Here is a 115,343-nt window from a genome sequence, read left to right as displayed (position 1 = left end):
TTGCCGCGCTCGGCCAGGGTGCTCTCCAGCACCAGATCCTCGACGAAATGGGCGACGACGCCGTCCTTGCCCGGCGAGGTCACGATCACCAGCCGCTCGGCGCCGGAATCGGCGGCCTCGGCGGCGACGAGCTCGATGCCGGGGGTGTCGACCACCGGCAGCAATTCCTTGGGCACCGTCTTGGTGGCAGGCAGAAACCGCGTTCCGAGTCCGGCCGCGGGTACCACCGCAGTGCGGAAACCGGAAGTCTTGTCTGTCATGCGCATACCCTATCCATTCAGCGTGCCGTCCGATCGCCCGTCGCGACGATCCGGCGTCGGCAAGAGCTTAGGGTGGTCGCTGTGGAGATGCCCGGTGAGCGCACCAAATATGCGTGGCGCAGCCACATCCTCGCCGAACGTGCGCAGGTCGGGGCCGCCGAGCACGCGCGCGAGGCCGCGGCGCTCGCCGCCGCGATCGGCCCGCTGGCCGGGGCGGATGACGTCGTCTGCGCCTATGTCCCGATCCGCGGCGAGCCCGGCGATCTGCGCATGCTCGACGCGCTGCGTGTGCGCGACGCCACGGTGTTGCTGCCGGTGACCGGGGAGCCGGGGCCCCTGAGCTGGGCGCGCTACGAGGGCCCCGATTCGCTGCGCAAGGCCCGCTTCGGCCTGCTCGAACCGACCACGGCGACGCTGCCGCCGGACACCGTGGCTACCGCGGCGACGATCCTGGTGCCCGCGCTCGCGGTGGACCGCCGTGGCGTCCGGCTGGGGCGCGGGGCCGGGTACTACGACCGCACGCTGGGCGCCGCCGGGATCAGCACTCGCCTGATCGCCGTCGTCCGGGATAATGAACTCGTCGACCGGCTGCCGGAGGAACCGCACGACCGGCGAATGGGGTGGGCACTGACGCCCGGCGGTGGCCTGCGTGAACTCGGCGGTGACCGGCCCGTTCCGCCGGAATGAAACGGCGATTTCCGACGTTGGCAGTGTCGGCGGTAGAGTGCTAGATCGACGAGACTTGCGGAGGATCCTGTGCCAACTTATTCATACGCGTGCACCGAGTGTGACAACCGCTTCGACATCGTTCAGTCCTTCTCCGACGACACACTGACGGAGTGCCCGCAGTGTTCCGGGAAGCTGCGGAAGCTGTTCAACTCGGTGGGCATCGTGTTCAAGGGCAGCGGTTTCTACCGCACCGACAGCCGGGGCGGCGCGTCCACCGCGAGCGAGCCCGCGAAGTCCTCCTCCTCGGACAGCGGCAGCAACGGCAGCAGCTCCACCTCGACGTCGACCACGAGCTCGACGCCCGCCGCCGCGAGCTGATCTCCGCCGGTTTGTCCACAGCCCCCGAGTTGTCCACAACCAGGACTTTCACCGGCTGATCCCCGCTGCCACGCTCCTAGGCTTCGGGCATGACTCGCAGTCTTGCCGATCTGGGACGTGGCAGTTCCTGGCGCTTCGCCCTCGGTAACCGCCCGGCCTGGGCCGACGCGCTGCTCGCCCGCCGCATCGCGGCCGCCGTGCTCGCGCTGGTCGCGCTGGCGCTGTTCGTCCGCGGCGATCCCGGCACCACCCGCGACGACGTCGTCGTCGCCGCCCGCGAGCTGGCCCCCGGCAGACTGCTCACCGCCGACGACCTGCGCGTCGATCGGCACGAATCCCGTTCGCTGCCTTCGGGTTCCGTCACCGACCCCGCCGTTCTGCTCGGCGCGACGCTCACCGGCGCGATGCGCGCCGGGGAAACCTTCACCGATCTGCGCGTGGTCGGCCCCCGGCTGGCGGCGGCCGCCGCGGGCAGTCCCGAGGCCCGGATCGTGCCGATCCGGCTGGCCGATCCCGCGGTGGCCGAGGTGTTGCGCGCGGGTGACCGGGTCGATGTCGTCGGGGTCGAGGACGCGGGCGGCCCCGGCGCGAGCAAGCCGGCGCGCACCCTCGCCACCGACGCCGCCGTCGTTCTGGTCACCGCGACCGGTGAGCGTCGCTCCGGGGCGGAACGCGTGGTCCTGGTCGCGCTGGACGCCGAATACGCCACGGCCGTCGCGGGCGCCTCGTTGCGCACGGCGCTGACGGTGGTCTTCCATTGACGGCGGGACCGTGGCGCCGGACGCACCGGGAAGCAGTTCGCGAGAAATTTGCCGCAACTCTCGTTAGCATCACACAGGAACCAGCACGACCGTTCGCAGCATTCGACACGGAGCGCAGCGCCTGGGGCCGGCTCCTGCACGAAGGAGACATCGGCAATGCTCAAAGGTTTCAAGGATTTCCTGCTCCGCGGCAACGTAGTCGACCTGGCGGTCGCCGTCGTGATCGGCACGGCCTTCGTCGCGATCGTCACGGCGTTCACCAACGGAGTCATCAATCCCTTGCTGGCGGTCTTCGGCGGAAGCAACGAGCTGGGTCTCGGTTTCCAGCTCGTCGCCGGCAAACCGGCCACTTTCGTCGAAGTCGGACCGATCATCACGGCGGGCATCAACTTCCTGCTCATCGCGGCGATCCTGTACTTCGTCCTGGTACTTCCGTCCACTCTGGCCAAGAAGCGGATGGGCATCGAGGACGACCTCACCGACAACGAGGTGCTCGTCCAGATCCGCGACCTGCTCGCCGAGCAGGGCAACACCTCCAACGGCAAGCACGGCATCCTGCCGGAGCCGTCGCGGGGCAACGGCGACCACACCCGCTGAGTTCGGGCGAACCCGAAAATCGGGGCTGGTCCAGGGAACTCGCGTTCCGGGACCAGCCCCGATCTCTGCGTACCGAACCGTCAGCCGAGGCTGAAGGGCTGACCCCACAGCGTGACCCAGCTGATCACATTGTCGGTCTCCACCTCGACGCTCACGAACGAGCGCGCCTGGGCGTAGCCGCCGCAGCCGGACAGGCCGATGGTCTCGTCGGCCCAGGTCACCGAGCCACTGCCGTTCTTGAAGGCATTGCGGGTCTTGTGGGATTCCTCGCCGTAGTCGTCGGGCATCTCCAGGTCGAGGACGTAGAACGACTTGGACTGGCCGGGGCCGAGCGAGAGCGCTCCGCCGCCGAGGCCCACCGCGCCCTCGGAGTCGAACCCGCCTTCGGCCCGCGGGCCGCCGCCCTCGATATTGACCTGGCAGCCGACGGTGTAGCCGGGGAAGATCTTGCCGCCGCCACCGCCCGACACCGACACCTGCGCACTACCCGACACCCAGGCATTCCGGTGCGCCGGCGTCGATCCCATCGACGGATTGATGTTCGCGGACTCCCCGACCATGCTGATGTCGACGACGGTGCCGTCGGACAGGGTCTTGCTGATATGCCCGCCCGGCAGCGGAACGAAGGTGTCGGCGTGTGCCGCACCGGTGGAGAACAGGCCCAACGCCATGGTCGCCGCGGCGGTGAGACCGGCCGCGCGCGCCATGCTTCCGAGATTGATCATCACTGTTGACCCCTCGAGGGTGAATTCGTGTGAGCTAGCGAGAATTTCGTCGACTCGGCCGCGATCAGCCGATGCTGAACGGCATGCCGTACAGGGTGGTCTTCGAGTAGTGGTCGCCGATGATCTCGACCACCGTGTACGACCGGGCCTGGGCATAGCCCGCGCACCCTTGGATCTGGATCTCGGCGTCCTGGTACTCCACCGAGTAGACGCCCGGCTTCAGAATGTCCTTGGAACTGATCTGGGCGAAGCCCACCTCACCGGGACCGAGATCCAGACCGATGGAGGCCTCACCGATCGCGCCGTCGGTGTCCAGACCGACGCCGACCTGACCCCCGATCGCGTCGTCGCCGATGCTCACCTGGCAGCCGACGATGTAGCCCGTACTCAGTTGCGACGCACCGTGGGTCGACGAATTATTGGAGCCCGGACGGTTCGACGGGCCGTTCCACGGGCCCACCTCGCCCTCCGGGGTGACCTGAACGTCGGCGCGCGCGTTGCCCGAAACCCAGACGACGCGCCCCGCACCGTTGGCGGCCAGCGACGGCGAGACGATCGCGCTCTCGCCGGTGCGGCTGACGGTGACGCCGGGACCGTTCTTCTGGCCGTCCGGCAACGGAACGAAGGTATCCGCGTTGGCAGCACCGGCCGACAACAGGCCGATCGTCACGGCCACTGCGGCACCGGCGCCCCAGGCGCCGCGACGCACGCGGTTGGTGCGGTTCTCGCTCATACTTCCCCTCGAGGTGTACGCAAAATCGACCTCGACCGTCGAGGTCGATATCTGTGCTGCGCCCGGACCCAGCCCAGACGGGTCCGCGGACCGCGTCGCTGGCAACAGGGCAGACTCGCCCAGCCGGAAGGTGTATCGAGAAGCTGAAAAGCAAATTTCGCCACAAACATAATGAGGCAGCCCGGCAATGTCCAGCGCCACAAACATTGCAGAGACAACAAAACGGGCCGGTCGCAACTGCGACCGGCCCGTTGTGCGTTCGTGATCGAACAATCAGCCCAGGCTGAACGGCTGACCCCACAGGGTCACCCAGCTGATGACGTTGTCGGTTTCGACCTCGACGCTCACGAAGGCACGAGCCTGCGCGTAGCCGCCGCAGCCGGACAGACCGATGGTCGAATCCGACCAGGTCACCGAGCCGGCGCCGTTCTTGAACTTGTTCGACTTGCCGTGCGACTCCGAGCCGTAGTCGTCGGCCTTCTCGATGTCGAGAATGTAGAACGACTTCGACTGGCCGGGGCCGAGCGAGAGCTCGCCGCCGGTGCCGACGCCACCGGAAGCGTTGCCTTCCCAGTCGCTTTCGACCGTCGCGTCACCGGAGACACCGCCGCCGGCGATGTTGACCTGGCAACCCACGGTGTAACCCGGGAAGATCTTGCCGGAGCCGCCGTCGGAGACGGTGACCTGCGCGCTACCGGAGACCCACGCGTTGCGGTGCACCGGGGTGGAGCCCATCGACGGGCTGATGTTGGCCGACTCGCCCACCAGGCTGATCTCGACGACGGTGCCGTCGGACAGGGTCTTGGTGATGTGGCCGCCCGGCAGGGGAACGAAGGTGTCGGCGTTGGCCGCGCCCGTGGAGAACAGGCCGACGGCCACGGTGGCCGCGGCGCTGACGCCCGCCATCCGCGCCATGAACTTACGGTTGATCATAGGAATTGTCCCTCGAGATTGAGTTCGCCGCAGCGAGAAGAAGATTCGGGCCGGTTCGAAAGACGTCAGCCGATGCTGAACGGCATGCCGTACAGGGTGGTCTTCGAGTAGTTGTCACCGATGATCTCGACCACGGTGTACGCCCGGGCCTGCGCGTAGCCGGCGCAGCCCTGGATCTCGATCTCCGCGTCCTGGTAATCGATCGCGTAGGTGCCGGCCTTCTGGATGTCCTTCGAGCTGATCTGCACGAACTTGACCTCGCCCGGGCCCAGGTTGACGCCGATCGAGCCGCCGGCGCTCACGCCACCGGTGCTCAGGCCGCCGGAGACGCCGGCGCCGATCGCGTCGTCGGCGATGCTCACCTGGCAACCGACGATGTAGCCGGTGTTCAGCTGGGAGGTGCCGTGGGTGGAGGAGTTGTTGGAACCGGGGCGGCCGGACGGACCGTTCCAGGGGCCGACCTCGCCCTCGGGGGTGTCGGCGACCTCGGCCAGCGCGGTGCCGGAGACCCAGACGACGCGACCCGCGCCGTTGGCGGCCAGCGACGGCGAGATCAAAGCGTGCTCACCCGTGCGGGTGATGGTCACGCCGGCAGGGCTCACCTTCTGGCCGTCCGGCAACGGCACGAAGGTGTCGGCGTTGGCGGCACCGGTCGACAGCAGGCCGAAAGCCACGGCGGCCGCGGCAGCGCCGACGCCCGCGGCACGGGCGCCGCGGCGCACACCGGTGGTGCGGTTCTCGCTCATACTTCCCCTCATCAGTGTCTAACAGCCGGTCTCGACTTTCGAGACCGGACGGGTGGACCTCACAGGCCCAGCTCAGTGTGTCGCCCCTTTGTTGCCGTTACGTAACCAACTGTTATTTCGACGATACGGACGGGGCCGGTGTGGCGAACCCGAGCCAGGGTTCCACCGGGTGGTTCAACACACAGAAGTGGGGTACTGCGGGGGCCAATAGTTGATGGCTCGATGGCGAACATTAAACGCTGTGCAGCCGTTCCGGCAACGAAAGAGTTCGTAAATTTCAATGTGACCCCAAGCACAGGTGCGCACATCGCCACATGCTTTGACGTGCATAAATGCATCGGAGATCAGCGGCGTCAACGGGACTGAACCGGAAGTGGTTACTGGCGAGTTTCGAACACTTATACGACAAAGGACCACGCTTTCGCGTGGTCCCGAGGAATTGTCACCCGTTCGCAATCACACCCGAAACGGCATTTCGGTGCGTGCCTATTACGTAGCGGCTACGTAGATAACGGTAAGGTCACCCGTGGTGCGGTGGCACCTGCGAACGTAACCATTCGTCGTTATCCGAGCGCCCCCCGCGCTCGTCGCCGGTGGTTTCGGGCAGCACGTCGCCGAAAATACGGGCCAGGCGCGCGGCCTCGGCGGCCTTGCGCCGGACGGCCTCCTGGCCCCCCGGCGACGTGCTGTCCGACGACGTCATCGCCGTCACTCGTCCAATCCGGAGAGCTCATCGATCACCCGGCTCGCGAGCGGGCCCAGCGTGGCCATGCCGTCGCGGATGGCGGAGCGGGTGCCCGGCAGATTCACGACCAGGGTGCTGCCGGAGATGCCGGCGACGCCGCGCGACAGACCCGCGTCCAGCGAGCCGGCCACCCGGCCCGAGGCCCGCAGCGCCTCGGTGATGCCGGGCAGTTCCCGGTCGAGCACCTGCACGGTGGCCTCGGGGGTGATGTCGCGGGGCGACATACCGGTGCCGCCGACCGAGATCACCAGATCGACGCCGCCGATCACCGCGGTGTTGAGCGCGTTGCGGATCTCGACCTCCTCGGCCTGCACCGTCACCGAGGCGTCGACCAGGAAGCCCGCCTCGCTGAGCAGTTCGGTGACGAGCGGGCCGAACGAATCCACGCCGCCATGCGCCGTCCGATCGTCGACGACAACAACCAGTGCACGCCCTGCCACGGGAGCATCGATGTCCATGCTCATCACCGTAGCGCCTACACACGACAGCGCCGCGCTCGAACGCATCATCGGCCGCCCTCCGCCGCGGCGCCGGTGAGGGTGACCTCGACCGTCTTGGCATTGCCGCCCTGCTCGTCGGTGTAGGTGAGCTTCACCTTGTCGCCCGGCTGATGCGAGCGGACCGCCGCGATCAGCGCGTCGCCGGAGTCGATCGGCCGGTCGTCGAGCCGGGTGACGACCGCGCCTGCGGGCACGCCCGCCTTCGCCGCGGGCCCGTCCGGGGTGACCTCGAGTACCCGGGCCGCGGTGTCCTGCGGCCGCAGCTTGATGCCGACCTGGGCGTAGGTGGCGTGGCCGGTCTTGATCAGTTCGTCGGCGACCCGGCGGGCCTGATCCACCGGGATGGCGAAGCCGAGGCCGATCGATCCACTCTGCGCGCCGCCCGCGGCCTCGCCGCCGAGGCTGGCGATGGCGGTGTTGATGCCGATCAGCTTGCCCTGGCCGTCGACCAGCGCGCCGCCGGAGTTGCCCGGGTTGATCGCCGCGTCGGTCTGGATCGCGTCGATCACCGGGTTGACCTGGCTGGGGGTGCCCTCACCGCTGGTCGAGACCGGGCGGTTGAGCGCGGAGACGATGCCGGTGGTGACGGTGCCCGCCAGGCCGAGCGGCGAGCCGATCGCGATCACCGGCTGCCCCACCGCGAGCCCGTCGGAGGTGCCGAGTTCGATCGGGGTGAGCCCGCTCTTGCCGCTGACCTTGATGACGGCCAGGTCCGAGACCGGATCGGCGCCGATCATGGTGGCCGGCGCGGTGCTGCCGTCGCTGAACACCACTTCCATCTTCGCCGAGGCGCCCGCGCCCGCGGCGACGTGATTGTTGGTGAGGATCAAGCCGTCGGTGGACAGCACGACCCCGGAGCCCTCGCCGGAGGCGCGCGCACCGGCCACCTTGATCATCACGACGCTGGGCAGCACCCGCTGGGCAACCGCCTGGGTCGACCCGGCCGGGGCGTTGGCGACGTTGTTGACCGCGGGCTTGGGCGCGTCGAGCGCGTTGGTCACCGGGGCGGACTCGGAACCGGTCGCCAGCACGCCGACGACACCACCGATACCGCCACTGACCAGCGCCAGCGCCGTGGCTCCCGCCACCAGACCGAGCCGCAGCGGCTTCCGCGGCGGCGCGACGACACCACCGGGCTGTCCCCCGAAGGCGGGCGGAACCTGCTGACCGTGCGACACGCCGTAAGCGGACACGCCGGGCAGTGGCGCCGTGCCATAGGAATCCGCGGTGCCGTAGTGCTGCGGCGAGCCGTACGGCTGCTCGGCGCTGTGGGAGGACGCGGCGCCGTACGGCTGCTCAGGGGCGTGAGGTGGCACCGGGCCCGCGGGCTGGCCGCCCGGCTGTGCCCCGGGGAACGGGCCCGGCTGACCGGGGTGCGGCACCCCACCGAAGGGTTGGGCGGCACCGGCGGCGGGCAGCTGGCCCGAGGCCGGACCCGGACCGGGGAACGGCGCCCCGGCGGGATGATCCGCGCCGCCCGGTCCGGAGTCGGCGGGCTGGTCAGCAGGTCGCTGCTGGGGATCGTCGGTCATGGTGTCTGTCTCCTCACGCTTGCCTACCAGCTTCGTGACGGGTACTGAGAGGCGGCTGAGATCGTCCCGTCAGTTCGCCGAGACTCCGCGGATCACACCGAGCCGGGCTCGGCGTCGTCCGGAACCGCCGGTGCCTCACCGGGCAACACGATCCGGACCAGGGCGCCGCCGCGGTCGGAGGTGTCGATCGCGATCGTGCCACCGTGCTTGGTCACCACCTGCTTGACGATCGCGAGCCCGAGCCCGGAACCCGGCATCGACCGCGAGGCCGTGGTCCGGTAGAAGCGCTCGAACACCAGCTCCCGTTCGTCGCTGGGGATGCCGGGGCCGGCATCGGCGACCACCAGCTCGAGCAGGCCGGGCCCGGCCGGGCGCATGGTGATCCTGACCTCCGCGTCGCCGGGACTCCACTTGGCGGCGTTGTCGAGCACGTTGAGCACCGCGCGTTCCAGGCCCGCCTCGTGCCCGTAGACGAACCACGGGCGCAGTTCGGCGGTGAAGGTGATGCCGGTGCGCCTGCGCCGCGCACGCTCGAGCGCGCGCTCGGCCACCTCGCCGAGATCCACCCGCTCGTAGACGGTTTCGGGCGCGTCCTCGCGGGCCAGGTCGACGAGGTCGCCGACCAGCGTCGAGAGCTCCTCGATCTGGGCGACCACGTCCGCGCGCAGCTCCGCCATGTCCTCGTCGGGCAGCTGCGGCGCGCCCGGCCTGCCCGAGGCGATGAGCAGCTCCATATTGGTGCGCAGGGAGGTCAGCGGGGTGCGCAGTTCGTGGCCCGCGTCGGCGACGAGCCTGCGCTGGCGGTCGCGGGATTCGGCCAGCGCCCGCAGCATCGTGTTGAAACTCTCGGTGAGCCTGGCCAGTTCGTCGTCACCGGTGACCGGGATCGGGGTGAGGTCGTCGGTGCGGGCGACCCGCTCGGTCGCGGCGGTCAGCCGGGCGATCGGGCGCAGGCCGGTACGGCCCACCGCGGTGCCCGCCGCGGCCGCGAGCACGACGCCACAGGCGCCGACCACGAACAGCAGCCAGGCCAGCCGATCGAGCACCTCACGGGTGCGGTAGAGCTTCTGCGAGATGATCAGCGTCGCGCCGCTGTGCGTGCGCGCGGCGAGCACCCGCTGGTCACCGACGGTGCGCAGCGACGAGTTGATCTTGCCGTCGGCGACGGCGAGCTCCTGCGCGCCGACCGGCGGAATCGTCTGCTGCGGCGGCATGTACGGCTTGTGGTCGGCGTAGATCAGCGCGACGCCGACATCGTTGGAGAACAACCCGGCCAGCACGATCGACTGGAAGCCGAGCGTCTCGAAGTTGTTGTTGATCATCGTCGCCGCCCTGGCCTCGAGCTGGGCGTCGACGTCGGCGTAGAGCGCGCGGGCCACCATCGCGTAGGCCGCGATGGAGGTGACCGCGACGGCGATGAGCACCACCGACGCGGCCAGCAGGGTCACCCGCCAGCGCAGCGACACCGAGCGCGTCAGCGGCATCGGTGGGCGCATCTCCCCCGCGTCCGGCGGGCGCCGCAGCACGGCGACGGCGGGTTCCTTGGATGCCATCGCGGCCGCCTACGGAGGGGTCTCGCGCAGCACGTACCCGACGCCGCGCACCGTGTGGATCAAGCGTTCCTCGCCGTCGGCCTCGGTCTTGCGCCGCAAATAGCCGATGTAGACCTCCAGCGCATTTCCCGAGGTGGGAAAGTCGTAGCCCCAGACCTCTTCGAGGATGCGGCCGCGGGTGAGCACGCGACGCGGATTGGCCATCAACATCTCGAGCAACGAGAACTCGGTTCGGGTGAGGCTGATGGCGCGATCGCCGCGCGAGACCTCCCGGGTCACCGGATCCAGCGACAGATCAGCGAACACCATCGCTTCCGACGCCTCGCCCGGGTCGGGTGCGCGCCTGCGCAGCAACGCGCGCAAACGCGCCAGCAATTCCTCCAACGCGAAAGGCTTCGGCAAATAATCGTCGGCGCCCGCGTCGAGGCCGGCGACTCGTTCGGAGACCGAATCCCGGGCGGTCAATACCAGAATCGGCAGATCATCGCCGGTGCTGCGCAGGCGGCGGCACACTTCGAGGCCGTCCAGCCTGGGCATCATCACATCGAGAACCAGGGCATCGGGCCTGGCCGCGGTGACTTTCTCCAACGCGTCCATGCCATCCACCGCCAGGTCGACGGTGTAGCCGTTGAAGCTCAGCGACCGGCGCAGTGATTCCCGCACCGCGCGATCGTCGTCGACTACCAGAATGCGCATGTGCCCAGTTTGCCGTGAACGACTGAGAACGTACTGAGAGGGGCACGCTCCGCGTGGCGGTCGCGATGTGCCAGCGTATATTCGGCGAATTGCAGACCGTGTGGTCCGGATTGCCGATGCCCACCCATCCGGGTATCTTTCCTGCGGTAAAAGAAGACCTCCAGTTGGTTCTGCGCTCGCATCGCTCCGCGACCTCCCCGCGCGGGCCGGGGTCTCACGTGGAAGCAGAGGCAACGCACGCGGATGGAACCTGCATCGCGCTCCTGGCAATTCAGCCTGTCGAACTGGTCGGTTACGCGCAAGGTCGGTGTGGTGCTGGTGCTGCCGGTGATGCTGGCGACCACGTTCGCCGTGCTCCGGATCAACAACGAGCTGCAAATGATGACGCAGCTCAGCGCCGCCACCGAGCAAGCCACCGTCATCCGCCCCGTCGTCAAATTCGCCACCGCCACCGAGCAACTCGCGGTCGCGGCGACGGCCAACTGGGGCGCGATCGCCGACCCACAGACCGACGCGGCGCTCACCACCTACGACCAGGCGCTGGCCGAGGTACAGAGCGCCATGCGCTCGGCCCGGCTCTCGCCGACGATCCAGACCGAGCTCACCGCGGCCACCGCCACCGGCGCCACCCTGCGCAACACCGTGCGCGGCGGCTCCCCGGCGATGGTCGGTGAGCAGTCCGACGAGATCGCCGAGCGGATCGCGAACGCGCTCGCGCAGACGCCGAACGTCGAGGACTTCGTCGTCCAGCGCTACTTCTTGCAGCTGACCGCGCTGCATCAGGCGCGCCGGATCCTCACCCACCAGCGTCTGCTGGTCGTCTCCCCCGACGCGGGCCGCAGCCAGAGCGCGCGGGCGCGGATGCTGGTCGAGCTCGGTTCCGAGATGACCACGATCATGACCTACGCCATGATCATGCCGGAGAAGGCGGGCAGCCGGGCCGCGATGATGGACGCCGTCCAGACCAGGATGAGCGTGCTCAGCCAGAACGCGGGCGACCCGACCAGCAACGCCGCGGTGCTCAACACCCTCCAGGTCAGCGCCGACACCTACGCGTCGAGCCTGAACCAGCTGCTCGACAGCATCGACCACACTCTCGAGACCAACACCGCCAACGCGCAGACCGGCGCGCTGCGCGAGACCACCCTGGTGCTCGGCATGCTGCTGGCCGGTCTGGCGCTGGCCCTCGCGGTGGCCCGCACGCTGGTCGTCCCGGTGCGCAGGCTGCGGCGCGACGCGCTCGAGGTCGCGCACGTGAAGCTGCCCGACGAGCTCGCGGTCGTCCGCAGCGGCGGCGCGACCCCCGAGATCGCCCCGGTCGGCGTGCATTCCACCGACGAGATCGGCCAGCTGGCCCGCGCCGTCGACGAGATCCACGAGCAGGCCCTGAACCTGGCCGCCGACCAGGCCCGCCTGCGCCTGCAGATCGGCAACATGTTCGAGACGCTGTCGCGGCGCAGCCAGTCGCTGGTCGAGCAGCAGCTCGCGCTCATCGAGGAACTCGAGCACGACGAGGACAACCCCTCGCGCCTGCAGACGCTGTTCCGCCTCGACCACCTCGCCACCCGCATGCGCCGCAACGGCGACAACCTGCTGGTGCTCGCCGGTACCGTGCTGCGCCGCGGTCACCTGCCGCCGGTGCCGCTGTCGGACATGCTCTGGAGCGCGGTCTCGCAGGTGGAGGACTACCAGCGGGTCGAGATCGGCAACGTGCCCGACGGTGTCGTCGCCGGTGAGTCCGCGGTCGACATCGAGCACCTGCTCGCCGAGCTCATCGACAACGCCCTGCGCTACTCGCCGCCGAGCACCTCGGTGGCGGTCATCGTCGGCCGCGCGGTCGACGGCGGCTACCTGATCGAGATCACCGACCGCGGTCTCGGCATGTCCGCCGACGATCTGCAGACCACCAACGACCGGCTCGCCTCCGGTGGTGAGGTCACCATCGAGACCGCCCGCCGGATGGGTCTTTTCGTCGTCGGCAGGCTGGCCAAGCGGCACACCATCACCGTCAGCCTGCGGCGCACCTCCACCCAGGCGCCGCAGCCAGGCATCACCGCGAGCGTGCACCTGCCCAGCGCGCTCGTCTCGCCGCCGCCCACGGTGTCGGGTCCGCCGACCGGCCCCAACCCGATCGTGTCGACCGGCTCGCACGCGCTGGTGCCCTCGGCCATCGGCCCGCACGCCCTGACCCCCGCCGACATCACCGGGCCCAATCCGGTCATGTCGCCGACCGGCCCGAACCCGCTCGTTGTGCCGGTGCCCGCCGGCCCGAACCCACTGGTGCCGACGGGTCCGAATCCCCTCGTGCCGACCGGCCCGAATCCCCTCGTGCCGACCGGCTTCGGTCCCGCCGAGCACATCGAGCCGCCGAGTGCGCCGCTGACCGGAGCCGGCCTGCCGCAGCGGCGGCCCAACGGCCAGGAGCCGCCCGTACCCGTCGAGCCCGAGCCGGAGCCCGAGGAACCGACCGGGCTGTGGGCCGAGCACGAGCACGACACCGACGATCTGCCGGTCCCGGCGACCGCCCCGGCCGACGAGGCCCCGGCCAGGACGATCGGCCTGCCGCAACGCGTTCCCGCCTCCGCGCTCAGCGAGCTCACCGAGACACGGCAGGTGCCGCGCTTACCCGAGCCCGAACGGGCACCCGAGCCGACGCCTGCGCCGGTCGCCGCGGCGGATCCGATGCCGACCGCGAGCACCCGGCTGCAACCGGTGCCCGGCGAGGCCCCGACCCCCATCTATCAGCGGATGGTCTCGGAATGGCTCGTCGAACCAGCTTCCGCCACTGCCGAATCCGGCGGCAACGGCGCATCATGGAGTTCCCCCGGAGACGCGGGCTGGTCGGCAGCGGCCAGCGCGGGCAATCCACCGACATCGTCGCGCACCGTCGGTGGCCTACCGATCCGTAAACCGGGCGCCCAGCTGGTCCCCGGCGGTCTCACCCCGGCCGAGGAGGCGGGTGCTCGCGATCCCGAGGAGATCCGCAACAACTTGACCAGACATCTCAGCGGCGTCCGCAGTGGCCGTGCCGAGATCCAGTACAACGACGGAGGCCTCGAATGAGCAACGCGCACCCCACGGACGAGAATCTGAATTGGCTGGTCGCCCGCTTCACCCGGGACGTGCCCGGCGTCTCGCACGCGGTGCTGGTCTCGGCGGACGGTCTGCTGCAGGCGACCAGCCCGCACCTGCCCTCGGACCGGGCCGAGCAGCTGGCCGCGGTGACCGCGGGGCTGGCGAGTCTATCGATGGGCGCGGCGCATCTGTTCGACGGCGGCAAGGTCATGCAGTCGATCGTCGAGATGCAGCGGGGATACCTGCTGGTGATGAGCGTCGGAAACGGCTCGCACCTCGCGGTTCTGGCCAACAAGAGCCACGACATCGGCCGCATCGGCTACGAGATGGCGCTGCTCGTCGACCGAGTGGGCTCGGCGGTCACCGCCACCGCCCGCTCCGCCGGCTGAGGTGAGATGTCGAGTCCGTACGGATCAGAAAACCGGCCGACGACCAGGGTCAGGCCCTACGCTCTGACCTCGGGCCGGACCGAGCCCGCGATCTCGCTGCCCTTGGAGGCAGTGGTGGAGACGGTCTCCTACACCGCGCACATGGAATGGCCCGTAGGGGACTTGCGCACCGAAATCGTGCGACTGGGTACACATCGGCTCTCGGTCGCGGAAATAGCTGCATACCTCGGACGCCCACTGGGTATGGTCCGGGTGATGATCGGCGATCTCGTAGTCGGCGGGATTCTTCGAGTGCATTCGACGCTGACCGAGCAGGCGAGCTATGACGAACGCCGATCACTGATGGAGAGGACTTTGCGTGGACTCCGTGGCCTCTGAGGGCATGCGCCCCCCGAACCCCGATCAACGGGTCGCGTCGACCAAGATCGTCGTGGCAGGCGGATTCGGCGCAGGCAAGACGACTTTCGTCGGTGCGGTGTCGGAGATCGTTCCGCTGCGCACCGAGGCGATGGTCACCCATTTCTCCGACGGCATCGACGATCTCGCCGAGACGCCGGAGAAGGAGACGACCACCGTCGCCATGGACTTCGGCCGCATCGTGCTGCCGGGCAACCTGGTGCTGTACCTGTTCGGCACGCCCGGCCAGAAGCGGTTCTGGTTCATGTGGGACGACCTGATCCGCGGCGCCATCGGCGCGGTGGTGCTGATCGATACCCGCAGGCTGGAGGACAGCTTCGCCGCGGTCGACTTCTTCGAGGCGCGCGGCCTGCCGTTCCTGATCGCGGTGAACCGCTTCCCGAACGCGCCGCGCTTCCCGATCGCCGAACTGCGCGAGGCGCTCTCGGTGCGCGAGGGCATCCCGATCGTCGACATCGACGCGCGCAACGCGGTCGAGGTCAGGCAGGCGCTGGCGGCGGTCACCGAGTACGCCATCGCGCAGCTCGAGCCGCAGCAGTTCGAGGAGGCCGGCCGGCGTGGCTGACCTGCTCGCCGCGACCGGCGCCGAGACGTTCGGTCGCGGTACCGGCATCGCCTGGCTCGCGTTCGGCCTGTCGGTCCTCGGCGCGCTGGTGGCGTTCGCCTGCGTGCGGCACGCGAAGTACTCCCAGCGGTTCCGGCTGCTCTGGCTGACGATGGCGGCGGTCTCGCTCGGCGGGGTCGGCCTGTGGCTGGCGAATTCGGTGGCGCTGCTCGGCATCCGGGTGCAGGAGACCACGCTGCGGTACAACGCGGCGCTCGGCGCCGCGGCGGCCGCCACCGCGGTCGTCGGCGTGCTGGCCGGTCTGCTGATCGGCGGCCGGACCCCGCAGCTGCCGCGGCTGATCATCGGCGGGCTGACGATGGGTCTCAGCGTCGGCCTGTCGACCTACCTGACGCTGGACGCGCTGGCGGTGCAGGGCACCGTGGACGAGTCGCTCGGGCTGATCGGTGTCGCCGTGCTGGCGTCGATGGCGCTGTGCACCGCGACGCTGTGGGCGTTCCAGGTCGTGCGGGTGGTCCTCGTGCGGGTGGCGGCCTCGGCACTGTTCGCGGTCGGCGTCGCCGCCGTGTACTACACCGCGCTAGCCGCACTGGAGTTCACGATCGATCCGGGCAGCCGGACGCCGGGCGGGCTCACCCCGTTCGACCTGGTGTTCCCGATGTTCGTGCTCGGCGCTCTCGGCCTGACGGTGCCGATCACCGCGGTGCTGATCGCGCCGGACCGGCGGGACGCGGCCGAACGCCAGCGCGAGGCGCGCACCGTCGCCGCCCGGTGACCAGCTAACGTCCGGTTTGTCGGAAAATTTGTGAACGAGCGCCCCGCTCGTGGAATCCATCGCGACGGGCCGCATTCGGCCCGAAAACCGCCCCTGAAGTGGCGATGAGCGGGTTCTCCTTAACCGGAGAACCCGCCCTCCCGCACGAGAGTACATACCCGCCAAGGACTCCGCATCAGTCACTCGGGAATTTTCTTGTGCCACAAAACAAACCAAGAGTTGGTTATGCGCCTTCCAGCAATCGCCCGGCAAGCCGTCCGCCCTGCTCACGCCAAGTGGCATCTGTCACATCGGTAACCGGCCGATTGCCCGGCACCCACCGATCCGGCGCTGAGCAGGCACGACAACCGCACCGAAAGCCCCCTGGACAGCGTGCGCGGAAGAACCGGCCGCTGACGGCGCGTTCGGCCCCCACCAGGCCCGTCAGCGGGTTATCGTCGGCCGGGGCGCATTCGTCTCGCCCAGCACATCCAAGGTTCGTTCGAAGGAGTTCGCATGGCCGTCAACGTGGTGCTCGACAAAGTTCTCGACAAGGAATACGAGAACAAGACGCTGAAGGAAATCCTCGCCGCGCCGCCGTCGGCCCTGGCCGGCCTGACCGAGGCGCACGACAAGCAGCTGCTCGAGGCCCTGAAGATCAAGACCATCGCCGACCTCGGCAGCAACAAGTTCTTCCAGCTCGCCGCGGCCCTGGCCGAACTGGCCGAGCGCGAGGGCTGATCCCTCGTACCAGCGACGACAACGGCCTGCCGGACGTATCCGGCAGGCCGTTGCTGTTGTCCGATCCCCGATTCGGATTGTCCCCTCCGAACCAGCTCTCGAACTCCGCGTACGGGCGAACCTAGATCCGCGACGGGTCGATCAGACCCTTCCGCACCGCCCCAACGATACGACGCGGCACCTGGTATTCCACACCGGCGACGGTGACCGGAACCAGCTGCGGAACGGCGGCTTTCCACTGCGAACGCCTGCTGCGGGTGTTCGACCGCGACATCCTGCGCTTCGGCACTGCCATGACTCAGCCCTCCTTGCCTGCGCGCGAACGCTTTCCGTACTTGCGCTCGAACTTCTCCACCCGGCCCTGGGTGTCGAGATTGCGATGGGTGCCGGTCCAGAACGGATGCGAATCCGAGGTGACGTCGACGACCAGCAACGGATACGTCGCGCCGTCGGCCCATTCGACGGTGCGATCGCTGGTCGAGGTCGACCGGGTCAGGAACCGCTTGCCGGTGCTCGAATCCTCGAAGACCACCGGGTGGTAGTCGGGGTGGATGCCCGCTTTCATGACGTTTCTCCTCTCTCGGTGCGCTCGCCCGCCGTGGCCGCGGCCTCGGACGGATCGGCGCAGGGGTCTTCGTGCCAGTCGCCGAAGGGGTCGTCCCACAACGCGACTCGTTCCGGCGCCCGGTCGACGAGCAGCAGCTCGTCGTCTTCGACCAGCGCCCAGTGCAGCGCGTGCCGGATCTCGGCGGGATCGGCGTCGTGGGCCAGGATCACCAGCGACACATCGCGATCGCCGAACCGCTCGTCCCAGCGCAGCGCGGCCATCGCCCGGCGGTCCGGATCGGCCTCGGCCTGCTCCTCGGCGCTCATCGCGGCCAGCCAGCGACCGGCGCCGCCGACCCGCAGGCCACCGCCCGCCGATTCCAGCCACACCACCTGGTCGGGCTGGGTGGCCAGCCAGATCCGGCCGCGCGCGGTGACCACGCCGTCGAACAGCACGTCCAGCGCGTCGTGCAGCCGGCCGGGATGGAACGGCCTGCGCGCGGCGAATTCGATGAGCGAGACACCGCAGTCGGTGGTCAGCGGCGGCTGACCGCGCAGCAGCGGAGCGTGGGCGTCGAAGATCCGGCCGCGGCGCGCGTCGGCCGGGACGCGGGTCAGCAGCGCGCCGACCTCGACCGCGTCGAAGGCGGGCAGCTGGTCGAGCCAGGCGACCGGCGCGGTGGGCGTCATCCGGCCCAGGACGGCGCCGAGGCGTTCGCGGTCGAGCGCGTCGACCCCGGTGGCCAGCACCACCAGCGCGTCGGCGAACTCGACCTGGCCGACGGCCACCTGCGCGACCGTCCGCTCGTCGTCGGCCGCGGCGAGCCCGCGGTCGGCCAGCACCTCGTCGCCGGTGGCGTCGGCCAGCCACTGCTGCCCGTCCAGGCAGGTCAGCGTGGCCTCGATCCGCACGTTCCGGCTCGCGGGCCCGTCGACCCGGTCCGCCACTCCGGTCACCTCGACCGTGTCGATCGCGTGGCACAGCGCCTCGGCCTCGATGGCCGGGTCGAGCGCGAGCACGATGCGGCGCACGTGCTCGCGGGCGGCGAGCGTGCACAGCATCGGCAGCAGATCCGCGCGCAGCGTGCACGACACGCAGCCGTGCGCGAGCTCGAGCACGGTGGTCGTGACGGTGCCCGCGGTGCGCACCGTGCGCCGCACGACGCCTTCGCGCAGCTCGGCGAGGTCGTGGTGCACCACCACGGTGCCCGCGTCCGCACTCAGTGTCGCCGCGATGTGCTCGACGCCGGTCATGGCAGGTCCGGAGAAGCCGGCCAGCAGCACGACGGGCGTTCTCCGGTCGGACTGGTCCAGCACCCGAAACCCCTTTCGATAACGATTTTCATTTACGTTACCCCCACGGTACAGTGCGGAATAACTGTTGTCGAAAATGGTTGTCATCACCATGGAGGGAGGTCGCATGTCGGCCCACTGCCAGGTCACCGGTCGCAAGCCCGGCTTCGGAAAAGCCGTCTCGCACTCACACCGGCGCACCAACCGGCGCTGGAACCCCAACATCCAGCGCAAGACCTACTACCTGCCCAGCGAGGGCCGCCGCATCACGCTGACGGTCTCCGCCAAGGGCATCAAGACCATCGACCGGGACGGGATCGAGGCCGTGGTGGCCCGCATCCGCGCCCGCGGCGACAAGATCTAGGAGGAGCACACATGGCCTCGAAATCGACCGATATCCGGCCGATCGTCAAACTCAAGTCCACCGCGGGGACCGGCTACACCTACGTCACCCGCAAGAACCGCCGCAACGACCCCGACCGGCTGGTCCTGCGCAAATACGACCCCGTCGTGCGCAAGCACGTCGACTTCCGCGAGGAGCGCTGATGGCGAAGAAGTCCAAGATCGCCCGCAACGAGCAACGCCGCGCGATCGTGGCGCGCTACGCCGCCCGGCGCGCCGAGCTCAAGGAGCTCATCCGCAAGCCGTCCACCGGGGACGCCGAGCGGGCCGCCGCGCAGGCGGAACTGCGCAACCAGCCCCGCGACGCCAGTCCGGTACGATTGCGCAATCGGGATGCAGCCGATGGCCGGCCACGCGGCCATCTCCGGAAGTTCGGCCTCTCCCGTGTTCGTGTGCGCGAGATGGCCCACCGGGGCGAGCTCCCTGGGGTCCACAAATCGAGCTGGTAGACACCCACTGATCTCGTGAGAAGGAACATCGCATGGCAGTGAAGCGAGCACCGTCCAAGAAGGCACGCGCCGAGCAGGGCCGTAAGCCGAAGAAGAACCCGTTGATCGCCGCGGGCATCGAAGTCGTCGACTACAAAGACGTCAACCTGCTGCGCACCTTCATCTCCGATCGCGGCAAGATCCGCAGCCGCCGGGTGACCGGCCTGACCCCGCAGCAGCAGCGTCAGGTCGCCGTCGCGGTGAAGAACGCGCGCGAGATGGCGCTGCTGCCCTTCACCAGCCGGTAGGCACCGCAGAACCAAAAGTGGCCCCGAAGCTGTTGCCTCGGGGCCACTTTCGTTGTGCAGGCGATGAACGCTGCGGCTACGTCATCACGGGATGGTGAGGACCTGGCCCGCGTTGATCAGGTCCGGGTTGTCGATACCGCTGGCCGACGCGATCTCGTGGTAGCGATTGCCGTCGCCGTAGAAACGCTCGGAGATGGCCCACAGGGTGTCGCCCGGCTCGACCGTGTAGGTCTGCGCCGCGGGCGGCGGGGGGACCTCTTCGGCGATCGGGGCGGCGGCGACCGGCTCCGGCTCGGCAGCCGGGGCGGGCAGCGGGTTGTCGGTGTTGGTGGCGGTGGCCCACGCGACCGAGTCGTCGGTGCCGTAGAGCACGACGTTGCGGTCGGGCTGCACCACCAGGCGCTCGACGTTCTTGCCGCTGGTGTCGGTCGCCCAGACGCGCGAGCCGTCACCCTTGTAGATGACGAAGTCGCCATCGTGCTGCAGGGCCGCGCGCTGCACGTCCTGCCCATGAGTCTGTGCGGCCCACACGACGTTACCGTCGGGCTCGGTCAGCACAAGGTTGCCGTCCGGCTGCAGGGCCAGGGTGTACGCACCGCCGGTCAGGGACTGTCCCAGTCCCAGTTCTTCGCCTACGCGCAGCGTGTCGCCCACGTTTGTCCTTTCGAAGATCCAGTTGCAGAGCATCCAACATCAGTGATGCTCGCCGCTTGCCACGGCGTCGCATCGGAAGCGAATGTAGTCCCCACCGAGCCGAAACGGGTGAGTTACGCGCAGGGTTCGCGGAAAGTTCACTGTGGGGAGTATCGCGTTTAGAATGCCCCACTCGGCCGGGCGAGCGCGAACGCCACGCCGACTAGGCTCACGGTATGCGAACGACGTCGCGTTTCACCGCCGCCGCGGCCGCCCTGGCCGTGCTGCTGGGCCCGATCACCGCCTGCTCGAGCTCCGATGACGCTGCACCCCAATCGAATTCGACGACAACGAGCGCCCGGCCGGAAGACGGCAACGCGAGCCTCGGCCATCGATTCACGCCCGATCCCACCATCGTCAACCCCCATCCCCTGCCCTTCACCTCGTGGACCCGCCTGAGCGACAACACGATCGGCGTGAATTTCCAGACCGGCAACCCGGAGTGCTACGGCGTCGACGCCACCGTCACCGAGTCGGCCACCGCCGTCGCGGTCGCCCTGCGCGGGGGCACCCGCGCCGACGCGGTCGGCAAGATGTGCACCATGAACGCCGTCTTCGGCACCGTCGAGATCACCCTGAAGTCACCGCTGGGCAGCCGCCAGGTGGTCGACGCCGGATAACGAGAACGGGTGCCGCACCGAGGATTCGGTGCGGCACCCGTCCGGGTTCGCCGTGACTCAGTGCGCGAAGTGACGCGCTCCGGTCAGGTACAGCGTGACGCCGGCTTCCTTGCAGAGCTCGACGGTGTCCTTGTCGCGGATCGAGCCACCGGGGTGCACGATCGCGCGCACGCCCGCCGCCACCAGGATCTGCGGGCCGTCGGAGAACGGGAAGAACGCGTCGGACGCGGCGACCGAGCCCTTGGCCCGCTCACCGGCCCGCTCGACGGCCAGCTTGCAGGAGTCGACCCGGTTGACCTGACCCATGCCGACGCCGACGGCGGCACCGTCGTCGGCCAGCAGGATCGCGTTCGACTTCACGGCACGGCAAGCGCGCCAAGCGAATTCGAGGTCGGCCAGGGTGGTGGCGTCGGCCGGGTCGCCCGCGGCGAGGGTCCAGTTGGCCGGATCGTCGCCCGTGGCGTCGAGGACGTCGCGGTCCTGCAGCAGCGCGCCGCCGCTGATCGGGCGCAGCTCCACACCCTTGCGCTGCGGCGCCGCGGCCACCAGCACGCGCACGTTCTTCTTGCGCTGCAGCACCTCGACCGCGCCGGGCGCGTAGCCGGGGGCCACGATGACCTCGGTGAAGATCTCCGCGACCTGCTCGGCCATCTCCACGCTGACCTCGCGGTTGGCCGCGATCACGCCGCCGTAGGCGCTGACCGGGTCGGTGGCGTGGGCCTTGCGGTGCGCCTCGGCGATATCGGCGCCGACGGCGATGCCACACGGGTTGGCGTGCTTGATCACCGCGACGGCGGGCTCGTCGAAGTCGTAGGCGGCGCGCCAGGCGGCGTCACCGTCGGTGTAGTTGTTGTACGACATCTCCTTGCCGTGCAGCTGCTCCGCCTGCGCGATCCCGACCGTGCCGTCGTTGCTGGTGTACAGCGCGGCGGCCTGGTGCGGGTTCTCGCCGTAGCGCAGCACCGCGGCGCGCTCCCACGAACCGGCGACCCAGCCGGGGAACTGCTCGGTCTCGGGCTGCACGGCGGGCACGGCGACCGAGCCCATCCAGCTCGCGACGGCCACGTCGTAGCTCGCGGTGTGCTGGAAGGCCTTGGCGGCCAGGCCGGTCCGCTCGGCGAGGGTGAAGCCGCCGGACTTCACCGCGGCGAGCACGTCGTCGTAGTCGTTGACGTCGACGACCACACCGACCGAGGGGTGGTTCTTCGCGGCGGCGCGCACCATCGACGGACCGCCGATGTCGATCTGCTCGACGCACTCGTCGATGCTCGCGCCGCTGGCCACCGTCTGGGTGAACGGGTAGAGGTTCACCACCACCAGCTGGAAGGCCTCCACGCCCAGCTCGGCGAGCTGGTCGACGTGCTCCGCGCGGCGGGTGTCGGCCAGGATGCCCGCGTGCACCCGGGGGTGCAGGGTCTTGACCCGGCCGTCGAGGGTCTCCGGGAAACCGGTCAGGTCCTCGACCTTGGTGACCGGAATGCCCGCCTCGGCGATCTTGCCCGCGGTCGAACCGGTCGACACCAGCTCCACGCCGGCGGCGTGCAGTCCGGTGGCCAGCTCGATGAGCCCGGTCTTGTCGTAGACGCTCACCAGCGCCCTGCGGATCGCCTTACGTTCACTCACCGGCGTGCTCGCTCATCTGGAATTTCTGCCTTTCGTCCGTCGGAGACAATGCCTCGGGTGGCGACAGCGGCGATGACCTCCGCCAGCAACCGTCGCTCGACAACCTTGATGCGCTCGTGCAGGGCGGCCTCGTCGTCGCCGGGCAGCACGTCGACCGCCTCCTGCGCGAGGATCGGGCCGGTGTCGACGCCACCGTCGACCAGGTGCACGGTGCAGCCGGTGACCTTGGCGCCGTAGGCGAGCGCGTCCCGTACCCCGTGCGCGCCGGGGAACGAGGGCAGCAGCGCGGGATGGGTGTTGATGAACCGGCCGCCGAACCGCTCGAGGAACGCGGGACCGACGATCTTCATGAAGCCGGCGGAGACGACCAGGTCGGGCCGGAAGGCGTCGACGGCCTCGGTCAGCGCGCGATCCCAGGCGGCCCGATCGTCGAAGTCCCGCACCGCGACCCGGAAGTGCTCGATCCCGGCGGTCTCGGCGTGTTCGGTCGCCTGGCACACCCGGTCGACGCCGACCGCGACGATCTTCGCGGGATAGCCGGGCTCGCGCGCGGCGGCCAGCAGCGCGTTGAGCAGCGAGCCGGTGCCCGAGGCGAGGACGACGACGGTAGCCGGTGTCCCTGCGGGCTTCCACTGGGCAAACGAGGACGTCAGCGCTCTACTCCTGCGTGTGTCGGGTGGCGGCGATCGGCGATACCGCCGGGTCGAGCTTAACGACCGGTGCTCTTGTCACCTTCCGGCAGGTCCGACTCGACGACCTCCGCGTCGACGATGTCGTCGGTCGGCGGGGCCGTCGAGCCCGGTGCGGCGATACTCACCTCGACGTCGTCGTCGAAGTCGGTGACCAGTTCGGCGTCGACCTCGACGGCGGAATCGTCGTCGTCGTAGTCGGGTTCGTCCTCGTCGTCGTAGTAGTAGTCGTCTTCGTCGTCGTACTCGTCGTCGAAGTCGTCGTGGTCGGCGTAGGTGTCGTCGTACTCGTCGTAGTCGTCGGCCGGGGCGGCGGGGGCGAGGAAGCGCCGGGCGAAGAACATGCCGACGAATCCGCCGAAGCCGAACCAGGTGACCATCAGCACGACAAGCATCAGCAGGTCGACCCCGGCCCGGCCGACGGCGCCGAGCTGTCCGCCGCCGAGGATCGCGAGCACGAGGAAGATCAGGGTGGACAGCGCGGCGGAGGTGAGCGTCGCCCACGGCGCGCCCGGCCGGTCGTCGCTGGTGCGGCCCAGCTCGATACCGCCGAGTACCCCCACCGCGATCGGGATCAGCAGCAGCACCGGCCACCAGGCCGCCGACGGCCCCTCCGGCAGCGGGATCAGCGCGGGCAGCGCGGGCACCGGTCCGGCAGTGACCCCGAACAGCCCGACCGACCCCGCGCCGAACTGCACCGGCGCGCCGCACAGCATTCCGGCCGCGGCGATCACCACGTTCGGCAGATAGAGCAGCGACAGCAGCGTCATGCCGAGCACGTCGGTGACGTTGTGCGCCTGGTCGTACGCGCCGTCGAGCCGGGACAGGTGCAGGAAGAACGACACCGCCGTGGCCAGCGCGGCGCAGCCGAGCATTCGCAGCACGGTGCGCCGGGCGGCGCGGGCGCCGAGCACGGCCCACGCCGGGATCTCGACCGGCAGCAGCGCGCACACCGAGGGCCAGGCGCGGGTGGCGATCCCGCCCGCCGCCGCGCCGAGGTAGAGCACGAGCACCCAGCCGAACGCGGTCACCGGGCCGGGTGGTTCGAGCGGGGTGACGCCCGCGGCGTCACCGGTGACGGCCAGGCAGACGGCGGTCATCAGCAGCGGGCCGGCGAGCACGGCGCCGGCGAGCCAGCCGAGGTCGACCGGGGTGGGACGGCGGGGCACCGCGCGGGCGCATTCGCGGGCGGCCATCAGGACCAGGATCATGGTCGGGACGAGCGGCAGCACACCCAGCGTCGTCCGGCCCACGGTCAGCGGAACCTGATGGGCGGCGAGCCAGGTCGCCGCGACCGCGCCGGGTGCGCTGGTCAGATCGGTATCGGTGGTCAGCATGACCACCAGGACCAGCAGGACCGTCGCCGCCAGCCCACAGATCGTCGGCCGGGCGGCGACCAGCAGCAGCGTGCGCGCCCGCTCGGGCGACAGCGACCACCAGGGCGGTTCGTGACCGTGCCCGGACGGCGGTGCGGTGGCCTCCCCGTCACCGCGTGACCCGGAGGTCCGGCGCACGAGGGAGTTACGGGAGCTCATGACAATTCAGCGTGGCAGCTTCCCCGGCGGGCGCGGGTCAGGCGCGCCGCGAGCCCACAGGCGCACCTGTGGGCTCGCGATCGAACCTGTGCCACGCGCGGCGGCCGTCGGTTTACTTGTTGTCGTCGGTCGGGCGGAACGCCGTCGTCGCGTCGGACGCCGGGTCGGCGTTCTGCTCGCCACCGAACGGCTGGCCCTGCTGCGGCGCGGCCGCACCGGGCTGCGCGCCACCGTAGGTCGGCGCGCCGAAGGGCTGACCCTGGCCGGGCTGCTGCCCGCCGAAGTGCTGGGTCGCGCTCTCGTCCGGCCGCGGCTGCGCCTGCGGCGCGGCACCGTAGGGCGACTGCTGCTGCGGCGCACCGTACTGCTGGCCGTACGGCGACTGCGGCGGCTGCTGGCCGTAGGACGGCTGCTGGCCCGGCTGGCCGTAGGACGGCTGCGGCGCCTGCGGCACCGACGGCTGGCTCTGCTGGCCGTACGGCGACTGGGTCGGGTACTGGCCGCCGGTCTGGCTCTGGCCGTAACCGCCCTGCCCGTACGCCTGCTGGCCGGTGCCCTGGCCGTAGCCCTGCTGGCCGTAGCCCGGCTGCTGGCCGTACTGGCCGTACTGACCCGGCTGCTGCTGCGGCTGGGCGGGCTTGGGCGCGGGCGGCTTGATGATGCCCAGCTCGAACAGCACCGCGACGATCGCGGCAGCCGCGGTGAGCAGCGCGAAGACGATCACGATGTAGGCGCCGAACTCCAGCTCGGCGCCCTCGGGGACCGAGAAGGTCAGCGCGAGCACGGCGAACAGGCCCGCCACCGCGGCCGCGGCCGAGGCGCCGAGCAGCTTCTGCTTGGGCAGCAACGACACACCGGCCAGCAGACCGGCCAGCAGCACGATGCCCAGCGTGGCCGAGCCGCCGAAGTAGGCGAAGAAGCTGTCGGTCTCGTCGCTGCTGACGGTGGTGCCGCCGATGGTCACCGGCTTGGTGCCGACGAACGGCAGGAAGCCGAGCAGGAAGGTCAGCACGCCGAGGCCTGCGGTCGCCGCGGTCAGAATGAAGGGCAGCCCTTTGCCTTCCGCGTCGGTCGCGGACGATGGCGCAGCGCCGGCGGCACCGGTGCTCGGGCCCTGGCTGGGCGCGGCGGGTGTCGCGGGTGCGTTGTACCCGGAGCCCCCGGTCGGGTAGGACATGTCGTCGTCTCCTTGTCGAGTCGTGCGCATCGGTCGCGTCGAACTGACTGGTGCTGATCCGGTTACTGACGCTACTGCACGTCCTGTCCCCGGTCATCACCTACCGAGCGGGGCTGTGGACAACCACCGCCCTGTGCAGAATCGACGAAGGCCGCCCCGGTCAAACCTGGAGGCGGCCTTCGTAGCTGTTGCGTGCGGATCAGGCGGAGGCGATGGACGCCTTCTCCAGGATCTCGCGCGCGAGCGCGGCGGTGGCGGACGGCGTCTTGCCGACCTTCACACCCGCGGCCTCGAGCGCTTCCTGCTTGGCCTGCGCGGTACCGCCGCCGCTGGAGACGATGGCGCCGGCGTGGCCCATGGTCTTGCCCTCGGGCGCGGTGAAGCCGGCGACGTAGCCGACGACCGGCTTGGTCACGTTGGCCTTGATGTAGGCCGCGGCCCGCTCCTCGGCGTCGCCACCGATCTCGCCGATCATGACGATGATCTTGGTCTCCGGGTCCTTCTCGAACGCCTCGATGGCGTCGATGTGGGTGGTGCCGATGACCGGGTCGCCGCCGATGCCGATCGCGGTCGAGAAACCGAAATCGCGCAGCTCGTACATCATCTGGTAGGTCAGGGTGCCCGACTTCGACACCAGGCCGATCGGGCCCTTGCCGGTGATGTTGTTCGGGGTGATGCCGACCAGCGCCTCGCCGGGGGTGATGATGCCGGGGCAGTTCGGGCCGATGATGCGGGTCTTCTCGCCCTTCTCCACGTTGTAGGCCCACGCGTAGGCGGAGTCCTGCACCGGGATGCCCTCGGTGATGACCACGAGCAGCGGGATCTCCGCGTCGATGGCCTCGACGATGGCGTCCTTGGAGAAGGCGGGCGGCACGAACGCGATGGAGGTGTCGGCGCCGGTCTTCTCCATCGCCTCGGCGACGGAAGCGAACACGGGCAGCTCGATCTCGTTGCCGTCTTTGTCGGTGTGCTTGACGGTGGTGCCCGCCTTGCGCGCGTTCACGCCGCCGACGACGTTGGTGCCCGCCTTCAGCATCAGCGCGGTGTGCTTGGTGCCCTCGCCGCCGGTGATGCCCTGGACGATGACCTTGTTGTCCTTGTTCAGGAAGATGGACATGTTCGTGTTCCTTACTTGGCTGCGGCCAGTTCGGCAGCCTTGTCGGCGCCTTCGTCCATGGTCTGGGCCAGCGTCACCAGCGGGTGGTTGGCCTCGGCGAGGATCTTGCGGCCCTCGTCGACGTTGTTGCCGTCGAGACGGACGACCAGCGGCTTGGTGGCCGCGTCGCCGAGGATCTCCAGCGCCTTCACGATGCCGTTGGCGACCGCGTCGCACGCGGTGATGCCACCGAACACGTTGACGAACACGCTCTTGACCTGCGCGTCGCCCAGGATGACGTCCAGACCCGCGGCCATCACGGAAGCCGAAGCGCCACCGCCGATGTCGAGGAAGTTGGCCGGCTTCACGCCGCCGTGGTTCTCACCGGCGTACGCGACGACATCCAGGGTCGACATGACCAGGCCGGCGCCGTTGCCGATGATGCCGACCTCACCGTCGAGCTTGACGTAGTTGAGGTCGTTCTCCTTGGCCTTCAGCTCGAGCGGGTCGGTCGCGTCGACGTCGGCGAAGTTCAGGTGATCGGGGTGCCGGTACTCGGCGTTCTCGTCCAGGGTGACCTTGCCGTCGAGGGCGAGGATCTCGTCCTGCGGGGTGCGCACCAGCGGGTTGACCTCGACCAGGGTGGTGTCTTCGGAGATGAAGACCTCCCACAGCTTCTGGATGGTCACGGCCGCGGCGTCGAGCACGTCGGCGGGCAGGTGGCCCTTCTCCGCGATCTCGCGGGCGAAGGCCAGGTCGACACCCTTGACGGCGTCGACGGCGATCTTGGCGAGGCGCTCGGGGGTCTTCTCCGCGACCTCTTCGATCTCCATGCCGCCCTCGACCGAACACATGGCCAGGTAGGTGCGGTTGGACCGATCGAGCAGGAAGGAGATGTAGTACTCCTCCGCGATGTCCTTGGCCTCGGCGACAAGGAGCTTCTTGACGATGTGGCCCTTGATGTCCAGGCCGAGAATGTTCTGCGCGTGCGTGAACGCGTCCTCCGGGGTGGCGGCGTACTTGACGCCACCCGCCTTACCACGGCCGCCCACCTTGACCTGCGCCTTGACCATCACCGGCTTGCCGATTTCCTCGGCAATCGCGCGAGCTTCTTCGGCCGTGTCGCAAACACGACCCTCGGACGAAGGCACTCCGTGCTTAACGAAGAGCTCCTTCGCCTGATATTCGAAGAGATCCATGTACTCACCGTCTCGTCTGCGTTGCTATGACAACGTCTTTGTTGGCGGCCCGACGTCGGTAGCGGGTCGGGTCGGACTCTAACCAGTCACATGGAGGGCCAATCGGCCACATTCATCCTAAGTGGCGCAGGTCACGACGTGTTACGGGAGGTCGGGAAAACCGCTGGCCAAGGCTACTGGCGAGTAGTTTTTCGGCGATTTCCGGCACCGTGGCAGGTCGGGACACGTAAAGCCGTGACCCCTCACGATCTACTACGTTATGTCGTCGAAGGTCCTCACCCGGGAGGCCTCGAAATGGTGAGACATTCCGACGCGTTACGGTGACGAATCTCACACACTACGGTACGTTTTCGACGAGCGCTTGCCACTCTGCAATCGCTTCGTTACCGTCAATGCGGTCGAAGTCACAACCAGGTCACGACAACCAGGTCACGACTGGCAAGTCAGGACTGAGGAGGACGACAAGCTTGAGGCACGTCAGCACTCGCTTGGAACAGCCGTCGGCGATTCGGCGCAGCCGATGAACCACCGCTCCACCTTCACAGTCGAAGATCGCACCAACTCCGGCCACCGTTACCGGTACACCGACGAGTACACCTCGCACCCGCAGGGCAGGCGCGCCCCCGCCGCGGCGCCCGAGCCCGCGTGGCCGCAGCAGAACACCTGGCAGGACCAGAACCACTGGAACGCCGACAGCGCGTGGACCCCCGCCGAGGACGAGTGGACTCCGGACGAGTCCGACACCTATGACTCCGGCACCTACGCCACCGCGTGGGAGCCCACCCGCGCCACCGAATCCGAAGAGCCCGCGCCGCGCCGCGCCGAACGTCGTGGTGGCGCGCACCGCGTGCCCGCTCCCCCCGCCGCGCTGAAGGGCCGCGCCGCGGTCATCGCCGTCGCCGCGGGCGCTGTCGTCGCCGCCGGTCAGGCCGCGATGGCCGATCCGGGCCAGCCGGCGCACGGTGTCGACTACGAGGCCGCCGGTCAGATCCACGAGATCGCGGCCCAGTCGATGAGCACCGCCGATCTCGACGAGAACGGCACCGGCGCTTCGGTTCTCGACGCCACCACCATCGCCGACAAGAGCCACTTCGACGACATCCTGGCCAAGGGCCAGAAGTTCGCCGAAGATCTCGCCGCGCAGGAATCGGCCAAGCTGCGCCCGCTGTTCGCGAAGTTCACCTCCGGTAACTACACCTCCGGTTTCGGCGCCCGCTGGGGTGTGCAGCACCTCGGCATCGACGTCGCCGGTCCGATCGGTACCCCGATCTACTCGGTCGCCGACGGCACCGTCATCGAGGCCGGGCCCGCCTCCGGCTTCGGCATGTGGGTGCGCGTCCTGCACGACGACGGCACCGTCACGATCTACGGCCACATCGACACCGCGACCGTAGTGCAGGGTGAGCGGGTCATGGCGGGCGATCAGATCGCCACCATGGGCAACCGCGGCTTCTCCACCGGCCCGCACTGCCACTTCGAGGTGTGGCTCAACGGCACCGACAAGATCGATCCGGTCCCGTGGCTGGCCACCCGCGGCATCAGCCTGGGCGCCCAGCGCGACTGAGGTGAGGTGATCAGCGGCACCCTTCCCAGTGCCGCCGGTCCCGGTTAGCGTTCCAGTCATGGCTGGTACGACGAAGTACACGCAGTTCATCGCGCTCCCACCGGAATCCGTGTGGAGCGTCCTGGGGGATCTCGAACAGTGGCCGGAGTGGAATCCGGGCGTGCGGTCGGTGCGGATGCACGGGCCGGTCGCCGTCGGCGCCACCGGTGACTACCTGCCGAGCGGACAGGTCGCGGCGCGTATTCACGGCCGATTCGGCGAATCGTTCACCGTCACCACCGTCATCCCCGACCGGGAACTGAGCATCGAACAGCCCGAACCCGCCGGGACCATGCGGCTCACCTGGCGGCTGACCCCGCGCGACGGCGGCACCGAGATCACCCAGGAGCTGCGGTTCACCGGTCCGACCGCCGCGGCGGCGCGCGCGGTGGTCCGGCCGTTCATCGAAACCGATGCGCGCGTGAACTTCTCGCGGCTGGCGCGGCTGGCCGGGCTGGTGCCCGCCGACGACGCGCTCACCGTGGTCATCGCCGGTGGCACCGGTGCGCTCGGCACCCAGATCGCCGCCGACCTCACCTGTCGCGGCCAGCGCGTCACCCTGCTCACCCGCAGGCGCATGCCCGCGCTGCCGTTCCGGCAGACCGAATGGGACGGCCGCTCGGTCGGCGCCTGGGCCGCGGAACTGCGGGAACCGGGCAGGCTCGCGGTGATCAACCTGGCAGGCAAGCTGGTCGACTGCCGGCCCACCGAACGCAACATCACCGAACTGCGCACCAGCCGAGTCGATTCCACCGCCGCCCTGGTCGCCGCCGCCGGGCTGCGCGACACCCCGGTCGACTACTGGGTGCAGGCCAGCACCACCGCGATCTGGTCGGACGCGGGCGAAACCCGCTGCACCGAAACCACTCCCCTGCCCGTGGGCCTGCCGCAGATGACCGGCGTCGCCCAGCCGTGGGAGGAGGCGTTCGATCCGGCTCGCGCCGCGCACTGGACGATCCTGCGCACCTCCATCGTCCTCGACCCCGACGCTCCCGCGCTGAAGCGCCTCGCCCAGCTCACCAAGGCGGGTCTCGGCGGGCGGGTCGGCCCCGGTGACCAGTGGTTCAGCTGGATCCACATCGAGGACTGGCTCGCCGTCGTCCGGGCGACCCTCGGTCTCGATCCCGACCTCGCCCTCCCCGACGGCGTCCTCGTCGCCGCGACCGAATTCCCGGTCCGCAACACCGAACTCATGGCGACGCTGCGCCGCCTGCTGCACCGGCCGCCGTCGCCGCCGACCCCGGCGGCGATCCTGAAGGTCGGCGCCGTCGTCCTGCGCACCGACCCGGCTCTCGGCCTGACCGGCCGCCACGCCACCTCGGAAGTCCTGCACAAGGCGGGCTTCGCCTTCCGCTATCCGACTCTCGACGAAGCCCTGACGGATCTACTGCCGCACTGAGGTTCTGAGGTTCGCCCTACAGCTTCACAATGGTCCGGCTGAACTGGGGGATCAGCCGGATCTTTCCGGCCGTGCCGAAGTCGATGGTGACGGTCGCCAAGGGGCCGACACCGTCGGCGGCGACCACCCGGCCCAGGCCGTACTTGTCGTCGCTGACCCGATCGCCCACGGCGAGTACGAGATCGGTGTTGTTCCGCTTGACCGCGCCGCCACCCGGCGCGGGCCTGCGCTGACCGGTACCGCCGCGCACACCGGGACGCTGATCCCAGCCGTCGCCCCTGGTCCAGTCGCGTTCGAAACCGCTCTCCTCGCGCCTGCGGCCACGCTGGACGGGCGAGACCACCGGCTCCAGGCGACGCCAGTCCAGCAGGTGCTGCGGGATCTCCTGCAGAAAACGCGATTCCGGGTTCGACACCGGCTGGCCCCAGCCCGAGCGCACCACGGCGCGCGAGAGATAGAGCCGCTGCCGCGCCCTGGTGATACCGACGTAGGCGAGCCTGCGCTCCTCGGCCAGCTCGGTCGGATCGCCCAGCGCGCGCATGTGCGGGAACTGGCCGTCCTCCCAGCCGGTCACGAAGACGACCGGGAACTCCAGGCCCTTCGCGGTGTGCAGCGTCATCATGGTGACCACGCCCGACCCCTCGTCGGGGATCTGGTCGGTGTCGGCCACCAGCGACACCCGCTCGAGGAACGCCGCGAGCGAGCCGGGCTCGGGTTCGCCGTCGCCCGCCTCCGGCAGCAGCCCCTCCTCGCGCGCGGCCTCGGCGTTGTTGAACGCCTCGGAGCTGAATTCGCGGGCCACGCTGACCAGTTCGTTCAGGTTGTCCAGGCGCGCGCCGTCCTGCGGATCGTCGGAGGCTTCCAGTTCGGCCCGGTATCCGGTGCGGTCGAGCACCGCGTCGACGACATTGCCCACGTCGGGATACTCGCTGTCGGCGCGCTTTCCGGCCGCGCGGATCTCGTCGAGCAGTCCGAGGAAGCCGGCGATGGCCCGCACCGCCCTGGTGTTCAGCAGCGCGACCTTGCCGTCGGCGGCGTCGCGCAGCGCGGCGGCGAAACCGATGTCGCGCTGTTCGGCGTGCACCGCGACGCACGCCTCGGCGCGATCGCCGATCCCGCGGCGCGGGGTGTTGAGGATGCGGCGCAGGCTCACCGCGTCGTCGGGGTTCTCCAGCACGCGCAGGTAGGCCACCACATCGCGGACTTCCTTGCGCTCGTAGAACCGGACGCCGCCGACCACCTTGTACGGCAGGCCCATCCGGATGAAGATCTCCTCCAGCGCCCGCGAATTGTTGTTGGTGCGGTAGAAGACCGCCACATCGCCGTAGTTCGCGTCGCCCGCGTCGACCAGCTTGTCGATCTCCTTGGCGACGAACGCGGCCTCGTCGTGCTCGTTGTCGGCGACGTAGCCGGTGATCAGCTCGCCCTCGCCCGAGTCGGTCCAGAGCTTCTTCTCGCGCCTGCCCTCGTTGCGCGAGATCACCGCGTTGGCGGCGGAGAGGATGTGCTGGGTGGAGCGGTAGTTCTGCTCCAGCAGAATGGTTTCCGCGTCGGGGAAATCGCGCTCGAATTCCTCGATGTTGCGGATCGTCGCGCCGCGGAAGGCGTAGATGGACTGATCCGCGTCGCCGACCACACACAGCTCGCTCGGCTCGACGCCGGCTTCCTCGTCGGTCTGCGCGCTGTGGTGGCCGACGAGTTCACGCACCAGCACGTACTGCGCGTGGTTGGTGTCCTGGTACTCGTCGACCAGGACGTGCCGGAACCGGCGCCGGTAGTACTCGGCCACCTGCGGGTGGTTCTGCAACAGCGCGACCGTCTCGCCGATCAGGTCGTCGAAGTCCATGGCATTGGCCGCGCGCAAGCGCTTCTGGTACTCGGCGTAGACCCGGGCCACCAGCGCGGGCAGTTCGGTCTCGTCGGCCTCGGCGTCGGCGGCGGCCTGCTCGGGCCCGATGAGTTCGTTCTTCAAGTTGGAAATTGCGGTCGCCAGCAACCGCGCCGAATACTTCTTGGTGTCGATGTCGAAATCGCGGCTGATCATCGTCAGCAAACGGCGCGAATCGTCGGCGTCGTAGATGGAGAAATTCGAATTCAGGCCAGGCAACAGGGCGGCCTGCATCCGCAGAATGCGCACACAGCTGGAATGGAAGGTCGAGACCCACATGCTGGCCGCGCGCGGGCCGACCAGCCCCGCGACCCGCTCGCGCATCTCGGCGGCGGCCTTGTTGGTGAAGGTGATCGCCAGGATCTGCCCGGTGTGCACGCCGCGCGCGGCGAGCAGGTAGGCGATGCGCCGGGTGAGCACCGCGGTCTTGCCCGAGCCGGCGCCCGCGACGATCAGCAGGGGCGAGCCCGCGTGCACGACGGCCGCGCGCTGCTGCGGATTCAGTCCGTCGAGCAGGCGTTCGGTCTCCTCGACGCGGCGCTGCTCGCGTTCCTTGCGGCGCTGTTCCTGCTCGGCGCTGTGCCGCGCCGCCGCCTCGGCCAGCCCGCCACCGGACGCGCCGGAACCACCACCGTCCCGGCGCGATAGCTCCGCGGGCGCGGACGCTGGTTCACTGGGATCGGCGGCTGAGGCGTGGGGAGCGACCGTGATATCCATCGTCTGTCCACGCTACCGGCGGGCACCGACAGGCGGCGAACCGCGGGCTTCTCAGCAGATTCACAAACACAACTGTTTTGCATGACTGGGGGCCCGTGGCACACTGGGCCTCATGGCCAGTGCTTCTCCGCATGCCCGGATCGGCAAACGATCCGATATCGTGGCGGTGCGCGCGGCTATTTGCGCACTCCCGGGGGGATCACGTACCGCCCATCGGGAAAGTTTCAGGGTGAAGGAACAGATCGGGTAACAGGCCGTGCGGCCCCACCGATCCAAGTTCTGACACGAGGAGATGAATGATGAGCACCCCTGCTACGACCACCGGGTCCGATTCGGCTCTGCCGCAATCCGAGGCGGAGATCGAGAAGCTCCGCCTCGAGATCGACCAGCTCGACGCCACGATCCTCGCCGCGATCAAACGCCGGAGCGAGATCTCCCGGATCATCGGCCGTACCCGGATGGCCTCCGGTGGTCCGCGCCTGGTCCACAGCCGCGAGATGAAGGTGCTCGAGCGCTTCAGTGAGCTCGGCCAGGAGGGCCACACCCTCGCCATGCTCCTGCTCCGCCTCGGCCGAGGTCGCCTCGGCCGCTAGGCACCGATCAAGCCACGCGGCGGACCACCAGTTCGCCGCCTCCACAAAGCCGCCCCGGGTGCGACACCATCCCCGGGGCGGTTTCGTGTCTCAGGTCAGCGCGACGTACTTCGTGTTCAGGTATTCCTCGATGCCCTCGATGCCGCCCTCGCGCCCGAAGCCCGATTCCTTGACGCCGCCGAACGGCGCGGCCGGGTCGGAGATGACGCCGCGATTGACGCCGACCATGCCCGTCTCCAGCGCCTCCGACACGCGCAGCGCCCGGTCCAGGTCCCGCGTGTACAGGTAGCTGACCAGGCCGTATTCGGTGTCGTTGGCGGCGGCGACGCCCTCGTCCTCGGTATCGAAGGCGACGATCGGGGCGACCGGGCCGAAGACCTCCTCGCGCAGGATGCGCGCCGAGGCGGGCACGTCACCGAGGACGGTGGCCGGGTAGAACCAGCCGGGTCCACCGGGCGCCTTGCCGCCGAGCAGCAGCTGCGCGCCCTGGTCGACGGCGTCGTCGACCAGCTCGCTGACGATCTCCCGCTGCTCCTCGCTGACCAGCGGACCGAGGGTGCTGGCCGGATCGGTGCCCGGCCCGAGCACCACGGTGTCGGTCATCGCGGCGACCAGCTTGGCGGTGAACTCGGCGACCACCCCGCGCTGCACGTGGAAGCGGTTGGCCGCGGTGCACGCCTCACCGCCGTTGCGCAGCTTCGCCTGCATCGCGCCCGCCACCGCGGCGTCGATGTCGGCGTCGTCGAACACGACGAACGGGGCATTGCCACCCAATTCCATCGAGGTGCGCAGCAGCCGGTTCGCCGACGCCGAGACGAGCTTCTTACCGACCTCGGTGGACCCGGTGAAGGTGAGTTTGCGCAGCCGCGGATCGTCGATCAGCGGGCCGGTGACGGCACCGGAACGCTGGGTCGTGACCACCGACAGCACGCCGTCGGGCAGCCCGGCCTCGCTGCACAGCTTGGCCAGCGCCAGCATGGTCAGCGGGGTCGCCGAGGCGGGCTTGACGATCATCGTGCAGCCCGCGGCGAGCGCGGGCCCGATCTTGCGGGTACCCATGGCCAGCGGGAAGTTCCACGGCGTGATCGCCAAACACGGACCGACCGGTTGCTTTGTCACCATGATCCGGCCCGCTCCCGACGGCGCGTGCAGGTAGCGGCCGTGCACCCGCACCGCCTCCTCGCTGAACCAGCGGAAGAACTCGGCGCCGTAGCGCACCTCGTTGCGGCTCTCGGCCAGCGCCTTGCCCATCTCGAGGGTCATCAGCAGCGCGAACTCCTCGGCCCGCGCGGTCAGCTGCTCGAACACCGCCCGCAGGATCTCGCCGCGCTCGCGCGACGGGGTCGCCGCCCACGCCTCGCCCGCCGCGACGGCCGCGTCGAGCGCGCGCATCGCGTCGTCCGGCGTGGCATCGGCGACCTGCGCGATCACCGAGCCGTCGGCGGGATTGCGCACCGCGAAGGTGCCACCGCCCGTCGCCTCGACCGGCCCGGAGCCGATCCACAAACCCTTCGGTACGAATTCGAGTACGTCACGTTCGGACACCATGGGAGTCAGCGTAGGCCGCGGGCCGTGAGCGCACATCGAACTGCGGCGCCGGACTTCATCGGACGCTGTAATGTCGGCTGACGTGAGCAGCGACATCACCGCGTCGGCGGCTTGGCAGGCACTGTCGGACAACCACCGCAGCGTCGCACCCCTACACCTGCGCAAACTGTTCGCCGATGATCCGGCGCGCGGCAAAGACCTGACCGTGCGGGTCGCCGACCTGCACATCGACTACAGCAAGCATCGGGTGACGCGCGAAACCCTCGCGCTGCTCGTCGATCTCGCCCGCACCGCGGGCGTGCCGGAACGGCGCGACGCGATGTACGCGGGCGCCCACATCAACACCTCCGAGGACCGCGCGGTCGGGCACATCGCCCTGCGGCTGCCGGTCGGCGATCAGCTCAGTATCGACGGCGCCGACGCCGACGCCGAGGTGCACGAGGTGCTGCGCCGGATGGGCGAATTCGCCGATTCGGTGCGTTCGGGCGAGTGGCGCGGCGCGACCGGCGAGCGCATCACCGCCGTGGTCAACATCGGCATCGGCGGCTCGGATCTCGGGCCCGACATGGTGTACCGCGCACTGCGCCATTACACCGATCCCGGCATCGAGGCCAGGTTCGTCTCGAACGTCGACCCGTGCGATCTGGTCGCCAAGCTCACCGGGCTCGACCCGGCGACGACGCTGTTCATCGTCGCCTCCAAGACCTTCTCCACCCTGGAGACCCTGACCAACGCCACAGCGGCCCGCCGCTGGCTGGTCGCCGCGCTCGGCGAGGACGCGGTCGCCAAGCACTTCGTCGCGGTGTCGACCAACGCGCAGCGGGTGGCCGAGTTCGGCATCGACCCCGCGCACATGTTCGGCTTCTGGGACTGGGTGGGCGGCCGGTATTCGGTCGACTCCGCGATCGGCCTGTCGGTGATGGTGACCATCGGCAAGGAGCAGTTCGCCGAATTCCTCAGCGGAATGCACGCCGTCGACCGGCATTTCGCCACGGCTCCGCTGGAGCAGAACGGGCCGGTGCTACTGGCCATGCTCGGGGTCTGGTACACGAATTTCTTCGGCGCGGAATCGCGCGCGGTGCTGCCGTATTCGAACGACCTCGCCCGCTTCCCCGCCTATCTGCAACAGCTGACGATGGAATCCAACGGCAAGTCGGTACGCGCCGACGGCACCCCGGTGACCACCTCGACCGGCGAGATCTTCTGGGGCGAGCCGGGCACCAACGGCCAGCACGCCTTCTACCAGCTGCTGCACCAGGGCACCCGGCTGATCCCGGCCGATTTCCTCGGTTTCGCCCGGTCCACCGACGACCTGCCGACCCGCGACGGCACCGGCAGCATGCACGACATCCTGATGAGCAACCTGTTCGCGCAGACCAAGGTGCTGGCCTTCGGCAAGACCGCCGAGGAGATCGCCGCCGAGGGCACCGATCCGGAGCTGGTGCCGCACAAGGTGATGCCGGGCAACCGGCCGAGCACCACGGTGCTGGCGCCGGAGCTCACGCCGTCGACGGTGGGTCAGCTGATCGCCCTCTACGAGCATCAGGTGTTCGTCGAGGGCACCGTATGGGGTATCGACAGTTTCGATCAGTGGGGCGTCGAGCTGGGCAAACAGCAGGCGCTGGAGCTGATGCCGCTGCTCAGCGAGCCCGCGCAGCCGGTGACGCAGGGCGATTCGTCGACCGACGAACTCATCGAGTGGTATCGGGCCCATCGTCGCTGACGTCGGCGACCGGCGTCGCGCGGGCGGCGGCGGCGCGGTCCGCGGCGGCGATCCGGGTGTTCACGCTGTTGGTCGCGATGGAGATCAGCGTGCCGAGGACGACCAGGTCGAACACGATCTGCACCATCGTCGCGATGCGGGCCGCCTGACCCACCGCGTGCACGTCGCCGTAACCGATCGTGCCCAGGGTGACCATCGTGTAGTAGAGAGCGTCGGTGCGCGTCGTCAGGCCCTGGAACTGGCCGGGTTGCAGCTGCTGGAGCCGGAAGTAGTACAGCGAGAAGACCACACAGACGATGCACACCACGAGCAGCACACCGTCGACCCGTCCGCCCGCCGAGGTCGGCGCGTTCAGGAAGTGCTCGACCCGGCGCCAGACCAGCCAGCCGAGCCCGATGATCCCGGCGATGAAGGTGCACACCCCCATCACCCGGCCGGGCCACGCGTTCAGGTCGAAGAAGAACCCCACCGGCACGCTGTAGTAGAGCAGCAGCGCGAACACGGCCGCCGCCGCGTTGCGCAGCGCGTGCCCGGGCATGCGGGTCCGCCACCGTCGCGTCATCGCTCCATGATTGCCCGCCGAGCGCCCATTTCCGCGCGTACGCGCCGACAGCGGGCCGCGACCGACCACCACTGCCGAGTCAGCTAGCCGATCCGATAGCCCTCGCCGTCCGCCGTCAGGACCTGATCGGCGCGAGGTCTGCTCCCCGCGACGAGGTCGGCGTTGCGCAGATCACTGTCGGTGACCTTCACTTTCGCCTGCGCAGGCGTGCGACCACCGACGGTGTGCCGGTGCAGCAGCCGCTCGGTGAGGACCTCGCGGGGCGCGTCGAGGTACCAGCAGGCATCGAGCAGGTCGCGCACCGCCGCCCACCCGGGTGCTTCGGCGTCGGTGAGCAGCAGGTAGTTGCCCTCGACGAGGACGATGTCCTCGTCGCGCACGACCACTCCGGCCGCGGTCGGCTCGTCGATCGCCCGATCGAACAGCGGCCACGGCACCGGTTCCCCGAGCCGTGACCGCCGCAGCGCGCGCAGGTCGGCGACGAACCCGGCGGCGTCGAAAGTGTCGGGCTCCCCCTTCCGCGCCAGCGCGCCCCGCGCGCGCAACACCGCGTTGCGCAGGTGGTAACCGTCCATCGGTGCCACCACCGCGCGCCGCCCCGCACGGGCGAGTTCGGCGCACAGCCGGTGCGCCAGCGTCGATTTGCCCGCGCCCGGCGGACCGGCGATGCCGAGCAGATACCGCTGCCCCGGCACGCAGGCCGCCGGAACGCGCCGGGCGAGGTCGCGCACCGACAGGAGGTCGCTCGTCGAGGTCACCGGATCACCCTAGGCGACAGAGAATGCCCGTCGGCGGTCGTCGACAGGCGCACCGGTGGCGGTCCGCTCGATCCGCCACGCGGCTCAGGCCAGGTCGACGAAGGCCCGTTCGATGATCGAGCCGGTGTCCGCCCCGACGGGCAGCGTGCCGAAGGCGATGCCCCAGTCGGCACCGAGCCGGGTCGCGCAGAAGGCGTCGGCGACCGCCGGGTGACCGTGGCGCACGAGCTGCGCGCCCTGGAGCACCAGCGCCATCAGTTCCACGACCCGGCGGGCGCGGTACTCGATGTCGGACAGGTCGCTGAGTTCCTTACCGACGCGGTCGATCGCGTCGTCCAGGCGCGCGTCGGCGCCACGGGCGAGGCCGACCTCGGCGAAGTACGCCTCGACGGTCTCGGGCTGACGGCCCATGGCGCGCAACGCGTCCAACGCGGCCACATTGCCCGAGCCCTCCCAGATCGACATGAGCGGCGCCTCCCTGTACAGCCGGGGCATACCGGACTCCTCGGCATACCCGTTGCCGCCCAGGCATTCCAGCGCCTCGGCCGCGTGCGCGGGCGCCCGCTTGCACACCCAGTACTTGGTGATCGCCAGCGCGATCCGGCGCAGCGCCGCCTCGGCCGGGTCGCTGCCCGCGCGGTCGGTGGCACCGGCAAGGCGCATCATCACCGTGGTCGCGGCATCGGACTCGATCACCAGGTCGGCCAGCACATTGCGCATGGCGGGCTGGTCGATGAGCTTGGCGCCGAACGCCTCCCGGTGCCTGGCGTGATGCACGGCGGTGACCGCGCCGAGCCGCATGCCGGTGGCCGAGCCGATCACGCAGTCGAGGCGGGTCATGTTGACCATCTCGATGATCGTCTTCACGCCGGCGCCCTCGGCGCCGACGAGCCAGCCGGTGGCGTTCTCGTACTCGATCTCCGAGGACGCGTTGGACTTGTTGCCCAGCTTGTCCTTGAGCCGCTGGATGCGGATCGGGTTGCGGGTGCCGTCGGGCAGCACGCGCGGCAGCAGGAAGCACGACAGCCCGCCCGGCGCCTGGGCCAGCGTCAGGAACATGTCCGACATGGGCGCGGAGGTGAACCACTTGTGCCCGACGATCCGGTACGCGCCGTCCGGCTGCGGGGTGGCGGTGGTGGTGTTGGCCCGCACATCCGAGCCGCCCTGCTTCTCCGTCATCGACATGCCCGCGATGAGCCCGGCCTTCGTCGACGGTTCACGCAGGCCGAAATCGTAGGTGCGCGAACCGAGCAGCGGCTCGTACTTCGCGGCGAGCTCCGGATTGTGGCGCAGCGCGGGCACCACCGCGTAGGTCATCGAGATCGGGCACATGTGCCCGGCGTCGGCGATGCCCCAGGTGTAGAACTTGGCGGCGCGGGCGGTGTGCGCGCCGGGCCGCTCGTCCAGCCACGGCGAGCCGTGCAGGCCGTGCGCGACAGCGACATTCATCAGGTCGTGCCAGTGCGGGTGGAACTCCACCTCGTCGACGCGATGCCCCCAGCGGTCGTGGGTGTGCAGCACCGGCGGGTACTCGTTGGCGAGCCTGCCCCACTCCTGCGCGGCGACATCGCCCGCGAGCCTGCCGAGTTCGCGCACCTCGGCCTCGGCCCAGCCCGCGCCCTCCCGGTGCAGGCCCTCGAGCAGCGCGGGGTTGCGCGCGGCGTCGAAGGGGACGAGCGGAGGCACCTGGTTGAACACTTCATGGGTCGGCATGGCCGGAACTCCTTCGACTACGACGTTTCCGGGCGCGCACCCAGGGCGCGCACGGCGAAAGCAACCAATTCGGGGATGACGGTCTCGGCGTGCGGCGCGGCGGCCAGCGGACCGACCAGCACCTCGCCGATCGCGCCGACGAGCGCGGCGGCGCTGATCGCGGTGTCCTGCGCGGGCAGGCGGCCCTCGGCGATGCCGTGCGCGATCGCGGCTTCGAACGCGGCGGCGAACGCGCGCCGGAACTCGAGCCGTTGCGCGTCGACGGCCGCGTCGACCGGCTCGGCCAGCAGCACGTACGCCAGTTTCGGGTTCTTGAGCGCGCGCCCGGCGAAGGTCTCCACCGCCGCGCTCACCCGCTGCAGGACATCGCCCTCGGCCACCGCGGCGCGGACCGCCTCGACCTCGCGGGCGACCACGGTCTCGAAGACCGCGGCGACCAGTTCGGCCTTGTTCTCGAACTGCTTGTAGACCGTGCCGGTGGCGACGCCCGCCTCCGCGGCGACCGCGGCCATCGAGAGCCCGGCGAAGCCGTCGCGGGAGAGCACGCGGGTGGCGCCCTGCACGATCAGCGCCCGTTGCGCGTCGAGCCGGGCCTGCACGGCCGGGGTCCTGCGGTACACCATACGAAGAAGTGAACCACCGATTCACCCCTTCACACAAGGGGCGATCCGCCGTATGGTCGAACGATGTCTGTACGTGTCGAACACGCGGGCCCGGTCACCACCGTGATCCTGGACCGGCCGGAAGCCCGCAACGCCGTCGACGGCCCGACCGCCCGCGCCCTGGCCGACGCCTTCCGGGCGTTCGACGCCGACCCGAACGCCTCGGTGGCGGTGCTGTGGGGCGAGCACGGCACCTTCTGCGCCGGCGCCGACCTCAAGTCGCTGGGCACCGAGAACAGCAATCAGGCCACCGTCGAGGGCGACGGCCCGATGGGACCGACCCGGCTGCGGCTGTCCAAGCCGGTGATCGCCGCGGTCGCCGGCTACGCCGTGGCGGGTGGACTGGAACTGGCGCTGTGGTGCGATCTGCGGATCGCCGAGCAGGACGCCACCTTCGGCGTCTTCTGCCGGCGCTGGGGCGTGCCGCTGATCGACGGCGGCACCGTGCGGTTGCCCCGGATCATCGGCGAGGGCAGGGCGCTGGACCTGATCCTCACCGGCAGGCCGGTGAGCGCGCCGGAGGCGTTGCAGATGGGCCTGGTCACCCGGGTCGTCCCGACCGGTGACGCCCGCCGGGTCGCCGAGGAACTGGCCGCCCAGCTGGCCGCCCTCCCGCAGACCTGTCTGCGCTCGGACCGCGCCGCGCTCTACGAGCAGCACGGCCACCCCGAGGACGAGGCGATGCGCATCGAATTCCAGCACGGCCTGACCGCGCTCACCGGCGGCGCGCTCGACGGCGCCGCCCGCTTCGCCGCGGGCGCGGGCAGGCACGGTAGCGCCGACCAGCGGTGATGGACCGGCTCACGGTCGTCGACGAGATCTTCCTGCGCACCCATCGCGGCATGGGCACGCCCATCGCGCTCCAGGGGCTCTGGCGGATCCCGGACGCGATGGAACCCGCACTGCTGCACCGGATCCACGATCGGCTGCGGGCCGGCGACCTCGGCCGCCGGGTGGTCCGCGCACGTGTCCCCGGAGCACGGCGCGGCTGGCGGCCGAACACCTCGGCCCATCCCCTCGATCGCGCCGGCGCCCCGCTACCGGAGCACGCGATCCTCCCGTGGGCCGACACACTCGGCACCGACCTCGACCCGGAGTTCGGTCCCGGTTGGCGGCTGTCCTGCGCGCCGCTGCACGACGGCGGAACCGTTGTCGCCCTGACCTGTTCGCACGCGCTGGCCGATGCCCGCGGCCTCATCCACGCGGTCGACGCCGCCCTCGGTGAACTCGGCGCCATCGACGACGACCTGCCCGACGCACTCGCAACGACATCGGACTGGGCCGATGCCCGCGCCCAGTGGTCCACCATCATCGGCGGCACGGCACGCGCCCTGCGCCGTGGGATTCCCCGGCCCCCCGCCACCACTGCGCACGAGCCGTCGCCGGGCAGGTCCGTCCACAGCACGCTGCTGGTCTTCGACGCCGCCGAGTGGGACGCCACCGCCGCCGCGACCGGCGGAACTCCCAACAGCTTGTTCATCCACCTGGTGGCGAACATTCTGTGGGAGACCGGATTCCAGCGTCCGGAGATCGCCGCGAGCCTGCCGGTCGACACCCGCGACGAACCGCGCGTGGACAACGACCTCGCGATGACCGAGATCGCGATCGACCGCACCGACACCCCCGCGACGATCCGCGACAAGGCCCGCACCGCCTACCTGCGCCGCATGTCGAGCCCCGCGGGACTGCCGGAGGAGATCCTCCAGGTCCTCCCCGACCGCTGGGCCTACGCGCTCAGCCGGGGCGCGGGCGAGCGAGACATCCTGTGCTCCAATATCGGAACGCTGCCCGACAGCCTGCGCACGGTCGGCACGCACCACTGCGATCGGGTCGCCGCGCGCGCGATCCACCCGGGGATCACCGAGTTCCCTCGCACCCGGCTCGCCGGGTATCTGTCCCGACTCGGCGATACCTACACCCTCGCGCTGGTCAGCCTGGCCGCGGACCGCGAGACCCTGCGCACCGCGCTGACGCGGGCCTGCGCCACGGCCGGAATATCCGCCGCGAGTTGGTGATCCGGCCGGACCGGTGTCCGGCCACGCACGCGTCCGCCGCGTACCTCGCCCTCAGCTCGCCGTCATCCCGGTGAGCAAGGCCCGCAACCCCCAGACGAACTGATCCACCGAGTTCCACGCGGCGATCTCGTCCAGGTGCGCGGCCGTGCGCGGCCATCGGGTGCCGTCGAGTTCGTCCAGGGCGGCCCTGCGCAGCGCGATCCGCTCGGATTCCGGTGGTAGCGGCGGCTTTCCGTCGGTCTCGGCGACCTCGAGCGCGACCGCGCCGAGTACCTGCACGATCACCGCGTACACCCCGTGCGCCCGGGTCTGCGCGGGCAGCCCGCCGCGCGCCAGACAGCCGAACATCGCCTCGCCGACATCACGCGCCGCCGGGCCGTCCATCGGACCCGACATCATCAGCGTGGCGACCGCCGGATGCGCCAGCAGCTGGTCGCGCAGGCCGAGGGCGAACTGGATCACCGCGGCGGTCCACTCCACGCCGGGATCGACGAGCGGGCCGAGCGGCACCGCGGCGAGCACCCGTTCGATCACCGCGCGCTCCAGGTCGGCGCGGCTGGCGACATAGGTGTACACGGCGTTCGGGTTGACGCCCAGCCGCCCGGCCACGGCCCGGATCGAGAGGGCGCTCGGCCCGCCTTCGTCGAGCAGGTCGAGCGCGGTGTCGACGACCTGCCCCTCGGTGAACGACCGCCGCGTCGGCCGCGGCGCACCGGCCGCGGCGCGCCGACCTGTTGACTTCTCCTCCGGCATGCGATGGACTGTACCCCGTACAGCTACCTGTACCCCGTACAGCCAGAATGGAAATCTCATGCGCACCAAGCCATGGCCCGCCATCACGCTGCTGATCGCGGCCCCGCTCCTGATGAACCTCGCCTTCACCGGTCTGGGTGTGTCGTTCGACTACCCCGACGTCCTGCACCTGCCCGCCACCGAGGCGCTCGCGAAATTCCGCGCCGAGCAGACCACCGTCGTCGCGCTGTTCACCCTGCTCGCCGCCGCGGCCTGCGCCTTCGCCCCGCTGGCCGTCCTGGTCGGCAAACTCGACGACGCACCGACCATGCGGTGGGCCGTGCGGGTCGGCATCGCGGCCGCGATCGTCCAGACGGTCGGCCTGCTGCGCTGGCCGCTGCTCGTCCCCCGGCTCGCCGACCGGGTCGCCACCGAGGGCCCCGGCTCCCCCGCGATCGACACCTTCGAGACTGCCAACACCGTCCTCGGCACCGTCATCGGCGAGACCGCCGGCTACACCCTCACCGCGCTGTGGACGGTCCTGGTCGTCCGCGCGCTGCGCGACCGTGTCCCCCGCTGGTTCGCCGTCCTCGGCTACCTCGGCGCGGCCGCCGTCGCGACCGGCGTGCTGGTCCCGCTCGGCGTCGAGGCGGCCGGGCTCACCAATTTCCTCGGCTACCTGCTGTGGAGCGGCTGGCTGCTCGCCTTCGCCGCGCTGCTGATCCGCTATCCGGTGAGGCCGAGTCTGGTGGCCAGCCACGGGAGTTGATCGCGCAGCCCGGCGGACCACAGCGCGAAGCTGTGCCCGCCGGGCAGCACCCGCAGCCGGACATCCATCCCGGCGTCCTTCGCCGCCTGGTACATCCGCTCGACCTGCGGGCGATAGATGTCGTCGTCGGCGCCGACCACGAACGCGCCGGCGGAGTCCGGGTAGGACCGGCTGCGCAGCAGGTCGAGCGGATTGACCCGCAGCAGGGCGGCGGTGTCGCCGCCGAAGGCCGCGTCGACCGTGCGCCGGCGATCACCGAGCGTCGGCTCGTCCTCCCCGGACAGGTCGAGGAAGGTGGGATAGACCTGCGGATAGTTGGTCGCCAGTTGCAGCGCGCAGGTTCCGCCGTAGGACAGTCCGCCCACCGCCCAGGCGCGCGGATCCGGGTCGACCTGGAGATTCGCCCGCACCCACGCGGGCACGTCGACGGCCAGATACGTGGCGACATTGCCCAGCCGCGAGTCCAGGCACAGCGGGTTCGCCAGCTGACTGCCGGTGCCGTCGGCGACCACCACGACCGGCGCGAGCCCGTGGTGCGCGCGGGCGAAGGCGTCCATCGTCTCGACCAGCTGCCCGCCGACGATCCAGTCGTCGGGCGCGCCGGGCTGACCGGCGAGCAGGACCAGCACCGGCAGCAGCGGCCGTGGATCGGCGAAATAGGCGGGTGGCAGATAGATCTCGGCGGCGCGGGCGGTGAACCCGGACTCGGTCGGCGGCACCGTCGCGGTCAGCACCTTGCCGCCGGGTGGCAGTCCGGTGGGCTCGGTCCACACCGATTCCAGCGGCCGCCCGCTCACCACCTCCGCGGTCCGGCTCAGTGCGCTCGCGTCGACGCGCTGGATGTCGTCGATGCCGAGGGCCGAACCCACCGTCGGATACGACGCGTAGACGAGGTTGATCCGGACACCGACCGCCACCAGCACCGCGACCGCGGCGAGCAGGGTCACGAGCGCGGTCCACACCCTGCGGCGCACCAGGATTCGCGGCACCACCAGCAGCGCCGCCGCCACGCCGACGCCGATCAGCGCGTAGACCGACACCGCGATCGGATCGGGGAACGGCCGCCACACCTCTTCGACGAACAGGTACAGCGCGACGGTCACCACGGCGGCCGCCAGCAGCACGATCGGCATCGTCGTCGTGACGTAGCGCCGCGACCGCGCGCACAGCAACCACATCGCACCCAGGACGCCGAGCAGGGTGAGCGTCACCGGGAGCCATCCGGCGAGCAACGACAGATCGGTGATCCTCGACATCGCTGACCTCCACAGATGCCACCTCGACGTGCGGACCCGGGTCCGCACGCGGCCACGATGACATACGGTACACAGACGACTTCACCGCGTCCGCGTGGCGCACTCGCAGCAAAGGGTGGATCGATGGACGACGACACAGCTGCCACCGCGCCCGCCCCGCCGGGCGCACTCGCCACCGCCGGTACCGTGCTGCGGCGCGTGCCGTTCACGGTCGGCTTCCTCGTCCTGGTGATCGTCCTCGGCCTCGCGACCGGTGGCCTCTGGCGGCGGCTCGACGCCAGGTCCTGGTTCCCCGACATCGCCTACGGCTGGCCGCCGCTCACCGAGGGCAAGTGGTGGACCCCGGTGTCCGGCTGGTTCTTCGGACTCACCCCGTTCCAGTACGCCGTCATGACAGTGCTTTTCGCGCTCGCGGTGGGCTGGGCCGAGTGGCGGCTCGGCACTGCGCGCACCGCGCTGGTCTGCGTCAGCGCCCAGCTCACCGGCGTGCTGGTCGCGTCGGTGCTCGTCGGCGTGCTGCAACACACCCATCTCGGCTGGGCCGATCGGCTGGCCGAGGTCCGCGACGTCGGATTCACCACCGCGGCCCTCGCCGCGATCGCCGCGGCCTCGGCGACGCTGCGCTCGCCCTGGCGGCTGCGGGTGCGCGCTGTGCTGGCGGCGCACGTGTCGATCACCTTCCTGTTCGAGTCGACCTTCGCCGACCTCACGCACCTGATCGCGGTGGCGCTGTGGTTCCCGCTGGGCGAGAAGCTGTTCAGCACCACCGAGCACGGCTTCTGGCCGCGCACCCGGCGCGAGGTGCGGATGCTCGCCTTCATCGGGCTGCTGCTGATCGCCGCGGTCTCGGTACTGGTGTACTTCTTCCCGACCGACAGCCTGCTCGGCCCGACCGGGGAGGAGCGCGGCTCGCTGTGGAGCACGATCGTGACCGTCGCGGTGATCGCGGTGATCGCCGATCAGCTGCGCAAGGGCAGGCGCTGGGCCTGGTGGATCGCGATCGGCTACGGCACCGTGCACGTGGTCCTCACCCTGGTGCTGCTCGGGGTGGCCATGGGTACCGACTACGCCACGACCGGCGCGGTGACCGTCGGCACCGCGCTGCTGTGGGCGGGCGAAGTGGCCCTGCTCTACGGCGGACGCGGCGCGTTCCGGGTGCCCAACCGGCGCAAGATCACCGGCGGCGCGCTGTCGGGGACCGAGCCCGGCGCCGCGGCGCGCGCGCTGCTGGCCCGCTTCGGCGGCAGCACCATGTCGTGGATGATCACCTGGCCGGAGAACAAGTACTGGTTCGCCGCCGACGGCGAACGCTGCGTCGCCTACCAGCGGCACGCGGGCACGGTGATCGTGCTGACCGATCCGGTCGGCCCGCCGGACCTGCTGCCCGACACCCTCGCCCGCTTCACCGACCGCTGCGAAGCCGACGGCCTGGTCCCCTGCCTGTTCTCCACCACCGGTGCCGTCGCCGAGCTGGCGGGCGAACTCGGCTGGCGCAGTGCGCAGATCGCCGAGGACACGATCGTCGACCTGCCGCAGCTCGAGTTCAAAGGCAAACCGTGGCAGGACATCCGGTCGGCGATCAACAAGGCGAACAAGGAGGGCATCTCCTTCCGGATGGTCCATCTCGCCGAGGAACCGTTCGCGGTGCTGGCGCAGGTGCGCGCGATCTCGGAGGAGTGGGTCGGCGAAAAGGGCCTGCCGGAAATGGGATTCACGCTCGGCGGGGTCGAGGAGGCGCTCGATCCCGAGGTGCGGGTCGGCCTGGCGATGGACACCGACGGCAGCGTGCACGGCGTCACCTCGTGGCTGCCGGTGTACGCCGCCGGCGGCGAGATCCGCGGCTGGACCCTCGATGTCATGCGCAGGCGGCCCGACGGCTTCCGGCCGGTCATCGAGTTCCTCATCGCCTCGGCCTGCCAGACGTTCAAAGAGGAAGGCGCCGAGATCGTTTCGCTCTCCGGCGCCCCGCTGGCGCGCAGTGCGGGCACCGACGACGCCGAGCCGATCGATCGACTGCTCGAAGGACTCGGCGCCGCCATGGAGCCGTACTACGGATTCCGGTCGCTGCACACGTTCAAGGCGAAGTTCCAGCCCCGCCACGAACCGGTGTTCCTGTGCTACCGCGACGAGGCCGACCTGCCGCGGATCGGCATCGCGCTGACGAAGGCGTACCTGCCGGAGGTGTCGGCCAAGGACCTGATGGCCCTGAGCGCGGCACCGCGCTGAGGCCGCCTCAGCCGACGATCACCGGACTCGGCGTCACCCGGGCCGCGACATCGGCGGGCACCGCGACGCCGGGTTCCAGATCGGCGGCGTCGATCGGCTCGCCCCAGACCTGGCGCAGCGGCAGCACCCCTGCCCAGACGCCGCCGGTCTCGATATCGGCCGCGTCGTCGTTGGGGCCGCCGGTCCGCACCTTCACCGAGGCCTCGGTGAGATCCAGCGCGAGCACCATGGTGGCCGCCATCTCCTTGCGACTGGGCGGGCGCACCCGGTCCCAGGCGCCCGGCGCGGCGTGCTCGACGATCACCCGCAGCGCGTTGTCGCGCTCGGCCTCGTCGGTGACCAGCGCCGCGCGGCCCCGGATCACCGCGGACCGGTAGTTCATCGAGAAGTGCATGGCCGAGCGCGAGTAGACCAGTCCGTCGACGTGGGTCACCGCGATCGAGATCTCGGTCCCGATGGCGGCGCGCATGTTGCCCGCACCGGTCGAACCGTGCAGGTAGAGGGTGTCGCCCGCGCGGCCGTAGACGGTCGGCAGCACCACCGGCGAGCCGCCGAGCAGCACGCCGAGGTGGCAGACCAGGCCCGCGTCGAGCACCGCGTCGAGCTCGGCGCGGTCGGCGCGGCCACGTTCCTTGGACCGCGTCAGAGTGGTGCGCGGAGTCGGCGACAAGGGGGTGCGGGTGCTGTCGTGCGTGGTCATAAGATGAGCTTCGCCGATCAAGTGGACCACAGACAGGTCCACTTCGGCAGTAGATCAACAGGCCAATTCGAGGTGGGCGATGCTCGACGATCTGCCGATTCCGCTCGACCGGACCGCGCCGGAACCGCTGTCGGTGCAGGTAGCCGATGCCCTGCGCGCCGCGGCGACCGGCGGGGTGCTGCGCGTCGGCGAGCGGCTGCCGTCCTCGCGCACCCTCGCCCAGCGGCTCGGGGTCAGCCGGGCGGTGGTGTCGACCGCCTACGACCAACTGCACGCGGAAGGCTGGATCGCCGGGCGGCGCGGGTCGGGCACCTATCTGCGCACCGCCCCCGCCGCCGCGCCGCCGCGCACCGCTCCCGGTGGCGACACCGATCCCGACGCGGGCCTGCTCGATCTGGGTCCGGGCGCGCCGTGCGCGGACGCCGTCGACCCGGCCGCCTGGCGCCGGGCCTGGCGCGCGGCGGGCGACCAACCCGCCGATGCCCGCAAGGACCGGGCGGGCGAACCCGCGTTCCGGGTCGCCGTCGCCGAGCACCTGCTGCGCCATCGCGGCCTGGCCGCCGGGACCGCCTCGATGGTGCTCGCCACGGCCGGGACCAGCGCGGGGGTCGGCGAGCTGGCCTCGGCGCTGCTGCGTCCCGGCGACACCGTCGCGATCGAGGACCCCGGCTATCAGCGGGCCGTCGGCGCGTTGCGGGCGGCGGGCATCCGCGTGCTGCCCGTGCCGGTCGACGCCGACGGACTGCGCGTAGACCTCATCCCGACCGGTGTGCGCGCGGTCTATTGCACACCGGCGCACCAGTTTCCACTCGGCGCGCGGATGCAGGCCGCGCGCCGGGTCGAGCTGATCGAATTCGCCAGGGCGACGGGCAGCTTCGTCATCGAGGACGACTACGACGGCGAATTGCGCTACGACACAGCGCCGTTGCCGCTGCTCGCCGCGATGGCGCCCGACGTGGTCGTGCATCTCGGCACCACCAGCAAGATCATCGCCACCACCCTCGGCGTCGGCTGGCTCGTCGCCGGGCCCGAGATCGCCGACGCGGTGCTCGCCCACCGCGCCGACACCGGCACCGCCCCCAGTCCCGCGGGCCAGCGGGTGCTCAGCGAGTTCGCCCGGCACGGCGACCTGGCCCGGCACCTGCGCAGGCTGCGCCGGGTGGTGCCGCCGCGACGCGCCCTGGTGGTCGACGCGCTCGCCCGCCACGGCCTGCCGGTAGTCGGTGACGACGCCGGCTCGCACGTGGTGGTCGAGCTCCCCGACGCGGCCGCCGAGCAGCGCGCGATCGCCGCCGCCCGCGCCCGCGGCGTCCTGCTCGACGGCCTCGCCCGGCATCATCTCGGCGCGGAGTACCGGTTCGGCGTCGCCATCGGCTACACCGCGCCGAGCCGGGCCGAACTGGCCGCTGCGGTGCCGATCGCGGCCGACTGCCTGGCCGCCGCCCGGCCCGATCTCCCCAGGTAGCGCCGCTGATCGCCGCGCCGCCACCCGGCACGGTCGTAGCATGGACCCCGACCCGGTGCGGGTCGCTGTTCGGGCACTACCCTCCGACCATCGAAGTGGTGAGCACATGAACGATCAGGACATTCTGGCGCGGATCAAGCAACTGGTCGACGACGAGCACGCCCTGCGCGCCAAGGCCACCGCGGGCGAGATCGACCCGGTCGCCGAACGCCAGCAGCTGGCCCAGCTGGAGGTGATGCTCGACCAGGCGTGGGATCTGTTGCGGCAGCGCCGCGCCCGCTCCGGCGCCGACGAATCCCCCAACGACACCGAGATGCGGTCCCCGCGTGAGGTCGAGGGCTATCTGCAGTGACCGACGCCGAATACGACGTCGTCGTCCTCGGCGCGGGCCCGGCCGGTGAGAACGCCGCCGCCTACGCCATCGCGGGCAGCGACCGCACCGCCGCGCTCGTCGAACGGGAGCTGTACGGCGGCGAGTGCAGCTACTGGGCCTGCATCCCCAGCAAGGCGCTGTTGCGCTCGGGCGCGGTCCTCGGCCTGAGCCGGGCGATGCCGGGGGTGACCGCGAGCGGCCCGCAGGTGGCCGACGTGCTGGCCCGCCGCGACGCCTTCACCCACGATCGCGACGACAGTTCCCAGGTCGACTGGGCGAAATCGGCCCGCATCGACCCGGTGCGCGGCTCCGGCAGGCTGCTGGGCGAACGGCTCGTCGAAGTCGCCACCGAGGACGGCGTGCGCGTCCTGCGCGCCCGGCACGCGGTCGTGCTCGCCACCGGCACCACCGCCACCATTCCGCGCGTTCCCGGCGTCGCCGAGGCCCTGCCGTGGATCTCCCGCGACGTCACCAATCTGACGGTCGTCCCGCGCCGGGTCGCCATCATCGGCGGCGGCGTCGTCGCCTGCGAGGCGGCCACCTGGCTGGCCGAGCTGGGCGCCGAGGAGGTGACGCTGCTGGTCCGCGGCGACCGCCTGCTGCCGCGCGCCGAACCGTTCGCCTCGGAGCTGGTGCTGCGCGGCCTGCGCGACACCGGCGTCGTGACGGTGCGGCTGCACACCGAACCGTCGCTGATCTCCCGCCGCGACCCCGCCGACACCGGTGTCGGCCGCATCCACGGCGGTCCGGTCACCCTGGTCCTCGACGACGGCGAACTCGAGGTCGACGAACTCGTCGTCGCCACCGGCCGCACCCCCGCCACCGACGGGCTCGGCCTCGACGCCGTCGGCCTGCCCGCGGGCTACGTCGAGGTCGACGACCAGCTGACCGTGCGCGGGGTGCCCGGCGACTGGCTCTACGCCGTCGGCGACGTGAATCACCGTGCGGCACTGACCCACATGGGCAAGTACCAGGCCAGGGTGTGCGGTGACGTCATCGCCGCGCGCGCCGAGGGCAGGCCGCTGGACCGGCCCCGGTTCACCGCGAGCGCCGACCACCAGCAGGTGCCCCAGGTCGTCTACACCGCACCGGAACTCGCCTCCGTCGGCATCACCGAACACGAGGCGCGCACCGCCGGGCACGCGGTCGGCACCGTCGAGATCGATATCGCCGTGGCCGGTTCGTCGCTGTCCCGCGACGATTTCCGCGGCCGCGCGAAACTCGTCGTCGACACCGCCTCGGACCGCCTGCTCGGCGCGACCTTCGTCGGTCCCGACATGGGCGAGCAGTTGCACGCGGCGACCATCGCGGTGGTCGGCCGGGTGCCGCTGGAGACGCTGTGGCATGCCGTGCCGTCGTTTCCCGCCGTCAGCGAGTTCTGGCTGCGCCTGCTGGAGGCGTGGCGCGACCGCTGAGCCCTACTTGAGCAGCCGCGACATCCGCCGGTCGGCGAGCACCTTGCCACCGGTCTGGCAGGTGGCGCAGTACTGGAACGAACGCTCCGCGTAGGACACCTCGCGTACGGTGTCACCGCATACCGGGCACTTCAGCCCGGTGCGCGCGTGCACCCGCATGCCCGACCGCTTCTCACCCTTCAGCCGGGCCGCGTCCTGCCCGACCGAGCGCTGGACCGCGTCGAGCAGGACTTCGCGCATCGCGGTGTAGAGCTGCGAGACCTTGTCCGCCGCCAGCGTTCTCGTATTCGCGAACGGCGAGATCTTGGCGGTGTGCAGGATCTCGTCGGAGTAGGCGTTGCCGATGCCGGCGATCAGCGTCTGGTCGACCAGCGCGGTCTTGATCCGCTGCGAGGTGCCCGCCAGCAGCGCGGCGAACTCGTCCTCGGTGACCGCAAGCGCGTCCGGTCCGAGCCGCGCGATGCCGGGCACCGCCTTCGGATCGTCGACGACATAGACCGCCAGCCGCTTCTTCGTCCCCGCCTCGGTCAGGTCGATCGACGGCGTCGCCCCCTCCGGGGTGAAGAAGTGCACCCGCAGGGCCAGCGGCGATTTCCCGCCCGGCTTGGGCGGCAGTGGATTCGGTTCGTCCACCCAGCGCAGCCAGCCGCCCCGCGACAGATGGGTGATCAACCACAGCCCGCCGCAGTCCATCCCGAGGAACTTGCCCCAGCGCCCCGCCCCGGTGACATCGCGTCCGGACAGCGCCGTGACCGGCGGGTCGAACGTCTTCACCGCGCTCAGCGCGGCCACGTCGACTCGTCCCACCACCGCGCCGACGGCGTGATCCCGCAGGAACTGCGCCAGCGCCTCTACCTCGGGTAGCTCGGGCACCCGGCCAGTTTATCGGTCATCGGCCGCGCAGGAGGTATACGTCCATGATCCAGCCCTTGGCGGCGCGCAGCTCCGCGCGCCGGGCCACGATCCGCTGCTCGACCTCGCGCAGCGGTCCCTCGATCAGGGTCTCGTCGGGCATGCCGAGGTAGGCGCCCCACCAGATGTGCACGTCGTCGCCGGGGATCTCGGTGAACGCGCAGTCGCCGTCGAGCATCACCACCGTGGAGCCCGCGCCCAGACCCTCTTCGCGAAGCCTGCGTCCGGTGGTGACGTGGACCGGCTCGCCGATGCGGTGCAGCACAACGCGGTGCTGGGCGGCCAGCGCGGCGACGCTGGTGACGCCGGGGATCACCGCGTAGTCGAACTCCGCGCGGCCGCGGGCCAGCACGTGCTCGACCATGCGCAGGGTGCTGTCGTAGAGCGCCGGGTCGCCCCACACCAGGATCGCGCCGACCCCGTCGACCTCGGCGAAGGCGGCCTCGAGCAGTTCGGCACGGCGCTCGTGCCAGTCCCGCACGACACCGGCGTAGTCGTCGGGGGTGCGATCGCGCGGCGGGTCGGTGATCTCGATGATCCGGTGCGGGCCAGGGACGTGCTCGGTCAGGATCGCGGTGCGCACCTCGACGAGTTCCCGTTTCTCGGCGCCCTTGCCGATGACGAAGAAGGCGTCGGCGTGTCGCATGGCCTTGATCGCCTGCATCGTCACCTGGTCGGGGTCACCGGCACCGATGCCGATCACGTAGAGCTTGCGCATACGCGGAGACTTTGCCAGGTGCCGCGCACCGTAGAATCGCCAGGCGTGGCCACCCCTGATACGCAGTACGAGGATCTGCTCCGGCACGTGCTGGAGAACGGCACCCCCAAAGCCGATCGCACCGGCACCGGAACCCGCAGCATCTTCGGTCATCAGCTGCGCTACGACCTGGCCGAGAGCTTCCCGCTGATCACCACCAAGCGGGTCCACCTCAAGTCGATCGCCTACGAGCTGCTGTGGTTCCTGCGCGGCGATTCCAACGTGTCCTGGCTGCAGGAGCACGGCGTGACCATCTGGGACGAGTGGGCCGACGCCAAGGGCGAGCTCGGACCGGTCTACGGCGTGCAGTGGCGCTCCTGGCCGACGCCCGACGGCACCCACATCGACCAGATCGCCCAGGTGCTGCACACCCTGCGCACCGACCCGGACTCGCGCCGGATGATCGTCTCGGCCTGGAACGTGGCCGACCTGGACAAGATGGCTCTGGCGCCGTGCCACGCCTTCTTCCAGTTCTACGTGGCCGACGGCAAGCTCTCCTGCCAGCTCTACCAGCGCAGCGCCGACCTGTTCCTCGGCGTGCCGTTCAATATCGCCAGCTACGCGCTGCTCACCCTGATGGTGGCCCAGCAGACCGAGCTGGAGCCGGGCGAGTTCATCTGGACCGGCGGCGACGTGCACATCTACGACAACCACGTCGACCAGGCGCGCGAGCAGCTCGGCCGCGAGCCCTACCCGTTCCCGACGCTGCGCCTGCGCCCGGCGGCGGGCCTGTTCGACTACACCTACGACGACATCGAGCTCACCGGCTACCAGCACCACCCGGCCATCAAGGCGCCGGTGGCGGTGTGAGCGGACAGATCGGCCTGATCTGGGCGCAGGCCGCCGACGGCGTCATCGGCGTCGACAACACCATCCCGTGGCGCCTCCCCGAGGACATGGCCAATTTCCGGGACACCACCATGGGTCATCCGGTGATCATGGGCAGGCGCACCTGGGACTCGCTGCCCGCCGCCTACCGTCCGCTGGCGGGCCGCCGCAACATCGTGGTCACCCGCCAGACCGATTGGGCGGCCGAGGGCGCCGAACGCGCCGCCTCGCTGCCCGACGCGCTGGCCCTGGCCGGACCGGGTGATCTCTGGGTGGCCGGCGGCGGCGAGATCTACCGCGCCGCGCTCCCCCTGGCGACAACGCTGCTGGTCACCGAGGTCGACACGCGGGTGGCGGGCGACGCGTTCGCCCCGGTCATCGGCCCCGAGTGGCAGGCGCCGGAAACCCCGTGGCAGGAATCGAAAACCGGTCTCCGCTACCGCATTCGCCGCTACACCCGGCGCTGACAACGCCTGGCTAACGGTCTGGCAAAACGCCCGACCGCGGGCACGGTCTCGGGCATACTCCCAGATACCAAGCCCCGCGAGAGCCTGCGAAAGGCGCTATGCCATGGACAAGAAATCGCTGACCGCGGTGGCCCGCCAACAGCTCAAGCTGGCGGCCACCTCGACGAGTGGCCGGAGTTCGCAGACCGTCATCGGCGGCCACACCCATGCGCTGCGCCAGACCGTCGTCGCGTTGACCGAGGGCCAGAGCCTGGCCGAGCACGACAACGCGGGCGACGCCACCATCCAGGTTCTCAGCGGCACGCTGGTGCTGATCGCGGGCACCGACGAGTGGAAGGGTTCGGCGGGCGATCTCATCGTGGTCCCGCGCGCCCGGCACAGCGTCAAAGCCATCGATGACGTGGCGTTTCTGCTGACAGTCGCCAAATAAGGGTTGCCTGAGGGTCGCTGACACGCCAGGGCGTGCCGCGAACCTGTCCGCGCGGCGCTCTACTCTGGACGGCATGGGTGAGCCACAGCCGATCCTCGAACCGCTCACGCCGGCCGCCATCTTCCTCGTCGCCACCATCGACGAGGGCGGCGAGTCGGCGGTCCGCGACCTCTTGTCGAATATCTCCGGTTTGCGCCGTTCGGTGGGTTTCCGGGTGCCCGGCGAGGGCCTGACCTGCGTCACCTCGATCGGCTCGACAGCCTGGGACCGGCTCTTCGCCGGACCCAAACCCGTTGAGCTGCACGAATTCCCCGGCTACAACGGGCCGATCCACAGCGCGCCGACCACCCCGGGCGACCTGCTGTTCCACATCAAGGGCGAAACCCAGGGCGCCTGTTTCGAACTCGCCATGGCGATCGGCAACCGCCTGCGCGGCGCCGCCACCATCGTCGACGAGACGGTCGGCTTCCGGTACTTCAAGCAGCGCGACCTGCTCGGCTTCGTCGACGGCACCGAGAATCCCGAGGGCGGCGCGGCCGCCTCGGCGGCGCTGATCGGCGACGAGGACCCCGACTTCGCCGGCGGTAGCTACGTCATCGTGCAGAAGTACACCCACCCGCTCGACCAGTGGGAGGCGCTCTCGATCGAGGAGCAGGAACGGGTGATCGGGCGCACCAAGCTCGGCGACTACGAACTGCCCGACGACATCAAGCCGGCCAATTCCCATGTCGCGGTGAACACCCTGATCGACCCCGACGGCACCGAACGCCAGATCGTGCGCGCCAACATGCCGTTCGGCACCGTCGGCCAGGGCGAGTTCGGCACCTACTACATCGCCTACGCCGCCACCCCGAGCGTCACCGAGCGCATGCTGGAACGGATGTTCCTCGGCACCGGCGAGGCGGCCTACGACCGCATCCTGGACTTCTCCTTCGCGGTCACCGGCACGCTGTTCTTCACGCCCACCGTCGATTTCCTCGACGACCTGCCGGATGCCCCCGACTCCGTTGCCACCGAAGAAATTTCCGATTCGCTGCCCGTGTTCACCCCTGTGGAACGGGCCGACGCCGCCGCTTCCGGTTCGGACGGTTCGCTCGCCATCGGCTCGATGAAAAGGAGTATCTGAATGAACAACCTGCATCGCGAACTCGCGCCGATCACCGGCGAAGCCTGGGCGCAGATCGAAGAGGAAGCCACCCGCACGTTCAAGCGGAATATCGCCGGACGCCGGGTCGTCGACGTCTCGGGTCCGCACGGCGTGGCCTACTCGGCGCTCAACCGCGGCAGGTTGACCGCGATCTCCTCGCCCGACGACGGTGTCGTCGCCCACCAGCGCGTGGTACAGCCGCTGGTGGAACTGCGGGTGCCGTTCACCCTGAAGCGCAGCGAACTCGACGACATCGAGCGCGGCGCGGGCGACGCCGACTTCGACAGCCTCAAGGCCGCCGCCCAGAAGATCGCCTTCGCCGAGGACCGCGCGATCTTCGAGAGCTACGCCGCCGCGGGCATCACCGGCATCCGCGAGGCCGCCTCCAACGACCCCGTCGCGCTGCCGAGCAATGTCGTCGACATCCCCGACGCGATCTCGCACGCGCTCACCGGGTTGCGCCTGGCCGGTGTGCAGGGCCCGTACTCGGTGGTGCTCAGCGCCGAGCTGTACACGCAGGTCAGCGAGACCTCCGATCACGGTCACCCGATCCGCACCCATATCGAGCGACTGATCGACGGCGAGATCATCTGGGCGCCCGCGATCACCGGCGGTTTCGCGCTCACCACCCGTGGCGGCGACTTCGAGCTGGCGCTGGGTCAAGACCTGTCGATCGGTTACCTCAGCCACGACGCGGAAACGGTGCAGCTGTACTTCCAGGAGACGTTCACCTTCCTCGTCGAGACCTCCGAGGCGGCGGTATCGCTCGGGTCGTGAACCCGGCGCGGCCCACCCCGCTAGGGTGGGCCGCGAGTTCGTGAGAGGGAGGTTTCGCATGGCGGTCGTGCGTGCCGGTGTCGTGCCCGCTGGTCGGAGCCTGTTCTACTGCCTGATCGGGGTGCTGGTCACCACCGGTGTCATCGGGCTGTTCGTGGCGATGTTCGGGGTGAACCGGGTGATCACCGGCCTGCTCGTCGGCGCGATCGCCGGGGTGGCGGCGGGCGCGGCGCTGTTCGTGCGCGATGTCGTCGAGCTCACCGAGCACGCCATCTACGCCAGGACGCCGTTCCGCTCGGCGACCGTGCCGTGGGATCGCGTCGTCGCCGGGCGCTTCACCCTCGACGAGCGGTCCCGCTGGGCACTGGCGCTGGACCTGAACGGCGGCTCGGCCGACGAGCTGGTCCTGCTGTCCATCCCGCCGGTGGTGCGCCCGGTCGCCGGCGCCTACGACATGCGCAAACGCGAGCAGGTCACCGAGATCCGGGAGATCTTGCGCGCCAAGCGGATCCCGGTCACCGTGCTGCCCGAGATCGCGGGCGCGCTGAACCAGCACTGGCAGATCGCACCACCGACATCGCGCTGATCCGGCGAATGATCAACGCAGCGTGCGGAAGAACTCACGGATGTCGGTGGTGAGCAGTTCCGGTTCCTCCAGCGCGGCGAAGTGCCCGCCCCGATCGACGTCGTTCCAGCGGACGATGGTGTTCTCCGCCTCGTCGAAGCGGCGGATCGCCACATCGTGGGCGAACACGAGCACACCGGTCGGCACGCCCGAATTCTCCGGCACCACACCCCATTCCCCGGGCTGCGCGTAGCCGACATAGCCCGCGGACCCCGCGGTGCCGGTGAGCCAGTAGATCATCGCGTTGGTCAGCAGCCGATCCCGATCGATGATCTTGTCGGGCAGCGTCTCGCGCGGGTGCGTCCACTCCCGGAACTTGTCCAGGAGCCAGGCCAGCTGCCCGATCGGCGAGTCGACCAGCCCGTAGGCGAGGGTCTGCGGGCGGGTGGACTGCACGGCGATGTAGCCGAACTCCTCGTTCATGAACGCCTCGATCCGCCGGAGGCGGTCGCGTTCGAGCTCGGTCAGGCTCGCCACGACCTCGTCGGACAGCGGCAGCTGCGGGAACGCGCCCGCGCCACCGTTGACGTGCACGCCGATCACCCGATCCGGCGCCACCCGCCCCACCTCCGGGCTCACCGCCGCGCCGATATCGCCGCCCTGCACCCCGAAGCGCTGGTATCCGAGCCGGGTCATCAGCTCGACCCACGCGCGCGCGATCCGGCGCACGGTCCACCCACCCTCGGTGACCGGTCCGGAGAACCCGAAGCCGGGCAGTGCCGGGATCACCACGTGGAAGGCGTCGGCGGGGTCGCCGCCGTGTGCCCCGGGGTCGGTCAGCGGGCCGATCAGGTCCAGGAATTCGGCGACCGAGCCGGGCCAGCCGTGCGTCAGCAGCAGCGGCACCGCATCGGGTTCCGCCGAGCGCACGTGCAGGAAGTGGATGCGCTGTCCGTCGATCACGGTCGTGAACTGGTCGTACGCATCGAGTTTCGCTTCCTCGGCGCGCCAGTCGTAATCGGTGCGCCAGTAGTCGACGAGCTCACGCAGGTAGTGGGTCGGCACACCGGTGTCCCAGTCGTCGCCGGGCAGCGCGGCGGGCCAGCGCGCGCTGTCGAGCCGATTACGCAGGTCGTCGAGCTGCTGTTGCGGAATGTCGAGGCGGAATCGCTGGATGTCGTCGCTCATGAAGACAACGATAGGAGCCAGCTAGGTCAGGTTCCGCCCTAGCTGTCGAGGCACATTCACTCAGGCGGGTCGGTGGCCAGCCGGGTGAGCAGTTCCTCGGCCGCCGCGCGCACCGGCGCGGTGTCCCCCGGGTGTCCGACGATGCGCATGATCGCGTCCGGGATCACGCGCTCGGTGTCCTCGCCCGCCGTCCCGGCATCGGACCGGATGCCGATCACCGTCTCGACCAGCCGGAACGGCAGGATCCGCGCGTCGTCGGATCGCCCTGTCGCCGCGGCGGATTCGGCCGCGAGGCGTTCGTAGTGCTCGCGCAGGTCGTCGCGGCGGCGGCGGAAGGTGGCGAAACGTTCGGTGCGCAGCTCCGGCAGCAGGTACAGCGCGCCGAGATTCCAGCGCGCGGCGCGTAATTGGCGCACGTCGAACAGGGCCAGCGCGTAGAGCTGGGTCGCGGCGTCGGCGGGTTCGGCGCCCATCCGCTGCGCCAGCTCGACCGGGCCCGCGACGGTTTCGGCGAGCAGCGCGTCGAGGATGTCGTCCTTGGCGGCGAAGTGGTGATACAGCGAGGCCTGCCTGATCCCGACCGCGTCGGCCACCGCCCTGGTGGAGGTATTGGCATAGCCCTTGGTGGTGAACAGTTCCGCCGCCGCGTCGAGGATCTCCGCGCGCGGCGTCGTCCCCTGCCTACGCCGCTGTTCCAGCCGGGGACGCCCGGGACCGAGGTTTGCCACCCCAAGATTCTGTCACCGGGCCCCGACCTGGGCCGCAGCGGGCACCTCACCAGGGACGATGCCGGTCGGTCGAATTCCTGTCACTCGATAGAAACGTGGGCAACGCAGAAGTTACCGCGGGCCGCACAGCCGATACACGCACGACACCGTTCGAGCGATCGCGCGCGCAAAACTATCGACTGATAGATATTTGGCCGCACCGCCGAAGGACACCGACATGGCCACGACACTCGATACCGCTGCTGTTCCGCCCGACACCGGCCGCGACAGCGCCGATCTCGCCGCATTCGGCTACCAACCGGTCCTGCACCGCAAGCTCGGGCGCTACGCGTCCTTCGCGGCAGGGTTCTCGTTCGTCTCCATCCTCACCACGATCTTCCAGTTCTTCGGCTTCGGCTATTCGTTCGGCGGCGCCGCGTTCTTCTGGACCTGGCCGCTGGTCTTCGCCGGCCAGTTCCTGGTGGCGCTGAACTTCGCCGAACTGGCCGCCCGGTATCCGATCTCCGGCTGTATCTATCAGTGGTCGCGCCGCCTGGCGGGCGGGCTGATCGGCTGGTTCGCCGGCTGGATGATGGTGATCGCGCAGGTCGTCACGGCCGCCGCGGCCGCCATCGCCCTGCAGGTGGTGCTGCCGACGATCTGGAGCGGATTCCAGTTCATCGGCACCGATACCGCGCTGACCTCCCGCGACGGCGCGATGAACGCGGTGCTGCTCGGCAGCGTGCTGCTGGTGGTCACCACCACGATCAACGTGATCGGCATCGACCTGATGTCGAAGATCAACTCGATCGGCGTCACCGTGGAGATCGTCGGCGTGCTGGCGATCATCGCGCTGTTCTTCACCGGCACCGAGCGCGGCCCGGGTGTGGTCCTGCAGACCGACCAGGCCGCCCCCGGCCCGTACTGGGCGGCGTTCCTGGTCTCCGGTCTGATGGCCGCGTACGTGATGGTCGGCTTCGACTCCGCCGGTGAGCTCTCCGAGGAGACCAAGAACCCGCGCCGGGTCGCCCCGCGCACGATTCTGCTCGCCCTGTCGGTGTCGGCGCTGGGTGGCGGGCTCATGCTGCTCGGCGCGCTGATGGCCGCGCCCAGCCTGTCCGACGGTGAATTGGCTTCGGGCGGACTGGCTTACGTCATCACCGCGAAGCTGAACAGTCCCGCCGGATCGGTCCTGCTCGGCTGTGTCGCGGTCGCGGTGATCGTGTGCACCCTGGCCATCCAGACGGCCGGCTCGCGCCTGATGTTCTCGATGGCCCGCGACGGCAAGCTGCCCTTCTCCAAGGCCCTGTCGACCGTGCACCCGCGCTTCGGCACCCCGGTGTGGCCCGCCGTGGTGATCGGCGCGCTCGGCATCGGCCTGCTGGTGCTCAACCTGGGCAACCCGGCCATCTTCGCCACCCTGGCCAGCGTCTGCATCGTCAGCCTGTACCTGGCGTACCTGCTGGTCACCGTGCCGCTGTTGGTGCGCCGGATCAAGGGCCTGCCCGCCGTGGACGATCCGACGCTGTTCACCCTGGGCCGCTGGGGCGTCCCGATCAACGCGCTCGCGGTGGTCTGGGGCATCGCGATGGTGATCAACCTGGCGTGGCCGCGCCCGGAGGTCTACACCCCGGCGGGCGGCAGCTGGTGGCAGCTGTGGGCCGGTCCGCTGTCGGTCGCGGTGATCCTCACCGTCGGCGCCGTCGTCTACCGCTTCGTGGTGGCCACCAAGGACGAACTCCCCCGCTCCGAAACCGTCCCCGCTACCGCGTAATTCGCGCAGGCGCCGCGATTCGACCGGGAATCGCGGCGCCGAGGACACGGCATGAAGGCCGTGCCCGATCGATCCGTTCCCGCCCATCGCTCGCCGAGGAGATCACGATGACGAGTACTCAGTCCACCGACGGTGCCAGAGCGCACGCACGCGCTCAGGCCGCCACGGCCACGATCGCGCGGCCGGAGACGCCCGCCGGGGTCGATCCTGCCACGGTCGTGCTCGCGCAGCGCATCCCCGCCGGCGGCTACGCGAATGTGGTGCTGGGCCGGGGCACTCGGGTCCGGCTGGCCGATCCGTCCGGCACCGCCTGCGCGCATCTGTTCCTGCTGCGCGCCGAATCACCGTGGGAGCGGCTCAATGTCGCCGACACCGTGAAGGTGCCGTGGCAGGCCTACCTGAGCGCGGGCCACCCCCTGCTGTCCGATCAGGGCCGGGTGCTCGCCACCGTCCTCGCCGATTCGTCCGGCCACCACGACACACTGTGCGGACCGAGCGCCGAGGGCCGCCACCAGCTGCACCTGGCCGGGGCCAAGCAGGGGCTGGAGCCCCGCGACATCGGCCCGTCGGTCTCGCTGTTCCGTGGCGTCCGGGTCGAGGCCGACGGCGCTCTCGTCCCGACCGGCAACGCCCCCGCAGGCGCCGCGGTCGACCTGCTGATCCACCTCCCGGTGACGCTGCTGGTCGCCAATGCCGCGCACCCGCTCGACGATCGGCCCACCGGCGACCTCGACCTGCTCGCCTGGTCCGCCCCGGCCGAGCTCGCCACCATCCCCAACGACGACCCCGAGTACCGACGGGCCGTGGACAACACCGAAGCCGCCTGGGCGGCCGCATCGACCTCGGAGGTTCTGGCATGAGCACGGCGACCACCCGCACCGTCGTCCTCGACGAGACCGTCCCCGCCCAGGCGCCGTGGTCGGCGATCGTCCGCGCGGGCGATCAGCTCGAGATCATCGACCTGCACGGCAACCAGGCCGTCGACTGCCTGCTCTACTCCGCCGCCGACCGCACCGATCGCTACAGCGCCCAGGCCACGATCGCCGCGCAGCGCAGTATCTTCCTCACCACCGGCAGCGTCCTGCTGACCGAGGCGGGCACCCCGCTGATGACGGTGGTCGCCGACGAGGTCGGCAACCACGACACCATCGCCGGTGCCTGCTCGCAGGAATCCAACACCCTGCGCTACGGCCACCACACCCGCCACCAGCACGCCTGCGTGGAGAACTTCCTCACCGCCGCGCTCGAATGGGGCCTGGGCAAGCGGGATCTGGTGTCCAACATCAACTGGTTCATGAATGTCCCGGTCGAGGCCGACGGCACGCTCGGCATCGTCGACGGGCTGTCGGCGCCGGACAAGAAGATCACCCTGCGCGCCGAGGTCGACACCCTCGTGCTGGTCTCCAACTGCCCGCAGATCAACAACCCCTGCAACGGTTTCGACCCGACGCCGGTCCGCATGGTGGTGACCCGATGAGTCTCACCGACACCCGATCCGCCATGGTCGACACCGCACTCCCCTCGGTCACCCCGGAGCGCCACACTCCCGTGGCCGCCCCTACCGGCACGCGCCCAGCCGAAGTCGGCCCCGTCGCGCAGCCCGCGGGCACTCGGTCCCTGCAGGTCCTCCGCCCCGGTATGCAAACGACCGTGCAGGACTGGCCGGGTCGAATCGGCTACTGGCACATCGGTGTTCCGCCGTCCGGCCCGATGGACGATCTGTCGTTCCGGCTCGGCAATCGGGTGCTCGGCAACGCGGAGGGCGCGGCGGGGCTCGAATGCACCCTCGGTGGGCCCGCGCTGCGCTTCAGCGAGTCGACGTGGGTGTGTGTCACCGGCGCGGTCGCCGACGTGCGGGTCGACGGACAGCCGGTCGAGCAGTGGCGCACCGTCGAGGTACCGGCGGGCGGCGTCCTCGACGTCGGCGCCATCCGCGGCCCCGGCATGCGCACCTACGTCCTGGTGGCCGGCGGTATCGAGGTCGAGCAATTCCTCGGCAGCGCCGCGACTTTCACCCTAGGTAAGTTCGGCGGCGGCACCGGCGCGGCGCTGCGCGCCGACGAGTCGCTGACGCTGGGCGCACCGGGGACCCGCCTCGCCCCGGCGGTCCCGATGGCCGACATCCCCGCCTTCGGGCACCGCTGGGAGCTGGCCGTCACCGAGGGACCGCACGGCGCGCCGGAGTTCTTCACCCGCGCCGACTTCGACACCATCATCGGCACCGACTACGAGGTGCACTTCAACTCCGACCGCACCGGCGTGCGCCTGATCGGCCCGAAGCCGGAGTGGGCCCGCACCGACGGCGGCGAGGCGGGCCTGCACCCGTCGAACATCCACGACAACGCCTACTCGATCGGCGCGCTCGACTTCACCGGCGACACCCCGATCCTGCTCGGCCCCGACGGCCCCAGCCTGGGCGGCTTCGTCTGCCCGGTGACGGTGGTCGCGGCCGATCGCTGGAAGCTCGGCCAGCTCACCCCGGGCGACAAGGTCCGCTTCGTCCCCGTTCGCGCCGAACACGCCGCCCCCGCAGGCGAACTCGGCGCGCGCCGCCGGGCGTCGTTCGGCACCGTCCTCTCGGCCGGGCGCGACGGCGACGACGGCATCCTGCGCCGCACCGCGGTCGACGACGAGACCGGCGTGACCTATCGCCGCCAGGGCGATGACGGCGTCCTGGTCGAATACGGCACGCTCACTTTGGATCTCGGCCTGCGCGCGCGGGTCCATGCCCTGCACCAGCACCTGATCGCGGCCGGACCGCGCGGGGTCGTCGAACTCACCCCGGGCATCCGCTCCCTGCAGATCCGGGTCGACCCGGCCGTCCTCCCGGTCGCCCGGCTGCTGGACCTGCTCGCCGAAGCCGAAGCGCAACTGCCGAATTCGGATCAGCTGGTCGTCCCGAGCCGCACCGTGCACCTCCCGCTCTCCTGGGACGATCCCGCCACCCGCGAGGCGATCACCCGCTACATGCACGGTGTCCGCGCCGACGCTCCGTGGTGCCCGTGGAACATCGAGTTCATCCGCCGCATGAACGGCCTGGACTCGGTGGACGATGTCTACCGCACCGTCTTCGACGCCGAATACCTGGTCCTCGGCCTGGGTGATGTCTACCTGGGTGCCCCGGTCGCCACGCCCACCGATCCCCGCCACCGGCTGGTCACGACCAAGTACAACCCCGCCCGCACCTGGACGCCCGAGAACGCGGTCGGCATCGGCGGCGCGTACCTGTGCATCTACGGCATGGAGGGACCCGGCGGCTACCAGTTCGTCGGCCGCACCACCCAGGTCTGGAACCATCGCGCCCGGCCCACCGGCACTGCCGGGCCCGGCGTCGATCGTTTCGCCACCGACCCCGAAACACCGTGGCTGCTCCGGTATTTCGACCGTATCCGCTGGCATCCGGTCGAGCCCGACGAGCTGCTCGACCTCCGTGCCGACTTCGCCGCGGGAAAGGTCGACGTCGCGACCGAGGACGGCGAGTTCCGCCTGGCCGACTACCGCGCCTTCCTGACCGAGAACGCCGCCGCCATCACCGATTTCCGCGCCGTGCAAGCCGACGCGTTCGCCGCCGAACGCCACTCCTGGCGCACCACCGGCGAACTCGCCGACTGACGCCGGCTCAGGTCCGGGGTGGCTGGTCGGCGATGGCCGTGGCCGAGGGGTTGGTGGCGTCGCGGATGATGCGCAGGCCGGTGACCAGCCCGTCGAGCTGGTCCGGCGTGAGCAGGCCGGTGAGCCAGGTCTCCAGCGCGTCGAGGTAGTCCGGGAGGACTTCTTCGAGACGGCTCGCCCCCGCCGAGGTCAGGACCGCGTAGGCACTGCGGCGGTCGGTGGGATCGAGTTGCCGTTCGACGAGGCCCGCCTTGGCCAGGCGGTCGACCAAGCGGGTGACGCCGCTGGTCGACAGCGCCGTCTGGGCGGCCAGGTCGGACATGCGCAGGCGGCGGTTCGGCGAGCGGCTCAACCGCATGAGGGCGTTGAGGTCGAGGCCGGAGACGCCGTGCGCGTTCCAGGTCGGTTCGACCTTCGCGATCACTCCGCTACCGGCCTCGAAGAGCAGGCCGGAGACGGTCAGCCGGGGGTCGTCGAACAGTTCGTGCATGCGACCACCCTAGCCGATGCTTGCCATGCGGATAGTTGACACGAGGAATACTTCGGGGTAAACCTATGTCTACGCAATATTCCTCGCAGCAACTAATGGAGTGGTCATGCAGCAGACGTGGGTCGCCGGATTCCGGTCGGGTGTCATCAGCCCGGACGAGCAGATCAAGCTCGCCGAATCGCGATCGTTCAGTGACGAGACGGTGCGGCAGGTGCTGCACATGGCGGGCGGCGGCGACGCGGTGCGGGTCCGCCTGACCAATCGGTACGGGTCGGCGCCGCTGGTGATCGGCGGCGCGCGCCTGGCCGCGCGCAAGGAGGGTTCGGCGATCACCGCCGACGTCGAGGTCCGCTTCGACGGCGCGCCGATCACGGTCATCGAGCCCGGCGCCGAGCTGGTGAGCGATCCGCTCGAACTGGCCGTCGCCGCGGGCGATGACTTGCTGCTCAGCCTGTACCTGCCCGGACCGACCGGCCCGGCCACGTTCTCCCACCAGCCCGGCGAGATCGCCTACCTCGCGGCGGGCGACCGCACCGCCGACGTGGAACTGCCCGGCGCGCAGGAGGTTCCGTTCCGGTTCTTCGTCACCGGTGTCGACGTGCTCACCTCGGCGCAGACCCCGGTCGCGGTGGCGTTCGGCGACTCCTGGTTCGAAGGTGTCGGCACCACGCTCAGCGCCAACCGCCGTTCCGTCGACGTCGTCAACGCGCGCCTGACCCGGGGCTGGGTGGTCAACAACGGCATCGCGGGCAATCGGCTCACCGCGCACGAGATCGGCGAATCCGGCTTGGCGCGCCTGGATTCCGACGCCATTCAGGTGCCCGGCGTCACCGACATCCTGGTGAACTTCGGCATCAACGACCTGATCCTCGGCGCGATGGGCGGCCAGCCCTCCGCCACCACCGCGCAGCTGATCGCCGGTTTCACCGAGCTCGCCGAGCGCGTGCACGCGGCCGGTCTGCGCCTGCACGTCGCCACCATCGGCCCCTACGCCGGCTGCGTCTTCCCCGGGATGCCACTGCTGGAAACCCAGCCGACCCGGCACGCCGTCAACGACTGGCTGCGAACCAGCGATCTCTTCGACTCGGTCTTCGACGTCGACCGCGCGGTGGCCGACCCGGAGCGGCCCGACTTCCTCCGCCCCGAGTTCGACAGTGGCGACGGCATGCACCTCAACGACGCGGGCGCCGCGGCCATGGCGCACACGCTCGACCTGTCCGCGCTGTTCACCACCGACGCCTGAGCGCCCGCTCTCACGGTGCGGTGAGGACGGTCTTCCCCGAGGCGTGCCCCCGCGCGAAGATCTCGACGGCGGCCGCCGCGTCCGACAGCGGCAGGCGGCGCTCGATCACCGGGCGCAGCGCTCCGTCGGCGGCCAGGCCGGCGAGATAGCGCAGGTCGGCCGCCGCGGGGCGCATGAGCAGCGCCTTCAGCGTTTGACGGACGAACAGGTCGGTCAGCACCACCTCGCCGAGCCGGCGCACGGGGCCGAACCAGTTGTCGCCGGGTGCGGCGGCGGAGGAGATGAACACGCCATCCGCCGTCAGCACCCGGCGGCATTCGCGGAGTCCGCGGTTGCCCGCCAGATCGAAGAGCACGTCGTACGGCACGTCCGTGTCGGTGAAATCCTCGGCGGTGTAATCGATCACGACATCCGCGCCGATGCCGCGCACCATCTCGAGGTGCCGGGTACTGCACACCGCGGTCACGTGCGCCCCGAGCGCCTTCGCGATCTGCACCGCGAAACTGCCCACCCCGCCGGACGCGCCGTTGATCAGAACCCGGTGTCCCGGTGCGACTTCGCCGATGTCGCGCAGACCCTGCAAGGCCGTCATGCCCGAATCCGGTATCGCCGCGGCCTCTTCCATACTCATCGCGGCGGGCACGGTGGCGATCGCATCGACATCGGCGGTCGCGTATTCGGCGAAGGCACCACTCGGCACGACACCGAAAACCCGGTCACCCACCTGGAATTCGGTGACCAGCTCACCGACTCCGACCACCTCGCCCGCGAGGTTCTGCCCGATCATCCGATGCTTGGGCCTGCGCAGCCCGAACCCGAGCCGCAGCAGATATGGGGTCCCGGTGAGCAGATGCAGGTCCCCGCTGCACAGCGAGGCCGCCCGCACCCGGACCACCACCTCGCGCGGACCCGCCGCCGGGCGCGGCACGCGCTCGGTCCGCAGCACCTCGCTCCCGCCGTACCGGGGAGCTACCCACGCGGTCATCGACGCTGTATCCACCTCGGTCATGCCGTCCCTCATTTCGCACTTACAGCGTAAGTCTGATGGTTCAGACGGTACGCTTACGCCGTAAGTGGGTCAAGGAATGAGTCAGGAGCCGCATGCCACGCACCCCGTTGACCAGGGAACGAGTCCTGCGCGCCGCGATCGGCCTCGCCGATCAGGAGGGCCTGGACGCACTGTCGATGCGCAAGCTCGCCAAGGCGGTCGGTGTGGAGGCGATGTCGCTGTACAACCACGTCGCCAACAAGGAGGACCTGCTCGACGGCATCGTCGACCTGGTGGTCGCCGAGATCTACGTCCCCCGCGCCGACGGCGACTGGCGGGCCGAGCTACGCCAACGCGCGACCTCGGCGCACGAGGTCCTGCTCCGGCACCGCTGGGCCACCGGCCTGCTCGGCTCCCGCGTCAATGTCGGCCCCGCCATGCTCCGCTACATCGACGCCACCCTGGCCTGCCTGATCACCGCGGGCTTCAGCTATGAGCAGGCCGACCGCGCGTGGAACGCCCTCGACAGCCACATCTACGGCTTCACCCTGCAAGCCATCAACTTCCCCCTCGACCCCAGCGAATACGCCTCGGCGGCACAGCGATTCCTACCCCTCATCCCCACCGAGACGCACCCTTACATGCATGCCCTGACCGCGCTCGTCATCGACGGAGCCCATTCCGGTATCGCCGATTTCACCTTCGGGCTCGATCTGCTCCTAGGTGGGCTGGAGCAGTTGCTCCGGCCCACCTAGGACGCCGGCGTTTCCGAACGCCGTGCGATCGGGTGGCTCGATCAGCCCGGAACCAGGTCGGCGCTCCGGCGAAGCCCGTCGGGTGCCTGATCCGCGTGGGGCGTGACCTCCATGACCGCTTCGGCGACGGCGAGGCAGGCGCCGAGGCGTGGCGGGCGCCGCAATCCGGTATCCCGCTCCAGGAGCAGCCGGACGGCGGCCCACGGGAGGTTGATGTCGGCGAAGGCGGTGTGGAACAGGCCCGCCGAGGGGCGGGGGTTGGCTTCGAGCAGGACGGGCTGTCCGGCCCGGTAGCGCAATTGCACGTTGGTCAGGTAGGCCAGTTCGAAGTGGCGGACCAGACGGCGGGCGATGTCGACGACCTCGGGGTCGTCCAGGAGCATGCGGAAGCGGCCCTGCTTGGCGCGCGGAATGCCCACCAGGAGTTCGCCTCCCGGAGCTGAGAGGCAGTCGATGCTGATCTCCGGGTCCTCGAGGAACGGCATGACGAGCAGCGGGGGCACGGATTCGCCCTCCTCCGCCGCGCGCCGCAACGCACCCGCCACCGCCTCGACCGAGGCGACGGGGCGCGGCGCCACTCGCAAGCTGGCCAGGGTCAGCGGGCGGTCGTCGAGAATGCGGAAGCCGAACGCCGAGTACTCGCCGCTGGGCTTGATGCACAGCGTTTCCCCGCCGCGCGAGAGCTCGTCGACGGCGGCGTAGAACTCGTCGGCGTCGGTGGCCTCCCGCCACGGTGGCACGGGAATGCCCGCCGCCCCGGCACTCTCGTAGGTGCGGACCTTGCTGGTCAGCGCCCGCACCGCCGCGGGCGGCGAACACATGAGACTCGTGCCGATCGCGGCGAAGTCCGCGGCCCGGCCCGCGAGCGCGTCCAGGCGCCGGGGCGGGATGAGGACATCGATCCGGTGCGTCCGACAGAAGTCGAGCGCGAACTGCGCGTATTCCTCGTTGCCGACATACCGAGGTTCGATCGCCGATACATCGCACACCGAGAGAGCAGCCGCACTCGGATCCACATTGCTGGCATAGACGGTGACATCCACACCGTCGGGGTTCTCGCGCAGTAACCGCATCACTTGAACAGTCGCCGCGCCCGCACTGCTCAGCCAAATCCGAAGCGTTATGGCAACCGCTCCCTTCCCGTTCCCGTAGCGAACCCGGACCATATCCCGGTTCCGCGTCGCGAGCATTTCGGAACGAAAGACAGCACGTCACGCCCCGGATATCACGGGGGTGGGAGCGAACAGATCAGCGGACGCTAGCGCGGGAGCAGCGCACCAGGGTCGAACGTGACCTCGAACGGTGCGCGCAGTGTCACTGGGCTACCCGCCGACGCGCGATGAGTCGGCACATACTCACCCTCGGCTCCCAGCGTGTAGGCGAAGAGGACCGGAAGGGCCTCGCCGGGAAGCTGACCTTTGAACGGGTTGATCTCGAATCGCCAGTAATGCTCGATCCCCGCCGAGGCATAGATCACCGGCTTCACCATGCGGTCGGGGAACGTCGTCGACTTCGATACCACCTCGACGGCGACCCGGACCTGCGCTGCCGGTACGCCTCGACCATCCATATCGATGGGACGGTCGGCAATCACCAGGTCGGGAATGGGCTCGTCGGAGCCGATCAGCACGCCGGTACCGAGCAGGGTGATCATCTCGGCCGGGACGACCGGCTGCAATGCCAGAAACAGCGACTGGATCAACCACTGGTGCTTGGGTTTGGGCGCCGCGTTCACGACGAGCTGGCCATTCAACACCTCGTATCGCAGTCCGTCATCGGGCATCTGGTCGAGATCCGCGGCAGTCCAGTGATCGGAGTGGGGCAGTGGCATCGCCATCCGAACACCTCCGATTCGCCGAATCACAGCACGCCGCTCGTGCCGAACGATTCGAGTCTAGCGGCTACCGGACCGACGTAGCGCGGTGCTGCTCGCCTACCAGGGGAAACAGGGTAGGCGAGCAGCGTGGGGCTACTCGGCGACGATTACCGTGATGTCGCCGTCGGCCGCGTCGGTCGGGTCGCCGGGGGCGACGAACCAGTGGGTGACCTCGCCGTCGGTCAGGTCGTCGGCGACCGGGCCGTCGGGGAGGACCGACAGGGCGCCCGCGGTGGCGGAGACCAGGAATTCCTGGACGGCCGCCGGGCCGGAGGCGTGGGTGGTGAAGGTGGTGCCTTCGTAGTCGACGCCGTGGGTGTCGCGCAGGGACTCGGCGAGGGCGAGCGCGGCGCTCTGGGTGAGCGTCGAGGTCGCACCGGCCGCGGCCAGGACGAAGGCGGGGTGGTCCTCCGACAGCGGGCGGACCCGGTCGGCGTAGGAGACGGGATGCGCCGCGGCGGCGGCGATCTCGGCTTCCACGTCGGGCAGGATCAGCCAGTCGCCCGCGACGCCGGCGACGGGGGCGTCGCTGATGCCGTACGCCGCACCGGTCGCGGCGATCTCGACGCCGGACAGCTCGCCGGCGAACAGGACCGCGGCCCCGGCCTTCTGGATGGCCCAGGCGGCGAGGACGGAATCCACGCTGCGCGGCAGCGAGATCGCGACGATGTCGCCGGGGCCCGCACCGCGCGCGATGAGCACGCGGGCCAGCTGCGAGGACTTGCGATCCAGTGCGCTGTAGGCGATCTCGCTGTCGCCGCGGAGCAGGGCGGGGGCCTGCGGGTCCGCTTCGACGACCTCGGCGAGCACCTTGGCGACCGTCTGCGCGCCGACACCGGCCGTGCCGACCGGGGCCGAGACCGCCGCGGTCACACCGGATTCGGCGAGCAGCTGGGCACGTTCACCCGCGTCGAGGATGTCGATGTCGCCGACCAGGCCGGTCGGGTTGTCGAGCAGCTCGTCGAGGACCCGCAGCAGTCGCGCGGACAGCGTGCGGACCTCGTCCTCGGTGTAGGTGCTGCGCAGGTAGCGCATGGTGATCTCGATGGTGGCCTCGGCCATCACCACCAGCGTGAGCGGGTAGTGGGTGGCGTCGTCGAGGCCGACACCGGTGACCTGCATGCCGTCGATCGAGCTCGCCGCGGTGACGGCGTCCTTGTCCATCGGGTACGACTCGAACACCAGCAGCGTGTCGAACGCGGCACCGGCGCCGGCCACCCGCTGGATGTCGGACAGGCCGACGTAGTGGTGGCTGAGCAGGTCGGCCTGCTCGGCCTGCACCCGCTTGGTCAGCTCCTCCGCGCTGATCCGGTCGTCGATCTGGATCCGCACCGGCAGGGTGTTGATGAACAGGCCGACCATCGACTCGACGCCGGGCAGCTCGGCCGGGCGGCCGGACACGGTCGCGCCGAACACCACGTCGTCACGCCCGGTGAGGCGGCCGACGACGATGCCCCACGCGGTCTGCAGCAGCGTGTTCACGGTGACGCCGAGTTCACCGGCGAACTTGCCGAGCGCCCTGGTGCGGTCGGCGTCGATCTCGACGATGACCTTGCCCAGCTCGTAGCGCTCCTCGGTGCGCGGCGCGGGCGCCAGCTGGGTGGGGCCCTCGACCCCGGCCAGCGCCTCGGCCCAGACCCGCAGCGACACGTCGCGATCCCAGCCCGAGAGGAAGGACAGGAAGTTGCGGTAGGAGGCCACCCGCGGGAGCGCGGTGAGGTCACCGTGCACCGCGTAGAGAACCAGCAGGTCGCGCATGAGCAGCGGCATGGACCAGCCGTCGATCAGGATGTGGTGCACCGTGATCGCCAGGTGGGACGTGCCCTCGTCGGTCTTGTACAGGCCGAAGCGGATCAGCGGGGCCGTCGCCATGTCGAACTGGTTGGCCCGGTCGGCGACCAGCAGCTGCTGCATGCGCGGCAGGCGCTCGGCTTCCGGCAGGTCGGTCAGGTCGACCTCGCGCCACGGGACCTCGAGCTCCGACATCACGACCTGCACCGGCTGACCGGCCGAGTCGGTGACGAACGCGGTCCGCAGGTTCGGGTACCGGTCGAGCACGGCCTGGGCCGCGCGCCGCAGCCGCTCGGTGTCGAGCGTGCCGGTCAGGTCGAGGACGGCCTGCACGGTGTAGACGTCGACGGTCGCCGAGCTGAGCATGGCGTGGAACATCAGGCCCGCCTGCAGCGGCGAAAGCGGCCAGATCTCCGACAGCGCCGGGTAGTCGCCTTCCCACAGCTCGATATCGGACTGCTCCACCCGCACCAGCGGCATGTCGGACGGGGTGAAACCGCCCGCGTCGGCGCGCTGCGCGTGGGTGGCCAGCGCGGTGAGCGCGGCCACGAACAGGTCGGCGAACTCCTGGGCCTGGGCGGCGGTGAGCAGCCCGGTCGGGAACGCGATGTTCGCGCCCAGCTGCGGGCCCTCGTCGCCGTCGTTGACGATGGCGTTGATGTCCAGCGTCGCGTTGGCGGGCATGTCCAGGTCCATCTCGGCGTCGAGCTGGCCCAGGTCGGCCACCGGCACCCAGCCGAGCTCGGCGAGCTCGGCGGGGATCTCGCCCGCCGTCGCGCGACCGAGGTAGTTGAAGCTGATCTGGCCGACGGACGGCAGATCGGCACCCTCGGTGGTCAGATACTTCAGCATGCCGTAGCCGATGCCCTTGTCGGGCACGGCCAGCATCTGCTCCTTGACCGACTTGATCACCTCGCCGAGCACGGCGCCGCCGGCGAAGGCGTCGTCGAGATCGGCACCGGCCAGATCCAGGCGGACCGGGAACGCGGTGGTGAACCAGCCGACGGTGCGCGACAGGTCGGCACCGGCGACGATCTCCTCCTGGCGGCCGTGGCCCTCCAGCTTGATCAGCGCCGCGGTACCGGATTCGTCACCGCGCCAACGCGATACGGCCAGCGCGAGTGCGGTGAGCAGACCGTCGTTGACACCGCCGTGGTAGAGGCCCGGGATCGCGGTGAGCACCGCATCCGTGACCTCCGGCGACAGGGTGACCTGCACCCGGTCGACGGTGGCGAAGGTGTCGACCCGCGGATCGAACGCCCGCGCGCCCAGGCGCGGATCGGCCGTGGCCGAGACCTCGCGCCAGAACGGCAGTTCCGCGCGGCGATCGGTCGACTGCTCGACCAGGCTGTGCGCCCAGCGCCGCATGGAGGTGCCGTTGGCAGGCAGCGCGACCGGCTGACCGGCCGCGATCTGGCCCCAGGCCATGCCGAGGTCCGGGATCAGGATGCGCCAGGAGACACCGTCGATCACGAAGTGGTGGCCGACGATGAGCAGCGCGTCGCGACGGCGCGGGCCGTCGGGGTTCTCGCCGAAGGCGAACCAGACGAACTGCACCATGGCGGCGTTCGCCGGATCGAGTCGGCCCATGGCCTCGTCGTATTCGACCGAAGCCTGCTTGGACAGCTGCTCGTCGGTGATCTCACCGGCCACCTCGACGCGCCGCACCAGCGCGGCCACGTCGACCTCGCCGGGCGCCAATGCCTCGAAGACCCAGCCCTTCTCGGCATCCTCGGCCACCCGCGAACGCAGCACGTCGTGGTGGTCGAAGACCGCGCCGATGGTGGCGTGCAGGACCTCGTCGGTGAGGTTCTCCGGCAGGCGCAGCACCATCGACTGGGAGAACCGGTCGTAGGTGGAGCCGCTGCTCAGGATCTGGCGCATGATCGGCAGCATCGGGATGTCACCGACACCGCCGCCCGGCAGCTCCTCGAGCACGATCTGGTCGGCGTCGCCCGCGAGCACGGCGATCTCGGCCAGCCCGGCCACGCTGCGCTTCTCGAACACGTCGCGCGGCTTGAACAGCACGCCGCGGTCCTTGGCCCGCGAGACCAGCTGGATGGACAGGATCGAGTCACCGCCGAGGGCGAAGAACGAGTCGTCCAGGCCGACGGCGTCGACGCCGAGCACCTCGGCGAAGACGGTGGCGATGATCGCCTCGACCTCGCTGGTCGGCGTGCGGAACTCGCGCGGGGCGAGCACCGGCTCGGGCAGCGCGCGACGATCCAGCTTGCCCGCGGGGGTCAGCGGGATCTCGTCGAGCACCATGACGGCGGCGGGCACCATGTGCGCGGGCAGCTGCTGCGCCGCGTACTCGACCAGCTCGGCCGGGTCGGCGGCCGCGCCGGGGGTCGCCCGGACGTAGGACACCAGGATGGTGGCGCCCGCGTCGGTGGTGCGGCCGATGGTGGCGGCGAACTCGACGTCGTCGTGCGCGGTGAGGACCGCGTCGATCTCGCCCAGTTCGATGCGGAAACCGCGGATCTTCACCTGGAAGTCGTTGCGGCCCACGTACTCCACGACGGACTTGCCGTTGACGGTGCGCCAGGCGACGACGTCACCGGTGCGGTACAGCCGCTCGCCCTCGGCGTACGGGCTGGCCACGAAACGCTCGGCGGTGAGGCCGGGGCGCGCGTGGTAGCCGCGGGCCAGGGCGACGCCGCCCAGGTACAGCTCACCGGCCACGCCCTCGGGGACGGGGCGCAGGCGGTTGTCGAGCACGAACACGGTGGCGCCCGCGATCGGGCCACCGATGTTCATGGTGTCGCCGGGCAGCAGCGGGTCGGACAGGTTGGTCGCGATGGTCGCCTCGGTCGGACCGTAGGCGTTGTAGAACCGGTGGTGCGCCGGGTCGGTGCCCGCGCTGTGCCAGTTCGCCACCAGGTCGACGGGGGCCTTGTCGCCACCGACGATCAGCGCTTCCAGTCCGGCCAGCGCCGCGGGTTCCATCGACGCCGCGACCAGCGGGGTGAGGAACACGTGGGTCAGCCGCTCGCCCACGATGATCTCGGCCAGCTCCTCGCCGCCGACCACGCCGACCGGCGTGATCACGAGGGTGCCCGCCGAGCCGACCGCGAGCAGGAATTCGAGGATCGACGCGTCGAACGAGGGCGACGCGAACGCCAGTGTGCGCGCGTCCTTGTCGAGCCCGAACTGCGCCACCTGGGCGGCGGCGAAGTTGGCCACACCGGTGTGGCCGACGACGACGCCCTTGGGCAGGCCGGTCGAGCCCGAGGTGTAGATCATGTAGGCCGTGCTGCCGGACCGGACGGCACCGTGGCGGTCCGCGTCGGTGATCGGCGCCGCGGACTGCGCGGCGAGCTCGGTGTGCAGCGCCGCGTCGTCGAGGACCAGCCAATCGCCCAGTGCGGGCGCGGGCAGGTGATCGACCTCGGACGACACCGTGATGCCCAGTGCCGCACCCGAATCCGACATCATGTGCGCGATGCGCTCGGCCGGGTACTTCGGGTCGACCGGCAGGAACGCCGCGCCCGACTTGACCACGGCCCAGATGGCCAGGGTCGTCTCGAGCGAGCGCTGCATGGCGATGGCGACGACCGTCTCCGGTGCGGCACCGCGCTCGATGAGCACCCGCGCCAGGCGCGAGGAGGCCGCGTCCAGCTCGGCGTAGGTCAGCGAGCGAAGGTCGCCCGGCTCCGTCGCGAGGAGTGCGCCGAGCAGTCCGGTGTCGGCCGCTGCGCCGGGGGCGACGATGGCCTGACCGGTCGGGTTGACCGCCACGGCCTGGGCGAGCAGCTCGGGCAGCGTGCTCGTCGACGCGGCGGGGCCGCCGGTGCGAGTGAGCAGTTCGGTGCGCTCGACCGTGTCGAGGATTTCGAGATCGCCGACCGGGGTCGTGGTGTCGGCGACGACCTCGGCGAGCAGGCGCTGGAAGCGCTGCGCGAACGTCTCGACCGTCGACTGATCGAACAGGTCACTGGCATACGAGAACTCGGCGTAGGCGCCCGCCGCGTCGCCGGCCTGCGCCTCACGCACGGTGAGCAGCAGGTCGAACTTGGCGGTGTCGACGTCGAAGTCCACGGCCGAGACCGACAGGCCCGGCAGTTCGAAGCCGGCGTCGGGCAGGTTCTCGAACGACAGCGCCACCTGGAACAGCGGGTGCCGCGCGGTGGAGCGCTCGGGGTTGAGCAGTTCCACCAGGCGCTCGAACGGGATGTCGGCGTGCGCGAACGCGGCCAGGTCGGCTTCCTTGGCCTGGGTCAGCAGCTCGCGGAAGGTGAGCTGTGCGCCGACCTGGGTGCGCAGGGCCAGGGTATTGACGAACATGCCGATGACGTCGTCGAGTTCGGCCTCGCCACGACCGGCGATCGGGGTGCCGATGACGATGTCCTCGGTGCCCGACATGCGCGCCAGGAACACCGCGAGGGCGGTGTGCACGACCATGAACAGCGTCGCGTTCTGCTCGCGGGCGATGGCCGAGAGCCCGGCGTGGATCTCGGTGTCGATCGGGAACAGCACCCGGCCACCGGCGAAGGACTGCGTGCTCGGACGCGGCCGGTCCAGCGGCAGGTTCAGCTCGTCGGGGACGCCGGCGAGCGCGCGCTTCCAGTAGTCGGCCTGCTGGGAGATCAGGCTGGTCTCGTCGGCTTCGGAGCCGAGCACCTCGCGCTGCCAGACGCTGAAGTCGGCGTACTGCACCGGCAGCGGCGCCCAGCCCGGACGCTCACCGGTGGCGCGGGCGGCGTAGGCCACCATGACGTCGCGGGTCAGCGGGGCCATCGACCAGCCGTCGGCGCTGATGTGGTGGGCGACGAAGACGAGCACGTATTCCTCGGCTGCGATGCGTCCGGCGGGCCCGGAGGCGGTAGCGGAGCGTGACCACGCAGGGCCCTCGGGCGCATCGCCATCGGATACAGCGACGCGCATGAGCTTCGCGCGCAGCGGGACTTCGTCGAGCACGTCGAAGCCGGTGGAGATCAGCGCGGCGATCTTGTCGCGGACCTGTTCGGGGGCAACGGTTTCCGGCGTCAGATCCGGGACATTGCCCTCGACCGGCAGGATCACCTGGTGCGGGGTGCCGTCGGTCGACGGGTACACCGTGCGCAGGGTCTCGTGCCTGGCCAGCACGTCGGCGACCGCGAGCTGCAGCGCCTCGACGTCCAGCGCGCCCGTCAGGCGGACGGCGACCGGGATGTTGTTCACCGCGGAGCTGGTGTCGAACTGGTTCAGGAACCACATGCGCTGCTGCGCGAGCGACAGCGGCACCTGTGCCGGACGCGGCCCGGCGACCAGCGCGCGCCGCCCACCGGCGCCCGCGCCCTGCTCCACCTTCACCGCGAGACCGGCGACGGTCGACGCCTCGAACAGCAGGCGCACGGGCACCCGGCTGTCCAGGGCTGCGCCGAGGCGGGCCGCGACCTGGGTGGCCAGCAGCGAGTTGCCGCCGAGGGCGAAGAAGTCGTCGTCGGCGCCGACGCGCTCGGCGCCGAGCACGTCCGCGAACACGCCCGCCACGATCTCCTCGATCGGGGTGGACGGCGCGCGGAACGCCTGGGCCTCGAACTCCGGCTCCGGCAGCGCCTTGCGATCGAGCTTGCCGTTGACATTGAGCGGCAGCGCGTCCAGCACGACGAACGCGGCGGGCACCATGTACGACGGCAGGCCGGCGGCCAGCGTCGACTTCACCTGCGCCACATCCACATCCGTACCGACCAGGTACGCCACCAGGCGGTCGCCGGTGCGCGGGTCGGACTTCGCGATGACGGCGGCCTGCGCGATCTGCGGCAGCGCCAGCAGCGCGGCCTCGATCTCGCCGAGCTCGATGCGGAAGCCGCGGATCTTCACCTGGAAGTCGGTGCGGCCGCGGTAGTCGAGCTCACCGTTGTGCCAGGCCACCAGGTCACCGGTGCGGTACATGCGGGTACCGGGGGTGAACGGGTTGGCCACGAAACGGTCGGCGGTCAGGTCGGGGCGGCCGAAGTAGCCGCGCGCCAGCTGCGCGCCTGCGAGGTACAGCTCACCCGCGACGCCGTCCGGCACCGGACGCAGTCGCGCGTCGAGCACGTACACCTGGCTGTTCCACTCGGGCCCACCGATGGAGACCGAACCCTGGTCGGCGGCGTTCACCCGATGCGAGGTGATCGAGACCGCGGCCTCGGTGGGGCCGTACAGGTTGAACAGTTCGGTGCGCGGGAACGCGGTCCGGACCCGCTGCGCGAGCGAACCCGGCAGCGCCTCACCGATGGCGAGAATCCGCCACAGCGAATCCGGCATGCCGGCGGCCAGCAGCGCGTCGAGCATCGACGGCACCACGTGCAGCGTGGTGACCCACTCGTTCGACATCAGCTCGTTCAGGTACGCCGGATCGCGATGGCCGTCGGCCGCGGCGATCACCAGGCGGCCACCGCAGACGGCGGCCGACCAGAACTCCCAGACCGAGAGGTCGAAGGTCGCGGCGGTCTTGAGCAGCACCGCGTCGGCGGCGTCCATGCCGAACTCGATCAGCTTCCACTGCAGCTGGTTGGCGATGGCGCCGTGCGGCACCGCGACACCCTTCGGGCGACCGGTCGAACCGGACGTGAAGATGACGTACGCGGTGTGCTCAGGACGCAGCGGCTCGGTGCGCTCCGCGTCGGACACCGGTGCGGCGCCGACGTTTTCGAGATCGAGTTCGTCGATGCGCACCAGCGGCGCGACCGCGGTGTCGAACTCGGCATCGGCGTTGGTCAGCACGCAGACCGGTGCCGCCGTCTCGAGGATGTAGTTCGTGCGCTCGGCCGCCTGATCGGGGTCGACCGGCACGTAGGCGCCACCGGACTTGGCGACGGCGTACATGGCGACGATCAGATCCACGGAGCGGCGCAGTGCCAGCGCGACGCGGGCCTCCGGGCCGACGCCGAGCGAGATCAGGTGCCGCGCCAGGCGATTCACCTTGGCATCGAGTTCGGCGTAGGTCAGCTGGGTGCCGTCGTCGGTGACCAGGGCGGTCGCCTTCGGGTCGGCCGCCACGGTCGCGTCGAGCAGCGAGACCAGGGTGGCCTCGGTGTCGACCCGGTAGCCGGTGGCGTTGCGGGTGTCCAGGATCTGGACCCGCTCGGCCGGTGCCAGCAGCTCGATGTCGCCGACCGCGGTGCGCGGGGTGGCGACGATCGCGCCGAGCAGGCGGACGAATCGCTCGACGAAGCCCTCGACCGTGGCGTGGTCGAACAGATCGGTGGCGTAGGTGAAGATGCCCGAAATGCCTTCGGGCTCACCGGCATCGCCGTAGCGGTCGGTGGCGATCAGGTGCAGGTCGAACTGCGACAGCTGGGAGTCGATGTCGAGTCCGGACACCGTCAGGCCCGGCAGTTCCAGGGTGGCGCGGGTCAGGTTCTGGAACGACAGGCCCACCTGGAACAGCGGGTGCCGCGCGGTGGAGCGGACCGGGTTGAGGACCTCGACCAGGCGCTCGAACGGCACGTCGGCGTTGGCGAACGCCGCGATGTCGTCCTCGCGCTGGCGGGCCAGCAGCTCGGTGAACGCCTCGCCGCCGTCGACCACGGTGCGGAACACCAGGGTGTTGACGAACATGCCGATCATGTCGTCGAGGGCGGCCTCGCCACGACCGGCCATCGGGGTGCCGATGGCGATGTCGTCGGTGCCCGACAGGCGGGCCAGCAGCACCGCGAGGGCGGTGTGCACGACCATGAACAGCGTCGCGCCCTCGGCACGGGCCAGCTCGACCAGCGCGCGGTGGGTGTCGGCGTCGATCCGGACGTCGACCTTGCTGCCGGCGAAGGTCTGCACGGCCGGACGCGGGCGGTCGGCGGGCAGGTCGAGCTGATCGGGCAGCTCGGCCAGGGCCTGCTTCCAGTGCGCGACCTGCTTGGCCGCCATCGAGTCCGGATCGTCCTCGCTGCCGAGCAGTTCGCGCTGCCAGATGCTGTAGTCCGCGTACTGCACGGCCAGCGGGGCCCAGCCGGGCTCCTGGCCGGTGGAGCGGGCCGCGTAGGCGGTCATCAGGTCGCGGGTCAGCGGGGCGACCGACGAGCCGTCACCGGAGATGTGGTGCACGACCATGGCCAGGACGAATTCGTCGGTGTTCTCGACACGGAACAGGGCGACCTTCAGCGGGACCTCGACCGTGACGTCGAAGATCGTCGACATCAGTTCCGCCACCGCCGTTTCCACCTCGTCGGCGGCGACGGTGCGTTCCAGCAGCTCCGGCGCGGCCTGCGCGGGCGACAGGATCACCTGCGCCGCACCGGCGTCGGTCTGCGGGTAGACCGTGCGCAGGATCTCGTGGCGCGACACCAGGTCGGTGATCGCGGCCCGCAGCGCGGCCACGTCGAGGTCGCCGGTGAGGCGGACCGCGACCGGCACGTTGTAGGCCGCCGACTGGGTGTCGAAGCGGTTGAGGAACCACATGCGCTGCTGCGCGAGCGAGAGCGGGATGTGCTCGGGGCGCGGAGCGGCGGTGAGCGCCTTGCGATCACCGGTCTCGGCGTGCTGCTCGACCCGCTGGGCCAGCGCGGACACCGTGGACGCCTCGAACAGCAGGCGCACCGGGATGCGGGTGTTCAGCGCCTCGCCGAGGCGCGCGGCGACCTGCGTGGCCAGCAGCGAGTTACCGCCCCAGGCGAAGAAGTCGTCGTCGAGACCGAAGCGCTTGTCCGCACCGAGGCGCAGGACCTCGGCGAAGGTGGCCGCCACGAGCTGCTCGCTCGGGCTGACCGGCGCGCGGAACACGGCCTTCTCGACCTCGGGCTCCGGCAGGGCCTTGCGGTCGAGCTTGCCGTTGGCGTTGAGCGGAAGGGCGTCGAGCCGCAGGAACACGGTCGGGACCATGTACGACGGCAGTTCGGCGGCCAGCGCGGTGCGCAGGGCCAGCTTGTCGAACTCCGCACCGGCCACGACGTAGGCGACCAGGCGGTCACCGACGACGGGATCGGTGTGCGCGAGCACGGCGGCGGAGGTGATGCCGTCCTGCCGCAGCAGCGCGGCCTCGATCTCGCCGAGCTCGATGCGGAAGCCGCGGATCTTCACCTGGAAGTCGGTGCGGCCCCGGTAGTCCAGTTCGCCGTCGGCGTTCCAGGCCACCAGGTCACCGGTGCGGTACATGCGCTCGCCGGTCACCGAGAACGGATCGGCGACGAAGCGGTCGGCGGTGAGATCGGCGCGGCCGTAGTAGCCACGGGCCAGCTGCGCGCCGGCCAGGTAGAGCTCACCGGAGACGCCGACCGGCACCGGCCGCAGGCGCGAATCCAGCACGTAGACCCGGCTGTTCCACTCCGGCGCGCCGATCGACACCGACACCTGGTCGGCGTCGGTGACCGCGTGGCTGGTGATCGAGACCGCGGCCTCGGTCGGGCCGTAGAGGTTGAACAGTTCGGCGGTGTTGGCGGTGCGGAAGCGCTGCGCGGTGGACGCGGGCAGCGCCTCGCCGATGGCGAGCACCCGGCGCAGCGTGCGCGGCAGCGCGGCACCGGATTCGGTGAGCAGCGCGTCGAGCATCGACGGCACCACGTGCAGCGTGGTGACGCCGGTGCCGCGCATCAGGTCGTTGAGGTAGGCCGGGTCGCGGTGACCGTCGGCGGTCGCGACCACCAGGCGGCCACCGGCGACGGCGGCGGTCCAGAACTCCCAGACCGAGAGGTCGAAGGTGGCTGCCGTCTTGAGCAGCACCGCGTCGTCGGCGCCGATACCGAATTCGGCTGTCTCCCAGAGCAACTGGTTGACGATCGCGCCGTGCGATACCGCGACACCCTTGGGCTTGCCGGTGGAACCGGACGTGAAGATCACGTACGCGGTGTTCGCGGGCACCAGGGCGCCACGGCGCTCGGTGATCGCGGCCGGGCTGACGGCGCTCAGGTCGAGCTCGTCGAGGACGACCACTTCGGCCGCCGCCGTGCTGAATTCGGCGTTCGCCGTGGTCAGCACGACCGCGGGGGCGGCCGTCTCCAGGATGTAGTCGGTGCGCTCGGCGGGCTGGTCCGGGTCGATCGGCACGTACGCCGCACCGGTGCGGGCCACCGCGTACATCGCGATGATCAGTTCCGCCGAACGGCGGATGGCCAGCGCCACCCGGTCCTCGGTGCCGATACCCAGCGAGATCAAGTGCCGGGCAAGGCGATTCACCTCGGCATCGAGCTCGGCGTAGGTCAGCTCACGGCGACCATCGGTCGCGTCGACGACCAGCGCCACCGCCGCGGGGGTCGCGGCCACGGTCGCGTCGAGCAGCGACACCAGGGTGGCGTCGGTGTCGACAGTGTGCGCGGTGTCGTTCCACGCGGTGACGATCCGCTCGGTTTCCGGCGCGGCGAGCAGGTCGATGTCGCCGACCGGCACCGACGCGTCGGCGGCGACGGCGTCGAGCACCAGCAGGAAGCGGTCGGCGAAGCTCTGGACCGTCGCCTCGTCGAACAGGTCGATGGCGTAACCGAATTCGGTGACCAGCTGGGCCGGTGCGCCGTCGTCGGTGTAGCGGTCGTAGAGGGTGACGTGCAGGTCGGTCTTGGCCAGCTGCGAGTCGTAGTCGACCGCGCTGACGGTCAGGCCGGGCAGTTCGAAGGTGGTGTCGGCCAGGTTCTGGAACGACAGGCCCACCTGGAACAGCGGGTTGCGCGCGGTCGAGCGCACCGGGTTGAGCACCTCGACCAGGCGCTCGAACGGCACGTCGGCGTTGGCGAACGCCTCCAGGTCGCGTTCGCGCACGTCGGCGAGCAATTCGGCGAAGGTGGCGCCGGAGTCGACGGCGGTGCGGAACACCAGGGTGTTGACGAACATGCCGATCAGGTCGTCGAGTTCGCGCTCGCCACGGCCCGCGATCGGCGTGCCGACGGCGATGTCGTCGGTGCCGGACAGGCGCGCGAGCAGCACCGCGAGGGCGGCGTGCACGACCATGAACAGCGAGGCGTTGTTGGCCCTGGCCAGTTCGTGCAGCGCGGCGTGGCGCTGCGGGTCGATCTCGAAGCGGATCGCCTTGCCCTGGAACGACTGCGCGGGCGGGCGCGGTCGGTCGGCGGGCAGTTCGAGCTGGTCGGGCAGACCGGCCAGCGCCTTGCTCCAGTACGCGACCTGCTTGGCGGCCAGCGATTCCGGATCGCTCTCGTCGCCGAGGACCTCGCGCTGCCACAGCGCGTAGTCGGCGTACTGCACCGGCAGCGGCGCCCACTGCGGGGCCTCGCCCTGCACGCGGGCCACGTAGGCGGCCATGATGTCGCGGGCCAGCGGGCCCATCGACGAGCCGTCGGCGGAGACGTGGTGCACGGTGAACGCGAGCACGTGGTCGGTGGCGTTCAGTTCGAACAGCGCGACCTTGAGCGGCACCTCTTCGGTGACGTCGAAGGTGGTCATCGCGAAATCGATGACGGTGCCGAGCAGATCGGCCTCGGCGACGGCGATGTGGTGCACGACGGCGCGGCTCTGCGCGATCGGCAGGATCACCTGGTGCGGGCCGTCGGCCGAGCGCGGGTAGGTGGTGCGCAGCATCTCGTGCCGGGCGAACACGTCGCCGATGGCCTGCTCGAGCGCGGGCACGTCGAGCTCGCCGGTGAGGCGGACGGCCAGCGGGATGTTGTCCACGGCCGAGGTCGACGTGTCGAACTGGTTGAGGAACCAGTAGCGCTGCTGGGCGGGCGAGAGCGGGATGATCGCGGGCCGCTCCCCCGCCGTCAGGCGCGGGCGGGCACGGCCGGAGCCCGCGTTGTGCTCGGCGCGGGCGGCGAGCGCGGACACGGTCGACGCCTCGAACAGGTCGCGCACCGAGAGCTGGGTGTCCAGGGCCGCGCCGATGCGGGCGGTGACCTGGGTGGCCAGCAGCGAGTTGCCGCCGAGTTCGAAGAAGTCGTCGTCGGCGCCGACCCGGGTCACCCCGAGCACGTCGCCGAAGGTGCCCGCCACGATCTCCTCGATCGGGGTCGACGGCGCGCGGAACACCTTGGCCTCGAACACCGGCGCGGGCAGCGCCTTGCGATCGAGCTTGCCGGAGGCGTTGAGCGGGAAGGCGTCCAGGATCACGTACGCGGTCGGTACCATGTAGCCCGGCAGCGCGCCGCCGAGTTCGGTGCGCACGGCGTCGAGGTCGACGCTCGCCCCCGCGGCCGGGATCACATAGCCGACCAGCTGGTCGCCCAGCCGCTCGTCGGAACGGACAACGACCACCGACTGGGCGATCTGCGGCAGCGCGGTCAGCGCCGACTCGATCTCACCCAGCTCGATCCGCAGACCGCGCAGCTTCACCTGGAAGTCGGTGCGGCCCAGGTACTCCAGCTCGCCGTCGGCGGTCCAGGCGACGAGGTCACCGGTGCGGTACATGCGGGCACCGTCGGCGCCGAACGGGTCGGCGACGAAGCGGTCGGCGGTCAGGTCCGGGCGGGCGACATAGCCGCGCGCCAGCTGGACACCGGCCAGGTACAGCTCGCCGGGCACGCCGACGGGCACCGGGTGCAGGCGCGAATCCAGCACGTACACCTGGGTGTTGAAGACCGGGGCGCCGATCGGCACCGACGTGGTGTCGGCGTCGGTGACCTCGTGGAAGGTGACGTCGACCGCGGCCTCGGTGGGACCGTACAGGTTGTGCAGGGCCGCGCCGGTGAGCGCGCGCAGGCGCTGGGCGGTCGGCGCGGGCAGCGCCTCACCGGAGGCGAAGACCAGGCGCAGGCTGCTCGCGGTGGCGGTGCCGTCGGCCAGGGCCACGGCGGCGGTCTCGGCCAGCTCGGCCACGAACACCGACATCATCGACGGCACGAAGTGCGCGGTGGTGACGCCCTCGGCATCGATGATCGCTGCCAGGTAGGCCGGGTCGCGATGACCGTCGGGCTTGGCGACGACGAGGCGCGCGCCGATCTGCAAGGGCCAGAAGAACTCCCACACCGACACGTCGAAGGTGGCCGGGGTCTTCTGCAGCACCACATCGGAGGCGGTGAGGCCGTAGGCGGCCTGCATCCACACCAGCCGGTTGACGATCGCGCCGTGGCTGACCGCCACACCCTTCGGGCGACCGGTCGACCCCGACGTGAAGATCACGTACGCGGTGTTCTCCGGCCGCAGCGGCGCGCTGCGCTCGGCATCGGTGACCGGGGCGGCGGAGTAACCCGTCAGGTCCAGGCTCTCGATGTGCAGCGCGGTGGTGGTGCCCGCGTCGAACTCGTCGGCGGCCGTGGTCAGCACGCACACCGGGGCGGCGGTCTCGAGCACGTAGTGGGTGCGCTCGGCCGGGTGGTCGGGGTCCAGCGGCACGTACGCGCCACCGGCCACGCTCACCGCGTACATGCCGATCACCAGGTCGAGCGAGCGGCGCATGCCGAGCGCGACCATGGTGTCCGGGCCGACGCCCTGGGCGATCAGGTGCCGGGCCAAACGGTTCACCCGTGCGGCGAACTCGCCGTAGGACAGACTCGTCCCCTCGAAGGTGAGGGCGATCTCGTTCGGGCTGGTCAGTGCCCGCGCCTCGAACATCGACACCAGCGTCGCGGCCTGGTCGACCGGGTGCGCGGTGGCGTTCCAGCCGGTGACCACCTGGCGGTATTCGGCCGGGGCCAGCAGGTCGACCTCGCCGATGGCGCGCTCGGGCGCCGCGACGACCGCGGTCAGCATCCGCACCAGGCGCTGCGCGAGCGCGGCGATGGTGTCGGCGTCGAACATGTCGGTGGCGTAGGCGAATTCGGCGAGCATGCCGTCGGCGGAACCGTCGGCGCGATGCCGGTCGGCCAGGTTCAGGTGCAGATCGAACTTGGCGGTGACCACGTCCAGCGGCACGCCGGCGACCTCGAGGCCGGGCAGCTCGAAGGCCGCCTCACCGGTGTTCTGGAACGACAGCATCACCTGGAACAGCGGGTGACGCGCCTGCGAGCGGGCCGGGTTGAGGATCTCCACCAGGCGCTCGAACGGCAGGTCGGCGTGGCCGAAGGCGGCCAGGTCGCTCTCCCTGGTCTGCGCGAGCAGGGCGGTGAACGGCTGGGCCGGGTCGACCGCGCTGCGCAGCACCAGCGTGTTGACGAACATGCCGATCGCGTCGTCGAGGACCGCTTCACCACGGCCGGCGACGGCGGTGCCGATGGCGATGTCGTCGTTGCCGGACAGGCGGGCCAGCAGCGCCGCGAAGGCGGCGTGCACGACCATGAAGAGGCTGGCGCCGTGTTCGCGGGCCAGCGCGTTCAGGCTCGCGGCCAGCGCCGGGTCGATCGAGAACTCGTGCACGCCACCGCGGTTGGAGGCCACGGCCGGACGCGGCCGGTCGGCGGGCAGGTCCAGCTGATCGGGCAAGCCGGCCAGGTGCTGCGACCAGTACGCGACCTGCTGGGCGATCATCGAGGACGCGTCGTCCTCGGCGCCGAGGGTCTCGCGCTGCCACAGCGCGAAGTCGGCGTACTGCACCGGCAGCGGCGCCCAGCCCGGCGCCTCACCGCGCGAGCGCGCGGCGTAGGCGATCATCACGTCGCGGGCCAGCGGGCGCACCGACCAGCCGTCGCCGGAGATGTGGTGCACGACGAAGACGAGCACGTGGGTGTCGGGATGGGAACCGTCCATGGACCCGGCGACGCGCAGCAGCGCGGCGCGCACCGGCACCTCGGCGGTGACGTCGAACCCGGCCAGCACCAGTTCGCTGATCCGGTCGCGGATCTCGTCCTCGCCGACCGTGATCGGGGTGAGCGCGATCGGCACCTGGCCCGCGGGCAGCACGACCTGCACGCCCTGGCCCTCGGCGGTCTCGGGGTAGACGGTGCGCAGCACCTCGTGCCGGTCGACCACGTCGGCGACGGCCTGGCGCAGGGCGTCGATGTCGAGGTCACCGGTCAGGCGGACGGCGAGCGGGATGTTGTTGACCCCGGTCGCGCTGTCGAAGCGGTTGAGGAACCACATGCGCTGCTGGGCCAGCGAGAGCGGGATCTGCTCCGGCCGCGGCCCGGCGACGAGCTCGCGGCGGCTGCCGCTGCCCGCGTGCGATTCCACCTTGGCGGCCAGCGCGGCGACCGACGGCGCCTCGAACAGCACGCGCACGGGGACGCGGGTGTCGAGCGCGGCGCCCAGGCGGGCGACCACCTGGGTGGCGATCAGCGAGTTGCCGCCCAGGTCGAAGAAGTCGTCGTCCAGGCCGACGGCGCGGTCCCCGGACAGGCCGAGCACCTCGGCGAAGGTGGCGGCGACGATCTCCTCGATCGGCGTGCTCGGCGCGCGGAACTCGCGCGCCTCGAACACCGGCTCGGGCAGTGCCCGGCGATCCAGCTTGCCGTTGGCGCTCAGCGGCATCTCGTCGAGCACGACGAACGCGGCCGGAACCATGTACGAAGGCAGCTGCGCGGCCAGATGCGCACGCAGCGCGTCGATCTCGGTGGTAGCACCGGCGGCGGGCACGACGTAGCCGACGAGCTGATCACCCGTGCGGGCATCCGAGCGGACGACCACGACCGACTGCCCGACGCTCTCGTGCGCGGTGAGCGCGGCCTCGATCTCGCCGAGCTCGATGCGCAGACCGCGCAGCTTGACCTGGAAGTCGGTGCGGCCGAGGTAGGTGATGACACCCTGCTCGTCGCGGCGCACCAGGTCACCGGTGCGGTACATGCGCTGACCGTCGGTGCCGAACGGGTCGGCGACGAAGCGGTCGGCGGTCAGATCGGCGCGGCCGAAGTAGCCGCGCGCCAGCTGCGCGCCGGCCAGGTACAGCTCACCGGCGACCCCGGCGGCGACCGGGTGCAGCCGCGAATCCAGCACGTAGGCCTGCGAATTCCAGACCGGCGCGCCGATCGGGACGGCGCCGTCGACCCGCTCGGCGACCGGGCCGTGCGTCGCGTGGACGGTGAATTCGGTGGGACCGTACAGGTTGAACAGGGCCGCGTCGCTCACCTTGCGCAGCGCGGCGACCGCGTCTCCGGTGAACGCCTCACCGGCGATCAGCAGCGCGCGCAGCGAGGACAGAGCTCCGCCCTCGGTATCGATGCTGCCTGCGAAAACGGTCAGCATCGACGGCACGAAGGAGGTCATCGTGACGCGCTGCGCCGCGATGACATCGGCGAGGTACTGCGGGTCGCGGTGACCGTCCGGGCTCGCCACGACGAGCCGGCCGCCGGTGCTGAGCGGGCCGAACAGCTCCCACACCGACACGTCGAAGGTGGCCGGCGTCTTGAACAGCACCACGTCGTCGGCGCCGATGCCGTATTCGCCGGTGATCCAGCGGATCTGGTTGACGACGGCGGCGTGCGACACCGCGACGCCCTTGGGCCGACCGGTCGAACCGGAGGTGAAGATGACGTAGGCCGGATGCTGCGGACGCAGCGGCGCGATGCGCTCGGCATCGGTGACCGGGGCGTCGGCGTAGGCCGCCGGCTCGATGCTGTCGATGGCCAGCGTCGGCAGCTCGCCTGCGTCGAAACCGTCACGCGCCGTGGTGAGGACGACCACCGGGGCGGCCGTCTCCAGCACGTAGGCGATGCGGTCGGCGGGCTGGTCGAGGTCGAGCGGCACGTAACCACCGCCCGCTTCCTGCACCGCGTAGGCGGCGACGACCAGGTCGATGCTGCGGCGCAGGCCGAGCGCGACCAGGGTCTCCGGGCCGACGCCCGCCTCGATCAGGCGATGCGCCAACCGGTGTACGCGCGCGGCGAATTCGGCGTAGGTCAGGCTCGCGCCGGTGGCCGGGTCGACGATCGCGATCGCGGTCGGGGTGGCGGCGGCCTGGCGGGCGAATTCGTCGACCAGGGTGCCCGCGCCGGGCAGCGCGCGCTCGGTGTCGTTCCAGCCGAGCACCGCCAGCGCGTTCTCGGTGGCGTCGAGCAGTTCGAGGTCGCCGACGGCCCGGTCCGGCGTCGCCGCGATCGCGGCGAGCAGGCGGGCGAAGCGGGTACCGAAGCGGTCCATGGTGGCCGCGTCGAACAGGTCGGTGGCGTAGATCAGCTCGGCGACGATGCCCGAAGGCGAGTCGGCGGGCTTCTCGGTGAGGACCACGTTCAGGTCGAACTTGGCCACGTCGATCGGCAGCTCGACGCCGCTGACCGTCAGGCCGGGCAGTTCCAGGCTCGCCTGGGCGGTGTTCTGGAAGGCCAGCATGACCTGGAACAGCGGGTGCCGCGCCTGCGAGCGGGCCGGGTTGATGATCTCGACCAGGCGCTCGAAGGGCAGATCGGCGTGGCCGAAGGCCGCGATGTCGCTCGCGCGGACCTCGCCGAGCAGGTCGGTGAAGCTCGCGTCGCCGTCGACCTCGGTGCGCAGCACCAGGGTGTTGACGAACATGCCGATCAGGTCGTCGAGGGCGCGCTCGCCACGGCCCGCGATCGGGGTGCCGATGGCGATGTCGTGCTCACCGGACAGCCGCGAGAGCAGCAGTGCCAGCGCCGCGTGGGCGACCATGAACAGCGTCGCGCCCCGGCTGCGGGCCAGCTCGGCCAGCGCCGCGTGGGTGTCGGCGTCGATCTCGAAGGTGTGCGTGGCGCCGCGACCGCTGGCGACCGCGGGGCGCGGCCGGTCGGCGGGCAGGTCCAGCTGCTCGGGCAGGCCGCGCAGGCGCTCGCCCCAGAACGAGATCTGCTGGGCGATCACGGACTCGGCGTCGTCCTCGTCGCCGAGCACGGCGCGCTGCCACAGCGCGAAGTCGGCGTACTGCACCTCGAGCGGACGCCAGGCCGGCTCCGCGCCTTCGACGCGAGCGCTGTAGGCGGTCATCACGTCGCGGGTCAGCGGGCCCATGGAGAAGCCGTCGGCCGAGATGTGGTGCACGACCAGGGCGAGCACGTGTTCGGTGGGGCTGATCTCGAACAGGGCGGCGCGGAACGGCACCTCGGCGGTGACGTCGAAGGCGGTCAGCACCAGCGCCGAAAGGCGCTGCGGCAGTTCGGCACCCGTGGTCTCGATCGGCGCGAGGTCGGGGATGACCTTGCCGGTCGGCACGATCACCTGGTGGGCAGCGCCCGCGACCTCCGGGTAGTAGGTGCGCAGCGACTCGTGGCGGGCGAGCACGTCGGCCACGGCCACCTGCAGCGCCTGCCGGTCGAGCAGGCCCGACAGCCGCACGGCGGCCGGGATGTTGTCCACGGCGGACTCGGGGTCGAAGCGGTTGAGGAACCACATGCGCTGCTGGGCCAGCGACAGCGGCACCCGCTCGGGGCGCTGCTGCGGGACCAGGGCGGCGCGGCGGTCCGTGCCGGAGTGCGTCTCGGCGCGCGCGGCCAGGGCGACGACGGTCGAGGCCTCGAACAGCTCACGCACGCCGAGGTCGGTCTCCAGCGCGGCCGACAGGCGGGCGGCGACCTGGGTCGCGGTCAGCGAGTTGCCGCCGAGGGCGAAGAAGTCGTCGTCGAGGCCGACCCGCTCCAGGCCGAGCACGTCGGCGAAGGTGGCAGCGACGATCTCCTCGACCGGGGTGGTCGGGGCGCGGAACACCGCGGCCTCGAACACCGGCGCCGGCAGCGCCTTGCGGTCGAGCTTGCCGGAGGCGTTGAGCGGGAACTCGTCGAGCACGATGAGCACCGCGGGCACCATGTAGGCGGGCAGGTTGTTGCCCAGTTCCTCGCGGGCGTCCTCGATGTCGACGGTGCGGCCCGGCGCGGCGATGACGTAGGCCACCAGCTGATCGCCGGTGTGCTGGTCACCGCGGACCACGACAACCGACTGGGCGACCTCGTCGAGCGCGGTCAGCGCCGACTCGATCTCGCCCAGCTCGATGCGCAGACCGCGCAGCTTCACCTGGAAGTCGGTGCGGCCCAGGTACTCCAGCTCGCCGTGCTCGGTCCAGGCGACGAGGTCGCCGGTGCGGTACATGCGGGCGCCGTCGTCGTCGAAGGGGTTCGCGACGAAGCGGTCGGCGGTCAGGTCGGGACGGGCGACATAGCCGCGCGCCAGCTGGGTGCCCGCCAGGTACAGCTCACCCGCGACACCAACCGGAACCGGCCGCAGCCGCGAATCCAGCACGTAGACCTCGGTGTTGAACACCGGGGCGCCGATCGGGACGGTGTCGGTGTCGGTGTCGACGACCTCGTGGAAGGTGACGTCGACCGCGGCCTCGGTGGGACCGTACAGGTTGTGCAGGGCCGCGCCGGTGAGCTCGCGCAGGCGATGCGCGGGCTTGGGCGGCAGCGCCTCACCGGAGGCGAACACCATCCGCAGCGACTCGCAGCGCGCGGCCGCGGCGTCGGCGACGAAGACCGCGAGCATCGAGGGCACGAAGTGGGTGACGGTGACGCCCTCGGCCCGGATGATCTCGGCCAGGTAGGCCGGGTCGCGATGACCGTCCGGCTTCGCGACGACCAGACGCGCGCCGATCTGCAAGGGCCAGAAGAACTCCCACACCGACACGTCGAAGGTGGCAGGCGTCTTCTGCAAGACGACATCGGCCTCGGTCAGGCCGTACGCCGACTGCATCCACACCAGTCGGTTGACGATCGCGCCGTGGCTGACCGCGACACCCTTCGGGCGACCGGTCGACCCCGACGTGAAGATCACGTACGCGGTGTTCGACGGCCGCAGCGGCACCGTGCGCTCGGCATCGGCGATGGGGGTGTCGGAGTAGCCGACCAGGTCGAGCAGGTCGATGCGGACCTGCGCGGTGTCGATCTCCAGGTCGGTGCCCGAGGTGAGCACACACACCGGATCCGCCGTCGCCAGAATGTATTCCGTGCGCTCGGCCGGGTGATCCGGGTCCAGCGGCACGTACGCGCCACCGGCCACGCTCACCGCGTACATGCCGACCACCAGGTCGATCGAGCGGCGCATGCCCAGGGCCACATAGGTTTCCGGGCCGACACCGCGATCGATCAGCCAGCGCGCCAGACGGTAGACGCGCTGGGCGAACTCGGCGTAGGACAGGCTCTCGCCCTCGAAGACGAGGGCGGTGGCCTGCGGGGTGCGCGCCAGCTGGGCCTCGAACATCGAGACGAGCGTGGCGTCGCGGTCGACCTCGTGCGCGGTGGCGTTCCAGTCGCGCACGACCAGTTCGCGCTCGGCGGTATCGAGCAGTTCGATATCGCCGACGGCCACACCGGGTTCGGCGGTGATCGCGGTGAGCACCCGGATCAGGCGCTCGGCGATGCGGTGCACGGTGGCGGCGTCGAACAGGTCGCTCAGGTAACCGGCCCGGATGCGGAGCTGGGTGTCCAGCTGCGCGATCAGCGACAGCGGGTAGTGCGTGGCGTCGGCGGCGTCCAGGCCGGTGACGGCCATGCCGTCGATATCGGCGGCCTGGGCCTTGATGCCCTCGGCGTCGACCGGGTAGGACTCGAAGACCACCAGCGAGTCGAACAGGCCGCCGATGCCGGCGGCCGACTGGATCTCGGCCAGACCCACGTAGTGGTGGTCGAGCAGGTCGGCCTGCTCGCCCTGGGTGCGGGTGAGCACGGCGCGCACCGATTCGGCGGCGTCGAAGCGCACCCGGACCGGAACGGTGTTGATGAACAGGCCGACCATGGACTCCACGCCGGACAGCTGTGCCGGACGGCCCGAGACGGTGGTGCCGAACAGCACGTCGTCGCGACCGGTCATCCGGCCGAGCACGATCGACCAGGCGACCTGCAGCACCGTGTTCGGGGTGACGCCGAGGTCGGCGGCCAGCGCGACCAGGCGGGCCGTGGTCGGCTCGTCCAGGTCGAACAGGTACTCCTCCGACAGGGCCGCGATCTCGCGGCCCGCGTCGGCCCGAGCCAGCAGCGTGGGCTCGGTGACGCCGCGCAGCGCGTCGGACCAGGCCGCCACCGACACCGAGTGATCCTGCTGGGCGACCCATTCCAGGAAGTGCCGGTAGGAGCGGACGGCGGGCAGCGCGCTCGCGTCGCCGTGCAGGGCGTAGAGCGCGAGCAGGTCGCGCATGACCAGCGGCGTCGACCAGCCGTCGAGCAGGATGTGGTGGTTGGACACCACGAAGCGCCACTCGTCCTCGGCGATCCGGATCAGCGTGAAGCGGATCAGCGGCGGCGCGGCCAGGTCGAAGCGGGCATTGCGGTCGGCCTCGACGAGATCGGCGAAGTCGCCCGTTTCGGTCCGGTCGTGCTCGGCCCAGGCCACCCGGGCGTGGTCGAGGACGATCTGCACGGCGTTGCCGTCGTGGTCGGTGACGAACGCGGTGCGCAGGGTCTCGTGCCGGTCCAGCAGGGCCTGGGCGGCGGCGCGCAGACGGGTGGCGTCGACGCGGCCGGTGAGCGTCAGGACCGCCTGCGCGGTGTAGACGTCGACCGAGTCCGCGGCCAGGCGGGCGTGGAAGAACAGGCCCGACTGCAGGGCGGCCAGCGGCCACACCTGGGTCAGCTCGGGGTACCGCTTCTCCCAGACCTCGATATCGCCCTGGGTCGAGCGCACCAGCGCGAAGTCGGACGGCGTGTGGCCGCCCGCGTCGGCCGAATGGGCGTGCCGGGCGACGGCTTCCAGCGCGGTGACCCACAGGTCGGCGAACTCGCGCACCTCGGCGGCCGCGAGCAGGGTGCTCGGGTAGCCGATATTGGCGCTGAGCTTGTCGCCGACGACGATCGCGTTGACGTCCAGCGGCGCCATCGCGGGCATGTCGGCGTCGTAGGCGCCGCCGAGGGCGGCCAGCTCGGGCGCGGGAATCCAGCCGAAGCCGCGCAGCGCGTCGGGGACGTCGCTGTCGGCGACGCGGCCCAGGTAGTTGAAGCTGATCTGACCGGGCAGCTGGGTGGGCAGTTCCGCCGCGGTCTCGGCGTTCATGTACCGCAGCAGGCCGTAGCCGATGCCCTTGTCTGGCACGGCGAGCAGCTGCTCCTTGACCGCCTTGACGGCCTGCCCGAGAGCGGGGCCACCGGCCAGCGCGGCGTCGATGTCGATGCCGGCCAGGTCGAGCCGGACCGGGAAGATCGCGGTGAACCAGCCGACGGTGCGGGACAGGTCGGCGCCGGGCGCGACTTCTTCCTCACGGCCGTGGCCTTCGAGGCGGACCAGCAGCTGATCGCCGGTGGCGGCGGCGCGGGCGGCCCGCCACTTGGCGGCGGCCAGGGCCAGCGCGGTGAGCAGACCGTCGTTGACGCCGCCGTGGAACAGCGCGGGCACGGTGGTCAGCAGGGCCTTGGTGACCTCGGCGGACACCTCGACCGGCAGCTTCTCGATGACGCCGGAGACGTCGACGGCCGGGTTCATCGGCCGCTCGGTGAGCAGCGGATCCGGGGTCGCGACGACCTCGCGCCAGAAGTCCAGCTCGGCGGAGCGTTCGGGGGTGCGCGCCTCGTCGGCGAGCGCGTGCGCCCAGGCCCGCATCGAGGTGGCCGGAGCGACCAGTTCCGGCTGCTGACCGGCGGAGAGCTGGCCCCAGGCGGCGACGAAATCGGGCACCAGGATGCGCCAGGAGACACCGTCGACCACGAGGTGGTGCGCGACGACGATCAGGCGTCCGGCGCGGGTGACCTTCGCCGGAGCGGCGACGTCATCGGTCGCGGGCAGCGAAACCACGGGCGCCGACGCGCTCACGGTCGGCTCCAGCCACACGAACCGGACGACCACACCGGTGGCAGGGTCCAGCCGGTCCAGGCCGGCATCCAGTGCGGCGGAGGCGATCTCGACCAGCTGGTCGTCGGTGGCATCGGCCGGGAAGGTGCTGTGGTCGATCAGCGCGTCGGCGTCGACCGCGCCGACCGGCGCGGTGTCGACGACCCAGCGGCCGTCGACCTGGTGCAGCCGCGAGCGCAGCATGTCGTGGCGGTCGATGACCGCGCCGACGGTGGCGGCGATGCCGGCGCGGTCGATGCCGACCGGCAGTTCCAGCGCCATGGTCTGGTTGAACCGGTCGAACGAGCCGGACCGCTCGGCCATGAACCGCACGACCGGGGTCAGCGGCATCTCGCCGACGCCGCCACCGGGCAGCTCGGCCAGCGTGACCGCGGCGGCCGAGGCCACATCGGCGGTCTCGGCGACCGAGGCCAGACCGGCGACGGTGCGCTGCTCGAAGACGTGGCGCGGGGTGAACAGCACGCCGCGGGCCTTGGCCCGGGAGACGAGCTGGATGGAGACGATCGAGTCACCGCCGAGGGCGAAGAACGAGTCGTCCACGCCGACCCGCTCGACGCCGAGCACCTCGGCGAAGACCTCGGCGATGGTCTGCTCGATGGAGTTGCGCGCGGCGCGGAAGGTGACCTCGGTGGCGAACACCGGCTCCGGCAGCGCCTTGCGGTCGAGCTTGCCGACCGGGGTCAGCGGCACGTGGTCGATCACCATGATCGACGAGGGCACCATGTACGCGGGCAGGCGATCCTCGACGTGCGCGGTCAGCGCCGCGACATCGATCGACTTCCCCTGCGCGGCAACCACATACGCGACCAGCGAGACCGCGCCGGCGGTGCTCTTGTGGCCGACGGTGGTGGCGAAGTCGACGGTCTCGTGCGAGGCGAGCGCGGAGTCGATCTCGCCCAGTTCGATGCGGAAACCGCGGATCTTGACCTGGAAGTCGGAGCGGCCGACGTACTCGACGGTGCCGTCGGCGGTCCAGCGCACGACGTCACCGGTGCGGTACATCCGCTCCCCCGGCACGAACGGATCGGCGACGAACCGGTCGGCGGTCAGCCCGGCGCGGGCGTGGTAGCCGCGCGCCAGCTGGATGCCCGACAGATACAGCTCACCCGCGACACCCACCGGAACGGGCTGGAGCTGGGCGTCCAGGATCAGCGAGCGCATGCCCCGGGTCGGGCCACCGATGGTGACCAGCTCGCCCGGCGTCAGCGCGGCACTGATGTTGGTCATGATCGTGGTCTCGGTGGGGCCGTACCCGTTGTGGAAGGCACGCGTCGTGCCGTCCGCCAGCGGAACCGCCCACTTGCTCACCAGATCGGCGGGCACCGCCTCACCACCGGCGACGAGGACCCGCAGCGAGTCCAGCCCGCTCGGGTCGAAGGTCGCCAGCGCGGCGGGGGTGATGAAGGCGTGGGTGACCCGCTCGGCGCGGATCAGCTCGGACAGTTCGTCACCGCCGTAGACCCCCGGCGGGACGACGACCAGCGCGCCGCCGCGGGCCAGCGCCAGCAGCAGTTCCAGGATCGAGGCGTCGAACGAGGGCGACGCGAAATGCAGTGCGCGGCTGCCGGAATCGAGGGCGTAGCGCTGCGCCTGCTCCTCGCCGAAGTTCGCCAGACCGGCGTGGGTGACCACGACGCCCTTGGGCACACCGGTCGAGCCGGAGGTGTAGATGACGTAGGCGGGCTGCTCGGGCGTGGTCGCGCGGACCAGCTCGGCGTCGTCGATCGGGCCGCCGTCGAAGGCGTCCAGATCCAGCTCGTCGAGCACCAGCCAGCGTGCCGATTCCGGCAGACCGTCCCGCACGGACGCGACGGTCAGGCCCAGCGGTGAACCGGAGTCGGTGACCATGTGGGCGATGCGGTCGGCCGGGTAGGTCGGGTCGACCGGCACGAAGGCGGCGCCGGTCTTGGCGACGGCCCAGGCGGCGAACACCGAGTCGGCCGAGCGCGGCACACCGACGGCGACGAGGTCTTCGGCGCCGATGCCCTCGGCGATCAGCAAGCGCGCCAGACGGTTCGAGCGCTCGTCGAGTTCGGTGTAGGACAGAGCTGTCCCCTGGAACACGACGGCATCGCCGGTCGGGTTCAGGGCGACGGCCTCGGCCAGCAGGCTGCGCAGGGTGCGCGCGGGCACCGGCGGCGCGCCGACGCGGAACACCAGGTCGGTCCGCTCGGCGGCGTCGAGCACGTCGATCGCGCCGACGGTCACCGACGCGTCGGCGGCGACGGCCGCGAGCACGCGCTCCCAGCGGGTCGCGATGGTGTCGACGGTGGCCTCGTCGAACAGTTCGGTGGCGTAGTTCAGGGCCAGCGCCATGCCGCCGCTGCCCGGCTCACCGAGCTCGGACAGGGTGAACTGCAGGTCGAAGCGGGCGACGCTCTCGTCGAGATCGAGCGCGGAGACCGCGAGTCCGGGCAGTTCCAGGGTGGTGCGATCCAGGTTCTGGAAGGCCAGCATCACCTGGAACAGCGGGTTGCGCGACTGCGAGCGCTCCGGCGCCAGCAGTTCCACCAGCCGCTCGAACGGCACGTCGGCATTGCCGTAGGCGTCGAGGTCGGCCTTGCGGGCCTGCTCGAGCAGGTCGGTGAAGGACTCGGCCGGGCGCACGCCGGTGCGCAGCACCAGGGTGTTGACGAACATGCCGACCAGGTCGTCGAGGGCCTGCTCACCACGGCCCGCGATGGGCGTGCCGATGGCGATGTCGTCGGAGCCGGACAGGCGCGCGAGCAGCACCGCGAGCGCGGTGTGCATGACCATGAACAGCGACGCGCCCTGGCGACGGGCCACCTCGTCGAGCTTCGCGATCAGTTCCGGCGCGAGCTCGCGGTGCACGGTGGCGCCGCGATGCGAGGCGATGGCCGGGCGGGCCCGGTCGAACGGCAGGGTCAGCTCGTCGGGGACACCGGCGAGCTGGCGCTGCCAGTACCCGACCTGGCGCGACATCAGCGAGTCGGCGTCGTCCTCGGTGCCGAGCACCGCACGCTGCCAGATCGCGAAGTCGGCGTACTGCACCGGCAGCGGCGCCCAGCCGGGCGCGGTGCCCTGGGCGCGGGCGGTGTAGGCCAGCATCACGTCGCGGGTCAGCGGCGCGATGGAGAAACCGTCGGCGGCGATGTGGTGCACGACCACGACGAGGACGTGCTCGTGCTCGCTCGCCTTGAACAGCCGGGCGCGCAGCGGAACCTGTTCGGCCACATCGAAACCGGTGGAGACGAACTCGGTGACCGTGTCGAACAGCCGGTCCTGGGCGACCGTGACCGGGCGCAGGTCCAGCGAGATGCGTTCGGCGGCCACGATCTGCTGCACCGGGGTGCCGCCGTGCTCGGGGTAGCGGGTGCGCAGCGATTCGTGCCTGCGCACCAGGTCGGCCAGTGCCAGCGCCAGCGCCTCGGTGTCGAGCGCGCCGGTGAGGCGGATGGCCACGGGCAGGTTGTAGGCCGCCGAGGTGGTGTCGTACTTGTTGAGGAACCACATGCGCTGCTGCGCGAACGACAGCGGCACCAGTTCACCCTCGGTGCGCTCGCGGGCGACCAGCGCCGCGCGGGCGGTGCCGCCGGTGTGCGATTCCACCCGGGCCGCGAGGGCTTCCACGGTGGAGGCCTCGAACAGCGCGCGCACCGGCACGGTGGCGCCGAGCGCGGCGCCGATGCGGGCGACCACGCGGGTGGCGATGAGCGAGTTGCCGCCGAGGTCGAAGAAGTCGTCGTCGACGCCGACCCGGTCCAGGCCGAGCACGTCGGCGAAGACCGCGGCGACGGTCTCCTGCACCGGGGTGACCGGGGCGCGGAAGGCCCTGGCCTGCACCGCGGGAGCGGGCAGGGCACGGCGGTCCAGCTTGCCGTTGACGGTCAGCGGGATCCACTCGAGCCGCACCAGCGCGGCCGGGACCATGTAGGCGGGCAGCTGTTCGGCGGCGCCGCTGCGCACGACGTCGAGGTCGGGCTGGGCGTCGCCGTCGGCGACCACGTAGGCGACGATGCGCTGGTCGCCCGGCTGGTCCTCGCGGACGATGACCGCGGCCTGGGCGATGCCCGGCTGGGCCAGGACGGCGGCTTCGATCTCACCGAGCTCGATGCGGAAGCCGCGGACCTTCACCTGATCGTCGGCGCGGCCGAGGTATTCGAGTTCGCCGAAGCGGTTCCAGCGCGCGAGGTCACCGGAGCGGTACAGGCGCGAGCCCGCCTGGTTCGGACCGGCGAGGGGGTTGGCGACGAAGCGGGTGGCGGTCAGGTCGGGGCGGCCGAGGTAGCCGCGCGCCAACTGCGGTCCGGCGACATACATTTCACCCGCGACGCCGACCGGCACCGGACGGAGCCGGTTGTCGAGCACGTACACGGCCAGGCCCGCGATGGCCCGGCCGACGACCGAACCGGCCGCGGCGGCAATGGTTTTCGCGTCGAGCGCGCGGTACGACACGTGCACCGTGGTCTCGGTGATGCCGTACATGTTGACCAGCGTCGGCGCGCTGTCGCCGTGCCGGGCCACCCAGTCCGAGAGCCGGCGCAGTTCCAGCGCCTCGCCACCGAAGACGACGTAGCGCAGGGCCAGCGGCGCCAGGCCGGGTCCGGCGATCCGGTCGGCCTCGGCGAGCTGGTAGAACGCCGATGGCGTCTGGTTGAGCACCGTCACCTGCTCGACCCGCAGCAGCTCCAGGAACTGCTCGGGCGAGCGCGAGGTGTAGTAGTCGACGACGATCAGCGAGCCGCCGAACAGCAGCGGACCCCACAGCTCCCACACCGAGAAGTCGAAGGCGTAGGAGTGGAACAGCGTCCACACATCGCGCGGGCCGAAGCCGAAGTCGCGATCGGTGTTGGCGAACAGGCGCACCACGTTCCGGTGCGCGACCGCGACGCCCTTGGGGCGGCCGGTCGAGCCGGAGGTGTAGATGACGTAGGCGACGTTGTCCGGCGAGAGCGGCGCGATCCGATCGGCGTCGGTGATCGGCTGATCGTCGGCGTCCTCGATATTGCCGGTCTCCACGGCGAAGCCGTCGAGCACCACCGAGGGCAGGTGCGCGGGCACCGTCACCTGGACGGTGGAGTCGAGGACCACGCTGGTGGGGCGGGAATCCTCGAGCACGTAGGCGATGCGCTCGGCCGGATAGGTCGGGTCGACCGGCACGTAGCCCGCGCCGGTCTTGACGACGGCCAGCAGCGCGACGACGAGATCGAGCGAGCGCGGCAGGATCACCGCGACCAGCGATTCCGGGCCCGCGCCGTCGTCGATCAGCCTGCGCGCCAGCACATTCGCGCGGCGATCGAGCTCGGCGTAGGTGAGCGACTCGACGCCGAACTTGGCGGCGATGCGGTCCGGGTAGGCCGCGGCGGCCGCGTCGAACAGGTCGACCAGCGTGGTGTGCTTGTTGCCGAACAGCCCGCGACGGTGACCCGCCGGGGTGCTGGCGTCGTGGATCACCGGCAGGGCGATGGCGTCGGCGCCGGAGGACACCCAGCGCTGCGCGACGTCGCGCTGTTCGGCTTCGCCGAGCAGGTCGATGTCGCCGACGATCACGTCGGGGTTCTCGGCGACGCTGCGCAGGATGCGCACCAGGCGGTCGCCGAAGGCGGCGACGGTCTCGGCGTCGAACAGATCGGTGGCGTAGTTCCAGGACATGGCCAGCGAGCCGTCGGCGGCCTCGCCCACGGTCAGCTGCACGTCGAACTTCGCTGTGCCCGGGTCGAAGTCGACGACGTCGAGGTCGAGGCCGGGCAGCGCGACGGTGCCGGTGTCGGCGGCGGTGGCCGCCTCGAAGGTCAGCGCCACCTGGAACAGCGGGTGGTGGGCCTGCGAGCGGGTGGGGCTGAGCACGTCGACGAGCCGCTCGAACGGCACGTCGGCGTTGGCGAAGGCCGACAGGTCGACCTTGCGGACCTGGTCGAGCAGGTCGCCGAAGCTGCCGCCGAGGTTCACCTCGCTGCGCAGCACCAGGGTGTTGACGAACATGCCGACGAGGTCGTCGAGGGTGCGCTCGCCACGGCCCGCGATGGGGGTGCCGATGGCGATGTCGGTGCTGTTGGACAGGCGTGCCGCCCAGGTGGCCAGTGCGGCGTGCATCACCATGAACAGGGTGACGCCGTGCGCGCGGGCGATCTCGGTCAGCGCCTGATGCAGCCGGGCGTCGACCGAGAAGCGGTACAGGTCACCGGCATTGGTGGCGATCTCGGGACGCGGGCGGTCGGCGGGCAGCTCGATCTGGTCGGGCAGGTCGCGCAGTTGCTCGGTCCAGTAGGCGATCTGGCTCGCGGCGACCGACTCGGGATCGGACTCCTCGCCGAGCACCTCGCGCTGCCACAGCGTGTAGTCGGCGTACTGCACCTCGAGCGGCGCCCACGCGGGGACCTCGCCCCGGACGCGCTCGGTGTAGGCCACCACGACATCGCGCAGCAGCGGGCGCAGCGAGAAGCCGTCACCGCTGATGTGGTGCATGACCAGCACGGCGACATGGTTGCGCTCGTCGACGCGCAGCAGGCTCGCGCGGAACGGCACCTCGCGGGTGACGTCGAAGTGCACGCCCGCCAGTTCGACCACGCGGGCGACGACCTCGTTCGCGGTGACCGGCTGGGCGGGCAGCGCGAAGCGGACCTCGTCGGCGGGCAGGACCTGCTGGTAGCCGGCGCCCTCGAGCTCGGGGTAGAAGGTGCGCAGCGACTCGTGCCGCGCGGTCACATCGGCGATGGCCGCTTCCAGCGCGGCGACGTCGAGGTCACCGGTGAGGCGGATGGCCACCGGGATGTTGTTGACGGCGGTGCGGTTGTCGAAGCGGTTGAGGAACCACATCCGCTGCTGGGCCTGCGAGAGCGGCACCAGTTCGGGACGCGGCTGCGGCACCAGCGGAATGCGCCCGCCGCGGCCGGTGGCGGTCTCCACGCGGGCCGCCAGCGAGGCCACCGTCGAGGCCTCGAACAGCGCGCGCAGCGGCACCTGGGTGTCGAGCGCCTCGGACAGGCGCGCGGCGACCCTGGTGGCGACCAGCGAGTTGCCACCGAGCTCGAAGAAGTCGTCGTCGAGGCCGACCTGACCGGCGCCGAGGACCTCGGCGAAGGTGGCGGCGACGATCTGCTGCACCGGGGTGACCGGCGCCTGGAAGGTGCGCGCGGCGAACACCGGCGCGGGCAGCGCCTTGCGGTCCAGCTTGCCGGAGGCGTTGAGCGGGAAGGCGTTCAGCACCACGTAGGCGGCCGGGACCATGTACACCGGCAGCTCGGCGCCGAGGGCGTCCTTGACCGCGTCGGTGTCGACGATCGAGCCCTGCTGCGGGATGACGTAGGCGACCAGCTGATCGCCGGTGCGCTCGTCGGCCCGGACCACGACCACCGACTGGGCGATCTGCGGCAGCGCGGTGAGCGCCGACTCGATCTCACCGAGTTCGATGCGCAGACCACGCAGCTTCACCTGGAAGTCGGTGCGGCCCAGGTATTCCAGCTCGCCGTCCGGGGTCCAGGTGACGAGGTCACCGGTGCGGTACATGCGCTCGCCGGGCGCGAACGGATCGGCGACGAAGCGGTCCATGGTGAGGTCGGGGCGACCCACATAGCCGTGCGCCAGCTGCACGCCCGCGAGATAGAGCTCACCCGCGACACCGACCGGAACGGGCCGCAGGCGCGAATCCAGCACGTAGAGACGGGTGTTGAACACCGGGGCGCCGATCGGCACGGTGTCGGCGTCGGCGTCGGTGACCTCGTGATAGGTCACGTCGACCGCGGCCTCGGTGGGGCCGTACAGGTTGTGCAGCGCGGCGCCGGTCAGCTCGCGCAGGCGCTGCGCGGTCGGCGACGGCAGCGCCTCACCGGAGGCGAACACATTGCGCAGCGAGACACAGTCCGCGGCAAGGGGTTCGGTGACGAACACGGCCATCATCGACGGCACGAAGTGCACCGTGGTGACCTGCTCGGCGGCGATCAGGCGGGCCAGGTAGGCCGGGTCGCGATGCCCGTCCGGCTTGGCCACCACCAAGCGCGCGCCGACCTGCAGGGGCCAGAAGAACTCCCACACCGACACGTCGAAGGTGGCGGGCGTCTTCTGCAACACCACGTCGTCGGCGGCCAGGCCGTAGGCGGCGTGCATCCAGACCAGGCGGTTGACGATCGCGGCGTGGCTGACCGCCACGCCCTTGGGGCGACCGGTCGAGCCGGAGGTGAAGATGACGTAGGCGGTGTTGTCCGAGCGCAGCGGACGATGCCGGTCGGCGTCGGTGACCGGCTCGGCCGACTGGCCGGACAGGTCGAGCTGGTCGATGCGCACCTCGCGCCCGGCCACCCCGGGCAGGCTCTCGCCGGAGGTCAGCACGCAGACCGGCTGCGCGGTCTCGAGGATGTGCTCGATGCGCTCGGCCGGGTGATCGGGGTCGAGCGGCACGTACGCGCCACCGGCGGCGGACACGGCGTACATGCCGACCAGCAGGTCGATCGAGCGCCGCATACCCAGGGCCACATACGATTCCGGGCCGACACCGGCGTCCTTGAGCCAGCGCGCCAGCTGCCGCACGCGCACCGCGAACTCGGCGTAGGACAGACTCGTCCCCTCGAACGTGAGCGCGGTCGCGTCGGGCGTGCGCGCGACCTGCGCCTCGAACAGGGCGTTGAGGGTGGCCGGGTCGTCGTCGCTGGGGGTGCTCAGCGCGGCGTCGACGGCGAATTCGGTGTCGTTCCAGCGGTCGAGCACCAGGGTGCGCTCGGCGGCGTCGAGCAGTTCGATGTCACCGACGGCGACCGCCGGGTCGGCGACGACGCCCTCGAGCACGCGCAGCAGGCGCGCGCCGAAGGTGGCGGCGAAGCCGGCGTCGAAGAGGTCGGTGGCGTAGACGAGTTCGGCCTCCATGTGGCTGTCGTCGTCGGCGGGCACCTCGCTGAGCGCCAGCTGCAGATCGAACTTGGCCACGTGCTGGTCGATGCCCAGCTCGGACACGGTCAGGCCGGGCAGTTCCAGGGTGGTGCGGCCCAGGTTCTGGAACGAGAGCATCACCTGGAACAGCGGGTGGCGTGCCTGCGAGCGGGCCGGGTTGAGCACCTCGACGAGGCGCTCGAACGGCACGTCGGCGTGCGCGAAGGCGGCCAGGTCGTGCTCGCGGACCCGGGCCAGCAGCTCGGTGAACGAGGCGGCCGGGTCGACCTGCGCGCGCAGCACCAGGGTGTTGACGAACATGCCGACCAGGTCGTCGAGCGCCTGCTCGCCACGACCGGCGACGGGGATGCCGACGGCGATGTCCTCGGTGCCGGACAGGCGCGACAGCAGCACCGCGAAGGCACTGTGCACCACCATGAACAGCGTGGTGCCGTGCTCGTGGGCGACCCGGTTCAGCGCGTCGACGAGCTCGCCCGGCACCTCGAAGCGGTGCGTGCCCGCCTGGTAGGTGGCCTGCGCGGGCCGCGACTTGTGGCCGACGCGCAGCTCGTCGGGCAGATCGGCGAGCGCGCCGCGCCAGTAGTCGAGCTGCTCGGAGATCAGCGAGGTGGGATCGGTCTCCTCGCCGAGGGTCTCGCGCTGCCACAGCGCGTAGTCGACGTACTGCACCGCCAGCGGCGGCCAGCCCGGCTCGGCGTTGGCCGTGCGCGCCACATAGGCGGTCATCAGGTCGCGCACCAGCGGGCGCAGCGAGAAGCCGTCGGAGGCGATGTGGTGGACCACCATCACCAGCACGTGCTCACGCTCGCCCAGCTCGTAGACCCGCAGGCGGACCGGGGCGTGCGCGGTGACATCGAAACCGCGCCGGGCGAACTCGTAGAGCGAGATCGCCATATCGGTCTCGTCGGCCTCGACCAGTTCCAGCTCGGGGATGGAAACGGCGGCGGCGAGCACCTTCTGGTAGGCGGTGCCGTCGTGCGAGGGGTAGACGGTGCGCAGCGACTCGTGCCGGGCGATGACGTCGGCGACCGCGCCGCGCAGCGCGGGCAGATCGAGCAGGCCCTGCAGGCGCACGGCGACCGGGATGTTGTAGGTGCCCGCGTCGCCGGTGTCGCCGAGATCGAAGCGGTTGAGGAACCACATCCGCTGCTGTGCCAGCGACAGCGGCGGGTGCTCGGGGCGCGGCCGCGCGGTGAGCTCGGCGCGCACGCCGGTGCCCGCGTGCGACTCCACCCTGGCCGCGAGCGCGCCGACGGTCGGCGCCTCGAACAGGGTGCGGACGCCGACCTCCGCGTCGAGGGCCTTGCTCAGGCGGGCCGCGACCTGGGTCGCGACCAGCGAGTTGCCGCCGAGGGCGAAGAAGTCGTCGTCCACGCCGACGCGATCGGCGCCGAGCAGGTCGGCGAAGATCTCCGCGACGATCTCCTCGATCGGGGTCGACGGCGCGCGGAACACCTTGGCCTCGAACACCGGCGCGGGCAGCGCCTTGCGATCGAGCTTGCCCGAGGCGTTGAGCGGGAACTCGTCGAGCACGACGAGCGCGGCGGGGACCATGTACGCGGGTAGCTCGGCGGTGACGCCCGCCTTCACGGCCGCCACGTCGATGCCCGAATCCGCTTCGGGCACCACATAACCCACGAGCTGATCGCCCGCGTGCGCGTCGGCGCGCACGACCACGACCGACTGCGCGACGCCCGGCTGCGCGAGCAGGGTCGCCTCGATCTCGCCGAGCTCGATCCGCAGACCGCGCAGCTTCACCTGGAAGTCGGTGCGGCCCAGGTAGTTCAGTTCCCCGTCGCGGGTCCAGGTGACCAGGTCACCGGTGCGGTACATGCGCGAACCGGCCGCGCCGTACGGGTTGGCGACGAAGCGGTCGGCGGTGAGATCGGCCCGGTTGAGGTACCCGACGGCGAGCTGATCGCCCGCCAGGTACAGCTCACCCGCGACACCGGGGGCCACCGGATGCAGCCGCGAATCCAGCACGAACACCTTGGTGTTCCACACCGGACGACCGATCGGCACCGACTCCAGGTCGGTGTCGACGACCTCGTGATAGGTGACGTCGACCGCGGCCTCGGTGGGGCCGTACAGGTTGTGCAGGCGGGCGCCGGTCAGCTCGCGCAGGCGCTGCGCGGTCGGCGCGGGCAGCGCCTCACCGGAGGCGAACACCTGACGCAAGCGGACCGCGTTGCCGTTGCCGTTGCTGCCGAGGGTGGACACGAACACCGACAGCATCGACGGCACGAAGTGCGCCGTGGTGATGCCGTGCTCGGCGATGACCTGGGCCAGGTACACCGGGTCGCGGTGGCCATCGGGCTTGGCGACGACCAGGCGCGCGCCGGTCTGCAAGGGCCAGAAGAACTCCCACACCGACACGTCGAAGGTGGCGGGCGTCTTCTGCAGCACCGCGTCGGCGCCGTCGATCGGGTACTCGTGCTGCATCCACAGCAGGCGGTTGACGATCGCGGCGTGGTCGACCGCGACGCCCTTGGGGCGGCCGGTCGAACCCGACGTGAAGATCACGTAGGCGGTGTTGGTGGCGCGCAGCGGCTGGGTGCGCTCGGCGTCGGTGATCGGCGCCGAGCCGAAATCGGCGGGCGATTCGATGTTCTCGACGGCGAGCACGGTGACGCCGTCGGCCTCGAACGCGTCGCGTCGGCTGGTGAGCACCAGTTCCGGCCGCGCGGTCTCGAGGATGTGGCCGATGCGGTCGGCGGGCTGGTCCGGGTCGAGCGGCACGTACGCCGCGCCCGCTTGCAGCACCGCGTACATGGCGACGACGAGTTCGGTGGAGCGCCGGATGGCCAGTGCCACATGCGCACCCGGGCCGACACCGTCCGCGATCAGCCTGCGGGCGATGCGGTTGGCGCGCTCCTGCAACTCGCGGTAGCTCAGCCGCTCGTTCTCGAAGACCAGCGCGACCGCGTCGGGGGTCCGCTCGACCTGGGCGTCGAACAGCGAGACCAGGGTGCCCGCCGGCACCGGGCGCGCGGTGTCGTTCCAGTCGACGAGGACCTGCGCGTGTTCCTCGGGCGCGAGCAGATCGATGTCGCCGACGGCGACCTCGGGATCGGCCACGATCGCGGCGAAGATGTTGTCCAGCCTGCGCGCGAACGCGGCGACCGTCGACTCCTCGAAAAGGTCGAGGGCGTAGGAGAACTCGGCCGACATGCCGCCGGCCTCACCGTCGGTGTCCTGCACCTCGGTCAGGGTCAGCTGGAGGTCGAACTTGGCCAGCTGGGAGTCGTAGTCGATGCCGCTGACCGACAGGCCGGGCAGCTGCAGCGAGGCCTGCTTGTTGTTCTGGAACGACAGCATCACCTGGAACAGGGGATGGCGCGCCTGCGACCGCGGCGGGTTGAGCACCTCGACGAGCCGCTCGAACGGCACGTCGGCGTGCGCGAACGCCTGCAGGTCGGTCTCGCGGGCCTGGTCGAGCAGGGCCGCGAAGGAGGTCGCGCCCTCGACCTGGCTGCGCAGCACCAGGGTGTTGACGAACATGCCGACCAGGTCGTCGAGGGCCTGGTCACCACGGCCCGCCACCGGCGTGCCGATGGCGATGTCGCTGGTGCCGCTGGCGCGGGCCAGCAGCACGGCCAGCGCGCTGTGCATGACCATGAACAGCGAGGCGTTGTAGCGGCGGCCCAGTTCCACCAGGGCGCGCTGGGTGTCGCCGGAGATGACGAAGCTGTAGGTGCCACCGCGGTAGCTGGCCACCGGCGGGCGCGGGTGGTCGGCCGGGAGCACCAGCTCGTCGGGCAGATCGGCGAGTTCGCGGGCCCAGTAGTCGATCTCGGAGGAGATCAGCGACTGCGGGTCGTCCTCGGAGCCGAGGACCTCGCGCTGCCAGAGCGCGTAATCGGCGTACTGGACCGGCAATTCGGCCCAGGTCGGCGCCTCCCAGGAGGTGCGGGCGGCGTAGGCGACGATGACATCGCGCGACAGCGGCGCCATCGACCAGCCGTCGGCGGAGATGTGGTGCACCACCATGCCGAGCACGTACTCGGTCTCGCTGATCTCGAAGAGCCGTGCGTGCAGCGGCACTTCGCTGGTCACGTCGAAGGCCATCGAGGCCAGGTCGATCAGGTGATCGATGAGGTTGTCCTCGGTGACCCGGTACGGGGTCAGGTCGGGGACGATCTGCGCGGCGTCGAGCACCACCTGCACCGGGCCGTTGCCCGACTCGGGGAACACGGTGCGCAGCGACTCGTGCCGGTCGATCACGTCGATGACGGCGACCTGCAGCGCGGCCACGTCCAGCTCGCCGGACAAGCGGATCGCGACCGGGATGTTGTTGACCGCCGAGGCGGTGTCGAAGCGGTTGAGGAACCACATGCGCTGCTGGGCCAGCGACAGCGGCACCAGGTCGGGCCGCTCGCGGGCGACCAGCGCCTTGCGGGCGCCGTCACCGGCCTGGGACTCCACCCGCGCGGCCAGCGCCGCGACGGTGGGGGCCTCGAACAGCATGCGCACGGGCACCCTGGTGTCCAGGGCGATGCCGATGCGGGAGGCGACCTGGGTGGCGATCAGCGAGTTGCCGCCCAGCTCGAAGAAATCGTCCTCGACGCCGACCCGGGACAGTTCGAGCACGTCGGCGAAGACCTGCGCGACGATCTGCTCGATCGGGGTGGTCGGCGCGCGGAACTCACGCACCTCGAACACCGGCGCGGGCAGCGCGCGGCGGTCGAGCTTGCCGTTGACCGTCAGCGGGACCGCGGCCAGCACCATGATCGAGGACGGCACCATGTAGGCGGGCAGGCGCTGCGCGACATGGTCGGTCAGCGCGGGCACATCGATCGAGCTGCCGGGCACCGCGACGACATAGGACACCAGCGAGGTGCTGCCGCCCTTGTTCTTGTGGCCGATGCTGACCGCGAAATCGACGGTCTCGTGCGAGGCCAGCGCGGAGTCGATCTCGCCCAGCTCGATCCGGAAACCGCGGACCTTCACCTGGAAGTCGGAGCGGCCGACGTACTCGACATTGCGGTCGGCGGTCCAGCGCACCACGTCACCGGTGCGGTACATCCGCAGGCCGGGCGCGTAGGGGTTGGCGACGAAGCGGTCGGCGGTCAGCGCGGCGCGCGCGTGGTACCCACGCGCCATGCCGATGCCGCCGATGTAGAGCTCACCGGCCACGCCCACCGGCACGGGGCGCAGGCGGTCGTCGAGGATCAGGGTGTGGACGCCGCGGATGGGTCCACCGATGACGACCCGCTCCCCCGGGATCAGGCCCTCGGAGAGGTTGGAGGCGATGGTGGTCTCGGTCGGGCCGTAGACATTGCCCAGCATGCGGCGCGAACCGTCGGGCAGGCGCACCGCCCACTTGGTGACCAGCTCCGGCGGGACCGCCTCACCACCGGCGGCCAGCACCCGCAGATGGTCGAGGCCGCGCGCGTCGAAGGTGGCCAGCGCGGCCGGGGTGACGAACGCGTGGGTGACCTCCTCGGTGATGAGGATGTCGCGCAGTTCCTCACCGCCGTAGACACCCGGCGGGACCACGACGAGCGTGCCGCCGCGACCCAGCGCCAGCAGCAGCTCCAGCACCGACGCGTCGAACGACGGCGAGGCGAAATGCAGTGCGCGGGTGTCGGAGTCGAGCGAGTACAGGTCGATCTGCTCGGCGCAGAAGTTGGCCACGCTGGCGTGGGTGACCACCACGCCCTTGGGCACACCGGTGGAACCGGAGGTGTAGATCAGGTACGCGGGCTGGGCCGGGTCGGTCGGGCGGACCAGCTCGCGCGGGGCCAGCGGCGCGTCGGAGATGTCGTCGAGATCGATGTCGTCGACCTCGAGCCAGCGCACCGATTCCGGCAGCTCGTCGGCCTCGGAGGTGACCGTGATACCCACGGACACACCGGCATCGGTGATCATGTGCGCGATGCGGTCGGCCGGGTAGTTCGGGTCGACGGGCACGAACGCGGCACCGGTCTTGGCGACCGACCACACCGCCAGCACCGACTCCAGCGAGCGCGGCACCGCGACGGCGACGAAGTCCTCGGCACCGAGGCCCTGCTGGATCAGCAAGCGCGCCAACTGGTTCGAGCGGCGATCGAGCTCGCCATAGGACACACTGGTCCCCTCGAACACCACGGCCGTGGCCTCGGTGTCGAGGGCGGCCTGCGCCATCAGCTGCGGCAGGGTGCGCGCCACCGCGGCGGGCGCGCCGTAGCGGGTGATCAGGTCGGTGCGCTCGGCGTCGTCGAGCACGTCGATGGCGCCGACGGTGACCGCCGGGTCGGCCAGGATCGCGTCGAGCACGCGCCGCCAGCGCAGCAGCAGCTCTTCCACGGTCGACTGGTCGAACAGGTCGACGGCGTAGGTGAGCACGCCGGTCATGCCCGACAGCGAGCCGGTGACGGTGTGTTCCTCGGTCAGCGTCCACTGCAGGTCGAACTTGGCCATGTCGACCTCGACCTCGTCGGCGTCGACCGACAGGCCGGGCAGCTCCAGGGTGCCGTGCGACATCTCCTGGAACGACAGCACCACCTGGAACAGCGGGTGCCGCGCTTGGGAGCGCGACGGGTTGAGCACGTCGACGAGCCGCTCGAACGGCACATCGGCGTTGGCGAACGCGCTCAGGTCGGTCTCGCGGGTGCGGGCCAGGAACTCGCTGAACGGCTGGGTCGGGTCGACGTCGGAGCGCAACACCAGGGTGTTGACGAACATGCCGATCAGGTCGTCGAGCGCCTGCTCACCACGGCCGGCGATGGGCGTGCCGACCGCGATGTCGGTGGTGCCCGACAACCGCGCCAGCAGCACGGCCAGCGAGGCGTGCATGACCATGAACAGGGTGACGCCGTTGGCGCGGGCCAGCGCGGCCAGCTGCTCGTGGGTCTGCGCGTCGATCTCGAAACCGACCCGGGCGCCACGGAAGCTCTGCTGCTGCGGGCGCGGGCGGTCGCTGGGCAGGTCGAGCTGGTCGGGCAGGCCGTCCAGCGCCCGCTGCCAGTAGTCGAGCTGGCGCGCGGCCATCGACGTGGGATCGCTCTCGGCGCCGAGCAGTTCGCGCTGCCACAGGGTGTAGTCGCGGTACTGCACCGGCAGCGGCGCCCAGCCGGGCGCCTCGCCCGCCGAGCGGGCCAGGTAGGCGGTGGCGACGTCGCGGGCCAGCGGGCCGAAGGAGAAACCGTCGGCCGCGATGTGGTGGACCACGAAGGCGACCGCGAATTCCGGTGTGCCATTGGTCGTTCCGCCGGTCACCTGGTAGATCCGCACGCGGATCGGCAGTTCCAGGGTGACGTCGAAACCGGTGGAGGCGAACAGGATCAGCTCGTCGTGCAGGAGCGACTGATCGATCGGGGTCACCGTGATGCCCAGATCGAACTGGTCGGCGCCGAGCACCTGCTGGAAGCCGCCGTCGGCGTCCGGGAAGATGGTGCGCAGCGATTCCTGGCGCACCACGACGTCGTCGAGCGCCGCGATCAGCGCGTCGACGTCGACGCGGCCCTTCATCCGCACCACGAAGGGCAGGTTGTACGTCGGTGCGGCGGGGTCGAACTGGTTGATGAACCACATCCGCTGCTGGGCCAGCGACAGCGGCACCTGCTCCGGATGCGGCAGCGCCACCAGCGGCGGGCGCGCCGCGGAGATGTCGGCGGGCGTCGCCGATTCGGCCCGCGCGGCCAGCCCGGCCACGGTCGGGGTCTCGAACAGCGCGCGCACACCCAGCTGGATGCCGAACGCGGCGCCGATGCGGGCCACGACCTGGGTCGCGACCAGCGAGTTACCGCCGAGCTCGAAGAAGTTGTCGTCGGCGCCGACCCGCTCCTGGGACAGCACATCGGCGAAGATGCCAGCCACGATCTGCTCGGCCGGGGTGCGCGGCGCGCGGAAATCGCCTGCGGCGGCGGTGAAGACGGGCTCGGGCAGGGCCTTGCGGTCCAGCTTGCCGGAGGTGTTGAGCGGGAACGCGTCGAGCACCATGATCGACGCGGGCACCATGTAGCTGGGCAGCTTCTCGGCGACGAACCTGGTCAGCGACGCCGGATCGGCGGACTGGCCCGGCGCGGGCACCACATAGGCCACCAGCTGCTGACCCGTGGCGGTGTCGACCACCAGCACCGCGGCCTGGGACACGCTCGGGTGCGCGAGCAGGTCGGTCTCGATCTCGCCGAGCTCGATGCGCTGACCACGGAACTTCACCTGGAAGTCGGTGCGGCCGATGTACTCGAGCACGCCGTCGGCGTTCCAGCGCACCAGGTCACCGGTGCGGTACATGCGCTCGCCGGGCGCGCCGACCGGGTTGGCGATGAAGCGATCCGAGGTCAGGTCCGGGCGGCCGCGATAGCAGCGGGCCAGCTGACGACCCGCCAGATACAGCTCACCCGGGGCGCCGATCGCGGCCGGGCGCAGCCGCGAATCCAGCACGTACACTTCGACATTCCACTCGGGGATACCAATCGGCACCGTGACGGTGTCGGCCTCGGTGGCCTCCCAGTAGGTGACCGAGACCGCGGCCTCGGTCGGGCCGTACAGGTTGTGCAGACCGGCGGTGGAGATCGCGCGCAGACCGGCGGCGGTCTCCGGCGGCAGCGCCTCACCGATGACGAAAACCGCACGCAGCGTTTCGCATTGGGCCCGGGTGGCGTGCGAGACGAACACCGTCAGCATGGACGGCACGAAGTCGGTCACGGTGACGCCGTGGCGTTCGATCATGTCCGCGACGTAGAGCGGGTCGCGATGGCCGTCGGGCGAGGCGATGACCAGCTTCGCGCCGACCATCAGCGGCAGGAAGTAGCCCCACAGCGACACGTCGAAGGTGGTGGCGGTCTTCTGCAGGTAGACGTCGTCGGCGGTCAACCGGTACTCGTCGAGCATCCACAGCTCTTGGTTGACGATCGCGTGGTGGGTGACCGCGACGCCCTTGGGGCGGCCGGTCGAACCCGAGGTGTAGATGACGTAGGCCGTGTTGTCCGGGCGCAGCGGCGCCAGGCGCTCGGCGTCGGTGATCGGGGTGTCGGCGAACGCGGCGGTGTCGAGGGTGTCGAGTTCCACCCTGGCCACCGTGCTCGGTAGGTCCAGGTCGTCGCCGGTGGTGGTCAGCACGCAGACCGGTGCCGCGGACTCGAGGATGTAGGCGGTGCGGTCGGCCGGGTGATCCGGGTCGATCGGCACGTACGCGCCACCGGCGCGCAGCACCGCGTGCATACCGATCACCAGGTCCAGCGAGCGGCGCATGCCGAGCGCGACCAGCGACTCCGGGCCGACGCCGTCGGCGATCAGGAACCGGGCCAGGCGGTTGACCCGCGCGCCGAACTCGGCGTAGGTCAGGGTCTCGCCCTCGAAGTCCAGGGCGATGTTGTCCGGGGTCAGCGGGATCTGCGCGTCCAGCAGCGCGGGCAGCGTGGTCGCGGGGACCTCGTGCGCGGAGTCGTTCCACTCGGTCAGCGAGCGCTCCAGCTCGGCGGCGCCGGTGACCGGCAGACTCCACACCGGGGCCACCGCGTCGGCGGCCAGGAAGCGGTCGAAGAACTCCAGGAAGCGGGCGTGGTGGGTGGCCGCGTCGGCCGCGGAGTACAGGTTCGGGTTGGTCTCGAAGTCGATGTGCGAGCGGGTGCCGCCGTGCGACTGGTAGAAGTTGACGCCCAGGTCTTCGATCGAGCCGGTGGAGAGCACGTTGAGGGTGCCGTCCATGTCGCCGAAGCGCAGCTCGTTGTCGAACAGCATGATGTTGACCCACGGGCCGAAGAACTCCGTGGCGACCATGCCCTCGCCCGCCGAATCGCGGCGGATGTCCTCGTGCCGGTACCGCTGGTGGCGCAGCGCGCCGGAGACCTCGGTGGTCACCGCGCGCAGCAGCTCGGCGACGGTGGTGTCGTGGCCGACGCGCAGACGCAGCGGCACGATGTTCGAGGTCACACCGCCGGAGCGGCGCATCACGGCCGTGGTGCGGCCGGTCACCGGGAGGCTCAGGATCACGTCGGAGGTACCGGTGATCTGCGCCAGGTACGCCGCGAAACCGGCGATCAGCAGCGGCGCCGAGGTGGTGTCGTGGCGGGCGATGGCCTCGCCGAACAGCTCGTCCTGGGCGGGGCTCAGGGCGGCGCTGGTGACGTCGTTGACCGGCGAGGGCGGCGCGGAGCGGCCGGTGAGGCTGCTGCCCTCTTCCAGCCCGGCGACGCGCTGGGCCCAGTGCGCCTTGTCGGACTCGAAGCGGGAGCTGTCGCGGTAGGCGATCTCCGACTCGTAGAGCGCGCGCAGATCGGTGGCCTTGTTGGCCGGCGCGTCGACGCCGGTGACGGCCGCGGTGTAGAGCTGTGCCGTGCGGGTGACGAAGTTGTTGGCGCCGAAACCGTCGAGCACGATGTGGTGGACGCGGGCGTACCAGTACCAGCGCTCGTCCTCGAGCTGCAGCGCGGCGGCCTGGACCAGGCGGTCGGCGACGATGTCGAGCGGGCGGCTGTACTCGGCGCGCATCCACGCCGCCGCGGCGGCCTCGGGGTCGGCCTCGTCACGCAGGTCGACGTAGATCAGCGTGTCGTCGAGGGTGAGGTCGACGGTCTGCATCGGCTCGCCGTCGATCTCGACGATGCGCAGGAAGCCCGACTGCTGCTCCGCGGCGGCCTGGGAGCTGACCTGCTCGAGCACCGCGACGTCGAGCCGGCCACGCAGGTCGACGAACTGGGCGATATTGATCGGCACCTGCGGGTCGACGTGCTGCGCGTACCAGATACCCAGCTGTGCGGGCGAGAGCGGGAAGTACTCCGCAGAGACTCCACGTCCGTCACCAGTTTCGCCGTTTCCGCCGAAATCCAGCCGGTCCAACCCAAACCTCGCTTCCGGAACACCTGCGCAGGCGCTCCCCGACGACACCGGAACGCAGGCGCCTCACCTGTAGAACTAGCGTGGCGCCTGCGTCTCGGGTTCAGTTCTCGAAATCAATCAGGCAAAAAATGTCCATTGGCACTATCTGTCGGCCCGTCCGATCGGTTACATGGCCGAGACCATGCCCACGTCCGTCGGACCGGCAGCGCCGGTGTGCTCGTCGCAAACCATCGCACCAATCTACCGGTGCGCTCCCCCGGCAACCAACCACGTCCATAGCGACGCGGCATAGACCCAGGTAGACCGTCGCCACCCCGTTAGCTGACGCTTGTCTGCGTCCTCACATCGTCGCGAGAGCCCTTCTGCGCCGCGCGGAATGAGGCGTGGATCACACCAACCGGTCTGTCTCGACGGGCGCGCGGAGCCGGGCCGGGTCGTAGAGGTGGGACTGGGCGCAGTCGATCGCGGGGGTGAGGGCTCGGCCGACCAGGATGACGGCGGCTTGGCGGAGGTCGGCGGCTTCCACCTGGTCGGCGATGTCGGTGAGGGTGCCGCGCAGGAT

At 70.6% G+C, this 115,343-nt stretch carries 77 protein-coding genes (2 of these 77 only partly in view); 38 read left to right on the top strand and 39 right to left on the bottom strand.

The genetic code is table 11. The features are described 5' to 3' along the window. Positions 1-260 carry the 5' end (the start) of a UTP--glucose-1-phosphate uridylyltransferase gene (locus ACFVW6_RS04645; protein WP_355273461.1) on the bottom strand. It extends 667 nt beyond the left edge of the window, so the window shows 260 of its 927 coding nt (coding positions 1-260); it begins with the start codon at positions 258-260; its stop codon lies beyond the left edge, outside the window. Between the two features lie 87 nt (positions 261-347). Here ACFVW6_RS04645 and ACFVW6_RS04640 point away from each other — a divergent pair, with 87 nt between their 5' ends. The 4 genes from ACFVW6_RS04640 to mscL all read left to right on the top strand — a co-directional run bounded on the left by ACFVW6_RS04640 (position 348) and on the right by mscL (position 2,665). After that, positions 348-947: a 5-formyltetrahydrofolate cyclo-ligase gene (locus tag ACFVW6_RS04640; RefSeq protein ID WP_378825579.1), complete on the top strand. Its 600-nt coding sequence runs from the start codon at positions 348-350 to the stop codon at positions 945-947. A 69-nt stretch (positions 948-1,016) separates the two neighbouring features. Next, positions 1,017-1,307: an FmdB family zinc ribbon protein gene (locus ACFVW6_RS04635; RefSeq protein WP_355273463.1), complete on the top strand. Its 291-nt coding sequence runs from the start codon at positions 1,017-1,019 to the stop codon at positions 1,305-1,307. An 89-nt stretch (positions 1,308-1,396) separates the two neighbouring features. Continuing rightward, on the top strand, positions 1,397-2,068 hold the full coding sequence (locus ACFVW6_RS04630) for an SAF domain-containing protein (protein WP_357342796.1): 672 nt from the start codon (positions 1,397-1,399) through the stop codon (positions 2,066-2,068). Between the two features lie 156 nt (positions 2,069-2,224). After that, a complete protein-coding gene (gene mscL, locus ACFVW6_RS04625) occupies positions 2,225-2,665 on the top strand; it encodes a large conductance mechanosensitive channel protein MscL (protein WP_378823662.1) in 441 nt (146 codons plus the stop codon). Between the two features lie 80 nt (positions 2,666-2,745). On the opposite strand, the gene ACFVW6_RS04620 is transcribed toward mscL, so the two are convergent. The 9 genes from ACFVW6_RS04620 to ACFVW6_RS04580 all read right to left on the bottom strand — a co-directional run bounded on the left by ACFVW6_RS04620 (position 2,746) and on the right by ACFVW6_RS04580 (position 10,828). Next, positions 2,746-3,390 (bottom strand): MspA family porin, encoded by a 645-nt coding sequence (locus ACFVW6_RS04620; protein WP_378823664.1) that lies wholly within the window; start codon positions 3,388-3,390, stop codon positions 2,746-2,748. 64 nt (positions 3,391-3,454) lie between these two features. Continuing rightward, on the bottom strand, positions 3,455-4,123 hold the full coding sequence (locus ACFVW6_RS04615; protein WP_378825581.1) for an MspA family porin: 669 nt from the start codon (positions 4,121-4,123) through the stop codon (positions 3,455-3,457). A gap of 273 nt (positions 4,124-4,396) precedes the next feature. Continuing rightward, positions 4,397-5,056 (bottom strand): MspA family porin, encoded by a 660-nt coding sequence (locus tag ACFVW6_RS04610; RefSeq protein WP_355273474.1) that lies wholly within the window; start codon positions 5,054-5,056, stop codon positions 4,397-4,399. A gap of 65 nt (positions 5,057-5,121) precedes the next feature. Continuing rightward, the gene (locus ACFVW6_RS04605; RefSeq protein WP_218721722.1) at positions 5,122-5,802 is read right to left on the bottom strand and encodes an MspA family porin; all 681 of its coding nucleotides are present in this window, start codon (positions 5,800-5,802) and stop codon (positions 5,122-5,124) included. A gap of 520 nt (positions 5,803-6,322) precedes the next feature. Continuing rightward, positions 6,323-6,505 carry a hypothetical protein gene (locus ACFVW6_RS04600; protein ID WP_378823667.1) on the bottom strand — a complete coding sequence of 61 codons (183 nt, stop codon included), beginning with the start codon at positions 6,503-6,505 and terminating at the stop codon, positions 6,323-6,325. Between the two features lie 5 nt (positions 6,506-6,510). Next, the gene (locus ACFVW6_RS04595; protein WP_355274623.1) at positions 6,511-7,053 is read right to left on the bottom strand and encodes a MogA/MoaB family molybdenum cofactor biosynthesis protein; all 543 of its coding nucleotides are present in this window, start codon (positions 7,051-7,053) and stop codon (positions 6,511-6,513) included. Continuing rightward, a complete protein-coding gene (locus ACFVW6_RS04590; protein ID WP_378823669.1) occupies positions 7,053-8,579 on the bottom strand; it encodes a trypsin-like peptidase domain-containing protein in 1,527 nt (508 codons plus the stop codon). The genes ACFVW6_RS04595 and ACFVW6_RS04590 overlap by 1 nt, the downstream gene beginning before the upstream one ends. A gap of 92 nt (positions 8,580-8,671) precedes the next feature. After that, on the bottom strand, positions 8,672-10,132 hold the full coding sequence (locus ACFVW6_RS04585; protein WP_378823670.1) for an ATP-binding protein: 1,461 nt from the start codon (positions 10,130-10,132) through the stop codon (positions 8,672-8,674). Between the two features lie 9 nt (positions 10,133-10,141). Next, positions 10,142-10,828, bottom strand: coding sequence for a response regulator transcription factor (locus ACFVW6_RS04580; protein ID WP_355273484.1), 687 nt, complete (start codon positions 10,826-10,828; stop codon positions 10,142-10,144). Positions 10,829-11,071: 243 nt separating this feature from the next. On the opposite strand from ACFVW6_RS04580, the gene ACFVW6_RS04575 reads away from it, so the two are divergent. From ACFVW6_RS04575 to ACFVW6_RS04550, 6 genes are all read left to right on the top strand, one after another. Then, positions 11,072-13,891: an ATP-binding protein gene (locus tag ACFVW6_RS04575; protein WP_378823672.1), complete on the top strand. Its 2,820-nt coding sequence runs from the start codon at positions 11,072-11,074 to the stop codon at positions 13,889-13,891. Next, on the top strand, positions 13,888-14,292 hold the full coding sequence (locus ACFVW6_RS04570) for a roadblock/LC7 domain-containing protein (RefSeq protein ID WP_019049250.1): 405 nt from the start codon (positions 13,888-13,890) through the stop codon (positions 14,290-14,292). The genes ACFVW6_RS04575 and ACFVW6_RS04570 overlap by 4 nt, the downstream gene beginning before the upstream one ends. A 6-nt stretch (positions 14,293-14,298) precedes the next feature. Further along, the gene (locus ACFVW6_RS04565; RefSeq protein ID WP_355273490.1) at positions 14,299-14,670 is read left to right on the top strand and encodes a DUF742 domain-containing protein; all 372 of its coding nucleotides are present in this window, start codon (positions 14,299-14,301) and stop codon (positions 14,668-14,670) included. A gap of 4 nt (positions 14,671-14,674) precedes the next feature. Next, positions 14,675-15,274 carry an ATP/GTP-binding protein gene (locus tag ACFVW6_RS04560; protein WP_218717093.1) on the top strand — a complete coding sequence of 200 codons (600 nt, stop codon included), beginning with the start codon at positions 14,675-14,677 and terminating at the stop codon, positions 15,272-15,274. Then, on the top strand, positions 15,267-16,049 hold the full coding sequence (locus tag ACFVW6_RS04555) for a hypothetical protein (protein WP_378823675.1): 783 nt from the start codon (positions 15,267-15,269) through the stop codon (positions 16,047-16,049). Before ACFVW6_RS04560 ends, ACFVW6_RS04555 begins: the two co-directional genes overlap by 8 nt. A 495-nt stretch (positions 16,050-16,544) precedes the next feature. Beyond that, positions 16,545-16,769, top strand: a complete 225-nt coding sequence (locus ACFVW6_RS04550) for a hypothetical protein (protein ID WP_355273495.1) — start codon at positions 16,545-16,547, stop codon at positions 16,767-16,769. A 121-nt stretch (positions 16,770-16,890) separates the two neighbouring features. Here the strand turns inward: ACFVW6_RS04550 and rpmF are convergent, their stop codons facing one another. Genes rpmF through mrf form a run of 3 tightly spaced genes read right to left on the bottom strand, consistent with a single transcriptional unit; the run spans position 16,891 to position 18,632 of the window. Then, positions 16,891-17,064, bottom strand: a complete 174-nt coding sequence (gene rpmF / locus ACFVW6_RS04545; RefSeq protein ID WP_355273498.1) for a 50S ribosomal protein L32 — start codon at positions 17,062-17,064, stop codon at positions 16,891-16,893. Positions 17,065-17,067: 3 nt separating this feature from the next. Then, entirely contained in the window at positions 17,068-17,334 is a 267-nt protein-coding gene (locus ACFVW6_RS04540; protein ID WP_378823678.1) for a type B 50S ribosomal protein L31, read from the bottom strand. Next, positions 17,331-18,632 carry a ribosome hibernation factor-recruiting GTPase MRF gene (mrf, locus tag ACFVW6_RS04535; protein WP_378823680.1) on the bottom strand — a complete coding sequence of 434 codons (1,302 nt, stop codon included), beginning with the start codon at positions 18,630-18,632 and terminating at the stop codon, positions 17,331-17,333. The genes ACFVW6_RS04540 and mrf overlap by 4 nt, the downstream gene beginning before the upstream one ends. A 103-nt stretch (positions 18,633-18,735) precedes the next feature. Here mrf and rpmB point away from each other — a divergent pair, with 103 nt between their 5' ends. The 4 genes from rpmB to rpsR are packed head-to-tail and all read left to right on the top strand — an operon-like array spanning position 18,736 to position 19,746. Next, entirely contained in the window at positions 18,736-18,972 is a 237-nt protein-coding gene (gene rpmB / locus ACFVW6_RS04530) for a 50S ribosomal protein L28 (protein WP_019049258.1), read from the top strand. An 11-nt stretch (positions 18,973-18,983) separates the two neighbouring features. Continuing rightward, entirely contained in the window at positions 18,984-19,154 is a 171-nt protein-coding gene (gene rpmG, locus ACFVW6_RS04525; RefSeq protein ID WP_019049259.1) for a 50S ribosomal protein L33, read from the top strand. Beyond that, positions 19,154-19,459: a 30S ribosomal protein S14 gene (gene rpsN, locus ACFVW6_RS04520; protein WP_355273507.1), complete on the top strand. Its 306-nt coding sequence runs from the start codon at positions 19,154-19,156 to the stop codon at positions 19,457-19,459. The genes rpmG and rpsN overlap by 1 nt, the downstream gene beginning before the upstream one ends. A 32-nt stretch (positions 19,460-19,491) precedes the next feature. Next, a complete protein-coding gene (gene rpsR / locus ACFVW6_RS04515) occupies positions 19,492-19,746 on the top strand; it encodes a 30S ribosomal protein S18 (RefSeq protein WP_022566236.1) in 255 nt (84 codons plus the stop codon). 84 nt (positions 19,747-19,830) lie between these two features. Here rpsR and ACFVW6_RS04510 read toward each other — a convergent pair whose 3' ends face one another. Then, the gene (locus tag ACFVW6_RS04510) at positions 19,831-20,400 is read right to left on the bottom strand and encodes a LysM peptidoglycan-binding domain-containing protein (RefSeq protein WP_355273511.1); all 570 of its coding nucleotides are present in this window, start codon (positions 20,398-20,400) and stop codon (positions 19,831-19,833) included. 215 nt (positions 20,401-20,615) lie between these two features. Here ACFVW6_RS04510 and ACFVW6_RS04505 point away from each other — a divergent pair, with 215 nt between their 5' ends. Next, the gene (locus tag ACFVW6_RS04505; protein ID WP_378823683.1) at positions 20,616-21,059 is read left to right on the top strand and encodes a hypothetical protein; all 444 of its coding nucleotides are present in this window, start codon (positions 20,616-20,618) and stop codon (positions 21,057-21,059) included. Positions 21,060-21,116: 57 nt separating this feature from the next. On the opposite strand, the gene purH is transcribed toward ACFVW6_RS04505, so the two are convergent. The 6 genes from purH to sucC form a co-directional block, all read right to left on the bottom strand. After that, on the bottom strand, positions 21,117-22,682 hold the full coding sequence (gene purH, locus ACFVW6_RS04500) for a bifunctional phosphoribosylaminoimidazolecarboxamide formyltransferase/IMP cyclohydrolase (RefSeq protein WP_378823686.1): 1,566 nt from the start codon (positions 22,680-22,682) through the stop codon (positions 21,117-21,119). Beyond that, positions 22,679-23,335 carry a phosphoribosylglycinamide formyltransferase gene (purN, locus tag ACFVW6_RS04495; protein WP_355274625.1) on the bottom strand — a complete coding sequence of 219 codons (657 nt, stop codon included), beginning with the start codon at positions 23,333-23,335 and terminating at the stop codon, positions 22,679-22,681. Before purN ends, purH begins: the two co-directional genes overlap by 4 nt. A gap of 56 nt (positions 23,336-23,391) precedes the next feature. Beyond that, the gene (locus ACFVW6_RS04490; RefSeq protein ID WP_378823688.1) at positions 23,392-24,906 is read right to left on the bottom strand and encodes a DUF6350 family protein; all 1,515 of its coding nucleotides are present in this window, start codon (positions 24,904-24,906) and stop codon (positions 23,392-23,394) included. Positions 24,907-25,018: 112 nt separating this feature from the next. Next, entirely contained in the window at positions 25,019-26,083 is a 1,065-nt protein-coding gene (locus ACFVW6_RS04485) for a DUF5336 domain-containing protein (RefSeq protein WP_355273520.1), read from the bottom strand. A 199-nt stretch (positions 26,084-26,282) separates the two neighbouring features. Then, complete coding sequence (gene sucD, locus ACFVW6_RS04480; RefSeq protein WP_378823691.1) at positions 26,283-27,200, bottom strand: succinate--CoA ligase subunit alpha; 918 nt, start codon at positions 27,198-27,200, stop codon at positions 26,283-26,285. Positions 27,201-27,211: 11 nt separating this feature from the next. Further along, on the bottom strand, positions 27,212-28,378 hold the full coding sequence (gene sucC, locus ACFVW6_RS04475; RefSeq protein ID WP_355273526.1) for an ADP-forming succinate--CoA ligase subunit beta: 1,167 nt from the start codon (positions 28,376-28,378) through the stop codon (positions 27,212-27,214). A gap of 520 nt (positions 28,379-28,898) precedes the next feature. Between sucC and ACFVW6_RS04470 the strand changes: the two genes are divergently transcribed. Together ACFVW6_RS04470 and ACFVW6_RS04465 are read left to right on the top strand one after the other, a co-directional pair. Beyond that, complete coding sequence (locus ACFVW6_RS04470) at positions 28,899-29,942, top strand: M23 family metallopeptidase (RefSeq protein ID WP_355273528.1); 1,044 nt, start codon at positions 28,899-28,901, stop codon at positions 29,940-29,942. Between the two features lie 58 nt (positions 29,943-30,000). Further along, positions 30,001-31,380, top strand: coding sequence for a DUF1731 domain-containing protein (locus ACFVW6_RS04465; RefSeq protein WP_378823694.1), 1,380 nt, complete (start codon positions 30,001-30,003; stop codon positions 31,378-31,380). 16 nt (positions 31,381-31,396) lie between these two features. Here the strand turns inward: ACFVW6_RS04465 and pcrA are convergent, their stop codons facing one another. Next, the gene (pcrA, locus tag ACFVW6_RS04460; protein WP_378823695.1) at positions 31,397-33,985 is read right to left on the bottom strand and encodes a DNA helicase PcrA; all 2,589 of its coding nucleotides are present in this window, start codon (positions 33,983-33,985) and stop codon (positions 31,397-31,399) included. A gap of 299 nt (positions 33,986-34,284) precedes the next feature. On the opposite strand from pcrA, the gene ACFVW6_RS04455 reads away from it, so the two are divergent. Next, positions 34,285-34,578: a chorismate mutase gene (locus tag ACFVW6_RS04455; protein WP_022566231.1), complete on the top strand. Its 294-nt coding sequence runs from the start codon at positions 34,285-34,287 to the stop codon at positions 34,576-34,578. Between the two features lie 90 nt (positions 34,579-34,668). On the opposite strand, the gene ACFVW6_RS04450 is transcribed toward ACFVW6_RS04455, so the two are convergent. Continuing rightward, positions 34,669-36,126 (bottom strand): NAD-dependent succinate-semialdehyde dehydrogenase, encoded by a 1,458-nt coding sequence (locus tag ACFVW6_RS04450; protein ID WP_378823697.1) that lies wholly within the window; start codon positions 36,124-36,126, stop codon positions 34,669-34,671. 82 nt (positions 36,127-36,208) lie between these two features. Here ACFVW6_RS04450 and pgi point away from each other — a divergent pair, with 82 nt between their 5' ends. Continuing rightward, positions 36,209-37,849: a glucose-6-phosphate isomerase gene (pgi, locus tag ACFVW6_RS04445; protein WP_378823699.1), complete on the top strand. Its 1,641-nt coding sequence runs from the start codon at positions 36,209-36,211 to the stop codon at positions 37,847-37,849. On the opposite strand, the gene ACFVW6_RS04440 is transcribed toward pgi, so the two are convergent. The 4 genes from ACFVW6_RS04440 to ACFVW6_RS04425 all read right to left on the bottom strand — a co-directional run bounded on the left by ACFVW6_RS04440 (position 37,818) and on the right by ACFVW6_RS04425 (position 41,505). Next, positions 37,818-38,411: a potassium channel family protein gene (locus ACFVW6_RS04440; RefSeq protein WP_378823701.1), complete on the bottom strand. Its 594-nt coding sequence runs from the start codon at positions 38,409-38,411 to the stop codon at positions 37,818-37,820. The genes pgi and ACFVW6_RS04440 overlap by 32 nt on opposite strands. A gap of 83 nt (positions 38,412-38,494) precedes the next feature. Further along, the gene (locus tag ACFVW6_RS04435; RefSeq protein WP_378823703.1) at positions 38,495-39,169 is read right to left on the bottom strand and encodes a nucleoside/nucleotide kinase family protein; all 675 of its coding nucleotides are present in this window, start codon (positions 39,167-39,169) and stop codon (positions 38,495-38,497) included. 84 nt (positions 39,170-39,253) lie between these two features. After that, entirely contained in the window at positions 39,254-40,882 is a 1,629-nt protein-coding gene (locus ACFVW6_RS04430; protein ID WP_378823704.1) for an acyl-CoA dehydrogenase family protein, read from the bottom strand. 17 nt (positions 40,883-40,899) lie between these two features. Continuing rightward, positions 40,900-41,505 (bottom strand): TetR/AcrR family transcriptional regulator, encoded by a 606-nt coding sequence (locus ACFVW6_RS04425; protein ID WP_355273547.1) that lies wholly within the window; start codon positions 41,503-41,505, stop codon positions 40,900-40,902. A gap of 63 nt (positions 41,506-41,568) precedes the next feature. Between ACFVW6_RS04425 and ACFVW6_RS04420 the strand changes: the two genes are divergently transcribed. Together ACFVW6_RS04420 and ACFVW6_RS04415 are read left to right on the top strand one after the other, a co-directional pair. Continuing rightward, on the top strand, positions 41,569-42,336 hold the full coding sequence (locus ACFVW6_RS04420; RefSeq protein ID WP_355273550.1) for a crotonase/enoyl-CoA hydratase family protein: 768 nt from the start codon (positions 41,569-41,571) through the stop codon (positions 42,334-42,336). Further along, positions 42,336-43,559, top strand: a complete 1,224-nt coding sequence (locus ACFVW6_RS04415) for a hypothetical protein (RefSeq protein WP_378823707.1) — start codon at positions 42,336-42,338, stop codon at positions 43,557-43,559. Before ACFVW6_RS04420 ends, ACFVW6_RS04415 begins: the two co-directional genes overlap by 1 nt. 51 nt (positions 43,560-43,610) lie before the next feature. Here the strand turns inward: ACFVW6_RS04415 and ACFVW6_RS04410 are convergent, their stop codons facing one another. Beyond that, entirely contained in the window at positions 43,611-44,312 is a 702-nt protein-coding gene (locus ACFVW6_RS04410; protein ID WP_378823708.1) for a TetR/AcrR family transcriptional regulator, read from the bottom strand. Positions 44,313-44,370: 58 nt separating this feature from the next. Here ACFVW6_RS04410 and ACFVW6_RS04405 point away from each other — a divergent pair, with 58 nt between their 5' ends. Then, positions 44,371-45,060: a DUF4386 family protein gene (locus tag ACFVW6_RS04405; protein ID WP_378823710.1), complete on the top strand. Its 690-nt coding sequence runs from the start codon at positions 44,371-44,373 to the stop codon at positions 45,058-45,060. Here the strand turns inward: ACFVW6_RS04405 and ACFVW6_RS04400 are convergent. Further along, positions 45,018-46,316 carry an alpha/beta hydrolase-fold protein gene (locus tag ACFVW6_RS04400; protein WP_378823712.1) on the bottom strand — a complete coding sequence of 433 codons (1,299 nt, stop codon included), beginning with the start codon at positions 46,314-46,316 and terminating at the stop codon, positions 45,018-45,020. The genes ACFVW6_RS04405 and ACFVW6_RS04400 overlap by 43 nt on opposite strands. A gap of 123 nt (positions 46,317-46,439) precedes the next feature. On the opposite strand from ACFVW6_RS04400, the gene ACFVW6_RS04395 reads away from it, so the two are divergent. Continuing rightward, positions 46,440-48,542 carry a bifunctional lysylphosphatidylglycerol flippase/synthetase MprF gene (locus ACFVW6_RS04395; protein ID WP_378823714.1) on the top strand — a complete coding sequence of 701 codons (2,103 nt, stop codon included), beginning with the start codon at positions 46,440-46,442 and terminating at the stop codon, positions 48,540-48,542. A 7-nt stretch (positions 48,543-48,549) separates the two neighbouring features. Here ACFVW6_RS04395 and ACFVW6_RS04390 read toward each other — a convergent pair whose 3' ends face one another. Next, positions 48,550-49,242: a pyridoxamine 5'-phosphate oxidase family protein gene (locus ACFVW6_RS04390; RefSeq protein ID WP_378823716.1), complete on the bottom strand. Its 693-nt coding sequence runs from the start codon at positions 49,240-49,242 to the stop codon at positions 48,550-48,552. A 79-nt stretch (positions 49,243-49,321) separates the two neighbouring features. Between ACFVW6_RS04390 and ACFVW6_RS04385 the strand changes: the two genes are divergently transcribed. The 3 genes from ACFVW6_RS04385 (at position 49,322) to ACFVW6_RS04375 (ending at position 52,495) form a co-directional block, all read left to right on the top strand. Further along, positions 49,322-50,707: a PLP-dependent aminotransferase family protein gene (locus ACFVW6_RS04385; RefSeq protein ID WP_378823718.1), complete on the top strand. Its 1,386-nt coding sequence runs from the start codon at positions 49,322-49,324 to the stop codon at positions 50,705-50,707. 106 nt (positions 50,708-50,813) lie between these two features. Beyond that, the gene (locus ACFVW6_RS04380) at positions 50,814-51,059 is read left to right on the top strand and encodes a DUF2630 family protein (protein ID WP_355273570.1); all 246 of its coding nucleotides are present in this window, start codon (positions 50,814-50,816) and stop codon (positions 51,057-51,059) included. Continuing rightward, the gene (locus ACFVW6_RS04375; RefSeq protein ID WP_378823722.1) at positions 51,056-52,495 is read left to right on the top strand and encodes a dihydrolipoyl dehydrogenase family protein; all 1,440 of its coding nucleotides are present in this window, start codon (positions 51,056-51,058) and stop codon (positions 52,493-52,495) included. Before ACFVW6_RS04380 ends, ACFVW6_RS04375 begins: the two co-directional genes overlap by 4 nt. A gap of 3 nt (positions 52,496-52,498) precedes the next feature. On the opposite strand, the gene ACFVW6_RS04370 is transcribed toward ACFVW6_RS04375, so the two are convergent. Both ACFVW6_RS04370 and cobF read right to left on the bottom strand, forming a co-directional pair. Next, on the bottom strand, positions 52,499-53,368 hold the full coding sequence (locus ACFVW6_RS04370; RefSeq protein WP_355273576.1) for a DNA-formamidopyrimidine glycosylase family protein: 870 nt from the start codon (positions 53,366-53,368) through the stop codon (positions 52,499-52,501). 16 nt (positions 53,369-53,384) lie between these two features. Continuing rightward, positions 53,385-54,125 (bottom strand): precorrin-6A synthase (deacetylating), encoded by a 741-nt coding sequence (cobF, locus tag ACFVW6_RS04365; RefSeq protein ID WP_378823724.1) that lies wholly within the window; start codon positions 54,123-54,125, stop codon positions 53,385-53,387. Between the two features lie 45 nt (positions 54,126-54,170). Here cobF and ACFVW6_RS04360 point away from each other — a divergent pair, with 45 nt between their 5' ends. The 6 genes from ACFVW6_RS04360 to ACFVW6_RS04335 all read left to right on the top strand — a co-directional run bounded on the left by ACFVW6_RS04360 (position 54,171) and on the right by ACFVW6_RS04335 (position 58,399). Then, positions 54,171-54,974, top strand: a complete 804-nt coding sequence (locus ACFVW6_RS04360) for a thymidylate synthase (protein ID WP_378823726.1) — start codon at positions 54,171-54,173, stop codon at positions 54,972-54,974. Beyond that, on the top strand, positions 54,971-55,459 hold the full coding sequence (locus ACFVW6_RS04355) for a dihydrofolate reductase (RefSeq protein ID WP_355273585.1): 489 nt from the start codon (positions 54,971-54,973) through the stop codon (positions 55,457-55,459). The genes ACFVW6_RS04360 and ACFVW6_RS04355 overlap by 4 nt, the downstream gene beginning before the upstream one ends. Positions 55,460-55,562: 103 nt before the next feature. Next, positions 55,563-55,889, top strand: a complete 327-nt coding sequence (locus ACFVW6_RS04350) for a cupin domain-containing protein (RefSeq protein WP_355273587.1) — start codon at positions 55,563-55,565, stop codon at positions 55,887-55,889. Between the two features lie 73 nt (positions 55,890-55,962). Next, on the top strand, positions 55,963-57,015 hold the full coding sequence (locus ACFVW6_RS04345; RefSeq protein WP_378823728.1) for a Dyp-type peroxidase: 1,053 nt from the start codon (positions 55,963-55,965) through the stop codon (positions 57,013-57,015). Then, positions 57,016-57,813 carry a family 1 encapsulin nanocompartment shell protein gene (locus tag ACFVW6_RS04340; protein WP_378823730.1) on the top strand — a complete coding sequence of 266 codons (798 nt, stop codon included), beginning with the start codon at positions 57,016-57,018 and terminating at the stop codon, positions 57,811-57,813. 58 nt (positions 57,814-57,871) lie between these two features. Further along, positions 57,872-58,399, top strand: coding sequence for a hypothetical protein (locus ACFVW6_RS04335; RefSeq protein WP_355273593.1), 528 nt, complete (start codon positions 57,872-57,874; stop codon positions 58,397-58,399). Positions 58,400-58,411: 12 nt separating this feature from the next. On the opposite strand, the gene ACFVW6_RS04330 is transcribed toward ACFVW6_RS04335, so the two are convergent. Both ACFVW6_RS04330 and ACFVW6_RS04325 read right to left on the bottom strand, forming a co-directional pair. Continuing rightward, the gene (locus tag ACFVW6_RS04330; protein ID WP_378823733.1) at positions 58,412-59,566 is read right to left on the bottom strand and encodes an epoxide hydrolase family protein; all 1,155 of its coding nucleotides are present in this window, start codon (positions 59,564-59,566) and stop codon (positions 58,412-58,414) included. Positions 59,567-59,622: 56 nt separating this feature from the next. Beyond that, positions 59,623-60,294 carry a TetR/AcrR family transcriptional regulator gene (locus ACFVW6_RS04325; RefSeq protein WP_378823735.1) on the bottom strand — a complete coding sequence of 224 codons (672 nt, stop codon included), beginning with the start codon at positions 60,292-60,294 and terminating at the stop codon, positions 59,623-59,625. A 217-nt stretch (positions 60,295-60,511) separates the two neighbouring features. Here ACFVW6_RS04325 and ACFVW6_RS04320 point away from each other — a divergent pair, with 217 nt between their 5' ends. From ACFVW6_RS04320 to ACFVW6_RS04305, 4 genes are all read left to right on the top strand, one after another. Next, a complete protein-coding gene (locus tag ACFVW6_RS04320; RefSeq protein WP_378823736.1) occupies positions 60,512-62,047 on the top strand; it encodes an amino acid permease in 1,536 nt (511 codons plus the stop codon). A gap of 107 nt (positions 62,048-62,154) precedes the next feature. After that, a complete protein-coding gene (locus tag ACFVW6_RS04315) occupies positions 62,155-62,907 on the top strand; it encodes a DUF1989 domain-containing protein (RefSeq protein ID WP_378823738.1) in 753 nt (250 codons plus the stop codon). Next, positions 62,904-63,524: an urea amidolyase associated protein UAAP2 gene (locus ACFVW6_RS04310; protein ID WP_378823740.1), complete on the top strand. Its 621-nt coding sequence runs from the start codon at positions 62,904-62,906 to the stop codon at positions 63,522-63,524. Before ACFVW6_RS04315 ends, ACFVW6_RS04310 begins: the two co-directional genes overlap by 4 nt. 161 nt (positions 63,525-63,685) lie before the next feature. Beyond that, positions 63,686-65,659: a 5-oxoprolinase/urea amidolyase family protein gene (locus ACFVW6_RS04305; protein ID WP_378825585.1), complete on the top strand. Its 1,974-nt coding sequence runs from the start codon at positions 63,686-63,688 to the stop codon at positions 65,657-65,659. A gap of 7 nt (positions 65,660-65,666) precedes the next feature. Here the strand turns inward: ACFVW6_RS04305 and ACFVW6_RS04300 are convergent, their stop codons facing one another. Then, positions 65,667-66,149, bottom strand: coding sequence for a MarR family winged helix-turn-helix transcriptional regulator (locus ACFVW6_RS04300; RefSeq protein WP_378823742.1), 483 nt, complete (start codon positions 66,147-66,149; stop codon positions 65,667-65,669). Between the two features lie 106 nt (positions 66,150-66,255). Between ACFVW6_RS04300 and ACFVW6_RS04295 the strand changes: the two genes are divergently transcribed. After that, on the top strand, positions 66,256-67,392 hold the full coding sequence (locus ACFVW6_RS04295; protein WP_378823744.1) for a GDSL-type esterase/lipase family protein: 1,137 nt from the start codon (positions 66,256-66,258) through the stop codon (positions 67,390-67,392). A 10-nt stretch (positions 67,393-67,402) separates the two neighbouring features. Here ACFVW6_RS04295 and ACFVW6_RS04290 read toward each other — a convergent pair whose 3' ends face one another. After that, positions 67,403-68,401 (bottom strand): NAD(P)-dependent alcohol dehydrogenase, encoded by a 999-nt coding sequence (locus ACFVW6_RS04290; RefSeq protein ID WP_378823746.1) that lies wholly within the window; start codon positions 68,399-68,401, stop codon positions 67,403-67,405. Positions 68,402-68,493: 92 nt separating this feature from the next. Between ACFVW6_RS04290 and ACFVW6_RS04285 the strand changes: the two genes are divergently transcribed. After that, complete coding sequence (locus tag ACFVW6_RS04285; RefSeq protein WP_378823748.1) at positions 68,494-69,135, top strand: TetR/AcrR family transcriptional regulator C-terminal domain-containing protein; 642 nt, start codon at positions 68,494-68,496, stop codon at positions 69,133-69,135. A gap of 41 nt (positions 69,136-69,176) precedes the next feature. Here the strand turns inward: ACFVW6_RS04285 and ACFVW6_RS04280 are convergent, their stop codons facing one another. From ACFVW6_RS04280 to cobM, 4 genes are all read right to left on the bottom strand, one after another. Next, positions 69,177-70,301 (bottom strand): ATP-grasp domain-containing protein, encoded by a 1,125-nt coding sequence (locus ACFVW6_RS04280; protein WP_387790713.1) that lies wholly within the window; start codon positions 70,299-70,301, stop codon positions 69,177-69,179. A gap of 92 nt (positions 70,302-70,393) precedes the next feature. Then, positions 70,394-70,972 carry a Uma2 family endonuclease gene (locus tag ACFVW6_RS04275; protein WP_378823751.1) on the bottom strand — a complete coding sequence of 193 codons (579 nt, stop codon included), beginning with the start codon at positions 70,970-70,972 and terminating at the stop codon, positions 70,394-70,396. 132 nt (positions 70,973-71,104) lie between these two features. Beyond that, the gene (locus ACFVW6_RS04270; protein ID WP_378823752.1) at positions 71,105-114,781 is read right to left on the bottom strand and encodes a non-ribosomal peptide synthase/polyketide synthase; all 43,677 of its coding nucleotides are present in this window, start codon (positions 114,779-114,781) and stop codon (positions 71,105-71,107) included. A 388-nt stretch (positions 114,782-115,169) separates the two neighbouring features. Further along, positions 115,170-115,343, bottom strand: partial view of a precorrin-4 C(11)-methyltransferase gene (cobM, locus tag ACFVW6_RS04265; protein ID WP_378823754.1) — the 3' end only. 597 nt of this gene lie beyond the right edge of the window; the window shows 174 of its 771 coding nt (coding positions 598-771); its start codon lies off the right edge, out of view; it ends in the stop codon at positions 115,170-115,172.

Origin of the sequence: Nocardia sp. NPDC058244 (assembly GCF_042882065.1) — a bacterium.
Classification (GTDB): domain Bacteria; phylum Actinomycetota; class Actinomycetes; order Mycobacteriales; family Mycobacteriaceae; genus Nocardia.
The sequence above is the reverse complement of the archived record's forward strand: the minus strand, read 5'-3'. Positions and strand labels throughout refer to the sequence as shown.

Coding starts and splice junctions, on each gene's coding strand:
- ACFVW6_RS04640 (WP_378825579.1), top strand. CDS start 348: ATGCCCGGTGAGCGCACCAAATATGCGTGGCGCAGCCACATCCTCGCC.
- ACFVW6_RS04630 (WP_357342796.1), top strand. CDS start 1,397: ATGACTCGCAGTCTTGCCGATCTGGGACGTGGCAGTTCCTGGCGCTTC.
- mscL (WP_378823662.1), top strand. CDS start 2,225: ATGCTCAAAGGTTTCAAGGATTTCCTGCTCCGCGGCAACGTAGTCGAC.
- ACFVW6_RS04620 (WP_378823664.1), bottom strand. CDS start 3,390: ATGATCAATCTCGGAAGCATGGCGCGCGCGGCCGGTCTCACCGCCGCG.
- ACFVW6_RS04615 (WP_378825581.1), bottom strand. CDS start 4,123: ATGAGCGAGAACCGCACCAACCGCGTGCGTCGCGGCGCCTGGGGCGCC.
- ACFVW6_RS04610 (WP_355273474.1), bottom strand. CDS start 5,056: ATGATCAACCGTAAGTTCATGGCGCGGATGGCGGGCGTCAGCGCCGCG.
- ACFVW6_RS04605 (WP_218721722.1), bottom strand. CDS start 5,802: ATGAGCGAGAACCGCACCACCGGTGTGCGCCGCGGCGCCCGTGCCGCG.
- ACFVW6_RS04600 (WP_378823667.1), bottom strand. CDS start 6,505: ATGACGTCGTCGGACAGCACGTCGCCGGGGGGCCAGGAGGCCGTCCGG.
- ACFVW6_RS04595 (WP_355274623.1), bottom strand. CDS start 7,053: ATGCGTTCGAGCGCGGCGCTGTCGTGTGTAGGCGCTACGGTGATGAGC.
- ACFVW6_RS04590 (WP_378823669.1), bottom strand. CDS start 8,579: ATGACCGACGATCCCCAGCAGCGACCTGCTGACCAGCCCGCCGACTCC.
- ACFVW6_RS04585 (WP_378823670.1), bottom strand. CDS start 10,132: ATGGCATCCAAGGAACCCGCCGTCGCCGTGCTGCGGCGCCCGCCGGAC.
- ACFVW6_RS04580 (WP_355273484.1), bottom strand. CDS start 10,828: ATGCGCATTCTGGTAGTCGACGACGATCGCGCGGTGCGGGAATCACTG.
- ACFVW6_RS04575 (WP_378823672.1), top strand. CDS start 11,072: ATGGAACCTGCATCGCGCTCCTGGCAATTCAGCCTGTCGAACTGGTCG.
- ACFVW6_RS04570 (WP_019049250.1), top strand. CDS start 13,888: ATGAGCAACGCGCACCCCACGGACGAGAATCTGAATTGGCTGGTCGCC.
- ACFVW6_RS04565 (WP_355273490.1), top strand. CDS start 14,299: ATGTCGAGTCCGTACGGATCAGAAAACCGGCCGACGACCAGGGTCAGG.
- ACFVW6_RS04560 (WP_218717093.1), top strand. CDS start 14,675: ATGCGCCCCCCGAACCCCGATCAACGGGTCGCGTCGACCAAGATCGTC.
- ACFVW6_RS04550 (WP_355273495.1), top strand. CDS start 16,545: ATGGCCGTCAACGTGGTGCTCGACAAAGTTCTCGACAAGGAATACGAG.
- rpmF (WP_355273498.1), bottom strand. CDS start 17,064: ATGGCAGTGCCGAAGCGCAGGATGTCGCGGTCGAACACCCGCAGCAGG.
- ACFVW6_RS04540 (WP_378823678.1), bottom strand. CDS start 17,334: ATGAAAGCGGGCATCCACCCCGACTACCACCCGGTGGTCTTCGAGGAT.
- rpmB (WP_019049258.1), top strand. CDS start 18,736: ATGTCGGCCCACTGCCAGGTCACCGGTCGCAAGCCCGGCTTCGGAAAA.
- rpmG (WP_019049259.1), top strand. CDS start 18,984: ATGGCCTCGAAATCGACCGATATCCGGCCGATCGTCAAACTCAAGTCC.
- rpsN (WP_355273507.1), top strand. CDS start 19,154: ATGGCGAAGAAGTCCAAGATCGCCCGCAACGAGCAACGCCGCGCGATC.
- rpsR (WP_022566236.1), top strand. CDS start 19,492: ATGGCAGTGAAGCGAGCACCGTCCAAGAAGGCACGCGCCGAGCAGGGC.
- ACFVW6_RS04505 (WP_378823683.1), top strand. CDS start 20,616: ATGCGAACGACGTCGCGTTTCACCGCCGCCGCGGCCGCCCTGGCCGTG.
- ACFVW6_RS04490 (WP_378823688.1), bottom strand. CDS start 24,906: ATGAGCTCCCGTAACTCCCTCGTGCGCCGGACCTCCGGGTCACGCGGT.
- ACFVW6_RS04485 (WP_355273520.1), bottom strand. CDS start 26,083: ATGTCCTACCCGACCGGGGGCTCCGGGTACAACGCACCCGCGACACCC.
- sucD (WP_378823691.1), bottom strand. CDS start 27,200: ATGTCCATCTTCCTGAACAAGGACAACAAGGTCATCGTCCAGGGCATC.
- sucC (WP_355273526.1), bottom strand. CDS start 28,378: ATGGATCTCTTCGAATATCAGGCGAAGGAGCTCTTCGTTAAGCACGGA.
- ACFVW6_RS04470 (WP_355273528.1), top strand. CDS start 28,899: ATGAACCACCGCTCCACCTTCACAGTCGAAGATCGCACCAACTCCGGC.
- ACFVW6_RS04465 (WP_378823694.1), top strand. CDS start 30,001: ATGGCTGGTACGACGAAGTACACGCAGTTCATCGCGCTCCCACCGGAA.
- pcrA (WP_378823695.1), bottom strand. CDS start 33,985: ATGGATATCACGGTCGCTCCCCACGCCTCAGCCGCCGATCCCAGTGAA.
- ACFVW6_RS04455 (WP_022566231.1), top strand. CDS start 34,285: ATGAGCACCCCTGCTACGACCACCGGGTCCGATTCGGCTCTGCCGCAA.
- ACFVW6_RS04450 (WP_378823697.1), bottom strand. CDS start 36,126: ATGGTGTCCGAACGTGACGTACTCGAATTCGTACCGAAGGGTTTGTGG.
- ACFVW6_RS04440 (WP_378823701.1), bottom strand. CDS start 38,411: ATGACGCGACGGTGGCGGACCCGCATGCCCGGGCACGCGCTGCGCAAC.
- ACFVW6_RS04430 (WP_378823704.1), bottom strand. CDS start 40,882: ATGCCGACCCATGAAGTGTTCAACCAGGTGCCTCCGCTCGTCCCCTTC.
- ACFVW6_RS04425 (WP_355273547.1), bottom strand. CDS start 41,505: ATGGTGTACCGCAGGACCCCGGCCGTGCAGGCCCGGCTCGACGCGCAA.
- ACFVW6_RS04420 (WP_355273550.1), top strand. CDS start 41,569: ATGTCTGTACGTGTCGAACACGCGGGCCCGGTCACCACCGTGATCCTG.
- ACFVW6_RS04415 (WP_378823707.1), top strand. CDS start 42,336: ATGGACCGGCTCACGGTCGTCGACGAGATCTTCCTGCGCACCCATCGC.
- ACFVW6_RS04410 (WP_378823708.1), bottom strand. CDS start 44,312: ATGCCGGAGGAGAAGTCAACAGGTCGGCGCGCCGCGGCCGGTGCGCCG.
- ACFVW6_RS04405 (WP_378823710.1), top strand. CDS start 44,371: ATGCGCACCAAGCCATGGCCCGCCATCACGCTGCTGATCGCGGCCCCG.
- ACFVW6_RS04400 (WP_378823712.1), bottom strand. CDS start 46,316: ATGTCGAGGATCACCGATCTGTCGTTGCTCGCCGGATGGCTCCCGGTG.
- ACFVW6_RS04395 (WP_378823714.1), top strand. CDS start 46,440: ATGGACGACGACACAGCTGCCACCGCGCCCGCCCCGCCGGGCGCACTC.
- ACFVW6_RS04390 (WP_378823716.1), bottom strand. CDS start 49,242: ATGACCACGCACGACAGCACCCGCACCCCCTTGTCGCCGACTCCGCGC.
- ACFVW6_RS04385 (WP_378823718.1), top strand. CDS start 49,322: ATGCTCGACGATCTGCCGATTCCGCTCGACCGGACCGCGCCGGAACCG.
- ACFVW6_RS04380 (WP_355273570.1), top strand. CDS start 50,814: ATGAACGATCAGGACATTCTGGCGCGGATCAAGCAACTGGTCGACGAC.
- cobF (WP_378823724.1), bottom strand. CDS start 54,125: ATGCGCAAGCTCTACGTGATCGGCATCGGTGCCGGTGACCCCGACCAG.
- ACFVW6_RS04350 (WP_355273587.1), top strand. CDS start 55,563: ATGGACAAGAAATCGCTGACCGCGGTGGCCCGCCAACAGCTCAAGCTG.
- ACFVW6_RS04345 (WP_378823728.1), top strand. CDS start 55,963: ATGGGTGAGCCACAGCCGATCCTCGAACCGCTCACGCCGGCCGCCATC.
- ACFVW6_RS04340 (WP_378823730.1), top strand. CDS start 57,016: ATGAACAACCTGCATCGCGAACTCGCGCCGATCACCGGCGAAGCCTGG.
- ACFVW6_RS04335 (WP_355273593.1), top strand. CDS start 57,872: ATGGCGGTCGTGCGTGCCGGTGTCGTGCCCGCTGGTCGGAGCCTGTTC.
- ACFVW6_RS04330 (WP_378823733.1), bottom strand. CDS start 59,566: ATGAGCGACGACATCCAGCGATTCCGCCTCGACATTCCGCAACAGCAG.
- ACFVW6_RS04320 (WP_378823736.1), top strand. CDS start 60,512: ATGGCCACGACACTCGATACCGCTGCTGTTCCGCCCGACACCGGCCGC.
- ACFVW6_RS04315 (WP_378823738.1), top strand. CDS start 62,155: ATGACGAGTACTCAGTCCACCGACGGTGCCAGAGCGCACGCACGCGCT.
- ACFVW6_RS04310 (WP_378823740.1), top strand. CDS start 62,904: ATGAGCACGGCGACCACCCGCACCGTCGTCCTCGACGAGACCGTCCCC.
- ACFVW6_RS04305 (WP_378825585.1), top strand. CDS start 63,686: ATGCAAACGACCGTGCAGGACTGGCCGGGTCGAATCGGCTACTGGCAC.
- ACFVW6_RS04300 (WP_378823742.1), bottom strand. CDS start 66,149: ATGCACGAACTGTTCGACGACCCCCGGCTGACCGTCTCCGGCCTGCTC.
- ACFVW6_RS04295 (WP_378823744.1), top strand. CDS start 66,256: ATGCAGCAGACGTGGGTCGCCGGATTCCGGTCGGGTGTCATCAGCCCG.
- ACFVW6_RS04290 (WP_378823746.1), bottom strand. CDS start 68,401: ATGACCGAGGTGGATACAGCGTCGATGACCGCGTGGGTAGCTCCCCGG.
- ACFVW6_RS04285 (WP_378823748.1), top strand. CDS start 68,494: ATGCCACGCACCCCGTTGACCAGGGAACGAGTCCTGCGCGCCGCGATC.
- ACFVW6_RS04280 (WP_387790713.1), bottom strand. CDS start 70,301: ATGGTCCGGGTTCGCTACGGGAACGGGAAGGGAGCGGTTGCCATAACG.
- ACFVW6_RS04275 (WP_378823751.1), bottom strand. CDS start 70,972: ATGGCGATGCCACTGCCCCACTCCGATCACTGGACTGCCGCGGATCTC.